The sequence below is a fragment of the Actibacterium sp. XHP0104 genome (genome assembly GCF_025751515.1).
GTDB lineage: Bacteria > Pseudomonadota > Alphaproteobacteria > Rhodobacterales > Rhodobacteraceae > Actibacterium_D.
On record NZ_JAOWLE010000001.1, the window covers coordinates 719,992 to 832,619 of the forward strand.

Below are 112,628 nucleotides of genomic sequence, written 5' to 3' on the forward strand. Positions count from 1 at the left end.
CGCCCAGGGCCTCGGCGCGAGCCTTGGCTTCGGCCCGGGTCATCTTCTCCAGCGTGCCAGTAAAGACCACGGTCTTGCCCGCGACGGGGCTGTCGATATCGGCGCGGGCGGCCACATCCTGGATGTTCAACTGAGCCACCAGCCGGTCGATCGAGGCTCGCTCGGCATCTTGGTGAAAGACGGTCACCAGCTCTGTCGCCATGACGGCGCCGACCCCGTCGATCGACAAAAGCTGTTCCCATTCAGCGCCCTCGCCCACGGCGGCGGCGGTCATGGCCGCCTCGAACGCGGGCCAGCTGTGATAGTTCTGCGCCAGCAGCTGCGAGGCGCTTTCGCCCACATGCCGGATACCCAGGCCAAAAATCACCCGGTTCAACGCGATATTGCGGCGCTCATCAATGGCAGCGAACAGTTTTTCGGCCGATTTTTCGCCCCAACCGTCGCGGTTTTTCAGCCGCGCCAGGTTGGCCGCGTCGCGCGCGCGCAAGGTAAAGATATCGGCGGGTTCGCGGATCGGCAGGACCGGATCGTGATAGAACATCTCGACCTGTTTTGCGCCCAGGCCCTCGATGTCGAACGCGCCACGACTGACGAAATGTTTCAGCTTTTCAACAGCCTGCGCCGGGCAGATCAGCCCCCCGGTGCAACGGCGCACCGCGTCGCCCTCTTCGCGGATGGCGTCTGATCCGCATTCGGGGCATGTGGTGGGAAATTGGTAGGGCTGCGCGTCATCGGGCCGTTTGGCCAGGTCAGTATCGGCAACCTTGGGGATCACGTCGCCCGCGCGATAGACCTGCACCCAGTCGCCTTCGCGAATGTCCTTGCCGTCGCGAATGGTGTTGCCCTTGGAATCGCGGCCCGCGATATAGTCTTCGTTGTGCAGGGTTGCGTTGCTGACGACGACGCCGCCCACGGTGACAGGATGCAGGCGCGCAACCGGTGACAGGGCGCCGGTGCGGCCGACCTGGATCTCGATTTTCTCGAGGCGCGTCCAGGCAAGTTCGGCCGGGAATTTATGCGCGGTGGCCCAGCGGGGCGTGGTCGAGCGAAAGCCAAGACGCGCCTGTAGCGCCAAGTCGTTAACCTTGTAGACCACGCCATCAATGTCATAGCCCAGCGTGGCGCGCTGTGCTTCGATGCCGCGGTAATGCTCCAGCATGGCCTGTGGTCCGTCGCAGAGTTGGGTCAGCGGGTTGGTTTGAAACCCGAGGGCCTGCAGCCGGTCGATAGCGTCGCTTTGCGTTTGCGCCAGCGGCGCGCTGGTCTCGCCCCAGGCATAGGCGAAAAAACGCAAAGGCCGTGTCGCGGTGATGGTGGCATCAAGCTGGCGCAGCGATCCGGCCGCGGCGTTGCGCGGGTTGGCAAAGGTCTTTTGCCCGGCCTCTGATTGCCGCGCGTTCAGGGCGGCAAAGTCGTCATGGGCCATGTAGACCTCGCCGCGCACCTCGAGGATATCGGGCGCGTCGATCAGCGTGGCGGGGATGTCGGCGATGGTGCGGGCGTTGGCGGTGACATTTTCGCCGGTTTCGCCGTCACCGCGCGTTGCGGCCTGAACCAGCTGGCCGTTCTCATAGCGCAGGCTCAGGCTGAGGCCGTCGATCTTGGGCTCGGCGGTATAGGCCAGCGGGGCATCATCGGCCAAGCCCAGGTACTTGCGGATGCGGGTGTCGAATTCGGCCACGTCCTCATCCGTAAAGGCGTTGCCCAGTGACAGCATGCGCACTGCATGGGTGACCTTGGCAAAGCCGTCTGACGGGGCGGCGCCGACCGTGTCCGACGGGCTGTCGGCCCGTTTAAGATCTGGAAAGCGGGCCTCGATCGCGGCATTGCGGCGTTTGAGCGCGTCGTAATCGGCATCCGACATTTCCGGCGCATCGTGCCGGTAATAAGCCGCATCGGCCTGGGCCAGCACCGGGGCCAGGCGCGCCAGTTCGGCGCGGGCCTGGTCGTGGCTGAGATCCTCGACCTTGATAACGCTGGTATCCATGATCCCTCCCAAGGATGTCCTTGGAATTGATAGGAGGACACCCCCGCGAGGTCCAGATGTTATCAGGCGCGCAGGGCGACCTGTTCGCGCATTGCCGCCGGTTCTGGATCACGCAGCACATAGCCGCGGCCCCAGACGGTTTCGATATGGTTTTCGCCGCCGGTGGCCTGGCTAAGCTTTTTGCGCAGCTTGCAGATGAACACGTCGATGATTTTCAGCTCGGGCTCGTCCATGCCACCATAGAGATGGTTCAGGAACATTTCCTTGGTCAGCGTCGTGCCCTTGCGCAGGCTAAGAAGTTCCAGCATCTGGTATTCCTTGCCGGTCAGATGCACGGTCTTGTCGTCCACATCCACCGTCTTGGCGTCGAGGTTGACCGTGATGCGGCCGGTGCGGATCACGCTTTGTGCGTGGCCTTTCGAGCGGCGGATGATGGCATGGATGCGCGCGATCAGTTCGTCGCGGTGGAAGGGCTTGGTCAGATAGTCATCGGCCCCGAATCCGAAGCCCTTGATCTTGTTCTCGGTGTCATCCGCGCCCGAGAGGATCAGAATCGGCGTATCGACCTTGGCCATACGCAGCTGGCGCAGCACCTCGTGGCCGTTCATGTCGGGCAGGTGCAGGTCGAGCAGGATCAGGTCATAGTCATACAGTTTGGCCAGATCGATCCCCTCTTCTCCCATGTCTGTGGAATAGACGTTCAGGTTGGCATGGGTCAGCATCAGCTCGATGCTCTTGGCGGTTGTGGGGTCGTCTTCGACCAAAAGGATACGCATGTTCTATACTCCGCTGGCGTTCACATTTGCCTTAACATTGGCCAAGAATGGTTAATTGCGCGTTACCAATGAATCGGAGACTAATAATACAATTCAGGGTTGTCTATAGTCCTGTACTCGAGTTGCCCTTAACCCTTTGATTCCGTGCCTTGCGACAGCCATTTGCCAACTTTCGAACTCTTCCTCTGACAGGGCATAGCGTTTCAGCGCCTCGTCGCGGGTGATCAGCCCCGCCGCCACCGCCTTGACCACCGCCGCCTTGCGGTTCGCAACCCAGCGCCTTGTGTCGACCGGGGGCAGATCCGCGCGCGTCATGGTAGAGCCATCGGGCAGCGTCACCATGCGCGGCCCCTCGATACGTTTGATGAACATTTCACACCACCTTTGTTATCCTCGGTGGTCAGCCTGTCGGCATAGCCTTAACGCGGGGTGAAACTGGCCCTTGAGACTATTTCACATTTTCCTATATTTCGCGGGACTTCCCGAAAGGTTCTGATCATGGCTCTCGACAGCAAGGATACCCCGCTGAACTCGCTTGGCTTTGCCAAGCCGCCCGCCGAGACGCGGGTGGTTGTGGCCATGTCGGGCGGCGTCGACAGTTCGGTCGTGGCGGCCAAGCTCAAGGAAGAGGGCTATGACGTCGTCGGCGTCACGCTGCAGCTTTACGATCACGGCGCGGCGCTGGCCAAGAAAGGCGCCTGCTGTGCCGGTATCGACATTCACGATGCGCGCCGCGTGGCCGAGGAAATGGGTTTTCCCCATTACGTGCTGGACTACGAGAACATCTTCAAGGATGCCGTGATCGACGAGTTCGCCGACAGCTATCTGGCGGGCGCCACGCCCGTGCCCTGTATCCGCTGTAACGAGCGGGTGAAATTCAAGGATCTGCTGGAAACCGCGCGCGACCTCGAGGCCGATTGCATGGCCACGGGCCATTACATCCAGCGCAAGATGGGCGACCATGGCCCCGAGCTGCATTGCGCCACGGATGCCAACCGCGATCAAAGCTATTTCCTGTTCTCGACCACACCCGAGCAGCTGGCGTTTCTGCGCTTTCCGCTGGGCCATCTGCCCAGCAAGGACGCCACGCGCGAGCTGGCGGCGAAATACGGGCTGGCCGTGGCTGACAAGCCCGACAGCCAGGACATCTGTTTCGTGCCCAACGGCGATTATGCCAGCGTGATCGAAAAGCTGCGCCCCGGCGCGGCCGAACCGGGCGAGATCGTCCATGCCGACGGCCGGGTTCTGGGCACGCATGAGGGCGTCATTCACTATACGATCGGCCAGCGCCGTGGCTTGGGCATCGGCGGCTTGTCCGAGCCCTTGTATGTTGTGCGGCTGGATGTCGATGCCAAGCAGGTCGTTGTCGGCCCCAAGGATATGCTGGCAACCCGCGTGATCCCGATCCGCGAGGTGAACTGGCTGGGCGATGAGCCCATGACCGCGCGCCCGGAATGGGAGATCGCGGTCAAGGTGCGGTCGACCCGCCCGCCGCGCGAGGCGATCCTGCGCCCGATCTCGGACACCGAGGCCGAGGTGGAATTGCTGACGCCCGAGGAAGGTGTGAGCCCTGGCCAGGCCTGTGTGTTCTATGAAACCTCTGGGTCACGCATTCTGGGTGGCGGCTGGATCTGGCGCGGCGCCTAGGCCAGCCCGTCCAGCACCGCGCGGGCGGCGCGCAGGCCGGGGGCTTCGGCGCCCTGCCCCAACAGACGCATGGTCTCGATCTCGGCCTCCAGCTGTGCGCCGCGGGCGTCGTCGTTTTCCAGCAGCTCCAGCAGCTTGGCCGCGATCGGTTCGGGGCGGCAGTCGGGCCCCAGAAATTCTGGCACGACCTTTTGCCCCGACACGATATTCACCAGCGTCACCGTGTCGATTTTCACCATTCGCCAGATGATCTGGCGGCTGAACCAGTTCATGTCATAGGCGATGATCATCGGCGTATGGGCAGCGGCCAGTTCCAGCGACACCGTGCCCGAGGCCGCCAGCGCCAGATCAGCCGCCGCAAAGGCCGCGCGCTTTTCGCTTAGCGCGTCTGAGCGGCCGCGCGGGTCCAGCACGATCGGCGGTCCGGGCCAAGAGGCGACCAGCGCCTTGACCTCGTCGGCCACGGGAGCGGCGGCGGGCAGCACGACACGCACCGACGGGTGGCGCGCCAGAACCGGGCGCAGGGCCTCGCCGAATATGGGCGCCAGGCGGCTGACCTCGCCCATGCGCGAGCCGGGCAAGGCCACAATCAGCTTGGCATCCGTGGGAATGCCGTGCCGGGCGCGAAAGGCGGCGGTTTCCTCGGGCGTGGGCTGCGGCTGGGCGACGACCGGGTGGCCGACGAAATCACAGCGCATGCCCTCGGCCTCCATATAGGGGGGCTCAAACGGGAAGAGCGCCAGCACCTGGTCGATGCTGCGGGCCATCTTGCGCGCGCGCCCTGCCCGCCAGGCCCAGACCGTGGGGGCGACGTAATGCACGGTGCGCACCGTGCTGGCCGCCTTGACCCGGCGCGCCACGCGCAGGCAGAAATCGGGGCTGTCGATGGTGATCAGCGCATCGGGTTTCTCCGCGATGACCTGCGCCGCGCATTGCTTGATGCGCCGCATCAGCGCCCGGTATTTGGGCAGCACTTCGGCCAGGCCCATGACTGACAGTTCATCCATGGGGAATAGGCTGTCCAGCCCCTCGGCCTGCATCAGCGGGCCGCCGACGCCGGTGAATGCGACGTCCGGGTGCAGCTCTTTCAGCCCCGCCATCAGCGCGGCCCCCAAGGCATCGCCCGAAGGTTCCCCCGCGATCAGGAAGAAGCGCTTCATGCCGGGCGGACCCACAGGAACAGCCCGTGTTGATCGGCCATGGCGATGGTCGCGGGCTGGTCAAGGATCATGACGCCGCCGGCCTCGATCACCACGCCGTTCAGCCCGGCGCGGGCGGCGCGCTCGATAGTGCCGGGGCCGATGGCGGGCAGGTCCATCCGGCGTTCCTGGCCGGGCTTGGGCGCCTTGAGAAACACCCCGCCCCGGCCCACGCGTTTGGCCACGGCGATATCCGCGACCCAGTCCAGCATCGCGTCGGTGCCCGGCAGGGTTTCGACGGCAAGACACAGCCCGCCGGCCACAACCGCGCCCTGCCCCAGATCCAGCGCGCCGATGCCGCGCACGATCTCGTCGGCGCGGGCGGCGTCAGCCTGGTCGGCCTCGCCGGGCTGGGCCGAGGTCAGAACCCCCGGTTGCGGCAGCAGGTCTGGCGCCACGTCATGGGCGCCCATGATCTGAAAGCCCTCGTCCACGAACAGCTGCAAGATGGCGCGCAGCGTCGCGTCGTCACCCTGTTGCAGGGCCGGCACGATGCGCGGCAACAGCTGTGCGGTCTGCGGGTCGATGCGTTCAGGGTCAAGCGCAGCGCGGGCTACGGCGCCTGCAAAAACCACGCGCGCGACGCCCAGGTCGTGCATCCGGTTGAAGAGCAGCGCCAGCCGCTCGAGGATGAATTTCTCCACCGGCAGACCGGCGGGGTTGTCCATGGGAAAGCCGTCCAGCTCAAAAATATGAACCGGCGCGTTCTGGCGGATCAGGCTGTCGGCCAGCAGCGCCGGCAGGGCGCCCCGGCCCGCGATGATTGCGGTGCTGTCTGTCATCAGTTCGGCGTCAGGTAGGAACGGTCGCTTTCGCCCAGGATGAACTCGACCAGTTCGCGCACATAGGCGCTGTCGGTGTCGTCCGACAGGCGCTTGGCGCGTTGCAGAAAGGTGCCCTCGCCCTGCGCAAGTTCCTGGAACGCGGCGCGCAGCGCGGTGATGTCGGCCCGGGCCACGCCTTTGCGTTTGAGGCCCACGAGGTTCAGCCCGTCCAGCCGCCCGCGCGGGGCCTGCACCAGGCCATAGGGGATCACGTCATTGGTGACCATGCTGAGCGCGCCGATGATGGCGCCCTTGCCGATGCGCACCCATTGGTGAATGCCCGACAGGCCGCCGATGATCACGTCATCCTCGATCACGCAATGGCCTGCCACGGCCGACTGGTTTACCACGATCACGCGGTCGCCGACCGTGACGTCATGGGCGATGTGACAGCCCGCCATGAACAGCCCGTCGTCGCCCACGCGGGTGACGCCGCCGCCGCCCTCGGTGCCGGTGTTCATGGTGACATGTTCGCGAATACGGTTGCGCTTGCCGATCACCAGGCTGGTCTTTTCGCCGGCGAATTTCAAATCCTGCGGGATCTCTCCGATGCTGGCAAAGGGAAAGACCACCGTGTCTTCGCCCACCGAGGTGTTACCAGTCACGACCACATGGCTTTTCAGCGTGACACCCGCGGCCAGCGAGACCTCGGGGCCGACCAGGCAGAACGGGCCGATCGTGACATTGGGGCCGATCCGGGCGCCGTCTTCGATGATCGAGGACGGATGGATCACGGCAGAAGGGTCAATCGCCATATGTGCTTACTCCGCCGGCAGGTCGATCATCGCGGCGAATTCGGCCTGGCAGGCGACCTCGCCCTCGACGGTGGCGACGCCCTGGAATTTCCAGACCTTGGCGCCCGGCTTGCCGCGCAGGGTGGTGATGGTCATCTCCATCACGTCGCCCGGCACCACCTTGCGGCGGAATTTGCACGAGTCGATCGACATGAAATAGACCAGCAGTTCCTTGTCCTCCATCCCGTTCGAAGCGCCGACCATGACAGCGGCAGTCTGGGCCATGGCCTCGATGATGGTTACGCCGGGCATGATCGGGGTGGCGGGGAAATGGCCCTGGAAATGCGGTTCGTTCATGGTGACGCATTTGATGCCGACGGCCGATTTGTTCGGGTCAATGTCACGCACGCGGTCAACCAGCAGGAACGGATAGCGATGCGGGATCAGGCGCTTGATGTGGTCGATATCGATGATGGCGGGAATACCGGTCTGCTCGGTCATGGCCTTGGTCCTTTGCGGCTGTCACCCGTTTATCTTTAGACCTGACCTAGCAAGACTGTCGCGCGGAAACAAGCGCGCCGCTTACTGCGGCGCGGCGCCAGCGTCGGGCGGAGACAGGCGCGCGTCGATACGGGCGATGGCCTCGTCGGTGATGTCGATCTGGCCGGCAGCCATCAGAACAGAGCGGCTTTCCAGCACCGCGACGGCGCCGCGCTCGCGCGCGATCTCCGACAGGACCGGCAAAACGATGTTGATGAACCCGGCCTGCGCCTCTTCGCGCTCGCGGATCAGGGCGCGGCCCTTTTCGTCCTGTTCCTTGCGGATGGCGACGACCTTTTCGTCAAATGCAGCTGCCTTTTCGCGAAAGATCGCCGGGTCAAGCGTCGGGCGCTCGTTGGTCAGGGCGCGTTCCTCGGCCAGCAGCTGGGTCTCGATCCGGCGGTTCTCGGCGGCGAGGGCATTGCTTTCGTCATCAAAGGCGGCCTGCACGGCCCGCCCATAGGCGGACCGGTTGAACACCTCGTCGCGGTCGATGGTCAGGATCGGGCTGCGCAACACCGCGCCGGCTTCTTGCGCCACGACGGCTGGCACAGCGACGAACGGCAGGGCCAGCGCCGCCAGAACAGCCGCGATTGCCAGCCGGCGCGCCATCAGAACCGGGTCGAGATCGTCAGGTCGAAGCTTTGTTCCTTGTCATAGGTTTCCTTGACCAGGGCTTCGGAGAAGTTGAACCGCAGCGGGCCGATGACGGTATCCCAGAACACCGACACGCCGATCGACGAGCGCAGGTGGAACCCGTCATCGACCAGCCCGCCATTGGTGTTGTCCAGCGACCACACTGACCCGAAATCGGCAAAGACGCCGCCGGTGATGCCGTATTCCTCGGGCAGGCCCAGCGGGAATTCGGCTTCGAAACGGGCCACGGCATAGACGTTGCCGCCCAGGGCCTCGCCGCCATCACGCGGGCCGATGCCCTGGGGCTCGAAGCCACGGATCTTGCCGGTGCCGAAATAGCGGTCGGTGATGCGGCTGTTGCCGTCGATCATCGCCAGAATCCCGCCTTCCAGCTCGGCGCGCAGCGTGATCTCTTCTTGATAAACCTTGGTCTCGGCCGCAGCCAGGGCCTCGGTCGCGATGTATTTCTGATCACCGGCCAGACCGGCAAAGTCTTGCGAGAACCGCAGCAGAACACCGGCATTGGGGTTCAGGCCCACGTCGCGGGTATCGCGCGACCAGGTATAGCCCAGGCTGCTGGTGATTTGCTGGCCCTGATTGACCTCGGCCTGCAGGATCGGCGAGGCGCCGGAATAGTCAAAAAGCTGGGACCGGTTGAGCGAATAGCGCAGTTCCAGCCGCGAGAATTCGCCCGTGGGGAATTGCAGGCTGGGGCTGAAGTTCAGCTCGCGCGTGTCGTAAAGCGCATCGTGCAGGCCGCTGGAGGTCGAATAGTCGATGCCGATGCCAAAGCGCACGTCGCGGGCCAGGAAGGCCGGTTCGGCAAAGCGGAACGAGAACAGGTTGTCATCGGTGCCGCTGGCGACGGCAAAGCTGAGATACTGCCCCCGGCCCAGGAAGTTCGCTTCCGAGAAGCTGATCGTGGTGCCAACGCCGGTGGCCACGCTGTAGCTAAGGCCGAAGCTGAGCGAACCGGTGGGCTTTTCCTCGACATCCACATCGACGATCACGCGGTCGGGCGTGGTGCCTTCGCGGGCCGATACCTCGGCGGTTTCAAAGAACCCCAGCGCCGTGATGCGCTGCGACGCCTCGCGGATGGCGCGCGGGTTGAACGGGTCGCCCTCGACGGTCTTGAACTGGCGGCGGATCACGCGGTCAAGCGTGGTGACGTTGCCCTCGATGTCGATGCGTTCGACAAAGATGCGCGGGCCGCGGCTCATGGCCAGTTCGACATCCAGCGTCAGGTCGCGGTCGTTGCGGGTGATGCGCGGCTCGATCCGGACGAAATCAAGACCCTCGCGCAGGGCCAGGCCCTCGATCCGCTCGATCGCCTTTTCGACCAGTACGGGCGAATAGACAACGCCGGGGCGCAGGCGCAGCACATCTTGGTAGATCGCCGGATCGACATCGGCCATGTCCGAGGTCACGGTGACCTCGCCAAAGCGGAACTGCTGGCCTTCGCGGATATTGAAGGTCAGCACAAAGGCGTCGCGGTTGCGGGTCAGCTCGGGCGCGACCGACAGGACCTGCATGTCGATATAGCCGCGCGAGGCGTAGAAATCGGTCAGCACCTGGCGGTCAAAGGCGATGCGGTCGGCAATGAACGTGTCCGAGCGGATGATCTGGCGCAGCAGGCCGGCCTGCTTGGTGCCCAGCACGCGGCGCAGGCGGCGGTCGGAATAGGCGCGGTTGCCGACGAACGAGATGCGCTCGATCTCGACGACCTTGCCTTCGGTGACTTCGAACACCAGGTCGACGCGGTTGTCGCTGCGGCGGATGATGCGCGGATCGACGGTGGCGGCCAGGCGGCCCTGCTGTTCATAGGCCTGCACGATTGCGGCGGCGTCAGCCTCGGCGGCGCGGGGGCTGTAGACGCGGCGCGACTGCGACTGGATCAGGTTTTGCAGATCCTCGTCCTTGATGCGCTTGTTGCCTTCGAAATTGATCAGGTTGATCGTCGGATATTCGACAACGCGGATGATCAGCTTGCCGCCGGCGGGGATCATCTCGACCTGTTCGAACAGGCCGCTGTCGACCACGCCCTGATAGCTGGTGTTCAGATCGGCGGCGCTGAGTGTCTGGCCACGACCGATTCCCGCATAGCTGAGGATGGTTGCGGCGTCGACGCGCTGGTTGCCCTCGATCTCGACCGTCGAGAAGCGGTAGGTTTGCGCCTGAGCCGGAGCAAGGGCCGACATCCAAGCGGTTGCCAGAACTAGAAAAAAGACGGCCGCAAGGCGACGCACCCCAAAAGCGCGACCCGTGCGGGCCGCGGTCTTACCACCGCTTATGTTGGTCATCGGTTTATCCCGTGCAGACACCTTTGTTGGCAACCTGACTAACGGGTCGGGATAGGCTTGTCAAAAGCCTAGCTCAAAAGCAAAAGCGCGCCGCCCCGCAAGGCCGCGCGCCATTCAGTCGCATGCTGAAACCGCTTAGAGCAGTGAGCCGACAAAGGCCCCGCCGGTCAGCGCGCCGCCAATGGCAGCCATATAAAAGATCCGGTCCCAGTTCAGGTTCACAAGAACCGAGAGGCCGCGATATCCTTCTGCGATCGTATGCATTGTCTTACCCTCCTCGCCGGGCAAAGTTGCAGCTTTGACTGGAAAGATAGGTGTGAAATGTGGTCGGAATGCGGCGGAACCGGGGAAGATCAGGGGCAGAACAGATCGTTCGTCAGCGCAAAGACCATCAGCCCCAGCATCAGGCTAAGCCCCACGCCCATCAGGGTCCGCAGCGCGCGGTCACTGGGCGGGCGGCCGGTCAGGGCCTCGTAGACATGGAATACCAGGTGACCGCCGTCCAGAACCGGGATCGGGAACAGGTTCAACAGCCCCACCGCCGTCGACAGCATTGCGATGAACCAGATAAAGCTGGAAATCCCCTGGCTGGCCGCCGCGCCCGAGGTCTGGGCGATGCCCAGCGGGCCGCGCAGGTTGCACGAGCTGATCGCCCCGGTGACCATGTGGTAAAGGCCCGAGATGCTGGACTTCACGATGAAAACCGTCTGATCCAGCCCATAGCCCAATGCGGTGCCGACGCCCGGCGTGCGGGTTTCGGGCTCAAAGAACAGGCCGCCGGTCATGCCGATCAGCCAGCGGGTTTCGAACCCGCCATCGGCCAGCGGCAGATCGACGCGGCGCGGGGCCAGGCGCACCATATGCTCGGTGCCGTCGCGCCAGATCGTCAGGGTCATCTGGGCGCCATTCGAGGCCGAGACGATTTCCTGCAGCTGTTTGAACGCGCTGATCTCCTGGCCATCGACGGCCAGGATCACGTCGCCCTCGGCCAGGCCCGCATCCATGGCGGCCGATTGCGGCTGAACGGTGCGCACCAGCGGCGGGAACGGGTACGGCCCCAGTTGCAGGCGCGGCTCTTCGCCGGGGCGTTCGACCGTGTAGAACAGCTGCGAGGTAACGGGCAGATCTTCGAGCAAGCCATAGAAAGTGGCGTAATCGGGGGTGTCGGTGCCCTCGATCGCGACGATGCTGTCGCCGGGTTGCAGGTTGGTGGTGGCGACCGGCAGGTTCTGCACCTTGCCGATGGTCGGCGGCTCGACCGCCTCGCCATCCACCAGGATCACAGCGGAAAAGACAAAGATCGACAGGGCAAAATTGAAGGCCGGGCCGGCAATCACGGTTGCCGCGCGCGCCCAAAGCGGCGCGCCATGCATCGTGTGGCGCAGGGTCTCGGCGTCCATGTCATCCAGCACGTCGCTGGCGCGGTCACTGGCCACGCCCGCATCGCCCAGGAATTTTACGTATCCGCCAAAGGGCAGCGCGGCGATCTGCCACTTGGTGCCCCATTTATCGTGGCGCGACAGCAGGACCGGGCCGAACCCGATCGAGAAGACTTCGGCATGGATGCCCGACAGGCGGCCGACGATATAGTGGCCGTATTCGTGCACCGTCACGATAATGCTCAGCGCCACGACGAACGCGACCAGCGTATAGGCCGCGTTACCAAAAGTCGGAATCAAACCTGCGATATCCACCCACTCTACCCTTACTGCTCTTTCACGTCAGGCATTGCGCGGCAATCTCGCGCGCGGCCTGATCCATTTGCATAACATTCTCAAGTTCGATCGGGGCGTCAATAAGGCCCGTTTGGCCCGAAACCCGGTCAAGAACCTGCTCAACTATGGCAGCCATTTGCAGGAAACCAGCCTCGCCCGCAATAAAAGCATCCAGCGCACGTTCCTTGGCGGCGTTGAAGGCCGCACCTGCCAGCCCGCCCATGGCCATCACCTCATAGGCCAGCCGCAGCGCGGGATAGCGTTGCGGATCGGGCGCGGTAAAGTTCAGCTGACCGATCCGCGCCAGGTTCAGCCGTTCGACCGGCAGGTCGGCGCGTTCGGGCCAGTTCAGCGCATATCCGATGGCGTGGCGCATGTCGGCGGCACCCAGATGCGCCATCAGCGCCCCGTCGCGAAAACCGACCAGAGCGTGAACCAGCGATTCAGGGTGTACCAACACCTCGATCTGATCGGGTGACGTTCCAAAGAACTCTTTTACCTCAATGACTTCCAGCGCCTTGTTGAACATGGACGCGCTGTCGATCGTGATGCGCTGACCCATGTTCCAGTTGGGATGGGTCGAGGCCTGGGCCAGCGTGGCGGTGGCCAGCTTCTCGACCGGCCAGTCGCGGAACGCGCCGCCTGAGGCGGTGATGATGATGCGTTCGACCGCGCCCATGTCTTCGCCCACCAGCCCCTGGAAAATGGCCGAATGTTCGCTGTCGACAGGCAGGATGGTGGCGCCATGCCGGCGCGCGGTTGCCATCAGCAAAGGCCCGGCGGTGACCAGGCTTTCCTTGTTGGCCAGGGCCAGAGTGGTGCCCTGTTCCAGCGCGCGCAGCCCCGGTTTCAGCCCCGCCGCGCCCACGATGGCCGACATGATCCAGTCGGCCGGGCGCTCGGCTGCGGCCTCGATTGCCTCGGTGCCGGCCGCAACTTCGATTCCTGTGCCGGCCAGCGCGTCCTTTAGGTCGGCATAGCAATCCTCATGCGCGGTGACGGCCAGATCGGCGCGCAGGGCGCGGGCCTGCTCGGCCAGCCGCGCCACGTTGCGCCCGCCGGTCAGGGCGACCACGTCATAGGCGTCGGCGCCCCCTGCCCGCGTGATCAGATCAACGGTGTTTTCACCGATCGATCCGGTCGCGCCGAATATCGTGATGCGCCGCATGCGGTCAGAATCCGATCACGGGCGCCAGACCCAGCGCCGTGATGATCAGCATCACCACCGATGCGCCCAGCAGCCCGTCGAACCGGTCAAGCACCCCGCCATGGCCCGGGATCAGCGCCGAGCTGTCCTTGACGCCCATGCGCCGCTTGATCGCGCTTTCGGCGATGTCGCCCATCTGGCTGGCAAAGGACAACAGCGCCGAGATCAGCACCAGCCCAAGGCCCGCGCCGGTGAGCAGGTGAAAGATCAGACCGATCACCGCCGCCGAGATCCAGCCCGCCACTGTGCCTGACCAGGTTTTCTTGGGGCTGATCGCCGGCCAGAACTTGGGCCCGCCCAACATGCGCCCTGCGAAATAGCCGAACACATCGGTGGCAACCACCACCAGCACCAGCCAGATCATCCAGGCCAGACCCTGGGTGTCGCGGAACATGGCCAGCGCATAGCCGGCCAGCAGCACGGCCACGGCATAGACGGTAAAGATGCGGCGATGGCGTTTCAGCAGGGTTGCTCCGGTCAGCGCCGGCGCGATGGTCAACGGCAAGGCATAGAATCCGTGCATGGTCGAGGCGACCATGATGCTGACGGCGCCCAGCATCCCGATCGGCACTGCCAGCGTTCGTTGGTCGGGGTTGGTCATGTGGACCAGCTCCCAGATCATCAGCAAGGTCACGATGCCCGCGAGGAAGGTAAAATATGCGCCGCCCGCCCAAAGCAACCCGATGCCGATCACGGCCATGGCTATGCCCGAGGCCACGCGCGTTTTCAGGTCTGCCCAGCGGTCCGAGGACATCTAGACTTTTACCCCGCCATAGCGGCGTTCACGGTTGGCGTAACGCGCAACGATTTCGGCGAAATGGTCGCGGGTGAAATCGGGCCACAGGATCGGGGTGAATTCATATTCGGCATAGGCCGACTGCCACAGCAGGAAATTGCTGATCCGGGCCTCGCCGCTGGTGCGGATCACCAGGTCGGGGTCGGGCAGCACGCAGGTATCAAGGAACCGCGCCAAGGTTTCGGCATCGACATCGTCGGGGTTGATGCGGCCGGCGGCAACCTCATGCGCCATGCGCTTGGTGGCGCGGGCCACCTCGTCGCGGCCGCCATAGTTGATGGCCACGGTCATATGCACCAGGTCATTGCCGGCGGTCAGCTCTTCGAGCTCGTTCATCAGATCGACCAGTTTCGGCTCCAGCCGGTCGCGATCGCCGATAAAGCGCACGCGCACACCCTGTTTCAGCAGGGCCTGGGCCTCTTTGGTGATATAGCGGCGGAACAGCGTCATCAGGCCGGTGACTTCGGCCTGGGTGCGTTTCCAGTTCTCGGTCGAGAAGGCAAAGATCGTCAGGTAGCGAATACCCAGATCAGGGCATGCGGCGACGATCTCGCGCACGCGCGACGCCCCGGCCTGATGGCCGAACAGGCGCGGGCGACCGCGGTTCTGGGCCCAGCGGCCATTGCCATCCATGATGATGGCAACATGCTGCGGCCCGTTTTCTGGCGCTCCGGTTTCGGCCAAGCGAAACCTCCCTTTTATGTTCGCCGCGGCCTTCACGCAGATCAGACTTGCATGATTTCCTGCTGCTTGACGTCCAGGGCCTTGTCGACCTTGGCAATCGCGCCGTCGGTCAGCTCCTGCACTTCGGATTCCCACAGCTTCTGGTCATCCTCGGACATGCCGGCGGCCTTGGCTTTCTTGACCTGATCCATGCCGTCGCGGCGCACGTTGCGGATGGCAACGCGGGCGTGTTCGGCATATTGGGCGGCCACCTTGGTCAGTTCGCGGCGGCGTTCCTCGTTCAATTCGGGGATCGGCAGCATGATGATGGTGCCGTTGGTCTGGGGGTTGATGCCCAGGCCCGATTCCATGATTGCTTTTTCGACCTTGTTCACCAGCGACTTGTCCCAGACGTTGATGGTGACCATGCGCGGCTCGGGCACGTTGACGGTGCCGACCTGGTTGATCGGCGTCATCGCGCCATAGGCGTCGACCATCACCGGCTCGACCATCGAGGCCGAGGCCCGACCGGTGCGCAGCGACGAGAATTCGTGTTTGAGCGACGCCAGCGCGCCATCCATGCGGCGGCTCAGATCATCAAGGTCGATCTCAAGGTCTTCGTCGGACATGCTCATACCCTCTTGTTCTTTGCAGGCGAAAGCCGTGTTGGAGATGCTATAGCCTTAACCATGCACGATTGTATAGGTGCCTTCTCCGGCAAGGATACCCCGGAAGCCGCCCGGTTCGTCCAGCGAGAAGACAATGATCGGCAGGCTGTTGTCACGTGCCAGCGCGATCGCCGAGGCATCCATCACCCCCAGATGCTTGGCCAGGACGTCGTCATAGCTGACCCGGTCATAGCGGACAGCATCGGCGTTCTTGACCGGATCCTTGTCATAGACGCCATCGACCTTGGTGCCCTTGAAGATCGCCTCGCAGGCCATCTCGTTGGCGCGCAGCGTGGCGGCGGTGTCGGTGGTGAAATAGGGGTTGCCGGTGCCGGCGGCAAAGATGCAGACGCGTTTCTTTTCCAGGTGGCGCACGGCGCGGCGGCGGATATAGGGCTCGGCCACCTCATCCATGCGGATGGCCGAGATCACGCGGGTATGAATGCCCTGCGCCTCGAGCGCGGACTGCATCGCCAGCGCGTTCATCACGGTGGCCAGCATGCCCATATAGTCGGCGGTGGTGCGCTCCATCCCCTGGGCGCTGCCTTGCAGGCCGCGAAAGATGTTGCCGCCGCCGATGACCATGCAGATCTCGACGCCCATGTCGTGCACGGTCTTGACCTCGCGGGCGATGCGTTCGACCGTGGGCGGATGCAGGCCATATCCCTGCGTCCCCATCAGGGCCTCGCCCGAGATTTTCAGCATGACACGGCTGTAGGCAGGCGTCGGGCGGGAGGAGTTTCCGTCGCTCATGGGGGTAATCCTTGGGTGTTGTCTTGGCGTTTGCAGCAAAATGTCGGAAAAGCGACCGAGGTTCAATGTATAACGCGAGGCTGAACTGGATCATTTGCCGCATATCGACCCCGACCGCCCGGTTCTGATCGCGGGGCCGACGGCTTCGGGCAAGTCGGCGCTGGCGCTTGAGATCGCCGCGCGGCAGGGCGGCGTGATCGTCAATGCCGATGCGTTGCAGGTGTTCGACGGCTGGCGCGTGCTGACCGCGCGGCCCTCGGCCATTGACGAGGCCGCCGCGCCGCATCGCCTGTATGGCCATGTGCCCTATGACGGCGACTATTCCGTCGGGCATTGGCTACGCGAGGTGGCGCCGTTGCTGATCGGCCCGGCGCGCCCCATCATCGTGGGCGGCACGGGTCTTTATTTCACCGCGCTGACCGAGGGGCTGGCCGATATCCCCCCGACCCCGCCCGCCATACGGGCCGAGGCCGACCGCCGCGTCGCCGCCGAGGGCCATGCGGGCCTGTTAGCCGAGCTTGACGCCCCGACCCGCGACCGGGTCGATCAGCTGAACCCTGTGCGGGTGCAGCGCGCCTGGGAGGTGCTGCGCGCCACCGGTCGCGGTCTGGCAGCGTGGCAGGATGACACCCCGCCCCCGCTGCTGCCGCTGCATCTGGCCCAGGCCTTTGTCATTGACGCCGATCGCGACTGGCTGGCCGAACGGATCGACTGCCGGTTCGACCTGATGCTAGACCACGGCGCGCTGGACGAGGCGCGCGCGATGCTGCCGCGCTGGAACCCGGCCTATCTGTCGTCCAAGGCCATCGGCGCGCCCGAACTGATCGCCCATCTGCGCGGCGAGATGACGCTGGAGGCCGCGACCGAGGCCGCCAAAATCGCCAGCCGCCAATATGCCAAGCGCCAGCGCACATGGTTTCGTGCCCGAATGAAGGCGTGGCACAAGTTGGTGATGCCCGGATGACTCGTATGAGCGAAAAGGCACGAATCGCACCTCTTTTCGTTTGATTCGCCGCGAATCACCTCATACGATTCCAGAAAACAAACCATTGAGGCCGGCCATGCATGCAAGCGATATGCGGATCATTCCCCTTCCGTCCCTGTTCAAGGGCGGCAAGTGGCGCGTCGAGGCGATGCGCAGCTACAGCGTCGATCAGCTGATCTGGATCTCGCGCGGCCAGGGACGCCTGACCGTGGGCGGCATCACCCGCGGCTTTGGCGCCCATAACGCGGTGTTCATCCCGGCCCGCACCATGCACAGTTTCGAAACCGCCGCCGGCGTGTTTGGCACGGCGGTCTTTTTTGGCCGCGACCACGGGCTGCCGCTGCCCGAAACCCCCTGCCACCTGCGGGTGCGCGACGCGCAGGATCAATCAGAGCTGGCGATCATTCTCGACAATCTTCAGCGCGAGGCCGAGGGCGACCGCCCTGCCCGGCTGCGTGCCATGACCTATCACGCCGGGCTGGTTTCGGTCTGGCTGGAACGGCACATCTTGGACCACGAGGATTCGCTGGCCACCAACAGCGCCGCGCGGCGGCTGGCGCGCCGTTATGCCGATATGGTTGAAAAGGACTTTCACACCGATCACTCGGTGTCGGATTACGCACGCGAGCTGGGCGTGACCTCGACCCATCTGACCCGCGTCTGCAAAGAGACCTGTGGCAAGACCGCGTCCGATTTCCTGGCCGACCGCAAGATCGCCGAGGCGCGACGCATGCTGGCCGACACGGGCCTGCCGGTGAAGCAGATCGCGCAGGGGCTGGGGTTCAACTCGCCCGCCTATTTCACCCGCACTTTCCACGGGCGCACCGGCAAGACCCCGCTGGATTTCCGCCGCTCGGTCTAGTGGCCCCAGATGACGCGCACATAGTTGCGCGTTTCCTTGTAGGGCGGCACGCCGTTGTATTTCTCGACCGCCTTCGGCCCGGCATTATAGGCCGCCAGCGCCAGGCGCCAGCTGCCGAAGGTATTGTATTGCTGGCGCAGGTAACGCGCGCCGCCATCAAGGTTCTGATGCGGGTCATGCGGGTTGACGCCCAGGGTGCGCGCGGTCGCGGGCATCAGCTGCGCCAGCCCGATCGCGCCCTTGTGGCTTTTGGCGCGAGCGTTCCAGCCGCTTTCCTGCTGGACCAGTTTCAGAAACAGATCCTCGGGCACGCCGTGGCGGCGCGCCGCGTCGCGGGCGGGTTGCAGATAGGGGCTGTTCATCCGGCCCCAATAGGGCGTCGCGCCGAACTCTGACGGGGTGATGACCGGCGCCGGTTTAAGACGCACCGAGGCCGCGTATTGCTGCGAGGCGCGGTTGTCCAACACGTCGGTCTGCGACTTGAACAACATGGCGCGCGATTTGCTGCTGGCCGTGACCTCGGCCCCGGCGCCTGCCGCGATGCAGGTCGCCATGCCCCAGATCACCAGGGCCTTGCCTGTTTTGATCATCCCACCGTCCCTATATATTCAGCACGCGCAATATACGGATTTTTGCGCAAATCTCTAGCCCGGACGCGATTTTGCCGCAGTGCGATGGGCAGAGACTTGCCCGGCGACGCGGCGAAACGCGCAAGTTTCGCCTTTCATTAACCGGGCCGGGGTGATGTAACCGTAGCAACGAAACAGAAGGATTCGACAGGGAGAGACGCATGGCCGGATCGGTGAACAAGGTAATTCTGGTGGGCAATCTTGGCCGTGACCCCGAGGTGCGCAGCTTTCAGAATGGCGGCAAGGTCTGCAATCTGCGCATTGCCACCTCGGAAAACTGGAAAGACCGCAATACCGGCGAACGCCGCGAGCGCACCGAATGGCATTCGGTCGCGATCTTTTCCGAGGGCCTGGTGCGCGTGTGCGAGCAATATCTGCGCAAGGGCAGCAAGGTTTACATCGAGGGCCAGCTGCAAACCCGCAAATGGCAGGATCAATCCGGCCAGGATCGCTATAGCACCGAGGTGGTTCTGCAAGGCTTCAACGGCACGCTGATCATGCTGGATGGCCGCGAAGGCGGCGGTTCGGGTGGCGGTGGTGGCTATAGCGGTGGTCAACAGGGCGGCGGCTATGGCGGCGGCTATGACAACCAGGGGGGCGGCGGCCAGGGCGGCGGTGGCTACGGCGGCCCGTCGGGCCCTGCGGGCGATCTGGACGACGAGATCCCGTTCTGATGACAGGAGGCTGACGTGACCCGCGGACCAAGATCATGAGCTGGTCCATTTCCATAGGCCGGCTGCTCGGGTCGGAACTAAAGGTTCACGTCACTTTCTTTTTGCTGCTGTTCTGGATCGGCGCCGCGGCCTATGCGACGGCTGGCGCGGCGGCGGCGATCGACAGCGTGTTGTTCGTGGTGGCGCTGTTCGCCTGTGTGATCGCGCATGAATACGGCCACGCCCTGACCGCGCGCCGGTTCGGCATTTCCACCCGCGATATCACCCTGCTGCCGATCGGCGGCATGGCGCGGCTGGAACGGATGCCGGAAAACCCCAAACAGGAAATCCTGGTCGCCCTGGCTGGCCCGGCGGTGAATATCGTCATCTGGGCGGTGCTGGCGCTGGTGTTCGGGGCGCGGGCATCTTTGCAGGACATGGCGGTCATCGGCGGGCAGGACGTGCCTTTCGTGACGCGGCTGGCCTCGGTCAACCTGTTCCTGGCGCTGTTCAACCTGCTGCCCGCCTTTCCGATGGATGGCGGGCGGGTGCTGCGCGCGGTGATCGCGCTGTTTACCAACCGGGTGCGCGCGACCCAGCTGGCGGCGATTGCCGGGCAGATCATGGCGTTTCTCTTTGGTTTTCTGGGCCTGACCTCGGGGAATTTTCTGCTGCTGCTGATCGCGTTTTTCGTGTTCATGGCTGCGGGGGCCGAAAGTTCGGACGTTCAATTGCGCAGCCTTGCGCGCAGCATGCTGGCCCGCGACGCGATGATCACCAGCTTTGAAAGCCTGATGCCCGGTGACAGCCTGTCAGCCGCCGACATGACGCTGATCCGCACCACGCAGCATGAATTCCCGGTGCTCAATCCCGATGGCACTTTGGCCGGGTTCCTGACCCGCAGCGCGATCTTCAAGGCCCATCACGCCGAGCACAAGCCGCGCCAGGTGGCCGAATTGATGGTGCAGGCCCCGGCCCTGCCCCTGAACGCGAAGCTCAGCCAGGTGCTGGACGCGATGCAGGATGGCGGCACCCCCGCCGTGGCCATCACCGGCCCGGGCGGCCAGGTGATCGGCTATATCACCCGCGAGAATATCGGCGAGCTGATAGTCGTCAGCAACCGCGCCTAGGCGGCCAGGGCTTCGCTCAGCAGTTGCCGCACCAGCGCCGGATCGACATCCGAGGTGACAAAGGCATCGCCGATACCGCGCGCCAGGATGAACCGCAGCTTGCCGTCCAGCACCTTTTTATCCTGCGCCATCAGCGCCATCAGACCATCGGCATCGGGCAGCTCGCCGGGGATGGCGCGCAGGTCTTTCTTCATGCCCATCGCATCCAGATGCGCGCGAATGCGAGACGGGTCTTCCTGGCTGCACAGGCCCATGCGCTGGGACAGTTCAAACGCCAGCGCACAGCCGATCGCCACGCCCTCGCCATGCAGCAAGCGGTCGCCATAGCCCGTCGCGGCCTCGAGCGCGTGACAGAAGGTATGGCCCAGATTCAAGAGCGCGCGGTCGCCCTGTTCGGTCTCGTCGCGCACGACGATCTCGGCCTTCATCTCGACCGAGCGGCGCACGGCGCGGATGCGCGCGGCCTGATCGCCCGAGGCCAGCGCGGGGCCGTTTTGTTCCAGCCAGTCAAAGAATTTCGCGTCACCCAGCAGCCCGTATTTCACCACCTCGCCGTAACCGGCCAGGAAATCGCGCGGCTTTAGCGTGCCCAAGACGTCGATATCGGCCAGCACCAGCGAGGGCTGGTGAAAGGCGCCGATCAGGTTCTTGCCCTGTTTCGAATTGATCCCGGTCTTGCCCCCCACAGAGCTATCAACCTGCGCCAACAGCGAGGTCGGGATCTGCACGAAGCGCACGCCCCGGCGCAGCACCGCGGCGGCAAATCCGGCCAGATCGCCGATCACCCCGCCCCCCAAGGCCACGACCATGCCGCGCCGTTCGACCTTTTGCTCGATCAGCCATTCCACCGCGCGGCTGAACTGATCCCAGCCCTTGGTGGACTCGCCCTCGGGCAGCGCCAGCGCGGTCATTTCGATGCCCGAGGCCGCCAGCCCGGCGCGCAGGGTTTCCAGGTGCAGCGCGCCCACGGTTTCGTCGGTTAGCACCGCCACCTTGGGCGTGTGCAGCAGCGGCGCGATGAATTCGCCCGCGCGCGGCAGCAGGCCAGGGCCGATATGGATGTCGTATTCGCGGCCTTCCAGCGGAACGTGAACGGTTTCCATGTCGTCTTAGCCTTTCGTCAGCACATCGGGTCGGGTCAGCAGCGCGTCGATCACCGCATCGGTGGTTTGCTCGACCGAGTATTCTGGCCGGGTCTGCACGTGCAGATCGGACATCGCATAGAACGGATCACGCGCGGCATATAGCTCGGCGAGCGTCTTGAACGGATCGGGCGTGCGCAGCAAGGGGCGCGTGTCCTTGTGCTTGACCCGGTTCCACAGCAGATCAAGGTCAGCCTTCAGCCAGACCGACACGCCGCGATCCGAGATCATCTTGCGGTTGGCATCCGACAGGAACGCGCCGCCGCCGGTGGACAGCACACAGCGCTCGGTATCCAGCAGACGGCCGATCACCTGGCTTTCCTTGCGGCGAAAGAAGGGTTCGCCGTCGCGGGCAAAGATCTCGGCGATGGTCATGTTGGCGGCTTTGACGATTTCCTCGTCACTGTCCAGGAACGGCACCCCCAAACGGCGCGCAAGGGCGGTGCCGATCGCGGTTTTACCCGCCCCCATCATGCCCACCATCACCACGGTTTTCTTCAGGTGCCACGTCAAAACCGGCAACCTCTCGCCTGCTGTGTAAATTTCACCCTTCAATGGCGTGAACTTGCAAAAAATACCATATATAATCGCAGATAAATTCAACACGCCGACACGCGGCGCAATAAGAGCAGGACATATGGGGCGTATTCTAAAGCTATTGGTTTTCCTCATCCTCGTCGGCATGGCCGGCCTGGCGGGCTATGCCTATCTGGGCGATATCGAGCCCGAAACCCGCCAGGTCACACAGCCTGTGGTTCTGGATGTTCGCTAAGCGGCTGGCCGGATCGGCGACGGCGCTGGGGCTGATCTGGGGCGGAATGGCGCTGGCCGAAGAGGCGCCGCTGTCGGTGATCGACTGGCTGTCGGATTCGGTTGCGGCCCCGGCTGTGCCGGCCGCCGTGGCCCCCATGGCCGACAGCGCCGCGCCGCAAGATGTCACCGTCAGCCCGCTGGATGGCCCGCGGCTGGATGCGGTCGGTCTGTTGTCGCCCGGCATGGCCGGTCTGACCCCCGACCTGTGGCACCACAGCGCGGCCTCGGACATTGCCCGCCTCTTGCGGTCCGAACGCGCCGATGTGCTGCCTTCGGTGCAGGCGCTACTTTACACCTTGCTCTTGGCCGAGCTTGACCCGCCCGGCACCTCGGATGAGGCGGATGGCGTTGTGCTGCTGGCGCGGCTCGACAAGCTCTTGGAGATGGGCGCGCTGGATCAGGCACAGGCGCTGTTAGAGCGCGCCGGTCCGACCGAGCCCAGCCTGTTTCGCCGCTGGTTCGACGTGTCGCTCTTGACCGGGCATGAGGATCGCGCCTGCGCCGCCATGCGTGCCGCGCCCGCCATCGCGCCCACCTTTCAGTCGCGGATTTTCTGCCTGGCGCGCGGGGGCGACTGGAATGCCGCCGCGCTGTCGCTGGAAACCGGCGGGGCGCTGGGCCATGTCAGTGACGAGGATTTCGCCCTGATGGCGCGGTTTCTCGACCCCGAGCTGACCGAGGAAGATTATCCGCTGACCATGCCCACCCGGCCCAGCCCGCTGGTGTTCCGCATGTTCGAGGCGATTGGCGAGCCCCTGCCTACCACCGGCCTGCCTCTGGCCTTTGCCCAGGCCGATCTGCGCAACACCTCGGGCTGGAAATCGCGGGTCGAGGCGGCCGAACGGCTGGCGCGCAGCGGGGCCATCTCGCCCAACCGCCTGCTGGGCATTTACACCGAGCGTCGCCCGGCGGCCTCGGGCGGGATATGGGACCGGGTCGCCGCCGTCCAGGCGCTGGACGTGGCCGTTCTGTCGGGCGAACCCGACCAGATCGCCGCCGCCCTGCCGCCCGCCTGGGAGGTGATGCAGCGGTCCGAGCTTGAGGTGCCTTTTGCCGAGATCTACGGCGAACGCCTGGCCTCGATGGGTCTGACCGGCAAGTCGGGTCAGATCGCGCTGCGGCTGGGGCTGTTGTCGGGCGCCTATGAAACCGTGGCCCGCGCGGCCGGCGGCGATGCGCCCGCGATGATGGTCGCGATTGCCACGGGCGGCTCGGTCACAGGCGGGGCAACCCAGCTGGAACGCGCCATCGCCTCGGCCTTTGCCACGCCGCGCGTCACCCCGGCCATGCAGGCCCGCCTGAACGAGGGCCGCAGCGGCGAGGCCCTGCTCGAGGCGCTGCGCCTGATCACCGACGGCGCACGCGGCGACGTGTCGGATATCTCCGAGGGCCTGTCGCTGTTGCGGCTTCTGGGTCTCGAGGACACCGCCCGCCGCGCCGCGCTGGAGCTGCTGATCCTGGAGCGCCGAGGATGACCCCCGACGCCGCCCGCCGGATAGAGACCTTTCTCGAGGCCATTTCGGCCGAGCAATCCGCCGCGCGCAACACGCTGATGGGCTATGGCCGCGATCTGGGCTATTTCGCCGATTGGGTCGAGCGGCGCAAACTGTCGCTGGAAACGCTGACCGAGACCGATATCATCGACTATCTGGTGGCCTGCGACGCCGAAGGGCTGGCCCAGTCGACCCGCGCCCGGCGGCTGTCGGCCATCCGTCAGCTCTATCGCTTTGCCTATGAAGAAGGCTGGCGCAGCGATAACCCCGCGCTGCAGATCAAGGGGCCGGGCCGCAGCAAGCGCCTGCCCAAGACGCTGAGCCATGACGAGGTTGACCGCCTGCTAGACGCCGCCACCGAGGGCCGCGAGGCGGTGCGCAATTCCTGCCTGATGCAGGTGCTTTACGCCACCGGCATGCGTGTGACCGAGCTGGTCTCGCTGCCGGTCAGCGCGGCGCGGGGCGATCCGCGCATGCTGTTGGTCATGGGCAAGGGCGGCAAGGAACGGATGGTGCCGCTGTCGACACCGGCGCGGGCGGCGCTGGCCGAGTGGCTGAAGCTGCGTGACGAAAACGAAGAGGCCGCACGCAAGGCGGGCCGCAAGCCCAGCCCGTTTCTGTTCCCGTCGCATGGCAAATCTGGCCACCTGACGCGGCACGGGTTTTACACGCTGATCAAGGAATTTGCCGTTCGGGGCGGCGTGTCGCCCTCGAAGGTCAGCCCGCACACGCTGCGCCATGCCTTTGCCACGCATCTGTTGGCGGGCGGCGCCGATCTGCGGGTGATCCAGACGCTGTTGGGGCACGCCGATCTGTCGACCACCGAGATCTATACCCATGTGCTGGATGAGCGCCTGAAAGAGCTGGTTCTGACCCATCACCCCCTGGCGCGCGACTAGCCGGGCTTGATCACGCGCGCCCGCGCCCCCATAACCAGACAAACACCCAAGTTCAGGACGAAAAATGGACCCCGCCCCGATTTACGATACCGCATTCTGGATGACCTGCGGCGGCATTCTGGTGCTGCTGCTGCTGTCGGCCTTTTTCTCGGGGTCCGAAACCGCATTGACCGCCGCCTCTCGCGGCAAGCTGCGCAGCCAGGCCGACAAGGGCAATACCGGCGCCGAAACCGCGCTGCGTATCACCGAGGATAATGAGCGGCTGATCGGCTCGGTTCTGCTGGGCAACAACCTGGTGAACATCCTTGCGGCCTCGCTGGCGACGGCGCTGTTCACGCGGGTCTTTGGCGATAGCGGCGTGGCGCTGGCGACGCTGGTGATGACGCTGTTGGTGTTGATCTTTGCCGAGGTGCTGCCGAAAACCTATGCCATCACCAATGCCGAGAAAGCCGCCGCCGGGGTGGCGCCGGTCATTCGCGTGGTGATCCTGGTGTTTTCGCCGATGGTGGCGGCGGTACGGGCGCTGGTGCGCGTGGTGCTGGCGCTGTTCGGGGTCAAGACCGACCCCGACAGCCATATCCTGGCCGTGCACGAGGAAATCGCCGGCGCGTTGCAGCTGGGCCATTCCGAGGGCCTGGTCCAGAAAGAAGACCGCGACCGTATTCTGGGGGCGCTCGACCTGAACGAGCGCGCGGTAGAAGAGATCATGCTGCACCGCTCCAAGATCGCGACGCTGAACGTCAATGCCGACCCCGAAGAGCTGTTGTCGCAATGTCTGGAGAGCCCGTACACGCGCCTGCCGCTCTATCGGGACGACCCCGAGAACATCATCGGAGTCGTGCACGCCAAGGACATGTTGCGCGCCATTTTCCGGCTGGTGCGCGGGTCGGATCAGACCCCGATCGACGCGCTCAAGACCTTCCAGATCATGGATGTGGCGATGAAGCCCTATTTCGTGCCGGAAACCACCACGCTGGGCGACCAGATGCGCGAATTCCTGCGCCGCCACACGCATTTCGCGCTGGTGGTGGACGAATACGGCGTGTTGCAGGGGCTGATCACGCTGGAAGACATTCTCGAAGAGATCGTGGGCGAGATCACCGATGAATTCGACATCGACCCCGAGCACCCGGTGCGGCGCGGTGAGGACGGCAATTACCTGGTCGATGGTGCGATGACGATCCGAGATCTCAACCGCGCCACCGATTGGGCGCTGCCCGATGACGAGGCCAACACCGTCGCCGGGCTGGTCATCCACGAGGCGCAGATGATCCCCAGCGAGGGTCAGGTGTTCAGCTTTCACGGTTTCCGCTTCGAGGTCGCCGCCCGCAAGGACAACCGCATCACCCGGCTGAAGATCCGCCCGCTTCAGCCCTGATCCAGACCCGCCGACGCCAACCCGCCGCGCACGGCGGTTTCACAGGCTCGGGCCAGGTCCTTGCGGCTGTCGAAATCCGACACTTTCAGCGGGGCGTGATAGATCACCTCGACCGATCCCTGCCGGCGCTGCGCCAGCATCCGCAGCAGATGCGCGCCGAATTCCATTTCGCCCCACCAGCCGTAAAAGCGCGGGTCTTCGCCCGGTGGCGCGCGATAGACCAGCGTCACCGGCTGAATATACAGAAAGGGCCGCAGCGTGTCGGTGAAGAATGCCGCGAACAGGGTCGATTTGAACGGCAGCACGCGCAGCCCGTCGGTCGATGTGCCCTCGGGGAAAAACAGCAGCTTGTGGCCGGCGGCCAGACGGGCCTCGAACAGCTCTTTCTGATCCTTGGCGTGGCGCGGATCGCGGTGGATGAACACGGTGCCGGTGGCGCGCGCCAGCCAGCCGATACCGGGCCAGCTGGCGACCTCGGCCTTGGATACGAAATAGATCCGCTTGCGCGCGTTCAGCGAAAAGATATCCATCCAGGAGGCATGGTTCGACACCACGGCCCCGCGATGCGTCATGCGCCGCCCGGTGACGCGATAGTCGATCCGCAGCACGATAAAGGCCAGGCGGCTGACGATCTGGGCAAAATGCGGTGTGACGGGGCGGTGCAGGCCGCAAATCGGGCGTTCGATCAGGCGCACCAGAACGATCATCACCAGCGCGCCCATGGTCAGAAACCCCAGAATCGCTCCGCGCCAAGCGATCCGCCACCAGTCGCCCGGCGTGAACGGCGGGCTTGCAGGAGGGGCGGCGCCATTCCAAGCGGCGCTCATGCCCGTGCTCCTCGGGCGTAGCGCGCGCTGCTTTTGGCATTCATGCGCTCGGTATCCATGATCAGGCAGACATCGGTGGTGTTGAAGGCGTGGTCGACATAGGCGCCCTCGCCCACGAAACCGCCCAGCCGCAGATAGCCCTTGATCAGCGAGGGCGTGGCCAGCATCGCCGCCTTGCGGTCGATCTGGTCGCGCGGCACCAGGTTCATGTCTTGCCCATGTTCGGGCAGCACGCGGGTGCGCAGATCAGGCGGGGCCAGGTGATGATGATGCAGATAGGCCAGTGGCATCCGCAGGGTGTCGATATCCGTGCCGTGAAAGCTGGCCGTGCCGAACAGAACCTCGATCCCATGTTCAAACACGTAATCGGCCAGCCCGTTCCACAGATGCATCATCGCCGTGCCGCCGCGATAGTCGCGATGCAGGCAGGACCGCCCCAGCTCCAGCAGCTTGCGGCCACAGGTTTTCAGCGCTGTCAGGTCGTATTCGTCTTCGGAATAGTAACGCCCGATCTCGGCAGCACGGTCGTCGCGCAGCACGCGGTAGACGCCCACAACATGATCCAGCGCGCCCGCGTCGCGGGTTTTGTCAATCAGGACCAGGTGATCGTAATAGGGATCAAAGGTGTCCCGCTCCAGCCGGGCGTCGTGATCGACCAGATCGCCATCGCCGCCCAGCTCGGCCACGAACACCTCATAGCGCAGCCGCTGGGCCGCGCGCAGATCGGTATCCTCGGTGGCGAGCCGCAGCTCGAAATGTTCGTCCGCTGACAGCATATATGCCGCTGGCCCTCGTTGAGTGTGGCGCCGTTCTAGGCAGAGACCGGGGGTTTGGCAACCTCACTGGCGCGACGTTGCAATTAACCTATCGTTAAGGTTGTTGCGCGAAAGATTGGACACCCATAGCGAAATCAGGAGTCGTATACCGGGATGAGTTCGACCCGCGCCCCGTCGATCACCACCTTGCCTTGGTGCTCGAAATTCACCGTGACCTTGCCGTTGACGTTGGATTGCACCTGCCCCAGGCCCCAGTCGGGCTGGCCGGCGTGGCGCACCAGCATTCCGGGCTCCAGCATGTCGTTCAACTCGCGCATGGGGTCTCCTGCGTTTGGGGTGGCGGCATGAGCGCGCAGCCCCTGCCCGATCTGAATGCGCTGTTGGGGTCGCGCATCTGTCATGACCTTATCAACCCTGTGGGCGCGATCAGCAATGGGCTGGAGCTGTTGGGGATGACCGGTGTGGCCGGGGACAGCCCGGAAATGCAGCTGTTGTCGGATTCTGTGCGCGCCGCAAATGCGCGGATCAGGCTGTTTCGCATCGCCTTTGGCCAGGCCAGCGCGGGGCAGATGGTCGCGCGCGGCGAGATTGACTCGATTCTGGCCGATGCCTATGGCGCGGGCCGGTTGTCGGTGCAGCCCGCCCTGCCCGATCAGATCAGCCGGGCCGAGGCCAAGCTGCTGCTGTTGCTGGTGCTGGCGCTTGAGGGCGCGATGCCGCTGGGCGGGGTGATCGACCTGCGCGGCGATGGGGGTGCCTGGCGCCTGCACGCCTCGGCAAAGCGTTTGAACTGTGACCCGCGGCTTTGGGGCGGGCTGACCGGCGCAGAGATGCCCGCCGACCTTGGCCCTGCGGAGGTGCAGTTCGCGCTGATTCCCGATGCCGCGCGCCAATTGGCGCGACGGCTGTCGGTTCAGATGAGTGATACCGAGATCAAGATCGGCTTCTAGGGCCGCGTGGTGCCGTCACCCACGACGATGTATTTGAAGCTGGTCAGCTGCTCGGCCCCGACCGGGCCACGCGCATGCATCTTGCCAGTGGCAATGCCGATTTCCGCGCCCATGCCGAACTCGCCACCATCGGCGAACTGGGTCGAGGCATTGCGCATCAGGATCGCACTGTCGAGCCGTTCAAAAAAGCGATCGGCCACCGCGTCATCCTCGGTGATGATGCAATCGGTGTGGCTGCTGCTGTAGCGGCGGATATGGGCGATTGCGCCGTCCACATCGTCGACGATGCGCGCCGCGATGATCGAATCGAGGTATTCCTTGCCCCAATCATCATCCGTTGCCGGAACCGAACCCGTCAGCCCCTCGCCCGCGCGCACCTCGACGCCCGCTTCTTTCAGCATGTCGAGCAGATCCTGGCCCAGCGAGTCGGCTAGGTCGCGATGGATCAGCAGACACTCGGCCGCGCCGCAGATGCCGGTGCGACGGGTCTTGGCGTTCATCACCACCCGGCGCGCCTTTTCGGGGTCGGCGGCCTTGTCGATATAGACATGCACGATGCCCTCGAGATGGGCAAAGACCGGCACGCGGGCCTCGCGCTGCACCAGCCCGACCAGCCCCTTGCCGCCGCGCGGAACGATCACGTCGATATGGGCGGTCATGCGCAGCATCTCGGCCACGGCGGCGCGGTCGCGGGTCGGCACGCGCTGGATGGAGTCCTCGGGCAGACCGGCGGCGCGCAGCCCGTCTTGCAGGCAGGCATGAATGGCGCCCGAGCTGTGAAAGCTTTCCGAGCCGCCCCGCAAAATCACCGCATTGCCGGCCTTGAGGCACAGTGCACCCGCATCCGCCGTCACGTTGGGGCGGCTTTCATAGATCACGCCGATCACGCCCAGCGGCGTGCGCACGCGCTTGATATGCAGGCCCGAGGGGCGATCCCATTCGGCCATCACCTGCCCGACCGGATCGTCCTGCGCCGCCACGGCGCGCAGCCCGTCGACCATGCCCTGAATACGGGCCTCGTCCAGCATCAGACGATCCATCATCGCCGGGCTAAGGCCCTTGTTGCGGCCAAATTCCAGGTCTTTTTCATTGGCGGCGATGATCTCGGCCCGGCGCGCCCAAACGGCATCGGCGGCGGCGTTCAGCGCCGTGGCCTTGGCATCCGAGGGGGCAAAGGCCAGCTCGGCCGCGGCGGCACGTGCGCGCGTGCCAATTTCGTTCATCATCGCGGGAATGTTGTCTTGGTCTTTCATCGCCATGGCCCTCTTGCTTGGCGCATTGAAATAGGCCGTCGGGGGCCAATCTACAACGCAAAAGGCCCGTTTCATCCATGAATTGTCGTGATCTCGCGCATCAGCGCGGCGCGGTCACAGCGCCATGTCGTCGCGATGGATCAGCGCCGCGCGGCCCGGATAGCCCAGGATGCCCTCGATCTCGCCCGACTGGCGGCCCTTGATCAGGCGGGCCTCGTCGCTGGTATAGCGGATCAGCCCTTTGCCCAGCGTCTCGCCGCCCGGACCAATCAGCGCGACCGGCTCGCCCCGGCCGAATTCGCCATCGACGGCCGTGACACCGGCGGGCAACAGCGACTTGCCCCGCGCCAAAGCGCGCATCGCGCCCTCGTCCAGCACGACCTCGCCCTTGGGTTTCATCGCGGCGATCCAGCGTTTGCGGGCGGCTTGCGGGTCGTCCTTGGCCAGGAACCACGTGGCATTCGCCCCGTCGATCAGCGCCTGCAACGGCCGCAGCACCGAGCCCTCGGTGATCGCCATGGCGCAGCCCGCGCCGGTGGCGGTCTTGGCGGCCATCAGCTTGGTCTTCATCCCGCCCTTGGACAGGCCCGAGGTCGGATCGCCGGCCATGGCCTCGATCTGGGGGGTGATCTCGTCGATCACGTCGAACCGGCGGGCGGTCGGGTCAAGCCCCGGATTGGCTGAATAGAACCCGTCGACATCCGACAACAGCACCAGCTGATCGGCGCCCACGGTCACGGCGACCTGCGCGGCAAGGCGGTCATTGTCGCCAAAGCGGATCTCGTCGGTGGCGATAGTGTCGTTTTCATTGACGATCGGCACCACGCCCAGGCTGACCAGCTGTTCCAGCGTCGCGCGCGAGTTCAGATAGCGGCGGCGGTTGGCGCTGTCTTCGAGCGTGACCAGAACCTGGCCGGTGGTGATGCCATGCGGGGCCAGCGCCTCTTCGTAGGCGCGGGCCAGGCGGATCTGGCCGACGGCGGCGGCGGCCTGACTTTGTTCAAGCGACAGCGTGCCCGCGGGCAGGCCCAGCACCGAGCGCCCCAGCGCGATCGAGCCCGACGACACAAGGATCATATCGGTGCCACGCGCCTTGGCGGCGGCCACGTCCTGCGCCAGCGCATGCAGCCAGTCGGCACGCAGGGCGCCGGTCTTGCGGTCAACCAACAGGGCCGAGCCGATCTTGACGACCAGCCGGCGGGCTTGGATCAGGGACGCCACGACTCGGGCTCCTCTCCGGCGGCCTTGTGGCGCAGGCGATCATCGTCGATCTGGGACCGCACGGCGCGCAGCACCTCGGTCAGGCCCTCGCGGCTGACGCCGGACATCATCAACACCGGGCCGCCGGTCGCGGCCTCAAGCGCGGCGCGTTTCTCGGCGCGTTCGTCGTCATCCAGCGCGTCGATCTTGTTCAGCGCGGTGATGCGCGGCTTGTCGGCCAGATCGCCGCCATAGGCCTCGAGTTCATGAATGATGGTTTCATAGTCAGTCACGACATCGTCCGAGGTGCCGTCGATCAGGTGCAGCAGCACCGCGCAGCGTTCGACATGGCCCAGGAAACGGTCGCCGATGCCGCGGCCTTCGTGTGCGCCTTCGATCAGGCCCGGAATGTCGGCTACGACGAATTCGGTATTGTCCACGCCAACCACGCCCAGGTTGGGGTGCAGAGTGGTGAACGGGTAATCGGCAATCTTGGGGCGCGCGTTCGACGTGGCGGCCAGAAAGGTCGACTTGCCCGCGTTGGGCAGGCCCAGCAGGCCGGCATCGGCGATCAGTTTCAGCCGCAACCAGATGGTGCGCTCGACGCCCTCTTGCCCCGGATTGGCCCGGCGCGGTGCCTGGTTGGTCGAGGTCTTGAAATGCAGGTTGCCCCAGCCGCCATTGCCGCCCTTGGCCAGCAGCACCTTTTGGCCCATCTCGGTCATATCGGCCAGAACGGTTTCTTCGTCCTCGTCCAGGATCTCGGTGCCGACGGGTACGCGCAGGATGATGTCGTCGCCATCCTTGCCGGTGCGCTGACGGCCCATGCCCTGCTGGCCGTTCTGGGCAAAGAAATGCTGCTGATAGCGGAAATCGATCAGGGTATTCAGGCCCTCGACCGCCTCGACGATGACATCGCCGCCATCACCGCCGTCGCCGCCATCGGGGCCGCCGTATTCGATGAATTTTTCGCGGCGAAAGCTGATGCAGCCGTTTCCGCCCGCGCCAGAGCGGATATAGACCTTGGCCAGATCGAGGAATTTCATAATGCAGGGGCCTTTTTGGGTTCGCACAGGCGATAGACCGAAAGCCGGCCGTCCTCAAGCCCCTGCACGCTTAGTTGAGCTTCTTGAGATAGGTCCAGGTGGGCAGATTGGTGGTGCGAGAGACGCAAAACGCCTCGGCGTCGCCAATATACTCAAAGCCAGCATTGGTCAGCACCCGGGCCGAGCCGGGGTTATCCTGGAAGACCGCCGCAACCACCGAGCTGTTGTTCAGCGGGTTGGCAGCCAGCAGGGCATTGACCGCCTCAGAGGCGATGCCGCTGTTCCAATAGGCGGGCGCGACCCAATAGCCGATTTCCGATTGTTTCGGACCCAGCGGGGTCAGGCCGATGACGCCCAGAACCTCGGACAGGCCATACGCGGCGCCGTCCATGATCCAGATATATTCATCGGGATTGTCCTGCTGCGACCGGGTGATGAAAGCCTCGATCGCGCCGGGCGGCAAGGGATGTGGAATCGTGCGGGTATAACGCGCCACACGTTCATCGCCGGCGAACATCGCCAGCAGGCCCGCATCTGATTTACGCACGGGCCGCAATACAAAACGACCAGCCTCGATCACGGGCTGATTCACGATCATGTCCAGTTTCATGCTTCCCCTCCTCGAAAAGCATTACCCCGGTCCGCGGGAATGCGTCGGTTCTCCGGCCGACGAAAGTTAGCGAACCTTCGTTACATGTAGGTTACCATGTCATGCGGCAAGTCCCTCGCACAGGACTGTGACGTTATTAAGGACAATATACCGCAATCGGTTACACATATGAAAAAGGGACCGGCGATGCGCCGATCCCTTGAATGTCTTGACCTATCAGGGTTCGGCTTACTCGGCGGCCTCCGCAACCGGGAGAACCGAAATGAAGGTGCGGCCCTTGAGGCCCTTGTGGAATTTCACGGCGCCTTCGGCGGTTGCAAAGAGGGTGTGATCCTTGCCCATGCCGACGTTCTCGCCCGGCCACCACTTGGTGCCGCGCTGACGCACGATGATGTTGCCCGCAAGGACGGCTTCGCCGCCGTATTTCTTGACGCCAAGACGGCGACCGGCAGAGTCGCGACCGTTACGGGAGCTACCGCCTGCTTTTTTGTGTGCCATTGGTGTACTCTCCTATCTTACTGGGCCAGTTCTTTGGCTTGCTCGACCCAGCCTTCGCGCTCGATACGGCCTTTGAACGACAGTTTTTCGTCGAACTCGGCGATATCGGCTTCGGTCCAGGCTGCGATCTGCGCGAACGAGGTGATCCCGGCTTCGAGCAGTTTCTTCTCAAGCGCGGGGCCAACGCCCGACAGCTTTTTCAGGTCGTCGGCGCCGGCGGGGGCGGCAGCGGCCTTTTTCGGGGCGGCTTTCTTGGCAGCCGGGGCAGCAGCGGCCGGGGCCGAAGCAGCGCCGATGGCGGCCTTGACGCCCGACTTGTCAGCGCCGTTTTCCAGGATGTCGGTCACGCGCAGCAGGGTCAGCTGCTGGCGGTGGCCTTTACGACGCTGCGAGCTGTGCTTGCGGCGGCGCTTGACGTAATGGATGAGCTTGGGGCCTTTGATCTGTTCGATCACTTCGGCCTGCACGCCCGCACCTTCGACGGTGGGGGTGCCGATGGTGTCACCAACCATCAGAATCTCGTTGAATTGGACTTTTTCGCCAGCAGCAGCAGCCAGTTTCTCGACGCGCAGAATGTCGCCGGACTGAACCTTGTATTGCTTGCCGCCGGTTTTTAGGACCGCAAACATGGGCACTTCCTTCATTTCCCGCGTCCTGTGGCCCCGCGATTGCGGTGTTCGGTGCCTAAGCGCCTTCGGACAGCGCGCCCCTTTTCGGGGCTGTGGTTGACGTCGCGCATGCGACTAACAGAAACTCCGCCAGAGTCACCCCGGGCAGAGATGCTGGCTTATCCGGGATGGGGCTTGGCAAGTCAACCCCGAAAGCGGGAAAATCCCCTATAGATCCTGGGTGGCCATCATTCGCGCCGAGGCCAAGCCCAGCTCGTGCGAGACCTGGCGGTAAAGCACGTCAAACCCGGCGAACAGCGCGTGGTTCAAAGCCCGGCCCTCGGGGGTTTCAGCCAGGTCTATATAGGCCCGCAGATCGTTGTCCGACAGCGGTTCATAGGCCATCAGCATATAGGCATAAAGCCATTCCTCGGTATCGGCGCGCAGGTCGGGTTCCTGGCTCCAGATGTCGCGCAGCATGTCTTGTTGGGGCAGATCGGCCCCAAAGGCGCCGCCATCGGCCAACCCGGTATAGAAGGCCAGGTTGGCGTTCAGCCCACCCGCGACATTAAGATCGACCAGATCGTTCGCCTCGATCAGGGCGGTGATCAGATCCAGCCGGGGGGCCTCGTCCTGCTGCATCTCGTGCAGCTGGTCATAGGCGGCCTGTTCGACGGCCTCGTCCGCGATCGCACGGCGGGCGTCGATCTCGAGCGTGATGATCCGTTCGCCCAGGGGGCTGCCAAAGAACTCGATCAGCGCGTCGATCTGGCCCTCATCCAGGCTTTCGCGCAGCTGGTCGGTCATGATCCGGGTGCCGCGGGTCGGGTCATAGATCGCCGCCACGACGGCGGGCCAGCGCGCCCCGCCCTGCCCCGGAAACATCTCGGCCTCGATATCGGCGCCATGGGCCTCGCCCTCGCTGGCCATGATCTCGATCACATCCGGCAGGCGCAGCTGTGTCACCAGGCGATCAAGACCTGGCGGTGCGGCCGCAGCGGGCAGCGCGGCAATCAGCAGGATAACAAGGGCTGTGAGGGGGCGAAGCATGGGGTCTCCGATCATGGGTTGGAGAGCATAGGTAAGTGTCGCGCGGGGCTTTTCCAAGTCTTCTTGCAGGAAGTGAAAATAACGGGTTGCACCCGCGATCAGTTCGCACTAAATCCCCCCCTCACGGACCACGGAACCTGCGGAGAGGTGCCGGAGTGGTCGAACGGGGCGGTCTCGAAAACCGTTGTGGGCGCAAGTCCACCCAGGGTTCGAATCCCTGTCTCTCCGCCATCATCCCTACGGATTATATATATTGCCCCCACCGGGGGAACGACGTTCCACTTGGCGGTTCGGCGCCGATCTGTCATGTCTTGTGGCGTGTGGTCGTCGAACATCTTGCAACGATGGCCTGATTAGTATACGACGGTATACATCAAGCGTGAGCGCCGGCTCGTCAGACATGTCTGTGGTCGGCGTTTGTGCTTGTTCTAACTCAAACCGTAGGGATCGTCATGAGCTTGTACACCGACTACCTAAATGAGATCGAAACTCGCAAAGAGCAGGGCCTGAACCCCAAGCCCATCGACGATGGCGCGCTTGTCGGCGAGCTGATTTCGCAGATCAAAGATACCGGTAATGAGCACCGCGAAGACTCGCTGAAATTCTTCATTTACAACACCTTGCCCGGCACGACCAGCGCCGCTGGCGCCAAGGCGCAGTTCCTGAAGGACATCATCCTGGGCAACGAGACCGTGGCCGAGATCTCGCCCGACTTCGCGTTCGAACTCTTGTCGCACATGAAGGGCGGCCCCTCGATCGCCGTGCTGCTGGACATCGCCCTGGGCGATGACGCCGCGCTGGCCACCCAGGCCGCCGAAGTGCTCAAGACTCAGGTCTTCCTCTACGAGGCCGACATGGATCGCCTGGCCGCCGCCTACAAGGCTGGCAACGCCATCGCCACCGACATTCTGGAGAGCTTTGCCAAGGCCGAGTTCTTTACCAAGCTGCCCGAGATCGAAGAAGAGATCAAAGTCGTCACCTATATTGCCGCCGAAGGCGATATCTCGACCGACCTTCTGTCGCCCGGCGCCGAGGCGCATTCGCGCGCTGACCGTGAACTGCACGGCAAGTGCATGTGTACCCCCGAGGCGCAGGCAGAAATCGTTGCGCTGCAAAAGGCCAACCCCGACGCCCGCGTGATGCTGATCGCGGAAAAAGGCACCATGGGCGTGGGCTCGTCGCGCATGTCGGGTGTGAACAACGTGGCCCTGTGGACCGGCAAGCCGGCCTCGCCCTACGTTCCCTTCGTGAACATCGCCCCGGTCGTCGCCGGCACCAACGGCATCTCGCCGATCTTCCTGACCACCGTGGGCGTGACCGGCGGCATCGGCATCGACCTTAAGAACTGGGTCAAGAAAACCGACGCCGATGGCAACACCGTCACCGACGAAAACGGCGATCCGGTGCTGGAGCAGGCCTATTCGGTTGAAACCGGCAAGGTGCTGACCATCAACACCAAGACCAAGAAACTGTATGACGCCGATGGCACCGAGCTGGTCAACATCGCCTCGTCGCTGACCCCGCAGAAGGTCGAGTTCATCAAGGCCGGCGGTTCCTACGCCGTGGTCTTCGGCAAAAAGCTGCAAACCTTCGCCGCCGAGACCCTGGGCCAGGAACTGAAATCCGCCTATGCCCCCTCGAAAGAGGTGTCGGTCGAAGGTCAGGGCCTGACCGCGGTCGAAAAGATCTTTAACCGCAACGCCCGCGGCACCACGCCGGGCAAGACCCTGCATGCCGGTTCGGACGTGCGCGTTCAGGTCAACGTTGTCGGGTCGCAAGACACCACCGGCCCGATGACCGCGCAAGAGCTGGAAGCCATGGCCGCCACGGTGATCTCGCCGTCGCTGGACGTTGGCTATCAGTCGGGCTGTCACACCGCGTCGGTTTGGGATCTCAAGGCCCAGGCCAACATCCCCAAGCTGATGAGCTTCATGAACAACTTTGGCCTGATCACCGCGCGTGACCCCAAAGGCGTTTATCACGCGATGACCGACGTTATTCACAAGGTGCTGAACGACATCACCGTGGATGACTGGGACATCATCATCGGCGGCGACAGCCACACCCGCATGTCCAAAGGCGTGGCCTTTGGCGCCGACTCGGGCACCGTTGCCCTGGCGCTGGCGACCGGCGAAGCCACCATGCCGATCCCGGAATCGGTCAAGGTGACCTTTACCGGTGAAATGGCCGACTGGATGGATTTCCGCGACGTGGTGCACGCCACCCAGGCGCAGATGCTGCAACAGCATGGCGACAACGTCTTCCAGGGTCGCGTGATCGAGGTTCATATCGGCACGCTGCTGGCCGACCAGGCCTTTACCTTCACCGACTGGACCGCCGAGATGAAGGCCAAGGCCTCGATCTGTATCTCGAATGACGAGACCCTGATCGGTTCGCTGGAATTGGCCAAGTCGCGCATCCAGATCATGATCGACAAGGGCATGGACAACGAGGCCCAGCTGCTGGCTGGCCTGATCGCCAAGGCCGACAAGCGCATCGCCCAGATCAAGTCGGGCGAGAAACCCGCCCTGACTCCGGACGCGAATGCCAAGTATTTCGCCGAAGTGGTTGTCGACCTGAACCAGATCGTCGAGCCGATGATCGCCGACCCCGATGTCAACAACATCGACGTCTCGAAGCGCTACACCCACGACACCATCCGCCCGATCTCGTATTACAATGCCGAGAAGAAGGTGGACCTGGGCTTTGTCGGCTCGTGCATGGTGCACAAGGGTGACATGAAGATCGTCGCACAGATGCTGAAAAACCTTGAGAAAACTCAGGGTGAGGTCAAATTCAAGGCACCGCTGGTCGTTGCCGCCCCGACCTATAACATCATCGACGAGCTGAAGGCCGAAGGCGACTGGGAAGTTCTCGAGAAATACTCGGGCTTCGAGTTCGACGACAACGCGCCCAAGACCACGGCCCGCACCAAGTACGAGAACATCCTCTATCTCGAACGTCCCGGCTGTAACCTCTGCATGGGCAACCAGGAGAAGGCCGAGAAAGGCGATACCGTTCTGGCCACCTCGACCCGCCTGTTCCAGGGCCGCGTCGTGGGCGACACGGCCGAAAAGAAGGGTGAATCGCTCTTGGCCTCGACCCCGGTCGTGGTTCTGTCGGCGATCCTGGGCCGCACGCCCACGCTCGAGGAATACAAGACCGCCGTCGAAGGCATCGACCTGACCAAGTTCGCGCCGCCGCAACAGATCCCCGGCACCGCGCGCTCGGTCCACTTCTAAGACGACCGGCAGAAAAGACAGGGGCGGCGCAGGACACTGTGCCGCCCCTTTTCTATTGGCCTCCCTGCCCCGACATGGACGCAAAAAAATGCCTGCGGTCTTCTGGGACACGCAGGCAGTTGGCGCTTCTGACGCTCAGGAGGTCGGCCCGGGGCAGTCATGAAACCCTGCCCCGGCGGTGTATCACTTCAGAAGCACATCCAGGGGAACCGGGGTCGAGATCGTCCAGCTTCCGACAACGGCGGGCGTGCCGCTGCTGATTTCGACGATCTGCATTTCGGCCGAATTCTGGTGATGCAGCTGGTCCGAAAAGCTGCGCGGACCAAAGGCGGTTTCCTCACCCTGCATTTTCTCAAGCTCGGCGGTGACGGCCGCGCCATCCAGCGTGCCGGCGCGTTCCACGGCCTTGGCCCACAGGTCGATCAGCACATAGCCCGGATAGGCGTAAGAGCTGGCCGGGCGGCTGCCGGTGGCCTTTTCATAGGCCTGGTTAAAGGCCTCGACCGCCGGGCGCGGATCGTCGCCATAGATCGAGCCCTGAACCGGCACGATGAACCCGCTGAGATCGGGCGTGGCGTCCAGCCAATAGGACCCATCCACCGCCGAGCCGTTCAGGATCAGCGAGTTGATGCCCGCCGCACGAATCTGGCGCACGGCCGAGGCGGCACCGGGGATATACGAGCACAGCATGATCACGTCGGGCTCTTCAGACAGGGCTTTGATCCGGGTGATCTGGCTGGCGATCGAGGCGTCGCCGTTCTTGAACGTGTCGCGGCCCACGATTTCACCGCCCGCGGCCGGGAACATCCAGTCGAACCCGGTGCAGATCCCCTTGTTGTATTCGATGGTGGTATCCAGCAGCACATAACCGGTCTTGGCCTCGCGCTGGGCCATCGACCATTCGGCCATCGTGGCGCCCTGCACAGCGGCCAGAACCGAGGCCGAGAAACTGTTCGGCCCGACGCCCTGAATGCCCGCCTTGACGTCCTCGGCGCAGAGGAAGAACGAGTTCATGCCCTCGGATTCCGCAGCCAGCGCCGCCGGTGCGCCAAAGTCATAGTCGCAGGACACGATCAGCATGTCCGCGCCCTCGTCGATCAGTTGCAGGCCGGCGCTGGCCGACTGGGCCTGATCCGATTTGGTATCGGCCTGGGTCCAGACGATCTGCTTGCCCAGCAGGCCGCCATTGGCGTTGATCTCGTCGATACGGATACGCGCGGCGGTCGCGGCGGGGGTGTCATAGGCCTCGAGCCAGCCCGACTGGGCGATGGCAAAGCCGACGGTGATGTCGTCGGCCATGGCCGGGGCCGCAAGCCCAAGCGCCAGTGCCGTCGTGGTCAGGAAGGTTTTCATGTGGTTACTCCTCTGTTGGTCGCAGTTTGTTGTTTGGGTTCGGCGCGGCGGCGGCCCAGCTGGAACTCGCGTCCGCCGGTCAGCCCGCCGGGCCGAATGATCAGGACCAGGATCATCACGACCCCGATCAGGATTTCCTGCGCGCCGCTGGGCAGCGCGAATTCGGTGGTGCCGATCTCGATGCCGCGTTCCATCCGGACCAGCGCCTCGATCAGCAGCGACAGCGCCACCACCCCGGTCACCGCGCCCGACAGTGAGCCGATGCCGCCCACCACCAGCATGGCCAGGGTGATGAAGGTGATGCCCAGGTAGAAGCTGCCGGGGTTCAGCACGCCCAGCGAATGGCCTAGCAGCGCGCCCGAAACTCCGGTGAAAAAGCCCGAGATCGTCATGGCCAGAACGCGGTGGCGATACATGCTGACACCCGAGGCGCGGGCGGCGACCTCATCCTCGCGGGTGGCGCGCAAGGCCAGGCCCGAGGCCGAGTTGGCATAGAAAGCCGCCACAAAGATCGCGGCCACGGCCCAGCCCAGCGTCACCCACTGATCGGCATAGCGCGCCAGGCCCACCACCGACGAGGTGGCGCCGGTCACGCCTTCCCAGTTGGAATAGATGGTGTTGACGATGGCCAGAAAGGCGAATGTCGCGATCGAGGCGGCGATGCCAGACAGCCGCAGGATCGCCGCGCCCGAGATCAACGCCACCGTGGCCGCCAAGAACCCGCCCGCGATCGCCGCCGGCAGGACCGGCCATTCGGCCTGCGCCAGCCATGGCCACAGGTCAGGCAGGAACAGCGCCTTGGTCTGCGGTTTCAGCGTCAGCCAGGCCGAGGCATAGGCCCCGATCGCCATGAACCCCGCATGGCCAAAGCTGACCACGCCCGAGTTGCCGACAAATATCCACAGGCCCACCACAAAGGTCACGCGGATCAGCGTCTGCGCCGCCATGCGGGCCATCGACTTGTCACCCAGGGCGGTGGTCAGCACGACAAAGGCCAACAGCGCCAGCGCCAGGATGATCGGGGTAGACCAGGCCCGGATCCGGGCCGCTTGATGTTGGTTCGACATGGTTCAGACCCTCGGCTTGGAATTGGGCGAGGCGAACAGACCCTGCGGCCGCAGCAGCAGGCAGACGATCACCAGCGTGTAGAGAAAGGCGTCGCGGAACGGGCGCGCATCCAGCGGCAGAAAGGCCTGCAACAGCACCGACACGGCGCCAATCAGGAACCCGGCCGCAACCGCGCCCGGCAGGCTGCCCATGCCGCCGATCACCGTGGCGATAAAGGCCACCAGCATGATCGACCCGCCCATGCGCACATCGGCAACACCGGTTTGGGTGACCATGATCATCGCCACCGCCGCCGCCAGCGCGCCCGACAGGGCAAAGGCGCCGGTGATCACCACATTGGCCCGCACACCCAGCATCCGCGCCATGGTGAAATTCTCGGCCGCGGCGCGCATCTCCAACCCGATCCGGGTTTTCTTGAGCAACAGCGCCAGCCCCGACACCACCAGCAGTGTCGCGATGATGACGATCAGCTGCAACAGCGGCACGTCGGCGCCCGCGACATGGATCGGGGTGTTGAGGCTGGGCCAAAGGCTGATCGCCTTGGGGCGGCTGCCATAGATGGCCAGCAACCCGTTCTGGATGACGAACCCCAGGGCAAAGGACGCGATCATCATCGCCACCGGGTCGGCCCGGCGGAAATGACGGAACACCACGTATTCGGATGTCATCGCCATCAGCGCGCCCAGGATCAGCAAGGCCGGGATCAGCACCAACGCCGGTGCCTTGCCCAGGAACATCACCGCGACCGCGTCGGTCGAGGGCACGATCAGGGCAAAGACGCAAAAGGCGATATATTCACCATGAGCAAAGTTCACCAAATTCATCACGCCAAAGATCAGCGCGATACCAAGCGCGGCCATGGCGTAGATACCGCCCAGGCTGACCGCATCGAAAAACAGTTGAGCGACGGTTCCCATCACGCGTCCTCCGTTTTGGCGCCGCCGAAATAGGCGTCTTTCAGCAGATCCTTTTCGGCGAATTCACGGGCATCGCCCTGATCCACGATCGCGCCCCCGCGCAGCAGAACCATCCGGCCGCCAACGCGCGCCGCGCGGGCCGAGCTTTGCTCGACAATCAAGAGGGTTAGGCCACGTTCCTGTTGCAGTGCGACAAGCGTGTCATAGACCTGATCGACGATATTTGGCGCCAGCCCCAATGACGGCTCGTCGACCATCATCAGCTTGGGGTTGGTCATCAGCGCCCGCCCGATCGCCAGCATCTGCTGCTGACCACCCGACAGCGCCCCGGCGCTGGCATTGCGGCGCTGACCCAGGATCGGGAAAGCGTCATAGATTTCAGCGATATCCGACTCGATCGCGCTGCGGTCGCGGCGGATGCCGGTGCCCACGCGCAGGTTTTCCTCGACGGTCATGCTGCCAAAGATCTCGCGGCCCTCGGGCACCATCGACAGGCCCTGGCGCGCGATGGCCTCGGGCGGGCGGCCGGTCAGGATTGTGCCGTCCATCTCGATCCGGCCATGGCTGGTCGCCACCGCCCCCGAGATCGCCCGCAACAGCGATGACTTTCCCGCGCCGTTCGGGCCCGAGATGAACATTCGCTCGCCCTCATTGAGATGCAGCGAAACATCGTTCAGCGCCGGCACCTTGCCATAGCGGACCGAGACATCGAAAACTCCGAGCTTGGCCATCACGCGGCCTCCTGGTCTGCGCCCAGATAGGCGTCGCGCACGCGGGCGCTGGACAGGATGACATCGGCGTCGCCCTCTTCGATCACCTGCCCCGCATCCAGCACGTAGACATGGTGCGACACCGACAGGACCAGCCCGACATTGTGCTCGATCAGCAGAACGCCGGTGCCCAGTTCGGCGGCGACGCGGGTGATCAGGGTTGCCAGCTCGGCGGCCTCTGTTTCGGACATGCCTGCCGCCGGTTCGTCCAGCAGCAGGAAATCGGGCGCGAACATCAGCGCCCGGGCGATGCCGACGCGGCGCTCATCGGTATAGGGCAGGCCCGCGGCGGGCAGATGGGCCAGGTGCGTGGCCTCCATCCAGTCCAGCACGCGCATCGCCTCGGCCTCGCTGGCGCGGCGGGAATGGCCCAGGCCCACGCCGGTGACGGCCAGGTTGTCGAGCACATCCAGCCCGGCAAACAGCCGCCCCGCTTGAAAGGTCCGCGCCACGCCCGAGCGGCGCAGGGCATGTGCGGGCAGGTTGCCCACATCCCTGCCGCCCAGGGTGACCGCGCCGGTGGTCGGGGCCTGGAACCCGGTCAACACGTTGACCATGGTCGTCTTGCCCGCGCCATTCGGCCCGATCAGCCCGTGGACCGCCCCCGGGGTGATCGACAGCGTCACGTTGGTCAGCGCCTTGAAGCCGCCAAACGCCACCGTCACCCCGGACGCCATCAGCGCCCGCCCGTCGTGGTGTTCACGCCGGGCCACGATCAGGCCTCGACCAGGTCTTGCGACCGCTCTGCGCTGCCGGCGTCGGCGCTGCCATCGGCGGTGACGACATAGACACCGCTTTCATGCAGGCTGACGGTCCAGCCGGGCTCAATCACGATGGTGGTGGTGACCTCTTCGATCACGGCGGGACCGTGCAGCGTGTCACCGGCACCCAGCGACGAGCCGTCATAGACCGGCGTGTCCTGAGCGATGCCATCGGCGTTGAAGACCATCGGGCGGGTGCCCTTGAGGCTTTCATGCGCGCCCTTGCCCGCATCGATATGCATCCGCTTGGGCTTGTCGACATGGCCCGCGATGGTGCTTTCGACGTTCACCACCTCGACGGCGCTGTGCGGTTCGTCATAGGTGTAAAGCGCCTTGTGGCGGGCGTGGAAGGCGGCCTTGATGTCCTCGAGCGTCGCCTCGGTCACCTCGAACGGGTCGATCTCGACGGTGCATTCATGCACCTGCCCGACATAGCGCATGTCAAGGCTGCGGCGGATCGAGATCCGGTCTTCGGCAAAGCCGTCACCGGCCAGGTCCTCGCGGCCACGGGTTTCAAGCCCGTTGAACAGATCGTCCAGCGTCTTGGCGGCCTCGGCGCCTTCGAGGCGGATCGGGGCGGGCGCCATGTAGTTGTATTTGACGTCCGAAATGATCTGCCCATAGGCGCAGAGCCCCGAGGCCAGTTTCGAGATCAGCACCTTGGTGATGCCCATCTCGCGGGCCAGGGCGGTGATATGCGCGCCGGTCGCGCCCCCTGCCCCCATCAGCACGAAATCGCGCGGGTCATAGCCCCGTTCGACCGACACGCGGCGGATGGCGTTGACCATGTTGTTGTTGACGATGGTGAACATGCCATAGGCGGCTTTCTCGACCGAGATGCCCAGCGGATCGGCCAGACGGGTCTTGATCGCCTCGCGGGCCTTGGCCACGTCCAGCGGCAGGCGCCCGCCGACCAGGCCGTCGGCATTCAGATAGCCCATGACAAGGTTAGCGTCGGTGGTGGTGGGCTGGGTGCCGCCCTGGCTGTAGCAGGCCGGTCCGGGCTCCGAGCCCGCCGATTGCGGCCCCATCTGCATCAGGCCCATGCTGTCGATCCAGCCGATCGAGCCGCCGCCCGCGCCCAGGGTTTCCACCTGGATCATCGGAATGCCGATGCGATAGCGCAGGAAGTCGATGTTCTTGTTGACGTTGGCCTGGCCGTCCTTGGTCAGGGTGATGTCGAACGAGGTGCCGCCCATGTCGCAGGTGATGATGTTCTTGTCACCCCAGGGCGCGGCCACGTCCAGCGCGGCCTGCGGTGCCGAGGCCGGGCCCGAGTTGATCGCATAGACCGACTGATCCGACACGACCTTGCCAAGCGCCAGACCGCCGTTCGACTGGAAGTAGCGCACCGGGTGCTGGCTGCCCAGCTCGCGGAAATAGGCGTCGATGGCCTCGACATAGCGTTGCAGGATCGGCGCCAGATAGGCGTTCACGATCGCGGTCGAGGTGCGGGTGTATTCGCGGACCTGCGGATAGAGCTGGCTGCCGATGGTCAGGCGCACGCCGGGCATCATCTCGCGCACGATCTCGGCGGCGCGGGTTTCATGCTCGGGGTGCAGGACAGACCAGACAAAGCTGATGGCGACCGATTCCACGCCCTCGGCGATGAAATAGCGGCAGGCCTCGCGCACGTCGTCCTCGTTCATCGGGGTCTTGACCGACCCGTCCGAGATCACCCGTTCGCGCACGCCCTTGCGCAGGTGGCGGGGCACCAGCATGGTCGCGGGCGGATAGTCGGGATCATAGCGATAGCCGTCTTCCTTGTGGCCAAGGCGGATCTCGATACTGTCCTCGTGGCCCTTGGTGGCAATCAGGCCGGTTTTCGCGCCGTTATGGGTGATCAGCGCGTTCAGGCCCACGGTTGTGCCGTTGATGCACAGGTCCGAGTTCGAGACGATCTCCTGCGGGGTCAGGCCGGTTTCCTCGGTGATCAGCGCCAGGCCGTTCTTGATGGCCTTGGTCGGCTCGGTCGGGGTTGAAAGAACCTTGAAGATCCGCAGGCCGCCCTTGGCGTCGGCAAGGATGAAATCGGTGAAGGTGCCGCCGGCATCAATGCCCAGACGATATTGAGTACGCATAGTCTTTTCCTTTCCTGTCAGGGCTTTAGTTGGCAGCGCGTGCTGCGGTGGTCGCGGCCTGGTCGACGGTCAGCGTCTCGGGGTCCGAGATCACCACGCCGTAATCCAGCCGCGCGCCTTCGATCGAGACCAAGCCGTTGCGCACGTCTTCGACAACCTTCAGCACGTCGCGCTCATAGGCATTGCCATAGCCGCCGCCGCCGGGGTTGAGGTTGGCCGCGATCTCGCCGGGCTTGATGGTTTCGATGACGTTGTCGGTGATGATCTGGGTGTCACCATTGCGGGTGATTTCCAGGCGGCCGACCTTCTTGTGCACCATTTCCGATTTCGCACCGGCCGCGCCCATGGCGGGGATGCGGCGGCCTTCGCCGAAGGTGACAAGGGTCATGTCGCTGTCCAGCGGCTCGACCGCCCAGCGGGTGCCCGACCCGCCGCGGAACTTGCCCGCGCCGCCGCTGTCGGTCATCAGGCCGTATTCGTGGATGATGATCGGATAGCTGTGTTCCAGCATCTCGATATCGCCCGAGGTCAGCGCGCCGAAACAGCATTCCGGGCCGCAGGCGTGCCAGCCGTCCTGGCTGGCCGTGGCGCCGGCGCCCGAGATGATCGAGGCCAGAACCATGGTCACGTATTCCTCGTCGTGGCGGTTGTCCCAGCCGGCGATGTTACAGCCGTTGGCATGGCCCCAGCTGGCCGAAACCTTTTCAGGCGCGGCCTGTTCAAAGGCCAGGCGCACGGCGTCGGTCAGGGTTTCCATCGGCGTGGTGGTGCAGTTCATATGCGGCGCGGGCGCCTTGGCGTTGCACAGCGTGCCCTTGGGGCCCATGTCGGTGCTGACGCAGCGATAGAGGCCCTCGTTATAGGGCGGCGGCAGCTGGGCGAACATCATCAGGCCCAGGTAGACGCCCGAGTGGCTGTTGCCCTCGTACGAGTTGATGAAATACGGGATCTGCGGCGGCGACGCGATTTCGATGTGACAGCCGTCGCCCTCGATGGTGACGGTGGCGGTGATCTCGAAATCGCCAAAGCCGTGGCCGGCATCCTCAAGGATCGCGGTGCCGGTATAGGTGCCGTCCTTGACGCCGCCGATCAGCTTGCGCATGTGGGCCTCGGCCATGTCCAGCAGCTCGGCGATACAGGCCTGGACCACGTCCTTGCCGTATTTGTCCATCAGGTTGCGCAGGTTGCGCGCGCCGACCTGGCAGGCGCCGATCAGCGCGTTGAAATCACCCTCTTGGTCGCGGCGGGCGCGCATGTTGGTCAGCAGCAGGTTGATGACATCCTCGCGCGGCTTACCGCGATCCCACAGCTTGACGGGCGGAATTCGCAGGCCCTCGGCAAAGATCTCCTTGGCCTCGGGGTTGTAGCCGGCTGGAACCGGGCCGCCGATATCGGTCAGGTGGCCCTTGCAGACCGTCCAGAACACCAGCTCGCCCTCGTAGAACACCGGGTAATACATGCAGGTGTCGATGATGTGGCTGCCGCCATAGGCGGGGTCATTGTGCAGGATCAGGTCGCCCTCGTTGATGTCGCCTTCGAAGAAGTTGGCGACCGACTTCATCGCCGGGATCAGCGAGCCGAGGTGAATCGGGATGTCCTGCCCCTGCAGGATCATTTCGGGCGTGTGGTTGAACAGCGCGGTCGAATAGTCGTGCGCCAGGTTGAACACCGAGCTGCGCGCGGTCTTTTCCAGCGCCAGGGTCATTTCGCGCTGGGTGGTTTCAAGCACCCCGCGCACGACCGAAAGCGTGATCGGATCCACCTTGGTTTTGGCCATGTCTTTACTTCCTCTGCTTATGCGCCCACGGGCCGGCCGGGTCGCTCGGGCCTGTGCAGGCACGGTCGAAACGCGGCGGAACCGAGAGCATCTGATCTCTGCCTCAAGGCTGCCTGCGAACCGGGTTTCTGGCTTGACGCTGGGCGCAGAACCTTTTGCATTTGGGCGCAGAGGATCAGAAACCCCTTTGTAATAAGGGCGTGCGCGCGTAATCTCGGTTAGCCATTCTTTTGGGAGGAGGAGTGGGTTGACCACAGACCTGCAATTTTCGACGGCCCTGACACCGGCGCAGGATCGCGCCGCCAAGTGGAATGCGGCCATCGCGAATGCCTATTTTCCGCTTCAGCTGCATTTCCGCGATCCGCTTGCGTTTCAGGGTCAGCTCAGCTGTATGCGGCTGGGGCATGTCGGCCTGTCGCGGCTGACATCGGCGCCGGTCAACTACGAGCGTCGCGCCAATCACATCCGCGATGCGCGCGAAGAGGAATACCTGGTCACCATCCCGCAAAGCAGCGCGGTCGAGTTCCGCCAGCTGGGCCGCGACGTGCGTTGTGAGCCGGGCGGGTTCATCATCGAGCGCGGGGACGAGCCCTATCGGTTCATGTATGCCGATCCCAATGACCTGTTCGTGCTGAAGGTGCGCAAGAAGGTTCTGGCCGAGCGCGTGCGCCAGCCCGACCGGTTTTGCGCGCGGGTGGTTGATGCCACCAGCGGCACCGCCAGCCTGTTCACCACCATGGTGCGCCATGCCCAGGCCCAGGGCGGCGATGCCAGCCTGTCGGCGGGCGAAACCATCGGGCGGCATCTGCTGGAACTGCTGGGGCTGGCGCTGGAAGAGGAGAACGACGTCGAGGCCTCGTCTGTGTCATCGGTGCGGGCCGCGCATCTGAACCGCGTCGACCAGTTCATCCGCGCCAACCTGAAAAATCCCGACCTGTCGCCCGAGCTGATCGCGGCGGGCTGCGGCATCTCGAAACGCTATCTCCACGACCTGTTCAAGGATGTGAACGGCACCGTCAGCCAGCAGATCCGCGACCAGCGCCTGATCGCCGCGCGCGACCGCCTGTCCAGCGCGGCCGAGATCTCGATGGCCGAGGTCGCCTATCGGTTCGGGTTCTCCGACCAGGCCCAGTTCTCGCGGCTGTTCAAGTCACGCTTTGGCGTGCCGCCCTCGGATTTCCGGGCGCAGGTTCTGGCCGGGCGCCGGCCCGAAACCTTTGACGACAGCCCCAGATGACAAGGGCCGGGCCGGGGTTTTCCCCGCCCGGCCCGTTTGCCCGATCCGCCGGTTTTAGCCGCCGAATTCGTAGGCGGTCTTGACCGTGGTATAGAACTCGGCCGCATAGCGCCCCTGCTCGCGCGAGCCGTGCGACGACCCTTTGCGCCCGCCAAAGGGCACGTGGTAATCGACGCCCGCCGTGGGCAGGTTGACCATGACCATGCCGGCCTTGGCGCCCGATTTGAACGCGCGGGCGTGTTTCAGGCTGCTGGTGCAGATGCCCGCCGACAGGCCGAACTCGGTGTCATTGGCGACCGACAGGGCCTCGTCGAAATCGGCGACCTTGATGACCGAGGCGCAGGGGCCAAAGATTTCCTCGCGGCTCGAGCGCATCTGGTTGGTGGCGTTCAGGAACAGCGCCGGGGCCTGGAACCAGCCCTCGGTGTCGCGGTTCAGACGCTCGCCGCCCAGCACCTCGGCGCCTTCGCTGGCGGCCAGGGCCACGTAGGACAGGTTGCCGGCCAGCTGACGTTCAGACACGACCGGCCCGATCTGGGTGGCCGCATCCAGCGGGTTGCCGACGGTCAGCGCGGCGGTCTCGGCCGCCAGGCGTTCGACAAAGGCGTCGTGAATGCCCGCCTGCACGATGATCCGGCTGGATGCCGTGCAGCGCTGGCCGGTCGAATAGAACGCGCCGTTCAGCACTGCGGGCACGGCGATATCCAGATCGGCGTCGTCCAGAACCACCATCGGGTTCTTGCCGCCCATTTCCAGCTGCACCTTTTTCATCCAGCTGGCGGCCTTGGCCGCGATGGCGCGGCCCACACCGACAGAACCCGTGAACGAGATCGCATCGACCAGCGGGTGGTTGACCATGGTTTCCCCAACCACCGAGCCCGAGCCGACCACCAGGTTGAACACGCCCGCCGGGCAGCCCGCGTCATGGATGATCTCGGCCAGCACATGACCGCAGGCCGGGGTCAACTCGGCCGGTTTGAACACGACCGTGTTGCCATAGGCCAGAGCGGGCGCGATTTTCCAGGCCGGAATGGCGATGGGAAAGTTCCACGGCGTGATCAGACCGACCACGCCCACGGGTTCGCGCGAGACCTCGATCGACACGCCCGGCCGGACGGATGCCAGCGCATCACCCGCCACCCGCAGCGCCTCGCCCGCGAAGAAACGGAAAATCTGGGCGGCGCGGATGGTCTCGCCCTTGGCCTCGGCCAGGGTCTTGCCCTCTTCGCGCGCCAGCAGGGTGCCGATCTCGTCGGCGCGGGCGAAAAGCGCCTGCGCCACGGCCTCTAGCAGATCAGAGCGCACCTGAGGGGTGGACGCCGCCCATTTGGGCAGGGCCGCATGGGCGGCTTCGATCGCGGTGTTGGTCTGGGCGGCATCGGCCAGCGCGAACAGGCCGACCAGATCGGCGGTGTCGGCAGGGTTGCGGTTTTCGACCGCATCGGCCGCAGGGATCCATTCCCCGGCAACGAGGTTGTGTTTCATCGTGGCTGTCTCCGGTTGAGGTCGGTCGGGGCAAGGGGTCATACCCCCCGCCCCGCTGATGTCACAGGCGCCGCGTCGGCGTCCGTATGTGGGGCCCGTTTCAGGCCGCCTTGGCGTTACCGATCGCGGCCTCGATCGAGGCTTCGAGGATATCGACGGCCTCGGCCAGGTGATCGGCCGGAACCGTCAGCGGCGGTAGGATACGCACAACGTTGGCGCGGGTGCCGCAGGGCAGGATGATCAGCCCGCGGGCCTCGGCCTCGGCCACGATGGCCTGGGTCAGGGCGGTGTCGGGGGCGTTGGTTTCCCGGTCGGTGACCAGCTCGAACGCCACCATGGCGCCGACGCCGCGCACGTCGCCGATGGCCTCCATGCCCTGACGGCTGGCCATGTCGTTGAGGCGCGCCTTGATCGTGTCGCCGATCATGGTGGCGCGTTCGCACAGGCCCTCTTCCTCGATCACGTCGAGAACGGCATGGGCCGCGGCAACCGCCAGCGGGTTACCAGCATAGGTGCCGCCGATGCCGCCTACGGGAGCGGCATCGACGACCTCGGCCCGACCGGTAACGGCAGAAAGGGGGAAGCCGCCGGCCAGACCTTTGGCCATGGTCACCAGATCGGCGGCCACGCCAGCGTGATCCATCGCATACATCTTGCCGGTCCGCGCGATGCCGGCCTGCACCTCGTCGGCGATCAGGATGATGCCGTGGGTGTCGCAGATATCGCGCAGCGCTTGCAGGAACTCGGGGGGTGCGATGTTAAAGCCGCCCTCGCCCTGGACGGGCTCGATAATCATGGCGGCGACGCGCTCGGGGTCGATGGACGAGCGCAGCATGTTTTCCAGCACGTTCAGGCTGTCTTGAACCGTGACACCGTGGAAGGTGTTCGGGAAGGGCACGTGAACGACCTCGGGCGGCATGGCGCCGAAGGCTTTCTTGTAGGGGTTCACCTTGCCACACAGCGCCATGCCCATCAGGGTTCGGCCGTGGAAGGCGCCGGTAAAGGCGATCACGCCCGAGCGGCCGGTAAAGGCGCGGGCCATCTTGACGGCGTTCTCGACCGCCTCGGCGCCGGTGGTGACCAGCATGGTTTTCTTGGCGAAATCACCCGGCGTGGCGGCGTTCAGGCGCTCGGCCAGCGACAGGTAGCCCTCGTAGGGGGCGACGTGGAAACAGGTGTGGGTAAAGGCCAGCGACTGCTCGGCCACGGCCTGCATCACCTTGGGGTGGCGGTGGCCGGTGTTGTTCACGGCGATGCCGGCGGCAAAGTCGATATAGCGCTTGCCGTCTGCGTCCCACAGTTCGGCATTCTCGGCGCGGACGGCATAGATGCCGCGGGTCGACACGCCTTTGGCAACGGCAGCTTCGCGGCGCTGCTTGAGGGTTTCGGTGGCACTCACGGCGTATCCTCCTTTGTGGGGCGGTGTGATTCTTCGGATCTATATTGCGCAATATTCTGAGCATTGCTATCCCAAAGTTGCGCAGGATACTAAGATTAGGCTAGGATACGCCAAACGGATGGAAGGATCGTTCGGTGACCGAAGAATTCGATGTAGGCACCCGTCTCAAGGCGCTTCGCAAGCAATATGGCTTGTCTCAAAGGCAGTTGGCAGAGCATGCTGGCGTGCCCCACGGGCAGATCTCGATGATCGAAACCAACCGGTCCAGCCCCTCGGTTGCGTCATTGCGCAAGATATTGGGCGGTTTTGGCATCAGCATGTCGGAATTCTTTGAACCCGACGCCCTGGCGACGCAGCAGCCCTTCTTTACCCCCGGAGAGCTGCGCGACCTGACCTCGCTGCTGTATCAGGGCAATGACAATGCGCAGCGCAAGATCTCGATCCGGCAGGTCGGTGACGCCAAGACCATGGGCCTGCAGGTGCTGCATGAACGCTATGAACCCGGCGCCGATACCGGCGAGACCATGATCGAACACGAGGCGGTCGAGGGTGGCATTGTCACCAGCGGCGAGCTGGAAATTACCGTGGGCGATGAAAGCCGGGTGCTGAAGGCGGGGGATTCCTACCTGTTTGACAGCCGCAAGCCGCACCGGTTCCGCAATGTCTCGGATCGCCCCTGCGAGGTGATCTCGGCCTGCACGCCGCCTTATCTTTAATCGTCGTCGTCGTTGCGTTCGGGTCGGAACCCGGTGGCGATCACGAATTTTTCCGAGCTGTCAGCCCGGCTTGCGGGCGGCTTGACGTTCACGACCTTGGTGAACCGCTGTTTCAACAGCTTTTGCAGCTCGCCCTCGGCGCCCCCGGCCAGAACCTTGGCGACAAAGGTGCCGCCCTCTTCCAGCACGTCAAAGGCCAGCGCGGCGGCGGCCTCGCACAGCGCGATGATCCGCAGGTGGTCAGTCTGTTTGTGGCCGGAACTGGCCGCGGCCATGTCGCTCATGACGACATCGGCCTTGCCACCCAGCCAGGCCTTTACCTTTTCATCGGCGTCGTCTTCCATGAAATCCAGCTGATGGGTCTCGGCGCCGGCGATGGGTTCGACCTCTTGCAGATCGACACCCAAGACGGTGCCGATCGCCTTGCCCTGTTTTTCGCCCAGGGCATTCACCCGCTTGACCGCCACCTGACACCAGCCGCCGGGCGCACAGCCCAGATCGACCACGCGCGCGCCGGGCACCAGAAAGCGGTATTTGTCGTCCAGTTCCAAAATCTTGAACGCCGCGCGGCCGCGATAGCCTTCGGTGCGGGCGCGTTTGACATAGGGGTCATTCAGCTGCCGCTCGAGCCAACGGGTCGAGCTGAGCTTGCGCCCTTTCGCGGTCTTTACCTTGACCTTCAGATCGCGCTGCCCGCGCCCGGATGTGTTCTTGGCCATGATCGTTGTCTTTCGTTTTGCCGTCACATGCCCGACGGGGGCGCGAAGGGCAAGGTCAGAACGGCCCGTCCTCAAGAACGCCGTCGGCGCTCATCTGCGCATAAAGCAGGCCTTCGCGCAGGCCGCGATCAGCTACCGACAGCCGGTCGGTGGGCCAGACCCGCATCAGCGCCTGCAGGATCGCGGCGCCCGACATGATCAGCGAATGCCGGTCTCGCCCGATACGCGGATCCTGGCGCCGTCCGTCGGGGCCCAGCAGCAGGTAATCGCGGATCACCTTGTCGATCTGGTCGCTGGTCATGCGCAGCCCGTCGACCTTGTTGCGGTCATACCGTTTCAACCCCAGGAAGGACGCGGCGACCGTGGTGACCGTGCCCGAGGTGCCGATGATCTGAAAGCCCTCGCGCGCCTGTTCGTTCTCATAGGGCGAAAACCCGTGCAGGTTTTCTTCGAAATACCAGCTCATCAGCGCGAAGCGCGCGGCGTCGTCATCGACATCGGTGAACTGATCCTTGAGCGTCGCCACGCCCAGCGGCACGCTGATCCAGTCGACCACCTTGGCGGCGGGAAAGGGGCTTTCGGGCGGGTGGAACCCGGCATGCAGGCGCATGATCGCGCGCGGGCGTTCGTGGCGCGGCACGGTCGACAGGTCGATCCAGACCAGTTCGGTCGAGCCGCCGCCGATATCGACGACCAGCAGCTGCTCGGTCTTGGTGCTGACCAGCGGCGCGCAGGATACGACCGCCAGGCGGGCCTCTTCTTCGGGTTCGATGATATCCAGCATCAGCCCGGTTTCCCGCCGCACCAGGCGGATGAAATCGCGCGAGTTGCGGGCACGCCGGCAGGCCTCGGTCGCGACCAGGCGCATCCGGCTGACCTCGTGGCGGTCCAGCTTGCTTTTGCAGATGCGCAGCGCCTGAACCGTGCGCCCGATCGAGGCACGGCTCAGCCGGCCCGAGGCCTCAAGCCCCGCGCCCAACTGCACGGATTTCGAAAAACTGTCGACCACATGAAACTGGCTGCCCTTTGGCTGGGCAATCAGCATGCGACAGCTATTCGTTCCCAGATCCAGCGCGGCATAAAGCGCGGCCGGGTCCGGCGTAGGTGGCGCAGGGGTTTCAACCGGTTTGGGAAACGCGCCCGCGCGCTTGCGACGCCTGGGCGCCATGATCACGCCCTCCAACTTAACTTATCCCCAACCTAGTCGGCGCCGGTCAACCGCGCAAGATTCGTAAAGGTCTTTCATAATCTTGATGAGAAGTTTTCAGCGCCGCGCCCATAGCCCTTTGGCGGGGGCTGAATTATGCCTATGGGCCAGCGGCAGGTCGCACGGCGCGTCCATCGTGTCGGAAATCGGCCGCGTGGGCCGGAATGCCGGGCGTAAAACCGAAATATCAGGCAAAGGGAATCAGCAATGCCCGAGGTCACGATCGTTTACTGGCGCGATATTCCCGCGCAGGTCATCGCCGGCAAGGGCCGGCGCGCGGCCAAGCGGGTGTTGGCCGAACGGTTCGAACAGGCCATCGACCGCTGCGCCATGGCTATCGGCGCGCGCGACACCGATGCCTATCTCGCCGAATGGCGCCGTGCGGCGCCCTATTCGGTGGATGGGGATCAGGACGCGGTGGTCGAGGCCGAAGCGAGCAAGATCGAGGCCGAATACGGGGCTGAGCGTTTGAAAGCGTTGATTGCCAATGCCGGTTGGGACTGAACTGCGCCGCTTTTGGGAGGGCATGATGGGAATTTTGCAATTCGGCCGACGTGAAAACCAGGCCGCACCGGCAAACACGCAGATCGAGGCCCTTATGGCCGGTTATTCGATCGAGGTGATGCCGCGCACCGCCGCCAAGATCGGCGATTTTCGCACGCTGCTGCCCCAGGGCACGCGGGTCTATATCGCCCATATCGACGGCACGGCGCATGACGACATGATCGCCACCGCCGCCCGCCTGCGGGCCGCCGGGATGGAACCCGTGCCGCATCTGCCCGCGCGCTCGATCCCCAGCCGTGACGCCTTTGCCGCGCTAATCGAGGCCTATCGCACCGAGGCCCGCGTGACCGAGGCGCTGGTTCTGGCCGGCGGCCGGGCCGATCCGGCGGGGCCGTTCACCTCGTCGCGTGATCTGATCGAGACCGGCCTCTTGGACGGGTTCACCCGGCTGGACGTGGCCGGCCACCCCGAGGGCAACCGCGATATCGCCGCCGATGGCGCCGAAGACATCCTGATGGAGGCGCTGCTCTGGAAGCAAGACTATGCCCGCGCCAAGGGGATCGAGATGTCGATCGTCACCCAGTTTCTGTTCGAAGCCGCCCCCGCCATCGCGTGGACCCGCCGCCTGCGCGCGGCTGGCATCACCCTGCCCGTCCGCCTGGGCGTGGCCGGACCGGCGCGGCTGCAAACGCTGATCAAATTCGCCGTCGCCTGCGGCGTAGGCCCCTCGCTGTCGGTGCTGCAAAAACGCGCCCGCGATGTGGCCAACCTGGTGAAACCCTATGGCCCCGACCGGCTGATCGCGGATCTGTCCGCGCACAAGGCCAAAGACCCTGACAGCGCCATTGCCGGCATTCACTTCTTCCCGCTGGGCGGAATTGAGGCTAGTGCAACCTGGGCGATCGAAAACGGCGGCGCGTCGGCGCGCCCTGCCCTGCAACCCTGAGGACCAACATGACCCGCACCGTAATCGAGTCGAAAACCAAGACCGTCACCATCGGCTTTGACGAGCCCTTCTGCGTGATCGGCGAACGTATCAACCCCACCGGCCGCAAGAAGCTGGCGGCCGAGCTGGAGCTGGGCGATTTCTCTACCGTGGAACGGGACGCGCTGGAACAGGTCGCCTGCGGGGCGATGGTTCTGGATATCAACTCGGGCGCGGTGTTTTCCAACAAGATGGCCGAAGACCCGCGTTATGCCGACAACAACTTTGTCGAGCCGCCGCTGATGCGCCAGCTGATCGAACGGGTCTCGGCCGTGGTCGACGTGCCGCTCTGCATCGACAGCTCGGTTCCCGGCGCGCTTGAGGCCGGCCTTGCCGCCGCCGAGGGCCGCCCGCTGCTGAACTCTGTCACCGGCGAGGAAGAGCGGATGGAACTGGTTCTGCCGCTGGTCAAGAAATACAACGTGCCGGTCGTCGCGATCTCGAACGATGACACCGGCATTTCCGAAGACCCCGATGTGCGGTTCGCCGTGGCGAAAAAGATCGTCGAGCGCGCCGCCGATTTCGGTATCCCCGCGCATGACATCGTGGTCGATCCGCTGGTCATGCCGATCGGCGCGATGGCCACGGCCGGTCATCAGGTCTTTACCCTGGTGCGGCGCCTGCGCGACGAGCTGGGCGTGAACACCACTTGCGGCGCGTCCAACATCAGCTTTGGCCTGCCCCATCGCCACGGCGTGAACGCCGCGTTTTTGCCGATGGCCATCGCCGCCGGCATGACCAGCGCGATCATGAACCCGGTGCGCCCGGTCGAGATGGAGGCCATCCGCGCCGCCAACCTGTTGATGAACCACGATCCCAACGGCACCGAATGGATCAAGTTCAGCCGCGTGCTTGAGGCGGTCGAGGGTGGCGCCAGCTTTGCCGAGGCCAGCGCCGCAGCGGCCGAGGCAAGCGCGGGTCGTGGCGGGCGTCGCCGCCGCCGGTCTGCCTGATCGCAACAGTTTCCGCGCGTAATCAACTAGGAACGCGAAAGAAATTGCAAAACAGCCCCCTGCGCGGATAGATAGCCGCGCAGTATTGGGAGTAACGAGATGACCAGCAGACGAACTTTCCTGGCCGCAGGTGCGGCATCGGTGATGGCCCTCGGCGGCTGTTTTGGCGGTGGTTTCAAAACCATGTATGCCGATGTGATCGACCCGGAGGTCTCGAAATCCTGGCGCGTGACCAGCATCGACGTGCAAGTGCCGCGCAGCCTCAGCATCTCTGAGGCCAATACCTACGCACCCGACGCCGATATCGTTTGGCGCGAGGAACGCCTGGGCCAGGGCGGCGACCGTTACCAACAGGTCGATCGCATCATCACCGAGGCCGCGACCAAGGGTGCCTCTGGCCTGCGCGGCGGCAAACCGGTTAAGCTGGTTCTGGTGGTCACGACCTTCCACGCGCTGACCGAAAAGACCCGCTACGGGCTGGAAGGCGCCGGCGTGCACAATGTGCAGTTCACCGCCCAGGTTGTCGACGCCCGCACCGGCGAGGCGCTCAGCCCGGTCGATCTGGTTGACGCCGATCTGATTGCCTATACCGGGTCCGAGGCGCTGGCCTCCGAGGCGCGCGGCGAAACCCAACGCGGGCGCATCATCGCCCATGTCAGCAATGTGATCGCCGGCTGGCTGGGCAGCGCGCCCGACACGCTGCGCGGCGAGTTTTCGCGCCGGGGTCGCTAACGCCGCCCCCGCGGCGCGACCCGGCTAGCAAAGGAATAACCCCATGTCGGCCAAGGACGCGCTGGTCATTTTCACCCCGTCAGGCAAGCGCGGGCGCTTTGCGCTGGGCACGCCCGTTCTGACGGCGGCGCGCCAGTTGGGGGTCGATCTCGATTCCGTCTGCGGCGGGCGCGGTATCTGCTCGAAATGCCAGATCTCCCCGTCCTTCGGCGAGTTTCCCAAACATGGCGTCACCGTCGCCCGCGACGCGGTCAGCGAGATCAACGCGGTAGAGGAACGCTATGATCGTATTCGCGGGCTGAAAGCAGGCCGGCGGCTGGGCTGTCAGGCCACGGTTCAGGGCGATCTGGTCATCGACGTGCCGCCCGAAAGCCAGGTGCACAAGCAGGTCGTGCGCAAGGCCGCCACCGCCCGCGCCATCATCATGGACCCGGCCACGCATCTGTATCTGGTCGAGGTGTCCGAGCCCGACATGCACACGCCGACCGGCGATCTGGAACGTCTGCGCGCGGCGCTGGCCGATCAATGGGGCATCACCGATCTTGGCGCCGATCCGGCCCTTCTGGCGCGGCTGCAACCGGCCTTGCGTGCGGGCAAGTGGCAGGTCACGCTGGCCGTGCATCGCGACCATAGCGGCGGCGCGCGCCTGATCGACCTCTGGCCCGGCTTTCACGAGGGCGGGCTTTACGGCCTTGCCATCGACCTGGGCTCTACCACCATCGCCGGGCATCTGTGCGACCTGACCAGCGGGGTCGTCGTGGCGTCGTCGGGGCTGATGAACCCGCAGATCCGCTTTGGCGAAGACCTGATGAGCCGCGTGTCCTACGCGATGATGAATCCGGGCGGTGCGGCCGAGATGACCGAGGCCGTGCGCGTGGCGCTGAACGCGCTGGCGCAATCCATCGCGACCGAGGCCGGCATCGACCCGCGCGCCATTGTCGAGCTGACGCTGGTCTGCAACCCGGTGATGCACCACCTGGCGCTGGGCATTGACCCGGTCGAGCTGGGCCAGGCACCCTTTGCGCTGGCCACGTCGGGGTCGCTGTCGCTGCCGGCCGCCGATCTTGATCTGACCGCGATGAACCCGCAGGCGCGCGCCTATGTGCTGCCCTGTATCGCGGGCCATGTGGGTGCCGATGCCGCCGCCGTGGCCCTGTCGGAAGAGCCGCATAAATCGGACGATCTGATGCTGGTCGTCGATGTCGGCACCAATGCCGAGATCCTCTTGGGCAACAAGACCCGCGTGCTGGCCTGTTCGTCGCCCACCGGCCCGGCGTTCGAGGGCGCTCAGATTTCCAGCGGCCAGCGCGCCGCACCCGGCGCGATCGAGCGGGTCGAGATCGACCCCGCCACCAAAGAGCCGCGCTTCAAGGTCATCGGGTGCGACCTGTGGTCGGATGACCCTGATTTCGCGCTGCAAACCGCCGCCACCGGCATCACCGGCATTTGCGGCTCGGGCATCATCGAGGCCGTGGCCGAAATGCGCATGGCGGGGATTCTGGATGGCTCGGGCCTGATCGGCAGCGCTGAACAGACCGGCACCGCGCGATCGCGCCCCGAGGGTCGCACCCATGCCTATCTGATCCATGATGGCAGCGCGGATGGAGGCCCGGTCATCACCGTCACCCAGGGCGATATCCGCGCGATCCAGCTGGCGAAATCGGCGCTTTATGCGGGCGCGCGGCTGTTGATGGACGAGATGGGCGTCGACAAGGTGGATCGCGTTGTGCTGGCCGGGGCATTCGGCGCCCATATCAGCCCGAAGCACGCGATGGTTCTGGGCATGATCCCCGATGTGCCGCTGGATCGCGTGACCAGCGCCGGCAATGCCGCGGGCACCGGCGCGCGGATCGCGCTGTGCAACGTGGCCGCACGCGCCGAGATCGAAGAGGTCGTGCGCAAGATCGTCAAGGTCGAGACCGCGATCGAGCCGCGCTTTCAAGAACATTTCGTCGCCGCCAACGCCCTGCCCCATGCCAGCGATCCCTTCCCCGAGCTGCGCAAGGTCGTCACCCTGCCCGAGCTGTCGTTCAACGCCGGCGGCGAGGATCGCGCCCGGCGCAGGCGGCGCAAGGGCTAGGCGTTCCGGTCTCGTGTTCCTAGCTTGACGGCGCCCCGGCAGTGGCGTAGCAGTTCTTCCCGCAGGCGGGTGTAGCTCAATGGTAGAGCAGGAGCTTCCCAAGCTTAAGACGAGGGTTCGATTCCCTTCACCCGCTCCAGCTCATCCCGATCATCGCCAAGACCGCCGGTATCGGCACCGTAATGCACCTGTACGAAATCGATCAGCGCGCGGGTCGAGGCATCGGTGTCGGCATCGGACTGGCCCAGGATCACGGGTTCAAGCGATTTCGCCAGTTCCTTGCCCAGTTCCACCCCCCATTGATCGAACGAATTGATCCCCAGGATCACCCCTTCGACAAAGACGCGGTGTTCATAAAGTGCGACGATCCGGCCCAGCATCGCGGGGGTCAGACGCGGATAGATCAGCGTGGTTGACGGGCGATTGCCCGGAAAGACGCGGTGGCGGGCCTGACGCTCTAGTTCCTCGCCCGTGTAACCGGCCTTGGCCATCAGCGCGCGGGCCTCGTCCAGCGACCGGCCCAGCATCAGGGCGCGCGATTGCGCCAGGCAATTGGCCAGCAGCAGCAGGTGGTGTTTCGAGCGGCCCAGCTCGTTGCCTTCGGCGGCAACCATGAATTCACAGGGCACGACCCCGGTGCCCTGATGGATCAGCTGGTAAAAGGCGTGCTGGCCATTGGTGCCCGGCTCGCCCCAGACGATAGGCCCCGAGGCGATATCAAGCGTGGTGCCATCCATCGCGACGCGCTTGCCGTTACTCTCCATTTCCAGCTGCTGCAAATAGGCGGGCAGCCGGTCAAGCTGTTGATCATAGGGTAAAACCGCACGCGTGGGATAGCCGCAGGCCTGGTGATGCCACAGCCCCACCAGCGCCAGCAGCACCGGCATGTTCTCGGCCAGCGGCGCATCGCGGAAATGGCGGTCCATCTCTTCGGCGCCGGCCAGCATGTCGCGGAAATGCGCGGGGCCGATCCCGATCATCAGGCTAAGCCCCACCGGCCCCCACATCGAATAACGCCCGCCGACCCAGTCGGCAAAGCCAAAGACGCGCTCGGGCGCGATGCCAAAGGCGGCGGTCTTGTCCAGCGCGCTGGACACGGCGGCGAATTGCGTGGCGGGGTCGTCAACGGCGGTGGCCATCATGGCGCTTGCCGTTTCGGCATTGGTCATGGTCTCGATGGTGGTAAAGGTCTTGGAGGCCACGATCACCAGCGTGCGGGTCAGGTCCAGCCCGCCCATCACCTGCGCGATATGGGCGCCATCCACGTTCGAGACGAAATGCAGCCGCGGCCCGTCGGCATAAGAGGCCAGCGCCCGACTGGCCATCACCGGGCCAAGGTCGGACCCGCCGATACCGATATTCACCACATCGGTGATTGGCCCGCCCGCGCCCTGAAACCGGCCGCTGCGCACGGCCTTGGCGAAATTCTGCATCCGGTCAAGCGTGTCCCAGACCCCCGGCATCACGTCCTGCCCATCGACCATCACCGACCCGGAGGACCGGCGCAGCGCGGTATGCAGCACGGCGCGATCCTCGGTCCGGTTGATGCGGGCGCCGGTGAACATCTGGTCGCGGCGGGCTTCGACATCGCGCTCACGGGCCAGTTTCACCAACAGATCAAGGGTTTGCGCGTCGATATTCGTCTTGGAATAGTCGAACAGCATCTTGCCCAGCCGCACCGAAAAGGCCCGCGCCCGATCGGACTCGTCAAAGAGATCGACGATCGCCCGATCGCGAACCTGATGCGCCTTGGCGGTCAATTCATCCCAGATCGTCATCACAGCGCCCAATGCACGGTTGCGTCTTTCAGCACGGCGCAGATCGGCGCCTGAAGCGGGTTTTCCAGCGACATGGCCCGGTCAAGCGCGGCCCGTTTCGTGGCGCCGGTGATCACCACATGGCAGCTAAGCGCGCCGCGCAGCACCGGCGCGGTCAGGGTCATGCGCGGCTCCTGCGCCTCGGCGGCACGCATCGGCAGCAGCGCGGGCGCCTGGTCCGACAGCGCGTCATGCAACAGATCGGCGCCCGGAAACAGCGACGCGGTATGCATGTCCTCTCCCATGCCCAGCAGCAGCACCGACAAGGGCAGCGCCGCATCGACCCCGGCCGTCAGGGCGGGCAGCGCGTCTTCGGGGGTTTGATCATCGGCATACAGCGGAATCAGGTTCGCCGCCGCCGCCCGGTCGCGCAGCAGGGTGCGCCGCAGCAGCGCGGTGTTCGAGCGGCCCGAGGTCTCGGGCACCCAGCGTTCGTCAGTCAGCATCACATCGACGCGGTCCCAATCCAGTGTCAGCCCCGACAAAACCTCAAAGACCGGCCCCGGCGTCGTGCCGCCGGGTACAGCGATGCTGGCGCGCGGCGACAGGCGCAGCGCATTGGCCAGCTCGCCGGCCAGAACATTGGCAAGGTCCATCATCATGGCCTCGCGGTCGGTATATTCGATCAGTTTCATGCCTTTACCTCGCGCCAGCGGCGCCCGTCGCGATGCATCAGCATCAGCGCGTCTTCGGGGCCCGACCCGCCCGGTTGATAGGGGCGCGGGCGGTCGCGCACGTTGTCCCATCGGGCGATGATCGGGTCGATCCAGGCCCAGGCGGCCTCGACCTCGTCGCCGCGCATGAACAGGGTCTGGTTGCCGCGGATCACGTCCATGATCAGCCGTTCATAGGCATCGGGGATTTCGCCCGCGTCGGGGCCGAGCGCCTCTTTGAAGGACATGTCCAGCGGCACCTCGACCAAACGCATGCCGCCGGGGCCGGGTTCCTTGATGGTAACGCGCAGGTTGATGCCTTCGTTGGGTTGCAGGCGAATGACCAGAACGTTTGGTTTCTGGGCGTTCTCCTCGCCAAAGATGGAATGCGGCGGATCCTTGAACACCACGGCGATTTCCGAGGTGCGTTCGCGCATCCGCTTGCCGGTGCGCAAGTAGAAGGGCGCGCCCTTCCAGCGCCAGTTCGACACGCTGACCTTGAGCGCGACAAAGCTTTCGGTGCGGCTCTCGGGGTTTTCCACGTCGTCCACATAAGACCCCTGCCCGTCCTCGGCCTCGTACTGGCCGCGCACGATGTCCTCGGGCAGCACCGGGTCAAGGGCGCGGATGACCTTCAGCTTTTCGTCGCGCACCGCATCGGGCTCGAACGCATAGGGCGGCTCCATAGCGATCAGGCACAACAGCTGCATCATGTGGTTCTGCACCATGTCGCGCATCGCGCCGGCGCGGTCGTAATATTCGGCCCGGCCACCGACACCCACGGTTTCGGCCACGGTGATCTGGATGTGATCGACATTGCGGGCGTTCCACAGCGGCTCGAACAGCATGTTGGCAAAGCGCACCGCCATCAGGTTCTGCACCGTTTCCTTGCCCAGGTAATGGTCGATCCGATAGATCTGATGTTCGTGGAAATGCTGGGCCAGAGTGGCGTTCAGGGCGCGGGCGGTTTCCAGGTCATGGCCAAAGGGTTTTTCGACCACGATGCGGCTGTCGGCATCGGCGATCTCCCAGATGTTCAGCCGCTCGGCCAGCTCGCCAAACAGGCGCGGCCCGACCGACAGGTAAAAGGCGCGCACCACGCCGGGGCGCACGGCCTCGGCCAGTTCGCGCCAGCCATCCTCGCCGCGCGCATCCAGCCTCAGATAAGAGCAATGGTTGAGAAAGCCCTCGATCGCGTCGGCATCGCGGGTCTCTTCCTCGATATAGGTGGCGATCGAGTCGCGCAGCATCTGGTGAAACTCGGCTGTGCCGATCTCGGATCGCGCGGCACCGATGATCCGCGCGTCTTCGGGCATCTGGCCGCTGTGATAACGGCGGTAGAGCGCGGGATAGATCTTGCGCTGCGCCAGATCGCCCGTGCCACCAAAGATGACCAGGTCGAACGGATCGACGGGAATTACGCGAAATACCATCTGCCTCTACCGACTGCCTTCAATGCGCCTACCCCGGCGGGACTCTATCAGCCTGTGCAGCGAATGCGAGGCTTATCTGGGGCTTAGGCGTCCAGCTCGGCATCCCAATAGAGGAAATCCAGCCAGCTTTCGTGCAGATAGTTGGGTGGAAACTTGCGGCCCATGTTGCGCAGTTCTTCGGCGCCGGGCTGGCGCGGAGCCTTGCGCAGGCTCAGCCCGGCCTGGCGCAGGCTTTTCGAGCCCTTGCGCAGGTTACAGGGCGAACAGGCCGCCACGACGTTTTCCCAGCTGGTGATGCCGCCACGGGCGCGCGGCACCACGTGGTCAAAGGTCAGATCACCCCGCCCGCCGCAATACTGGCAGGAAAATTCGTCCCTCAAGAAAAGATTAAAGCGCGTGAAGGCCACGCGCTTTTGAGGTTTCACATAATCTTTCAGAACGACGACCGAGGGTATGCGTATCTCGGTGGTGGGGCTGCGCACGACCTGGTCGTATTCGGCAACGATATCGACCCTGTCGAGAAACACCGCCTTGACCGCCTCTTGCCACGGCCAAAGCGACAATGGGTAATATGAAAGTGGCCGGTAATCCGCATTCAGCACCAGCGCGGGGTGGTGTTTCAACGCGCCCGGTTCCCTGACGAATGTGGTTCTGAAATCGCCGTCCATGTTAGAGACTCCGCCTCTGCCCTGTCTGCCCATCCTCGGCACCAAGGCGAGAGCACCCCGCCCCAGCACGATTCAACTATATCTCGCGGTTTACGGCTGGCAAGCCCTAGATATGCCAGTGACCGCGCAGGATCAGGCGTAACGGATCAGGATCACAGAGATATGACGGAACGGGCGATTGACCCTAGTCCATGCCCAGCCGGTTGCGCATGAAGGTCAGCGCCACGCTCAGCCCGTCGGGGGCGATGCCGTGGGGCGTGCCCTTCATGATATGGGCATAGACCTCGAACCCGGCCTCTGACAGCGCCTCGCCCGCCTCGGGCAGAGATTGCACCGGCACCACGTCGTCCATATCGCCATGCACAAGCAGCACCGGCGGGCGGCTGATCGTGTCATCGGCCAGCATGTCGGGGTGCAGCAGCCGGCCCGAAAAGCCCACCACGCCCGCAAAGGGTTCGGTGCGGCGGGGGGCGATGTGCAGGCTCATCATCGTGCCTTGCGAAAAGCCGAACAGGATCACGCGGTCGGCGCTCAGCCCCTCGTCGGCCATCAGCTTGTCGAGAAAGACGTGCAGATCCTCGACCGCCTCGTCCATGCCCTCGTCGCGCTGTTCATCGGTCGAGCCGTCGATCCACGGGATCGGAAACCACTGATAGCCAAAGGGCGAGCCCGCGCAGCGATCGGGCGCGTCTGGGGCGACAAATGCGGTGCCGGACATATGCGGGCTCAGCGGATCGGCCAGACCCAGCAGGTCGGCCCCGTCGGCGCCATAGCCATGCAGAAATACCACCAGCGACGTGGCCTGGCCCTGTTCAGGCCCGCGACGGCCGAATTTCAATTCCCTGGTCATCTGATCCCTTCCCGTTCCTTGGCGACATGGTAGTAGGCCCAAAGCGCGCGCGCTGCAACGCCTCTCCATGGTGACCAGGGTTCGGCCATGGCGCGCAGGGTTTTCTCGCTGGGACGGTCGGGCAGATCGAACAGCACCCGCGCCGATTCCTGCAAGGCCAGATCGGCGGGCGCAAAGACATCTGCTCTGCCCAGGCTGAACATGGCATAGATCTCGGCCCTCCAGCGGCCGATGCCGGGCACCTCGGTCAGGATCGCCACGACCTCTTCATCGGGCAGGCCGCGCAGCGCCTTATAGTCGATACGCGCCCCGGCCAGCGCCTTGGCATAGCGGATCTTTTGCCGGCTCAGCCCGCAGGCGCGCAGATCGTCGTCGGTGGCCCACATCACCTTGCGCGGCCCGGTCAGCCCGGCGTCGCGCAACCGCCCCCAGATCGCGTTGCCCGCCGCGACCGAGACCTGCTGGCTGACGATGGCATCCAAGAGCGCGGCAAACCCGTCCTTGCGCCGCCGCAGCGGCAGCGGCCCGGTCAGCGCCAGGGCCTGTTCGAACCGAGGCTCGACCGCGACCAGATGCGCGGCGCCTTCGGCCAGGCAGGCGGGTGTTTCGATGATGCGACCGATCATTTCGGGCCTTTGATTGGGGCGCACTGTGCGCGACGTCACGACAATATATCGCATCTTGTGCATATTTGCCGTCTTTCCAACAGCCCCCCGCCGCAGTAAGGCGTGGGAATGAGCACGATTTCGGACACCCCCGCAACCACGGACGCGCGCGCAAAGCGCAACGTGATGTTCCTTGTGATGGCCCAGGCGTTCCTGGGCGCGCAGATGCCGATGATCTTTACCATCGGCGGGCTGGCGGGACAGTCGCTGGCCAGCAATGTCTGCTGGGCGACGCTGCCGATTTCGATGATCGTGCTGGGGTCGATGCTGACCGCCACGCCAATCTCGGCCTTGATGCAGAAATACGGCCGCCGCGCAGGGTTCTTTGTCGGCACGACCGGCGGCGCGCTGGGCGCGGCAACGGGGGCCTACGGGCTGATGCAGAACTCGTTCGAGATCTTCCTCTTGGGCTCGCTGTTCACCGGGGTCTACATGTCGGCGCAGGGGTTCTACCGCTTTGCCGCCGCCGATACCGCCAGCGACGATTTCCGCCCCAAGGCGATTTCCTATGTCATGGCCGGCGGGCTGGCCTCGGCCATTATCGGGCCGCAACTGGTCAAGGTGACGACCGACGCCTATGTCGTGCCGTTCATGGGCACCTATCTGGCGGTGATGATGATCAACATCATCGGGTCGGTGCTGTTCCTGTTTCTCGACATTCCCAAACCGCCCGTGCCCGCGCATGACGCGCCCAAGGGCCGTTCGCGGATCGAGCTGCTGCGCACCCCGCGCGTGGCGGTGGCGATCATCTGCGCGCTGGTGTCGTATGCGCTGATGAACCTGGTGATGACCTCGACGCCGCTGGCGGTGGTGGGCTGCGGGTTCGAACAATCTGACGCCGCCGATGTGGTCACCGCGCATGTGCTGGCCATGTTCGTTCCATCCTTCTTTACGGGCCATCTGATTGCGCGCTTCGGCGTGGAAAAGATCGTGGCGCTGGGCCTGATCATCCTGGCCGGCGCGGGCGCCGTCGCGCTGAGCGGCGTTGCGCTGGAGCAGTTCTTTGTCGCGCTGGTGCTGCTGGGGCTGGGCTGGAACTTTGGCTTTATCGGCGCCACCGCGATGCTGGCCGGCGCCCATGCGCCCGAGGAACGCGGCCGTGTGCAGGGCATGAACGACCTGATCGTGTTTGGCGGGGTGACGATCGCCTCGCTGGCCTCGGGCGGGTTGATGAACTGTTCTGGCGGCACGGTTCAGCAGGGCTGGACCTCGGTCAACCTGGCGATGGCTCCGTTCCTGATGCTGGCGGGCGGCGCACTGATCTGGCTGGCGCTGCGCCCCAAGGACGCCTAGACCCGCCCCGTCATCGCGGCCCACAACAGCCCGCCGCGCTTGCCGAATTCGGTTTGCATCAAACGCCCCTCGGCCACGGCGGCGGGGTCGCGCACGGCTTGCTTCAACAACGCCTCGGCCTGCCACCCGGCCAACAGAGCGGCGCGCGCCGATGCGGGCACCCTGCCCCGTCCCTTGCGGCCCTGCGCCAGCCGCTCCAGCGCCCTGCGCGCCAGCGCCGCGACACCTTCGGGCCGGCCATCCAGCAAGGGGATGCGGCCGCGCGATTCCAGCTCGGGGATGGCGCGCAGCCAGTTGGCGACGCCCGCCGCATAGGCATAGTCGCGCAGCGGCGCCTCGTCGCGCGCGCCCAACAGGCGCGCCGCTGTCCAGACCAGATGGCCCGATGTGGCGTCGATATAGCGGTCGAAATCGGCCTCATCCTCGAACGGGTCGCGATAGCATTCCCAGCGCCGCGCGGCGGCCAGCCCATCCAGCAGCCGCGCGCCTTCGGCATCCAGAACGTCATCCAGCGGCGTGACGACCTCGTGCCGGCGCACGGGGCCGCCGCTGGCGATCTCCTCCAGCGCGTCGCGCCACCATTGCAGGCGCATCTCGGCGATCATCGGCTCGGACGCGACCCAGGGCGCGCGGGCGACTTCGATGTTGAAGGCATAAAGCGGAAACAACACGGCCCGCGCGGCGGGTGGCGCGGCCATCGCGGCGGCGAACCGGTCGGGATCGCCGCGCTCGACCAGCCCGGCGCAGGCGTCAAGCGTCATGCGCGCGCCCCGTCCTGGATCAGTTTCCAGTTGATCGCATCGACCAGCGCCTCGAACGAGGCATCGACGATATTCGCGCTGACGCCGACGGTGGCCCAGCGGTTGCCCTTGCTGTCTTCGCTGTCGATGATGACGCGGGTCACGGCCTCGGTGCCGCCGCTGGTGATCCGCACCTTAAAGTCGACCAGATGCATGTCGTCGATCAGCGCCTGATACTTGCCCAGGTCGCTGGCCAGCGCCTTGAACAGCGCGTTGACCGGGCCGCTGTCATGCTCATCCGTGGGGCTGTCATTCTGGAAAAAGCTGGTGGTCTGCCCGTCGGCCATGCTGACGGTCACGACGGCCTCGGAGGCGACGACGATCTTGCCCATCGCGTTGCGGCGGCGCTCGGTGATGACGCGGTAGCGTTCGACCTCGAAGAATTCGGGGCACTGGCCCAGGGCGCGGCGGGCGATCAGTTCGAAACTGGCCTGTGCGGTGTCGTAGGAATAGCCCTGCGATTCACGTTCCTTGATCTCGTCAAGGATGCGCGACAGTTCCGGCGCGCCGGCCTCGACACTTAGCCCGGCATCGGACAGGCGCTTGCGCAGGTTCGACTGGCCAGCCTGGTTCGACATCGGAATAATGCGCGCATTGCCGACCAGCGAGGGCTCGACATGCTCATAGGTTGAGGGGTCCTTGAGGATCGCGCTGGCATGCAGCCCCGCCTTGTGCGCGAAAGCCGAGGCGCCGACATAGGGCGCGGCCTTGACCGGCACGCGGTTCAGGATGTCATCCAGCTGGCGCGAGGCATGGACAAGCCCCGACAGCGCCTCGTCGGTGACGCCGATCTCGAACCGGCTGGCATAGGGTTCTTTCAGCATCAAGGTCGGGATCAGCGTCGTCAGGTTGGCATTGCCGCAGCGTTCGCCCAGCCCGTTCAGCGTGCCCTGCACCTGGCGCACGCCCGCATCAATCGCGGCCAGAGAGCTGGCCACAGCGTTGCCGGTGTCGTCATGGGTGTGAATGCCAAGGTGATCGCCCGGAATGCCCGCCGCGATCACGTCGGTGGTGATGGCGCGCACCTCTTCGGGCAGGGTGCCGCCGTTGGTGTCGCACAGCACCACCCAGCGCGCACCGGCGTCATAGGCGGCCTTGCAGCAGGCGACGGCGTAATCGGGGTTGGCCTTGTGGCCGTCAAAGAAATGCTCGGCGTCAAACAGCGCCTCGCGGCCCTGCGCCTTGATATGGGCGATCGAGGCGCGGATGTTCTCGATGTTCTCGTCCAGCGTGATCCCCAGCGCGGTGGTCACGTGGAAATCATGGCTTTTGCCGACCAGACAGACGGCGGGCGTGTTGGCGTTCAGAACGCCCGCAAGCACATCGTCATTCGCGGCCGAGCGCCCGGCGCGTTTGGTCATGCCAAAGGCGGTCATGGTGGCGCGGGTCTTGGGCGCGGCATCGAAAAAGGCGCTGTCGGTGGGGTTGGCACCAGGCCAGCCGCCCTCGATGTAATCGACACCAAGCGCATCCAGCGTCTTGGCGATGGTGGTCTTTTCCTCGGTCGAGAACTGCACGCCCTGCGTCTGTTGCCCGTCACGCAGCGTGGTGTCGTAGAGATAGAGCTTTTCTTTGGTCATTTGTCTTGTCCATCAAAGTGAACCCCGCCCGGGGCGCTTGCGGCCCGGGCCGCGCCGACCCGCCCCCCAGGGGCAGCGCGATGGCGCCCCCCCTCGGGTCGGTCGCGGCCCTGCGTTGGGTGCGAAACTGACATGGAGGTCATTTCAGCGCCTCCAGTTTTGCGGGATCGAAACCAGCAGCCGGGTGAAGGTCCACGCGATCCTTGCTCATGCGAACTTCGACACCCGCCTCTAGCAACGCAGACTTTAGGGCATCAACCCCCGAAAAATCCTTTGTTTCCATGGCCTGCCGCCGAACTTCAAAGAGTCTATTTCCTAGCAAAATCAAAGTGTCTGCCACATCATGGGTCACCCCCAGATATGACATTTGATAGCCTGAGGCCGCGCCGTTATCAGACGCTATTAACTCGAACTGGTTGAACGTATCGACCAGGTTTCCGGGATAAAATCCCAAGAACTCGAGCGCAGCCACGAGCTCTGGCTCCTGCTCGTTCTTCAGGTATTTGTTGATAAGAGTAAGGGCGAGAGAGGTATTCAGATCGTTGGCAAGCGCCTCTACGAACTCTTTCGGGGGGCTGGCGAGAGGCAGGGACCAAGGTTTTGTTTGGCGATCTCGGCCCAAAAACTCGACGATCTTCCTAAGAGTCTTCTCCGCCTCTTCCCGCTTTTTCTCGGTCCAATCCATCGGCTTGCGGTAATGGGTCGACAGGAACACGAACCGGATCACCTCGCCCGGGATGCCCTGTTCCAGAAGGTCGTGAACGGTAAAGAAATTGCCCAGCGACTTGGACATTTTCTTGCCTTCGACCTGCAACATCTCGTTGTGCAGCCAGACATTCGCAAAGCCGCCCTCGGGGTGCGCGCAGCAGCTTTGGGCGATCTCGTTCTCGTGGTGCGGGAACATCAGGTCGTTGCCGCCGCCGTGAATATCAAAAGACGCGCCCAACAGCGCATAGGACATGGCCGAGCATTCGATATGCCAGCCGGGCCGCCCGCGGCCCCAGGGGCTGTCCCAGCCCGGCAGGTCGTCGCTCGAGGGCTTCCACAGCACGAAATCCATCGGATCTTCTTTATAGGGCGCGACCTCGACGCGGGCGCCGGCGATCATGTCATCGACTGACCGGCCCGACAGCGCGCCATAGTCGGCGTATTCGCGCACCCGAAACAGCACATGACCGTCCTTGGCATAAGCAAAGCCGTCGTTGACCAGCTTGTCGATCATCTCGATCATCTGCGGGATATAGGCGGTGGCGCGGGGCATCTGGTTGGGGTCAAGCGCCCCCAACGCGTGCATGTCATCCAGGAACCACTGGGTGGTCATCTCGGTGATGCGTTTGATCTCGGCATTCACATCACCGCCCGCGCCGACATTTTCCAAGGCGCGCGCGTTGATCTTGTCATCGACGTCGGTGAAGTTGCGCACATAGGTGACGTGGTTTTCGCCATAGACGTGGCGCAGCAGGCGATAGAGCACATCGAACACCACCACCGGCCGCGCGTTGCCCAGATGGGCGCGGTCATAGACCGTGGGGCCGCAGACATACATGCGCACATTGTCGGGGTCGATGGGGGCAAAGACCTCTTTCTTGCGGGTCCGGGTGTTGTGCAGCCTGATCTCGGTCATAACGTATCCTTCGCGCGCCTTCGCGGCGGGCTTTGGCAACTTCACATCTGACTGAAAAGACCGGCCCGCCTGACGATGTCAGCGGATAATGCAGCAGATAATGATGGTGCAAGTGGTCATGACGCCGAAATAGCAGCCCCCGCGCGCGCTGCCAAGCGCAAAGGCGAACGGGCCGGGGTTTCGCCCGGCCCGCCCTTTCGCGAGTGGTGGTGCGTCAGAAGTGGAACGAGGCGCGCGCTGCCACCGACGGGCCGCTGAGGTCTGCGCCCGATCCCGCGAAATTGCTGACCTTGTCGTACAGAACTTCGCCGCCGACCGAGACATTGGTGGTCAGCATGTGCTCGACCCCGGCACCGACGAAATAGCCGGTATCCCAGTCCGAGCCGCCGCCCAGATCGGCCTGCAGGCGCGCGGCGCCGGCGGTGCCGTAGACCAGCGTTTTGCCCAGGTCATAGCCGGCCTTGGCTTTCAGGCGGATGGCGTCGGTCAGCTCGCCGCCGTTCATGTCGATGCTGGCGGCGTCATAGGACAGCTCGCCCCCCAGCACGTAATCGCCGAAATCATAGTTGTAACCGGCGTGTACACCGCCGATGACCCCGTCGCCATCAAGGCCGCCATCGGCCTCGGGCGCGGCAAAGCCCAGCTGGCCACCGACGTAGCCGCCGGTCCAGTCATGGCCTTCGGCATAGACCGGTGCGGGGGCAGCGACGACGGGTTCGTCCAACACGGGGGCAATGTTTCCGGCCAGGGCGGGGCCCGCGGCCACAAGGGTCATCGCGGCAAGGGTGATCATCTTTTTCATTGTTCAAGCTCCATAGCTTTTACTGTTTCACGGCCGCCGTCTGCTCGGGTCGTTTGGCGGTCACGGGGTATGAAAGGTCGGGCGGGGCAATCGGCAAGGCCTCACGAAAACGAGAGCGAAAACCCGGCTAAATGCTGCCGATTAAAGGGTTTTTACCGCAGCGTCACTGGCGGGAAGCCGCCGGTTTCGACGCCTGGGACCGGTCTCTCGCAACTGTGAACGGGGTGGGGCTGGCGCATTTTCCCCTTGCCCCCAGACGCGCAGGCGCGTTGCATCGCGCCATGATACCGACTCTGCGCACCCTGCCCCGTCTTGCCGCCTTGGCCCTGCTGTTGGCCACGCCCGCCCTTGCCCAGCAAGGCGGCTATCCGGCGCGGCCCGTTGAAACGCACCTGTCCGATCTGGCCGATCTTTTGCCGCCCGAGGCCGAGGCGCGGCTGGACGCCACACTGCGCGACCTACGCGCCGAAACCGACATCGAGGTGCTGATCGTCACGATCGAGACCCGCGACACCTATGCGCCGGCCCCCAGCATGGAGGCCTTTGTCACCGACCTGTTCAACGACTGGGGCATTGGCGACGCAACCCGCAACGACGGCATTTTGCTTTATGTGGCGCGCAGCGACCGCGAGATGCGGATCGAGCTGGGCGAAGGCTATGACAGCGGCTGGAACCCGGTGGCGCAAGAGGTGATCAACTCGAACGTGCTGCCCTATTTTCGTGATGACCAATATGCCGATGGAATCGAGGCCGGCACCCGCGCGCTGATCCGCGATATCGTTCGGCCATTTGCCGCGCAGGCTGCGCCACCTGCGCCCAGCTGGGGCGATCGGCTGTCCGAACTGTTTCCGTTTCTGGCGATCGGGGGCGTCTTGCTGATCGGTTTGCGGCGGCGGATCGGGGACTGGTCGGTGCGGCTGCGCCCCTGCCCCAATTGCGGGCAACGCGGGCTGCATCGTCATCGCGATATCCTCAGCAAGGCCACCACGGCAGCCAAGGGTCGCGGACTGCGGATCACCACCTGTGACCGCTGCGATTACCGCGATGAGACCCCGTTCGACATCGGGCGGATCAGCACATCGTCGTCGTCGGGCGGAGGGCGGTCGTCGGGCGGCGGGGCCTCGGGGCGCTGGTGATCAGGCGCTGGCCTTGTCTTCCAGCAGCAGCCACTCTTCCTCGGCCTCGGCCAGTTTATTCTGGCGCTCGACCAAGCCTTCGCTGGCCTTCTTGAATTTGACCGGCTCTTTGGCAAAAAGATCGGGGTCGGACAGGAACTCTTCCAGCTTGGCGATCTCGGCCTCAAGCCGCTCGATGATCGCGGGCAGCTTTTCCAGGCGGTGCTTTTCGGTATAGGTCAGCCCCTCGACCGGGGCCTTGGGCGCGGCCTCGGCGACAGGTTTGGGCGCCGTCTTGGGGGCCGCGGGCTTGTCGTCGGGGGCGGGCTGGCGCTGATCCTGATAGTCGCTCCAGCCGCCGGCATAGACGGTGGCACGGCCGTCGCCCTCCATCGCGATGGTGGTGCTGGCGACGCGGTCCAGGAAATCGCGGTCGTGGCTGACCAGCAGCACGGTGCCGTCGTAATCGCCCAAGAGTTCCTGCAACAGGTCCAGCGTTTCGACATCCAGATCGTTGGTCGGCTCGTCCAGCACCAGAACATTGCTTTCGCGGGCCATGATCTTGGCCAGCAGCAGGCGCGCCTTTTCACCGCCCGACAGTGACCGAACCGGCGCGCGGGCCTGGCGTTCGTCGAACAGGAAATCCTTGAGGTAACCGACCACGTGGCGCGGCTGACCGCGCACCAGCACCTGATCGGCCTTGCCCGACACGCGCATCTCGGGGTCGCCGGTCAGGCTTTCCCAAAGGCTGAGCTCGGGGTCGAGCTGGCTGCGGTTCTGATCAAAGACGGCCATCTCGAGGTTGGTGCCCAGATCGACCGTGCCGGTATCGGGCGCGACCTCACCGGTCAGCATCTTGAGCAGCGTGGTCTTGCCCACGCCGTTGGGGCCAACAAAAGCCACCCGGTCGCCGCGCATGACGCGCAGGTCAAAGGGTTTGAGGATCACCTTGTCGTCGAATGTTTTCGAAATACCGCGCGCCTCGAACACCTTCTTGCCCGACTTCTGGCCGCCCTCCAGCACCATCTCGGCGGCGCCCTGGCGGCGGATCATGTTGGCGCGTTGTTCGCGCAGGCCTTGCAGGGCGCGCACGCGGCCCTGGTTGCGCTTGCGGCGGGCGCTGATGCCTTCGACGGCCCAGCGGGCCTCGGCCTTGATCTTGCGGTTCAGCTTGTGGCGCGCCTCGTCCTCTTCTTCCCAAAGCTTGTCGCGCCATTCCTCGAACGCATCGAACCCGCGTTCCTGGCGGCGCACGACGCCCCGGTCGATCCACAGCGTGGCGCGGGTCAGCGCGCGCAGAAAGGCGCGGTCGTGGCTGATCAGCACAAAGGCGGTGCGGGTTGTGCTGAGCTGTTCTTCGAGCCAGCCGATGGCCTGGATGTCGAGATGGTTGGTGGGCTCGTCCAGCAGCATAAGCTCGGGCGCCTCGGCCAACAGTTTCGCCAGCGCGGCGCGGCGGCGTTCGCCCCCGCTGGCGGTATTCACCGGGGTCTCAGGCCGGAATTTCAGCCCCTCGGCCACCATTTCGACGCGGTAGGCCTCTGACGGGTCCAGCGCATGGGCGGCGAAATCGCCCAGCGTGGCAAAGCCGGTCAGATCGGGGTGTTGATCCATATAGCCCACGCGCACGCCGGCGGGCACGATGCGTTCGCCCCGGTCGGGTTCGACGAGGCCCGCCATGACCTTCATCAGGGTCGATTTGCCCGAGCCGTTGCGCCCCACCAGCGCCACCCGGTCGCCCTGCTGAACCACCAGATCGAGGCCATCAAATACCGGCTCGCCCCCGAAAGTGAGGGAAATGCCGTTCAGTTGCAAAAGAGGTGCGCGTGCCATAGGCGCCAGCTATCGCGCGGCGCGGGCCGGGTCAACGGGTGTCAGCCGGCCACGCCCCGCAGCAGGCGTTTGCGCGCCGGTGGGATGGCCTTGATTTCCAGCCCCGTGAAGACATGCAGCGTGTTCAGGTCGCGGTCGACCACGGCGTGATCGCTGACCCAGCCGCCCATCATCAGATAGGTGCGCAGCAAGGGCGGCATGCCCAGCATGGCGCGCTTGGCGTCGGGTTTGCGCTGGCGCAGCTTTTGGGCGAATTTGAACACGTTCGGCGCCTTGATCCGCGGCAGGAACCGCTTGGGCGCCAGGTGGCGTTCCTTGAGCAGGGCGAAGGCATCCATATAGGCATCGGCCTCGGTGCCCTTGAAGGACGAGCAGCCAAACAGCATCTCGACCCCGGTTTCATCGACATATTGGGTCATCGCGCCCCAGGCGACCCGCAGAATATCGGGGTCGCGGTGATCGGGATGGATGCAGAACCGGCCCATTTCAACCATCGGGCCGGTGAAATCGGCAAGGCCCGACAATTCGTAATATTGCGCCGAGTAGCTTTGACCGATCTCGGCGCCACCGCTTAGCGGCAGCAGGCGAAAACAGCAGACCAGCTCGCCGCTGCGGGCATCCTCGACCAGCATATGCTTGCAGATCTCGTCAAACGGATCGCGATCCAGCGCCGAGCCCGGACCGCGAAAGGTCAGGGTGCGCAATTCCTGCGCAGCAAGAACATCTGCCGGGGTTTCGGCCAGCCGGGTGATATACCGGCCCTTGCGCAATGACAGCATGGCCCCAACACTCCTTGTTGATTGGCGCGTGAACGGTGTCCGCTTAAATATGATCGCGGGACATCTAGCACACAAGATGTGACAGGGATTTGACACAGGAGATCAGACATGACCGACAAGGTGGTGAAAACCGATGCCGAATGGCGTGAGCAACTGTCGCCACTGGCCTATAAAGTCACGCGAAAACACGGAACCGAGCGCGCCTTTACCCATGACGATTTCCCCAAGCAGGCCGGCACATTCCGTTGCGTCTGTTGCGGTGCGCCGCTGTTCGATCAGGGCGCGAAATTCGACAGCGGCAGTGGCTGGCCCAGCTTCTACCAGCCGCTAGACCCCGAAATGGTGGGCGAAACCGAAGATCGCAGCTTTTTCATGCGGCGCACCGAGGTGCATTGCAATCGCTGCGAGGCGCATCTGGGCCATGTCTTTCCCGATGGCCCGGCACCGACCGGGCTGCGCTATTGCGTCAACGGGGTGGCCCTGGCGTTCGAGCCCGAGGATTAATTGCTGCCCAGGGCCTGCGCGGCGTTGAAGTTGCCGGCATTGCCCAGCAGCTGACGGATGAACGACAGTTCTTGCGCGCCGCCTTCGCTGATGCGGCGGTTCAGCGCGATGACATTGCCGTCTTGCAGGCCGAATTCCTCGATATTGGCGACCGTGTCATTGCTGTCAAAGCTGACGGCGATGACGCGGCGCTCGATTTCTTCGGGGGCCAGCGGGCCGCGCGCTCGGGTGGTGCTTTCGACGTAATACCAGGTCTCGTCCCGGGTCAGGCCCGCGGTGGCGGGCTGGCCGATGGCCGACAGAACCGTATCGCGGCTATCGACGCCGACGATCACGTTTTCCAGGTCGGATTGGGTCGGCACATATCCGTGCCGCTGATAGATATCGACACAGGCACCCAAGCTTAGGGCAACCAGGCCCGCCGCTGCCAGTTTCACGATCTGCCCGGCCATTGAACCCCCCGCCTCTTGTAATCAGGTCTTGCGCCTCGTATCGGCTTACAGAAGGAATGGCTTCGGTTCAAGAATGGAACACCAATGAGCACGCTACCAGACAGCCCGGTGCGCCTCGGCACGCTGCGTTCGGCCTCGACGCACGGGTTTGAACTGCGCCCCGATGCCGAGACCTGCGCCCGGATTGCCCAGGACCTGGGCCTGCTGGGGCTGCGCAAACTGCGCTTTGCGGGCCAACTGATTCCCGACGGCAAGACCGACTGGCGCCTCGAGGCGCAGCTGGGCGCGACCGTCACCCAGCCCTGCGTGGTGACGCTGGAGCCCGTCACGACCCGCATCGACGTCACTGTGGCGCGCCTCTATGTGGCGGACCTGCCCGAGATCGCCGACAGCGAGGACGAAGAGGTCGAGATGCCCGAGGATGAAAGCGTCGAGCCCCTGCCCGAGGTGCTGGATCTGCGCGCCGTCATGCAAGAGGAACTGGCGCTGAACCTGCCGCTCTACCCGCGCGCCGATGGTGCCGAACTGGCGCAAAGCACCTATGCCGAGCCGGGCGTCGAGGCCATGAGCGACGACGACGCAAAGCCCTTTGCCGGGCTTGCAGAGCTGCGCAAACGCCTTGAAACCAAGGGTGAAAACGACCCTGATTAGCAATTGCAGAAAAGACTTGCGCCGACACAGAATCCGGGTATTTTCCCGGCCTCGTTTACACGATGGGTTGGACGGCGCGCCCCGGCGGCGATGACGTTGCTCATTCCACAGAAATACAAGGGCTTAGGCCCCCGAACACCGAGGTTGTGACATGGCTGTCCCTCAGAATAAAATCACGCGTTCGCGTCGTAACATGCGCCGTTCGCACGACGCCCTGGTTGCCGGCAACCCCGCCGAATGCCCCAACTGCGGCGAGCTGAAGCGCCCGCATCACGTCTGCGGTGCTTGCGGCCACTATGACGACCGTGAGGTCGTGGCCCAGGCCGAAGAGATCGATCTGGACGAAGACGCGGCGTAAGCCCCCGTTATAACGGGGTTTTTAGCCGTATCATGGAGTCCGATACTCAACAGACGACCACCCTTGCCGCGCGCACCGTTATCTCGGTCGACGCGATGGGGGGGGATCGCGGACCGGCGGCAGTTGTCGCCGGAATCGCAAAATCTGCGACCAAGAACCCCGATATCCGGTTCATCCTGCATGGGCCTGAGGATCAGCTGAAAAAGCTTGTCGCGCGGCGCCGGGTTCTGACCGGGCGCTGCGAGATTCGTCATGCCGAAGACGTGGTCTCGATGCATGACAAACCCAGCCAGGTGATGCGCCACGGCAAGAAGACCTCGATGTGGTCGGCAATCGAATCCGTGCGTTCGGGCGAGGCCGAGGCCTGTGTGTCTTGCGGCAATACCGGCGCGCTGATGGCCGTATCGATGATCCGGCTGCGCAAACTGCCCGGCGTCAACCGCCCCGCCATCGCCTGCCTGTGGCCCTCGCGCAATCCGGGCGGGTTCAACGTGATGCTGGATGTGGGCGCCGATATCCGCGCCGATGAACAGGATCTGCTGCAATATGCGCTGATGGGCGCCTCTTACGCCCGCAACGGCCTGGATCTGCCCCACCCGCGCATCGGCCTGCTGAATGTCGGCACCGAAGAGCACAAGGGCCGCGCCGAGCTGAAGCTGGCGCATGACCTGATCGACCGCGCCGCCGAGACCAACGACTATGCCTTTGTCGGTTTCGTCGAGGGCGGCGACATCCCGTCGAAAAAGGTCGATGTGATCGTGACCGACGGCTTTACCGGCAACGTCGCGCTGAAGACCGCCGAGGGCACGGCCGGGCTGATTTCCGAACTGCTGCGCGCAGCGTTCAAGTTCTCGCCCCTGTCGCGCATAGCGGCGATGCTGGCCTATACGTCGCTGCGGCGGCTCAAGAAACGGATCGACCCGCGCCGGGTCAATGGCGGCGTGTTCCTGGGGCTGAACGGCACCGTGGTCAAATCGCACGGATCCGCCGATTCGACCGGGGTGTCGTCGGCGGTGAAGCTGGCCTTTCAGCTGGCCCAGTCGGGTTTTGCAGAACGACTGGCCGCACGGGTTGCATCGGCCAGCGTGCCGCGCCAAGATGCCCCCCAGAACGACGAAGAAAGCGAAAGCGATAAATGACCATCCGGGCAGTCGTAAAAGGCACGGGGCATTACCTGCCCGAACGCGTGGTTCCCAACAGCCACTTCGAAGAAACTTTGGATACGACCGACGAATGGATCCAGTCGCGCTCTGGTATCCAGCGCCGCCATTTCGCGGCCGAGGGCGAAGGCACGGCCGATCTGGCCGCCCATGCCGCCCGCGCCGCGCTGACCGATGCCGGGCTGCAGCCCAATGACATCGACGCGATCGTCGTTGCAACCTCGACCCCCGACCTGACCTTCCCGTCCTGCGCCACCATGGTGCAAGAGCAGCTGGGCATGACCCGTGGCTTTGCCTATGACGTGCAGGCCGTGTGTGCGGGTTTCGTCTTTGCGCTGACCAATGCCAACGGGCTGATCCTGTCGGGTCAGGCCAAGCGCGTGATGGTGATCGGGGCTGAGACATTTTCGCGGCTGATGGACTGGTCGGATCGCGGCACCTGCGTTCTGTTCGGCGATGGGGCCGGAGCACTGATCCTCGAGGCGGTCGAGGGCGAAGGCACCCCTGCCGATCGCGGTATCCTGGCCACCGACCTCAATTCGGACGGGCGTTATCGCGACATCCTCTATGTCGATGGCGGCACCTCGACCGGCACCACGGGTTTCCTGCGCATGCAGGGCAAAGAGGTATTCCGCCACGCGGTGGAAAAACTGGCCCAGACCGCCAATGCCGCGCTCGACAAGGCCGGGCTTGGCAGTGCCGATGTCGACTGGATCGTGCCCCACCAGGCCAACCTGCGCATCATCAAGGGCACGGCCCAAAAGATGCAGTTGCCGCTCGATCGGGTGATCATCACCGTCCAGGATCATGGCAACACTTCTGCCGCATCGATTCCCTTGGCTCTGTCGGTCGGCAAGGCCCAGGGCGACATCAAAGAGGGCGATCTGGTCGTGACCGAGGCCATTGGCGGCGGTCTGGCCTGGGGTGCGGTGGTTCTGCGCTGGTAAAATGCCGCCTAAGCAGCTGCTTGCAAGTCGTTGATATTGACTCGGATTTCAAACCTCCTCAAGTTAGGGGGAGGTTTGACACGAGGGGGACGACATGGCCGGCAAGACTTTGACCCGTATGGATCTCAGCGAAGCAGTGTTTCGCGAGGTGGGCCTGTCGCGCAATGAATGCGCGGCCATGGTGGAAAGCGTGCTGCAACACATGTCCGACGCTCTGGTCGAGGGCGAGTCGGTCAAGATTTCGTCGTTCGGCACATTCTCGGTGCGCGAAAAGGCCGCCCGCGTCGGCCGCAACCCCAAGACCGGCGAAGAGGTTCCGATCCATCCGCGCCGTGTGCTGACATTCCGGCCCTCGCACCTGATGAAAGACCGCGTCGCCGCCGGCAACAAGTAACAAGGTTCCGCTCTCATGGAGAAAAAGTCGCCTGACGCCCTTCGCACCATCAGCGAGGTGTCCGAGTGGCTTGAAACCCCGGCGCATGTGCTGCGTTTCTGGGAAAGCCGTTTCACTCAGGTCAAGCCGGTCAAACGCGCCGGCGGGCGGCGGTATTACCGCCCCAATGACATGCTGTTGCTGGGCGGCCTGAAAAAGCTGCTGCACGAGGATGGCATGACCATTCGCGGGGCGCAAAAGATCCTGCGCGACAAGGGCGTCAAACACGTCGCCGGCATGTCGCAGCCCCTGGGCCACGAGCAGGATCACGACCATGACAGCTTTGTCTTTCATCACGTATCCGACCCGGTGCCCGAAGCGCCGATGGCCGAGAATGTGGAAAGCCCCGAGCCCGAGGAAAAGGTCGTTCAGCTAAAGCCGCGCCAGCGCGTGACCGAGGCCGAGCCAGAGCTGCCCTTTGCGCCCGAGGCCACCGAAGAGCCGGCGAGCGTCGACCCGGCCCCGATCGAAGCACCTGCTGCCGCCAATGACGGCCCGCGCGCGCCCTTGGGGGCGGATCTGCCCGCAAATGACCCCGAAGATGATGATTTTGCGTTGGAAATGCCGCTGGTTGCCCGGCTGTCGTCGCGCGATGCCCGCGCCGCCCTGCGCGCCACGCCGCGCCCGGCCCTGCGCGCCATGGCCGAGCGTCTGGATGCGCTGCGCAGCCGGATGGGTGATGACGAATAATCCGTTTCAAAAAGCCGGAATTGCGTCTTGCCCCCGGATCGAAACCGGGTATAAAGCGCCTCAGTTCGGGCTATGGCGCAGCCTGGTAGCGCGTCCGTCTGGGGGACGGAAGGTCGCAGGTTCGAGTCCTGCTAGCCCGACCAAATTCTTCAAAACCGCCCGCGCCGGCAACGGTGTCGGGCGGTTTGACGTTCAGGGGGAGCCGCATGAGCGAGTTTGACAGCACCGTGGGCGTTCTGCCCGCCCAGACGATCGAGAACATGATCGAGGCCGGTGCCATCGCCGCCACCCCCGCCATCCTGCCCGCGCAAGTGCAGCCCGCCTCGCTTGATCTGCGGCTGGGCGATGTCGCCTACCGGGTGCGCGCCTCGTTCCTGGCCGGTGCCGGGCGCAGTGTCGAAGACCGCCTGGCCGAGTTCGAGATGCACCGCATCGACCTGACCAATGACGCGGTTCTTGAAAAGGGCTGTGTCTATGTCGTCCCGCTGATGGAGCGACTTGCCCTGCCCGATGACGTGAACGCGGTGGCGAATGCCAAAAGCTCGACCGGGCGGCTGGATCTGCTGACCCGCACCATCACCGACGAAGGGGTCGAGTTCGACCGAATCCCCCAGGGCTATACTGGCCCGCTTTATGCCGAGATCTGCCCGCGGTCGTTTTCCGTGAAGGTGCGCCCCGGCATGCGGCTGAACCAGATCCGGTTCCGCCGCGGTCAGGCGATGCTGAACGATGCCGAGCTGAGCGCGCTGAACGACGAGACGCCGTTGGTCACGGGCGGCCCGGCGGTGATCTCCGAGGGCTTGGGCTTTTCGGTCGATCTCAAACCCGAAAGCGGCGATCTGGTCGGCTATCGCGCCAAGCCGCATACCGGCGTAATCGATCTTGATCTGATCAACCATTACGACCCCGCCGATTACTGGGAACCGATCCACACCACCGAGGGCCGGATCATCTTGGACCCGGGCGCGTTCTATATCCTTGTCTCGCGCGAGGCCGTGTGCATCCCGCCCGATTACGCCGCCGAAATGGCGCCCTATCTGGCGATGGTGGGCGAGTTTCGCGTGCATTACGCCGGGTTCTTTGATCCCGGTTTCGGCCATGCCGAGGCCGGCGGCGCGGGCGCGCGCGGGGTGCTAGAGGTGCGCTGTCACGAGGCGCCCTTTGTGTTGGAACACGGGCAGGTCGTGGGCCGTCTGGTCTATGAGAAAATGTCGGATCGCCCGATCCAGCTGTATGGCACGGGTATTGCGTCGAACTATCAGGGCCAGGGCCTGAAGCTGAGCAAGCATTTCAAATCGTGATTTGATTTCCGCGACTTAGATCGAAAAGCTGGTGCCGCAGCCACAGCTGGAACTGGCATTCGGATTGTCGATGACAAAGCGCGCGCCGATCAGCTCTTCGGTAAAGTCGATGACCGCATTCGCCAGAAACGGCAGCGACACCGCGTCGACCACCACCTTTTCGCCCGCGCCTTCCAGCACCAGGTCATCCTCGGCCACGTCATCCAGCGTGATCTCATACTGAAAGCCCGAACAGCCCCCGCCCTCGACCGCGACGCGCAGGGCCTTGCCCTGTTCGGCGGCACCGATCTCGGACAGGCGTGCAAAGGCGCGCTCGGTCACTTTCGGAGGGAAGGTCAGGTCCATGCTGTAATTCCAGTATGTTATCCGTTACGCGGCCAATATAAGGTTGATGCAACGAGGCGACAAGCGAAGGCGGTACACAATGCTGGCACCCTATGCCTGCGATCCGGCACAATCACGCGGGCGGCTTTACGATGAACCCGAGGCCGAGTTCCGATCGTGTTTTCAGCGGGATCGAGACCGTATCATCCATGCCTCGTCGTTTCGGCGGCTGAAACACAAGACCCAAGTGTTCATCGAGCACGAGGGCGACTATTTCCGCACTCGCCTGACCCACACGATCGAGGTCGGTCAGGTCGCGCGCACCATCGCCGGCGTTCTGGGGCTGAACCTGGAACTGACCGAGGCCGTGGCGCTGGCGCATGATCTGGGTCACACGCCCTTTGGCCATACCGGCGAGGATGCCCTGGCCGAGCTGATGGCCCCTTACGGCGGCTTTGACCACAACGCGCAGGCCATTCGCATCGTCACCCGGCTGGAACGGCATTACGCCGATTTCGACGGGCTGAACCTGACCTGGGAAACGCTGGAAGGCATCGCCAAGCATAACGGCCCCGTCACCGGCGCCCTGCCCTATGCGCTGGCCGAATATAACGCCGTTCACGATCTGGAACTGCACACCCATGCCAGCGCCGAGGCGCAGGTTGCGGCCATTTCAGACGATATCGCCTATAGCAACCATGACCTGCATGACGGGCTGCGGGCCGAGCTATTTTCGACCGACGAGCTGGCCAAGCTGCCGCTCTTGGACAGCTGTTTCGCCACGGTCGACCAGATCTATCCGGGGCTGAACTATTACCGCCGCCGCCACGAGGCGCTGCGCCGGTTCTTTGGGGTTCTGGTCTCTGACGTGCTGAATGTCGCGCAAACGCGTCTGGCCGAGCTTGACCCGAAAACACCCGATGACGTGCGCCATGCCGGCCGCACGCTGGTGCAGTTCTCGCCCGAGATCTGGGAACAGCTCAAGGTGATCCGCAAATTCCTGTTCACCCGCATGTATCGCGCGCCCAGCGTGGTCGAGATGCGCAAGGTGGTGACGGCGATGGTGCATGACCTGTTCCCGCTGTTCCTGACCAACCCCGAGCTATTGCCCAAGCAATGGCGCAAGGATGTGGCCGAGGCCGCCGACGAGACCGAACTTGCCAGAATCGTCTCGGACTATATTTCAGGAATGACCGACCGGTTTGCCATGCAAGAGCACGCGCGGCTGATCGGCGGAGAGTGAAGGAACCAGTATGGCCGTTGAAACCGCATCCGGGGCGTTAAGCCCGATCATGGCCTTTGCCCTGGTGGGCTGTCTGGGGGTGGGGTCGCAATGGCTGGCCTGGCGGCTGAGGATGCCGGCGATCGTGCTGATGCTGGTGGCCGGTCTTGCGATCGGGCCGGGCCTGGGCTTTTTCGACCCCGCGCGCGATATCGGGCCGTTGATGGGGCCGATGATATCTATCGCGGTGGCGATCATCCTGTTCGAGGGCGGTCTGACGCTGAACCTGCATTCGCTGGCCGATGCGGCGGTCGGCGTGCGGCGGCTGGTATTCATCGGCGCGCCGCTGGGCTGGCTCAGTTCAACGTTGGCGCTGCATTACGTGGCGGGGCTGAACTGGGAAACCTCTGCCGTGTTTGGCGGCATCATGATCGTAACCGGCCCCACGGTGATCGCGCCGCTGCTGCGGCAGGCCCGGCTGAAACGCCGCCCCGCCGCGCTGTTGCAATGGGAGGCCATCGTCAACGACCCGGTTGGCGCGCTGGCGGCAGTGCTGGCCTTTGAATATGTCGTGGTGCGCCAGACGGCGCTGACCCCGGGCGAGGCGATGATCGAGCTGATGCTGGGCATCGGCTTTGCCGCAGTTCTGGGGTTGGCGGCGGGCTGGGGCCTGTCGGCGGCCTTCCGGCGCGAGCTGGTGCCCGAATACATGAAGGTGCCTGCCCTGTTCGCCGTGCTGCTGGGTGTGTTCGCCCTATCGGACACGGTGTTGCATGAAAGCGGGTTGCTGGCGGTCACGATCATGGGTCTCTTTATCGCCAATGCCGAGCTGCCCTCTTACACCGAGCTGCGGCGGTTCAAGGAACATGCGACAGTGCTGCTGGTGTCGGGCGTGTTCATCCTGCTGGCCGCCTCGATGAAGATGGAGACCCTGCGCGCGCTGGATTGGCGGGCGCTGGCCTTTGTGGCGGCGGTGATCCTGGTGGCGCGGCCGCTGACGGTACTGGTCTCGCTGCTGTTTTCGCCCATCCCCTGGGCCGAGCGCCTGCTGGTTGCCTTTACCGGCCCGCGCGGCGTGGTGCTGGTTGCGGTGGCGGGGCTGTTCGGGGAACGCCTTGCCGCGCTGGGCATCGAGGATGGCGCCCGCGTCGGCGCGCTGGCCTTTGCGCTGGTGGCGGCGACGGTTGTGCTGCACGGCTTCACGCTGACGCCCTTGGCGCGGCTGATGGGGCTGACGGGGGGCGAGGTCACGGGCGTGATGCTGCTGGGCGGATCGCGCTGGAGCATCGGCTTTGCCCAGGCGCTGACCAAGGCCAAGGTGCCGGTTCTGATCATTGATCCCAACCGCTCGCATCTGCGTGCCCCGCGCGAGGCCGGGCTGCCTACCTTCTATGGCGACATCCTGTCGGTCAGCGCCGAGAGCAATATCGAATTGTCGCGGTATGGCATCCTTGTCGCCGCCAGCGACAACGACGCCTATAACACGCTGGTCACGACCGACCTGGCGCCGGAACTGGGGCGCGAGAATGTCTATCAGCTGCGCCGTCCGGGTCAGGATATTTCCCGCCACGCCCTGCCCCCCACGCTGGGCGGCAAGAAGATCGGCGCGAACCAGACCCATCGCGAGCTCGAAGGCCTGATGCGGCAGGGCTGGGAATTCCGCACGCCGACGCTGACCGAGGAATTCACCCTGGAAAACTGGCGCGCGAAAAACCCCGAGGGCGTGCTGCTTGCGCGCCTTACACCGGCGGGCGATCTGCGCCTTTTGGCCGAGGGCGACGAGCTGCGTGCGGCCCCTGAAACAATCCTGTTTGCCATGGTCCCGCCCGCCCCGGCGAAACCCGACAGTTGACCCCGGCTGTGCCCGTGGTAAACCGCGCGACAGCGAATTGAAGGGCCCGTGATGAACCTCTTTACCGAACTCCGCGCGCTGGTGATCGACAGCCTGAACGAAATGGTGGCCGAGGGCGCCCTGCCCGACGGGCTGGATTTTGCCAATGTCGCCGTCGAGCCGCCCCGCGATGCCGCCCATGGCGACATGGCGACCAACGCGGCCATGGTTCTGGCCAAGCCAGCCCAGATGAAGCCCCGCGACATCGCCGACGCGCTGGCGGCCCGGCTGGTGGCGGATGCTCGCGTCGAGGTGGCCGAGGTCGCAGGCCCCGGCTTTTTGAACCTGCGCCTGGCGCCCGGTATCTGGCAGGGCGTGGTCAAAACGGTTCTGACCAGCGGCACCGAATTCGGCCGCTCGACCATGGGCGCGGGTCAGCGGGTGAACGTGGAATACGTGTCGGCCAACCCGACCGGCCCCCTGCATGTGGGCCATACCCGTGGCGCGGTGTTTGGCGACGCGCTGGCCAGCCTCTTGGCCTATTCCGGCCATGACGTGACGCGCGAATATTACATCAACGACGGCGGCGCGCAGGTCGATGTGCTGGCGCGCTCGGTCTACAACCGCTATCTCGAGGCCCACGACCTGACCGTCGACTGGCCCGAGGGCACCTATCCGGGCGATTACCTGATCGAGGTCGGCGAGGCGCTGAAGGCCAAGGTCGGCGATATCTATCTCGACAAGGGCGAAGATGTCTGGCTGGCCGAGGTGCGCGAGTTCGCCACCCAGGCGATGATGGAACTGATCCGCGCCGATCTGGCCGCTTTGGGCGTCAAGATGGACCATTTCTTTAGCGAAAAGTCGCTTTACGGCACCGGGCTGATCGAAGCGGCAATTGCCGAGTTGGATGCCAAGGGCCTGATCTATCGCGGCACGCTCGAGCCTCCCAAGGGCAAGCTGCCCGAGGATTGGGAACCGCGCGAACAGACCCTGTTCCGCTCGACCGATCATGGCGATGACGTGGACCGCCCGATCAAGAAATCGGACGGGTCATGGACCTATTTCGCCCCCGATATCGCCTATCACTATGACAAGGTGAAACGCGGCTATGACGCGCTGATCGACGTGTTCGGCGCCGACCATGGCGGCTATGTGAAACGCATGAAGGCGGCCGTGTCGGCCCTGTCGGACGGTACCGTGCCGCTGGACATCAAGCTGACCCAGCTGGTCAAGCTGTGGAAGAACGGCGAGCCCTTCAAGATGTCAAAGCGTGCGGGCAATTTCGTCACCCTGCGCGATGTGGTCGACCAGGTCGGCCCCGATGTCACCCGTTTCGTGATGCTGACGCGCAAGAATGACGCGCCGCTGGATTTCGATTTCGACAAGGTTCTGGAACAGTCGAAAGACAACCCGGTCTTTTACGTGCAATACGCCCATGCGCGGGTGTGTTCGGTGCTGCGCAAGGCGGCCGAGGCGGGGATCGCCGCGGATGACGCCACGCTGGCCGCCGCCGATCTGGGCAAGCTCTCGCACGAGGCCGAGCTGGCCGTTGCGAAAAAGCTGGCCGAATGGCCGCGCCTGGTCGAGATCGCCGCCCGCACCCACGAGCCGCACCGTGTTGCGTTTTACCTCTATGAACTGGCGGGCGATCTGCACGGTCTGTGGAATCGCGGCAATGACGATCACAGCCTGCGTTTCCTGCAGGATGGCGATGCGGCCACGTCGCAGGCGAAAATCGCCCTTGCGCGGGCCGTGGCCGTTGTTATTTCCGCCGGTCTTGGTATTCTTGGCGTGACCCCGGCCGAAGAAATGCGCTGAGCAACAGGCGCAGATCGTCCGGGAAGGCAGGCAAGAGACAATCCGCAGCGCGCCATCCCGCGGGCTGTAAGGGTGCGAGAGGCGGCAATGACGGGCATGAATTACGACGATTACCATGACGAAACCGCATCCCCCGTGGCAACGGGCGGTGTGCAGTCGCTGGTCACCTGGGCCGGGGCGCTGACCTCGGTCGTGCTGGTGATCGGGCTGGGCGTCTGGGCCTATCAGCTGACCATGCGCGACGTGTCGGGCGTACCGGTCGTTCGCGCGATCGAAGGCCCCTCGCGCATTGCCCCCGAAGAACCGGGCGGGCGTCAGGCCGATCACCAGGGCCTTGCCGTTAACCGTGTCGCCGCCCATGGCGAAGCCGCCCCGCCGGCCGACCGCCTGGCGCTGGCGCCGCGCCCTGTCGATCTGACCGCCGAGGATGCCCCCCGCGCCGCGCTGCGCCCCGAACCGCGCGTCGTTCAGGCCCTGCCCGAGGAAACCCCGGCCGAGCCTGCCCCGGTCGCCGTTGCGCTGACGCAGGAAACCGAAGCCCCCGCCGACCCCGTGGCCGATGCCATCGCCGAGCAGATCGCCGCTCCGGTCGAAGAGCTGGTGGAAACTCCCCTTGTTGCCGACGATCTGGTCGCCGAAGAGACCGAGGCCGAAACCGAAACCGCAGTTCTGGTCGGGCGCTCGGTCTATCCGCGGGCGCGCCCCGATACCGATCTGGCCGTGCTGGCCGCGCTGAATGCCGCCGCGCAATATACCCGCCCTGCGGTTGCCGCCGCCGCCGCGCCCGTGGTGGCCACCGCCACCGCCCCGGTCGAGCTGGACACCACCGCCCTTGCCCCCGGCACCAACCTGGTGCAGCTGGGCGCCTTTGACACGCCCGACGTGGCCCGCGCCGAATGGCAGCGCCTGAGCACCCGCTTCTCCAGCCTGATGCAGGGCAAGCAGCGCGTCGTGCAATCCGCCGTCAGCGGCGGGCGCACCTTCTATCGCCTGCGCGCGGTGGGCTTTGCCGATATCTCTGACGCACGTCGGTTCTGCGCGGTCCTGACCGCCGAGAACACCGACTGCATCCCCGTGGTGGCGCGGTGAGACCCGGCTCTTGCGGCGCGTTCATCGCGGGCTGTTCGGGCCTGACCCTGACAGATGACGAGCGCGCCTTTTTCACCGACAGCCGCCCGTTCGGGTTCATCCTGTTTGCCCGCAATATCGACACCGCCGATCAGATCCGCGCGCTATGCGCCGATCTGCGCGCGGCCCTGGGCTATGACGCCCCGATCTTCATCGACCAGGAAGGCGGCCGGGTGCAGCGCCTGCGCCCTCCGCTGGCGCAAGAGTGGCGCGCGCCGCTTGACGAGGTCGCCCATGCCGGCCCGCTGGCCGCGCAGATCATGCGGCTGCGCTATCGGCTGATCGCGGCCGAGCTGCGCGCGCTGGGGATCGACGGCAATTGCGCGCCCTGCGTCGATATCGCCCGCCCCCATACGCATGAGATCCTGCACAACCGCTGTTATGGCACCGATGCCGATACGGTCGCCCGGCTGGGCCGCGCCGTGGCCGAGGGGCTGATCACGGGTGGCGTCGTGCCGGTGCTGAAACACATTCCGGGCCATGGCGCCGCCGACCTGGACAGCCACCTCGAGCTGCCCCATGTCGCCCTGCCCCTCGATCAGCTGACCGAACAGGATTTCGCCCCCTTCCGCGCGCTGGCCGAGCTGCCCTTCGCCATGACCGCGCATATCGTCTATGACGCCATAGACGCCGACGCACCCGCCACCACGTCGCCCGCGATGATCGAGCTGATCCGCGATCAGATCGGTTTCAAGGGCGTGTTGATGAGTGACGACATCTCGATGCAGGCGCTGGCGGGCGGTATCGGCCAGCGATCCGCCGCGGCTATGGCGGCGGGCTGTGACCTGGTGCTGCACTGCAATGGGGACATGCCCGAGATGATCGAGGTGGCCAAGGCCGCCGGCACGATCAGCGAAAAAGCCGCGCGCGCCGCCGCTGCGGGCCTTGCCCTGCGCGCCAACCCGGCCGAAGATACCGCGATGCTAAGCGATGAATGGGCCACCATGATGGCCGCTTTGGACAGATGACCGAGACCGACGCCCAGATCAGCGTCGCCGACCGCCTTGCCGCCGAGGCGCTGATTGTCGATGTCGACGGGTTCGAAGGCCCGCTTGACGTGCTGCTGATGCTGTCGCGCACGCAAAAGGTCGACCTGCGCAAGATCTCGGTGCTGCACCTGGCGCAGCAGTATCTGGCCTTTGTCGAAAAGGCCAAGGCGCTGCGGCTGGAACTGGCTGCAGATTATCTGGTGATGGCGGCCTGGCTGGCCTTTCTGAAATCGCGGCTGTTGCTGCCACCCGACCCGGCCGATCAGGGCCCCTCGGGCGAGGAACTGGCCGCGCATCTGGCCTTTCAGCTGGAGCGCCTGCAGGCGATGCGCGATTCCGCTGCGCGGCTGATGGCGCGTGACCAGCTGGGGCGCGATTTCTTCGTGCGCGGCATCCCCGAGGATGTCACCCGCATTCGCCGCGTGACCTATACCGCCACGCTCTTGGACCTGATGCAGGCCTATGCCCGCATCCGCACCCGCGACAGTTTCCGCCCCTTTGTCATGGATCGCGACCACGTCTACACGCTGGAACAGGCGCTGGAACGGATGCGCGGGCTGATCGGCTATGCGGGTGATTGGACGGGGCTGTCGTCCTATCTGCCCGAGGGCTGGGAAACCGACCCCGCGCGCCGGCGCTCGGCCACTGCGGCCACCTTTGCCGCCTCGCTGGAGCTGGCCAAGCGCGGCGCGATCGAAATTCGTCAGGGCGAAACCTTCGCCCCTATCCAAATTCGCAGGAAAGCCGAATAGATGGCTGAAGAAAAAGAGAAAAGCCTATTCGAGGCCCCGCCGATCGCAGAGCAGGAGCGCATGATCGAGGCGATCCTCTTTGCCACGGCCGAACCCGTCACCGTGGCCGAGCTGAACGCGCGGATGCCCCATGGCTGTGACGCCGCCGAGGCGCTGGTGCTGCTGCGCAAGCGCTATGACGGGCGCGGGGTGAACGTGGTTCGGGTGGGCGACGCCTGGGCGATCCGCACGGCGTCTGATCTGGGTTTCCTGATGCAAAAGGAAACGGTCGAGACCCGCAAACTGTCGCGCGCCGCGATCGAGACCCTGGCCATCATCGCCTATCACGCCCCCGTCACCCGCGCCGAGATCGAAGAGATCCGCGGCGTCAGCGTCAGCCGGGGCACGATCGACCAGCTGATCGAGCTGGAATGGATCCGCTTTGGTCGCCGCCGTATGACACCTGGCCGGCCCGTGACCTATGTGGTGACACAGCATTTTCTGGATCATTTCGGTCTGGAAAGCGCCCGCGACCTGCCCGGCCTCAAGGAATTGCGCGCCGCCGGGTTGCTGGAAAACCGGCCGCCTCCGGGCATGGGAATCGAGCGCGAAGACGGCGACGACGAGGACCAGGTCGATATGTTCGAGGATGAATCCTGATGAATGCCGACAGACTGATCCGCATGGCCCTGCGCATGTTGCTGCGCAAAGGCAGCAATGCCGCGATAAACCGTATGACCGGGGCGCAAGGTAAGCCCCATGCCGACATGACGCCCGAGGAACGCCAGCAAGCCAAGAACGCCCGCGAGACCGCCAAGCGCGCCAGACAGGCCGCCCGGCTGACCAGGCGCATGGGTAAATTCTGACTGGATGCGGCATTACGATTGCATCATTCTGGGCGCCGGCGCCGCCGGTTTGATGTGTGCGGGCTTTACCGCGGCGCGCGGGGCCAAGGTTCTGATCATCGATCATGCCAAGGCCGCGGGCGAAAAGATCCGCATCTCGGGCGGTGGGCGCTGCAATTTCACCAATCTTTATGCCGGCCCCGAGAACTTCATCTCGGCCAATCCGCATTTCGCGAAATCGGCGCTGGCCCGGTACACCCAGTGGGATTTCATCGACCTGATGGCCCGGCACGGCATTGCCTGGCACGAGAAAACGCTGGGACAGCTGTTTTGCGACGACTCGGCGCGGCAGGTCGTGCGGATGCTGCTGGACGAGGCCGCAAGCGCGGAGCTGTTGCTGCAAACCTCGGCGCAGACCATCGCCAAGGCCGAGACCGGCTTTGCCGTCACCCTGTCGGACGGGCGCGCGGTTTTGTGCGACACGCTGGTGGTGGCCACGGGCGGCAAGTCGATCCCCAAGATGGGGGCCACGGGGTTTGGCTATCAGGTCGCCGAACAGTTCGGCCATCGAGTGCTGGAAACCCGGCCCGCACTTGTGCCGCTGACCTTTGGCGACCGGTTTGCCGGGTTGTCGGGCACCGCCCTGCCCGCCCGCGTCAGCGCGAATGGCACCGCCTTTGACGAGGCGGTTCTCTTTACCCATCGCGGGCTATCGGGCCCGGCCATTTTGCAGATTTCCAGCTATTGGCGCGAAGGCGACGGGATTGTCCTGAACATTTTGCCAGACACTGACCCGTTTCAGGCCCTGCGCGAGCTGCGCGCGCGGGCGGGGGCGCGGTCGATCCAGACCATGCTGGCCGAGCTGATCCCGGCCCGTCTGGCGGCCTATCTGTGTGACGACTGGGGGCTTGCCGGAAATCTGGCCGATTACTCTGACGCCCGGCTGCGTGATCTCGCCGGGCAGATGGCGGCCTGGGTGCTGACACCCGCCGGGTCCGAGGGCTATCGCACCGCCGAGGTGACGTTGGGCGGGGTCGATACCGACGGGCTGAACGCGCGGACGATGGAAAGCAAGACCGTGCCCGGCCTCTATTTCATCGGCGAGGTCGTCGATGTCACCGGCTGGCTGGGCGGGTTCAACTTTCAATGGGCCTGGTCGTCGGCCCATGCGGCGGGCACGGCGATCGCTAGTCGCCGATAGCCACGCCTTCGCGCCGCGGATCGGCCCCGCCGCGCAGGCCCTCAGGCGTGATCTCGATGGCATGCAAGCCGGAGTTCAGGTCACGGATGGCGACCTCGTATCCAAGGTTGGTCAGCAGCGGCGCAAGCGCCTGGGCGCCTGTCTCGGCCTCGATGTCATAGGTGCCAAAGCGGTTGACCAGATGCGGCATGGCGACGGCCTGCTGCGCATCCATCCCCCAGTCGAGATGGGCGATGATGGCCTGCGCGACATAGCCGATGATGCGGCTGCCGCCGGGGCTGCCGATCACCAGCACCGGCTTGCCGTCGCGCATCACCATGGTCGGCGCCATGGACGACCGGGGCCGTTTGCCCGGCTCGACCCGGTTGGCGATGGGCAGGCCGTTGTTATGGGTCGAGAATGAGAAATCGGTCAGCTCGTTGTTCAACAGAAACCCACGCACCATCAGGCGCGAGCCAAAGGCGTTTTCGATGGTGGTGGTCATCGACAGGGCATTGCCCGCCGCATCGACGATGGAAATATGCGAGGTCGAGGGCAGCTCGATACTGTCGTCATCGGCCCAGAGGCTGGCATGATCCCATTCAGGCGTACCGGGCGCGACCTCGGGCAAGGCATCGTCGCCCGCCAGCAGCCCGCCGCGCGCTGCCAGATAGGCCGGCGCGATCAGGCCCTCGGTGGGCATCGGCACGAAATCGGCATCGGCCATGTAGCGACCGCGATCGGCAAAGGCCAGCCGCGAGGCATCGCCGATGATCCGCCAGGCCTGGGCGTTATAGGGGCCCATTGCGGCCAGATCATAGCCTCGCACCATGCCCAGTATCTGCCCCACGGTCAGCCCGCCGGAACTGGGCGGCCCCATGCCACAGACATCATGGGCGCGATAGCGCACGCAGACCGGGGTGCGCTGGATCACGCGATAGATCGCCAGGTCGGTTTCCGTCAGGCGGCCGGGATTGCCGGGCGCGCCTTGGACGGTGGCGGCGATATCGGCGGCGATCGGGCCGGTGTAAAACGCCTGCGCCCCACCCTGTGCTAGGTCGTGCAGGGTTTGCGCATAGGCGGGGTTGCGCAGGGTCTGGCCGGCCTGCAACGGCACGCCTTCGGGCAGGAAATAGGCCGCCGTGTCGGAAAAGCGGCCCAACCGTTCGGCATCCATCGCCACCAGCGAGGCCAGGCGCGGCGAGACCGCGAAGCCATCTTCGGCCAGAGTGATCGCGCCATCGAACAGCCCGGCCCAATCAGAGCGGCCCCAGCGGCGATGCGCCTCGGCCATCAGGGCGGGCGTGCCCGGCGTGCCGACCGACAGGCCACCCACGACCGCGTCAAAGAATTTCAGCGGCTCGCCCTCGGGGGTTTGAAACAGGCGCGGATGCGCGTCAAGCGGGGCGGTTTCCCGCCCGTCAAGCGAGGTCAGCGTGCCGCTGGCCGCGTCATACCACAGCAGAAAGGCCCCACCGCCCAGGCCAGAGCTTTGCGGCTCGACCAATCCCAGAACCGCCTGCACCGCCACCATCGCATCCGCCGCGCTGCCTCCGGCGGCCAGAACGTCAGCACCGGCCTGCACGGCCAGCGGGTTGGCGGCCGAGATCATCCAGGTCTTGCCCTCGACCGGCAAGCCCTGCGCCTTGCGCGCCAGGCCCGCATCGATCGCGGGCGACAGGCCCTCGAAGCTGCCGGCGCGGGTGGCCTGTTCGGGGGCCACGGCATCGGTGGCCTGTTGGGCCAGCGCGGGGCCCGCGAGGGCAAGCAAGATCACAAGTGCTCGGATCATCAGAGATTCCTTTCGTTACCCCATCTTACCCCAACAAAAAGAAAAACGCCCGACCGAAGCCGGGCGTTTCCAGATCATGTGCAACCGGCTTAGCCGATGATCGCGTTCAGCGTGGCCGAGGGGCGCATCGCCGCGGCGGTCTTGGCCGGGTCGGTGTTGTAATAGCCGCCCAGATCGATCGCGGTGCCTTGGGCTGCGGCCAGTTCCGACAGGATCGCGGCCTCGCCGTCGGCCAGGGCCTTGGCGATGGGGGCGAAATGCGCGGCCAGATCGGCATCGTCGGATTGCGAGGCCAGAGCATCGGCCCAATAGCGGGCGAACCAGTAGTGGCTGTCGCGGTTGTCGGGCTCGCCCACCTTGCGGCTGGGGCTGCGGTTGTCGTCCAGAATGCCCTGGGTCGCGGCCTCGGCGGCGCGGCCCAGCACGCCGGCCTTGGCGTTGCCTTTGACGTCGGCCAGGAAGTTCAGCGATTCACCCAGGGCGCAGAATTCACCCATCGAATCCCAGCGCAGGTGGCCTTCTTCGACGAACTGCTGCACGTGCTTGGGCGCCGAGCCGCCAGCACCGGTTTCGAACAGGCCACCGCCGTTCATCAGGCCGACGATCGACAGCATCTTGGCCGAGGTGCCCAGTTCCAGGATCGGGAACAGGTCGGTCAGATAGTCACGCAGCACGTTGCCGGTGATGGCAATGGTGTCTTCGCCCTTGGTGATGGTTTCCAGCGAGGCCGCGGTGGCTTCGCGGGGGGCCATGATCTCGAACTTGTCGGCGACGCCGGCGGCTTCGAGCGCGGGTTTGACGTATTTGATCAGCTCGGCGTCATGGGCGCGGTTCGCGTCCAGCCAGAAGATCGAGCGGAAGCCGGTCAGGCGCTGACGGTCGATCGACAGCTGGATCCAGTTCTCGATCGGCGCTTTCTTGGCGGTGCAGGCGCGCCAGATGTCACCAGCCTCGACGTCGTGGCTGTGCAGGGTTTCGCCATTGGCCAGAACCACGCGGATGGTGCCGTCAGCAGCAGCCTCGAACGTGGTCGGGTGCGAACCGTATTCCTCGGCCTTCTGCGCCATCAGGCCCAGGTTCTGCACGGTGCCCGCGGTGGCAGGGTTCAGCGCACCGTTGGCTTTGAAGAAGTTGATCGCCTCGTCATAGACCGGGGCATAGCAGTTGTCGGGGATGACACAGTTGGTGTCGCCCTCGTTGCCATCCGGGCCCCAGCCCTTGCCGCCGGCACGGATCAGCGCAGGCATCGACGCGTCGATGATGACGTCGCTGGGCACGTGCAGGTTGGTGATGCCCTTGTCGGAATTCACCATATACATCGGCGGGCGGGTGGCGTTCAGCGCGTCGATCTCGGCCTGAATTTCAGCACCGTTCGGCATGGCGGCGATTTTCGCCAGCACATCGCCCAGACCCGAGTTCGGGTTCACGCCGGCCGCTTTCAGCGCCGCGCCGTGCTTGTCGAACACCGGGGCCAGCCAGGCCTTGACCGCGTGGCCAAAGATGATCGGGTCCGAGACCTTCATCATGGTGGCCTTCATATGCAGCGAGAACAGGATGCCGTCTTTCTTGGTGTTCTCGATCTCTTGGGCCAGGAAGGCCGACAGCGCCTTGGCCGACATGAAGGTCGCGTCGACGACTTCGCCTTCGGTCAGCTTCCAGCCGTCTTTCAGAACGGTGACCGCGCCATCCTTGCCGACGAATTCGATCTTGGCGGCGCCGGCCTGGGCGGCGGTCAGGGTGGCGGATTTTTCGTTCGCGTAGAAATCGTTACCGGGCATCGACGACACGTGGGTCTTCGAGGTCGATTCCCATTTGCCCATGCGGTGCGGGTTGGCCTGGGCGAAATTCTTGACGGCCTTGGCGGCGCGGCGGTCGCTGTTGCCTTCACGCAGGACGGGGTTCACGGCCGACCCCTTGATCGCATCATAGCGTGCCTGAATGGCCTTTTCGGCGTCATTCGAAGGGTTGGTCGGATAACTCGGGATGTCATAGCCCTGGGCCTGAAGCTCGGCGATGGCGGCATCCAGCTGCGGCATCGAGGCCGAGACGTTCGGCAGCTTGATCACGTTGGCATCGGGGGTTTTGACCAGCTGGCCCAGCTCGGCCAGGTCATCCGAGATGCGCTGTTCGGGGGTCAGGTTTTCCGGGAAGGTGGCCAGGATGCGGCCGGCCAGCGAAATGTCCTTGGTGCCGACGGTGACACCGGCAGCCGATGCAAAGGCGCGGATGATCGGCAGGAACGACGCGCTGGCAAGCTCGGGCGCTTCGTCTACCTTTGTATACAAAATGTCTGCTTGTGCTTTATCGGCCATGTTCTCTTACCTTTCAGCCTTCCTGGAAGCTTTGGTTCTAACGAGTAGCGGCGCTACTGTCCTCCTGGCCGCCCTGTCGCGCGCCCCCGGAGTTGGGGCAAAATCAGGCGCAAAAGAGCGGGTAGTGACCGAATAGAACAGTGCGGAACGAATATCAATTATGACCGCGCTAACATTGCGCATATTCGCGGGGTTTTTTAGCAAAGTTGCGCGCCGGGTGGGAGATGTCGGGTAGGCGCGCGTCGTGGCGGCCTCATGGCGACCGCTGTCTATTCGCCAGAAAGGATAACCTGCTTCCACAAGACATAGGCATGCTGGGCCTTAAAATTCGCCATCCGTGCATGAAGTTGCATTTCCCATGGACCCGACATGGTCCTGGCATCATCTAGGGCCGTCTCAAAGGCCGCGCGCGCCTCTTCATCGCGGCGTTTGCGTTTTAGAGCCGTCATTCAAGGCTTTGGGCCACCCGAAAGAAGTTTGTCCAAGCCGCATGCTGTCTGGCAACGCTGTCCGCATCAGGTGCCATGTTCCCGGGAATATCCGCGATGAGTTCAAGAGGTAGTGCGGCGTCGCAAAGCTTTGCCTTTTGTGCGTCAGTCAGTTCGATACCAGTAAGTTCGGCCAAAGCAGTATCGCGCTCTGACGCCTTTAACATTGCCTCAATATTATCAGCTAGTTGGGCATGCTCCGCCTGTTCCGGGTATGCGTCCATCAGGGCTTTCAGAACAGCCAGATCCGCCGCTCGCTCTCCTCCACATCCCCATTTGATTGCAATCCCGGCCAATGCCATATCGAAGCCGAAGAAAATATTGTGGGTTGGCTGCGCTTGAACGGGCGCGCCGGATGCCATCAAGCAAAGGGCCAAGACAGCCTGCCTTATCACTGCGAACTTCACACAGCCCTCCAAGAAACCAACTCGACCTATGGTTGCGTCACGCGGATGGGTTATGCAATCCCTTATGCCGTACGGGCATTGAAAGGTTGAACAGAAACAAAGCTGTTTACGCAAGACAAGGATGAGAAGGCGAAGAAATGGCGCACCCAAGAGGATTCGAACCTCTGGCCTCTGCCTTCGGAGGGCAGCGCTCTATCCAGCTGAGCTATGGGTGCGCGTGCGGTGGGATATAGGCCAAAGCCCCCGCCCCCGCAATCGCTAATTCAGGCGAAAAGGTCGTGGCAAAGCTCTAGCGCCTCGACCAGTTTGTCGACCTCTTGCGTGGTGTTATACATGGCGAAAGAGGCCCGGCAGGTGGCCGAAACGCCCAAGAGATCCATCAGCGGACCGGCGCAGTGATGGCCGGCGCGCACAGCCACGCCTTTCTTGTCGAGCACGGTCGAGATGTCATGCGCATGGGCCGCGCCTTGCAGGGTAAAGCTGAAGATCGCGCCCTTGCCCGGCGCATCGCCCTGCACCGTCAGCCAGTTCAGCCCGGCCAGACGTTCGCGGGCATAGGCCGTCAGAGCGCGCTCATGAGCGGCGATATTATCCATGCCGACGCCCATCATATAGTCCAGCGCCACGCCCAGGCCGATCTGCTGCACGATGCCGGGGGTGCCGGCCTCGAACTTCATCGGCGGGGTGTTGTAGGTGATGCCGTCCTTGTGGACCTCGCGGATCATGTCGCCGCCGCCGATAAAGGGGCGCATCTCGTTCATGCGTTCGCGCTTGATATGGATCGCGCCCGAGCCCGAGGGGCCATAGAGTTTATGTCCGGTGATCGCATAGAAATCGGCGCCGATATCCTGCACGTCGACCGGCATATGCACGGCGGCCTGGCTGCCATCGACCAGAACCGGCACGCCGCGTTCATGCGCGGCCGCGACGATGGATTTCACATCCACGACCGTGCCCAGCACGTTCGACATATGGGTCACGGCCACCAGTTTGGTCTTGGGGCCGATCGCGTCGATCACCGCCTGCGGATCTAGCGAGCCATCGGCCGCCACATCCACCCATTTCAGCACCACACCCTGACGTTCGCGCAGGAAATGCCAGGGCACGATATTGGCGTGGTGCTCCATCACGCTCAGGACGATCTCGTCACCCGCTTGCAGGCGCGGCGCGGCCCAGCCGTAAGACACCAGGTTGATGCCTTCGGTCGTGCCGCTGGTAAAGACGATCTCTTCCTCATCAGGCGCGTTCAGGAACCGCGCCACAGTACCGCGCACGGATTCGTATTTCTCGGTCGCGAGGTTCGACAGGTAATGCAGCCCGCGATGCACATTGGCATATTCCATCGAATAGGCCTGGGTCATTGCGTCGATCACCACCTGCGGCTTTTGTGCCGAGGCGCCATTGTCGAGATAGACCAGCGGCTTGCCGTTCACCTCGCGCGCGAGGATCGGAAAGTCACGGCGGATCTGGGTGACGTCATACATCAGGTCATCTCCATGGGCGGCGGAGCCAGGCCCAGCATTTGCAATACGAAGATCAGCACGAAGCCGAACAGGATGCCGGTCAGCAGCACGCCCACAAAGACCAGCGGGCGCGAGCGGAACCCGTGCAGTTCGGCGACGAAATTGGTCAGCAGCCACAGCGTCAGAATATATGAGGCGATCCCGATCAGCGGCGCAAAGGGCGGCAGAACCACCATCGACAGCAGCTGCGCCACCTGAAACACCAAGATCACCGCCTGCTGCCACAGCACCAGCTTGAACGCGCCGGTGAAATCGCCCTTGCCGCCGAACAGCCCGCCCACGCGGTCGACCAGCAGCACCAGGATCACCGTCATCGCCGCGACGAACAGCACCGTGACGAACGGGTTGCGCATATCCATCGGCATCATCGACGGGCCGGCGCCGGGGGTCAGCGCGTCGGCCAGATGGGTCAGCACCAGGCTGGCGATGACCTCGACAGCCATGATCTGCCACAGCGCCGACATCGGCACGTCGATGGCCAGCACGCGCGCCGCCGCCTGGCGCGGGGTGCGCAGCGTGTCGATCAGCAGGTCTTTCCAGAAACTCGCGCCGCTCATGTCTTATTCCTTCAGCGGGCGTTCGGCCTCGATCAGGCCCAGGCCCCAGAACGCCAGAAAGGCACAAAGCCCGATGGCCCCCACGATCATCTGCCCAGGCCCTTGCCCCTGCCCGACGAACCCATCGAGCAGCCCGTAAAGCAGCCACAAGGGCGCCGCCGCCAGCAAGGCCCAGAACAGCGCGATACGCGCGCCAAAGCCCGTGCCCTTGCCGCCAAGCAGACGCGCGATGACATGGCTGATCGCGGCCAGCGCATACATCAGCAGCGGGACGAAGATCATCCAGCTTAGCAGAGAGCCTCCGATGCGGGCATCCAGCGGGATCTCGGGGTTGAGATAGGCATCGCGCGAATGGCCCGGCAGGGTCGAGACAAAGATCAGCAGGCAGGCCGCCATCAGGTAGACCAGCGCGCGCGGCTCGTTCTCGCCGCCCGCCAGTTGACGGCGCACCACCGCGCGCGGGGCGCGATAGGTACGCACGATATCCTGCGTGACCGACATGGTATCAGCCGCGCCGTCGTTGCAGCCAGGCCGCCAGACGATCGTGGATTTCGTCGGCGATGGCCTCGTCGGCGATTTCCTCGATGGCCTCGGCCAGGAAGGCCAGGGTCAGCATGTCGGTGGCCTGTTTGACAGGCACCCCGCGCGAGCGCAGGTAGAACAGTGCCGTCTCATCCAGCGCGCCCGAGGTCGAGCCATGCGAACAGGCGACGTCATCGGCATAGATTTCCAGCTCGGGCTTGGCCAGGAACTGGGCATCGTCATCCAGCAACAGCGACTGCGAGATCTGATAGCCGTCGGTCTTTTGCGCGCCCTGCTTGACCAGGATCTTGCCCTGGAACACGCCGGTGGCGCCGTTGCGCAGCACCTTCTTGAACACCTGGCGGCTTTCGCAATTGACCGCGTCATGGGTGATGAACACGGTGTCGTCATGCAGGAAATCGCCATCGCCCAAGGCACAGCCGGCCACATGGGCGCTGGCATCGTCGCCGGTCAGCTCGATAACCACCTCGTTGCGGGTCAGAACACCGTTCGCGGTCAGCGTGAACGACTTGAACAGGCTTTCACGGCCCAGGCGGGCAAAGATATGCGTGGCGGCCTGGCGTTCGTGGTCGCGGCCCTGCGCACGGATATGGTGGAAGGCGCCGGTATCGGCCACGTCGACCTCCATCACCTTGTTGAACCGCGCGGCGGCGGGGCCGTTCTCGATCACGGTCAGATCGGCGCCCTCTTCGACCTTGATCACGTGGTGAAGGATCGCATCCGAAGTAGTTGATTCATGCAGATAAATCATCCGCACAGGCTTTGACACCTTGCCGGTCGCGCGGATCAGGAACCCGTCTTGCGCATAGGCGGTGTTCAGCGCCGCCAGCGGGCGTTCGACCGGGTTCTGGCCGCGCGCTTCGAGCACGCCGTACAGATCCTTGGCCCAGTGGATATCCTTGGCGCCGGCATCCGACAGGCGCTCGATCTCAAGGCCGTCTACCGCGGGCTGGTCGGACAGATCGGGCGAAAACACCCCATCGACAAAGACCAGCTTGATCGCGTCAAAAGCGTCAAAGATCGGGGTCTCGTCCTTTGCCTTGAACACCGATGCCGGGGTCGGCTCGACCGAGATCAGCCGGTCGGGCCGGGTATAGCGCCAGTATTCATCGCGCCGTCCGGGCAGGCCCATGGCCCGCAGCCGCGCCACGGCCTGATCCTGCGCAGCCGTCAACCACGCCCCGCCCGCCAGCGGCGTCAGCGCCGCCAGCCGCGCCTCGGTTGCATCCAGTTTCGCTTGCGGCAGGGCCATTACGCCACCTCCGCCAGGATGTCGGCATAGCCGTTATGTTCGACCTCAAGCGCCAGCTCGGGGCCGCCCGATTTGACGATCCGGCCATTGGCCATGATATGCACCACGTCGGGTTTGATGTGGTCCAGCAGGCGCTGATAGTGGGTGATCACCAGAAAGCCCCGGCCCGCGTCGCGCAGCGCATTCACGCCCTCGGACACCAGTTTCATCGCGTCCACATCGAGGCCCGAGTCGGTCTCGTCGAGGATGCACATCTTGGGTTCCAGCATCGCCATCTGCAGGATCTCGTTGCGCTTTTTCTCGCCGCCCGAAAAGCCGGTATTGACCGGGCGTTTCAGCATATCGGCGTCGATCTTCAGCGTCTTGGCCTTTTCGCGAATGACCTTGAGGAATTCCCCAGCGCTCATCTCGTCCTCGCCACGGGCCTTGCGTTGGGCGTTCACCGCGGTGCGCAGGAAGGTCATGTTGCCGACGCCCGGAATTTCGACCGGGTATTGGAACGCCAGGAACAGGCCCTCGGCGGCGCGTTCTTCGGGCTCCATCTCCAGCAGGTCAACACCGTCAAGCGTGGCCGAGCCCTCAGTGACCTCGTAGCCGCCCTTGCCCGACAGAACATAAGACAGCGTCGATTTGCCCGACCCGTTCGGCCCCATGATGGCATGCACCTTACCAGCCTCGACAGTCAGGTCGACACCTTTGAGGATCTCTTTATCCTCTTCTTCAAGTTTGACGCGCAGGTTTTTGATTTCCAGCATATTTTCAATCCTCAGTCGATGGTGACAGCGGTGCCGCTTGCAGACACCATCAGCATGTTGTTGATAACTTCGTAATCCAGATCGATGCCCACGACGGCGTTGCCGCCAATCTGGCGGGCGCGATCCTGCATTTCCTTCATCGCGGTTTCGCGGCCTTGCATCAGCGCCTTTTCATAGGTGCCCGAGCGGCCACCGATGATATCGGTGATGCCGGCGAAAAGATCGCGAACGATGTTCGCACCGATGATGGCCTCGCCCGCGACCACACCGTGATAGGCGGTGATGCGGTGGCCTTCGATGGTGGGGGTGGTTGTGACGATCATCCGACCGACCCTTCCAGCGAGATCGCCACCAGCTGCTGCGCCTCCATGGCGAACTCCATCGGCAGCGCCTGCAGCACCTCTTTGCAGAAGCCGTTGACCACCAGCGCGACGGCCTCTTCCTCGTCCATCCCGCGCGAGCGGCAATAGAACAGCTGATCGTCGTCGACCTTGCTGGTCGTGGCCTCGTGCTCGACCCGGCTGCTGTTATTCTTGACCTCGATATAGGGCACGGTATGCGCCCCGCATTGATCGCCAATCAGCAGGCTGTCGCATTGGGTATAGTTGCGGCTGTTCTTGGCCTTGGGGTGCATCGACACCAGGCCACGATAGGTGTTTTGTGCATGTCCCGCGCTGATGCCTTTCGACACGATGCGCGAACGGGTGTTCTTGCCCAGATGCACCATCTTGGTGCCGGTATCGGCCTGCTGCCAGTTGTTGGTGATGGCGATCGAGTAGAACTCGCCCTGGCTGTCATCGCCGCGCAGGATGCAGGACGGGTATTTCCAAGTGACGGCAGAGCCGGTTTCGACCTGGGTCCACATCACCTTGGACCGATCACCGCGGCAATCGGCGCGCTTGGTGACAAAGTTATAGATCCCGCCCTTGCCGTTTTCGTCGCCCGGATACCAGTTCTGGACGGTTGAATATTTCACCTCGGCGTCTTCCTCGACGATGATCTCGACCACGGCGGCATGCAGCTGCGCGGTGTCGCGCTGGGGGGCGGTGCAGCCTTCGAGATAGGACACGTAGCTGCCCTTGTCGGCGATGATCAGGGTGCGTTCGAACTGGCCGGTGTTTTCGGCGTTGATGCGGAAATAGGTCGACAGCTCCATCGGGCAGCGCACGCCGGGCGGCACATAGACGAACGAGCCGTCCGAGAACACGGCGCTGTTGAGCGTGGCATAAAAGTTGTCCGACTGCGGCACGACCGAGCCGAGGTATTTCTTGACCAGCTCGGGATGTTCGCGGATCGCCTCGGAGATCGAGCAGAAGATCACGCCCGCCTTTTTCAGCTCGGCCTGAAAGGTGGTGCCGACGCTGACACTGTCGAACACGGCGTCCACGGCGACCTTGCGGCCCTCGGCGGGCATGTCCTCGGCGCCTTCGACGCCGGCCAGGATCATCTGCTCTTTCAGCGGGATTCCCAGCTTTTCATAGGTGGCCAGCAGCTTGGGGTCGACCTCGTCCAGCGACTTGGGCTTGGTTTCCATGCTTTTGGGGCGGGCATAGTAATACTGATCCTGAAAGTCGATTTCAGGGTAGTTGACCATCGCCCATTTCGGCTCTTTCATCTGCTGCCAGCGGGCCAGCGCCTGAAGGCGCCAGTCGGTCATCCATTCTGGCTCTTCGTTCTTGCCCGAGATCAGGCGCACGATGTCATCGTTCACGCCCTTGGGCGCGTATTCCATCTCGATTTCGGTTTCCCAGCCGTATTTGTACTTGCCGGCCATGGATTGCACGGTTTCGACGGTCTCGCGATCGACACCTTCCCGGATCTGGCTTTCGTCAAGCTGCGCCATGTCGTTTCCCTTCTGGCGGGGCGAAATACCCCATCCTGTTCGCGTTTCACGCCGCGCGGGCGCGGAATTTCATGTATTTCGCCAGCCATGTCTCGGCAAAGCGAAGAATATCGTCCTCGGTCGTCGCGGTGCCCAGCGACACCCGCAGCGCGGATGCGGCGGCGATGTCGTCAAAGCCCATGGCGCGCAGCACCCGGCTGGCGCGAACCTTGCCGCTGGAGCAGGCCGAACCGGCCGAAACCGCGAACCCGGCCAGGTCCATCTGCATCACCTGGGTCTCGCCCTTCCAGCCCGGCGCGACAAAGCACGAGGTGTTGGGCAGGCGCGGACCGCCTTTCCCGACAAAAATAGTATTATTTGCGCCCGTCGCAATGGCGTCTTCCAGCATATCGCGCAGTTTTGCAACCCGATCCCAGGCGCCATCGGCCAGATCGCGGGCCGCGGCCTCGGCAGCGGCACCGAAACCGGCGATGCCGATCACGTTTTCCGTGCCCGAGCGGCGGCCCATTTCCTGCCCGCCGCCGGTGGTCAGCGGGTCGATATCAACACCCTGACGCACGATCAACGCGCCGACGCCCTTGGGCCCGCCCAGCTTGTGCGCTGACAGGATGGCGAAATCGGCGCCACTCCAGGAAAAGGCAAAGGGGATGCGGCCCACAGCCTGGGTCACGTCCAGCAACAGCCAGTCGGCCCGCGCGGTGTCGCCATAGGGCCACTGGCCGTCGATCTGTTCGGGTGGTTGGGTGATGACGCCGGTTTCGCTGTTGGCCAGCCCCATGGCCAGCGTATGGCCGGGGCCGAGCGGGCGCTCGGGCCAATCCGACAGTTTCAGATGGCTGAACAGCGCGTCATGGGCGGTATCTTGCACAAAGACATCGTGACCGGGGCGCGGATGGGCCAGCATCTGCGCGGCCTCGGTGGCGCCGCTTGTAAAGATCACCTCGGACGGGGCACAGCCCACGGCGGCGGCCACCTGCGCGCGGGCGTTCTCGACCAGCGCCTTGGCGGCGCGGCCCTCGGCATGAACGCTCGAGGGGTTGCCCACCAGATCCATCGCCGCGACCATCGCGGCGCGGGCCTCATCGCGCAGGGGCGCGGTGGCGTTATAGTCAAGATAGGTGCGGGTCATTTGATCATGCCCCGCTCTCGTGCGCGGGCGGTGAACTCATCCAGATAATCCCGCGCCCGATCACGGCGCAGCAAATAGTCACATCCATAATCAAGGGCTTCGGGCACATCCTCACCGATATACCTCAGCGTCCCACCCAGCACCGCGCCAGACAGCCCAACATAGTTGACGTCAGCGCCGGTCAAGCTGTTGTAAATGCGTCCACCAATCCAGCCGCTGCGTTTGGCAGCGGCCTCGGTGTCGGCAACACGCCGGGACAGATACACCAGGCAATGCGCCGGCGACATGAACAACTTGTCCGATACCTCAGCAAAACGGTTTGCAAACAGAAGCATCGGGTTCGCGCGCGCAGCCGCCTTACCCAGTTCCGAGATTGATCCGTATCCCTTGTTGCTACCCTTCAAACGGACGAGAGGAAGCACCGACAGGTTGATGTCCGCACTCATTCTTCATCCACCACAGCGAAAAGAGATGGTACAGCCGGACAAGGCGCCAGGTCGTTATGCACCACGTCCGACAGGCGGGCTTGATGCAGGAAGACATAGACATGGGCGCTAAGCCCCTCCCACAACCGGTTGGTCAGCGATTGCGCGCGGCTGCCAGACACGCCGCCCGACGCCCCTGCCCCGGTGTGCAGCGCGCTGACGGTTTCCTCGACTGCGCCCAGAATGTCGGACACCCGGATCTCTGACGGCGCTTTCGCCAATCTATAGCCACCCCCCGGCCCGCGCACCGAATCCACCAGCCCGGCCCGGCGCAGCTTGACGAAAAGCTGCTCGAGGTACGGCAGCGAGATATCCTGCCGTTTCGAGATTTCCGCCAGCGAAGTCAGCCCGCCTTCGGGTTGCAGGGCCAGATCGGCCAGCGCAACCATCGCATAACGTCCCTTGGTGCTGAGTTTCATGGCCGCAAGCCCTTCAAACGGTTGACTGAGGCCGGATGGGTCATTACCTCGGGTATCCAGCCAATGGGCGCATTCCGCCCGATTTAGAATTGTTCTAGGTTGCCCGATAGATTTCGTCAAGAATTCCCTGTCGCGCGGCCGCAATCAAAGAGACATATATGCCCGAGGTCATCTTTCCCGGCCCCGAAGGGCGGCTTGAAGGCCGCTACCACCCCCAAAAGGAAAAAGACGCGCCGATCGCGATCGTCCTGCACCCGCATCCGCAATTCGGGGGCACGATGAACAACAAGGTTGTCTACAACCTGCATTACGCGTTCTACAACATGGGCTTTACGGTCTTGCGCTTCAATTTCCGGGGCGTGGGCCGCAGCCAGGGCGAATATGACCAGGGCATCGGCGAATTGTCCGATGCGGCCTCGGCGCTGGATTACCTGCAGTCGATGAACCAGAATGCCAAGCATTGCTGGGTCGCGGGCTTCAGCTTTGGCGCCTGGATCGGGATGCAGCTCTTGATGCGCCGCCCCGAGATCACCGGGTTCATCTCGGTCTCGCCGCCGGCCAACATGTATGATTTCTCATTCCTTGCACCCTGCCCCAGCTCGGGCCTGATCATCAACGGCGCGGCCGACCGTGTGGCCCCGCCCGCCGATACCCGCACGCTGGTCAACAAGCTGCACGAACAAAAAGGCATCACCATCACCCATCAAGAGGTCGAAGGTGCCGGGCATTTCTTTGAAGAGCCGCATATGGAGACCCTGATCACCAGCGTCGATCACTATGTGCGCCGCAGGCTGACCGAAACCACGCGATGAGCCGGATCGTCGAGGAAATGGCCGACGAGCTGGCGCGCGATGCGATCGACGCGGCAGAGCGGCTGAAAGACGAAAATCTGATCCGTGAATTGTCCGAGGTGCTCGAAGCCGGTTCGAGCACCGCGAACGAGGCTTTCATGACTGCCGTGCGCATTCGCCTGGCGGTCAAACGCGGGCGCAAATGGCTGGATACGCGCGTGACCCGCGCCGAGACGGCCCCCAAGCCCGCGGCGACCCCAGCGTCCGGTGCCGAAAAGCCCGCCGCCGAGGCCGCGCCGAAACCCGCCGGGCCCCGCCCCGTGCGCAGGACCCCGGGCGCATGAGCCCCCGCCTCGACAGCCAGCTGGCGTTTCTGGTCGAGGCGGACAAGCTGAAATCGGTGCTGCGCGCCTCGACGCTGGCTGACAATTCCCGACGCGAAAATTCCGCCGAGCACAGCTGGCACGTGGCGCTGACCGCGCTGGCGCTGGCCGATCATGCCGGCCCTGACGTGCGGATCGATCGGGTGATCCGCATGCTGCTGCTGCATGACGTGGTCGAGATCGACGCCGGCGACGCGCCCATTCACGGCGATCACGACACTGCCGCGCTAGAGGCCGCCGAGCGTGCCGCCGCCGACCGGCTGTTCGGCCTGCTGCCCGAAGACATGGCCGCCGAATTCCGCGCGCTGTGGGATGAGTTCGAAGCCGCTGAAAGCCCCGATGCCGTCTTTGCCAAGTCGATCGACCGGCTGCAGCCGGTCGTTCTGAACCTGGCCAATGGCGGCGGCAACTGGATCGACTATGGCGTCACCGAGGCCCAGCTGGAACAGCGCGTGGGCCGCAAGGTTGCCCTTGGGGCACCGGGGGTATGGACCCATCTGCAACTGCGGATACGGGCATTTTTCACCACGATTCAAGGCGACTGACCGGCATTGTATCGAATTGTATACTATCGCATACAATTCTTTCCCGCCGCCCCTTTGTCTGGTATGAAGCCGCAACGACTCACACCATCGGAGAGGCTACGCGGATGACCAAGATCAAAGTCGAAAACCCGATCGTCGAGCTGGACGGCGACGAGATGACCCGCATCATGTGGGACTTCATCAAGAAGAAGCTGATCCTGCCCTATCTGGATGTGGATCTGCTGTATTACGATCTGGGCATCGAAGAGCGCGACCGCACCGATGACCAGATCACCGTTGATGCCGCCGAAAAGATCAAAGAGGTCGGAGTGGGCGTCAAATGCGCCACCATCACCCCCGACGAGGCCCGGGTCGAGGAATTCGGCCTGAAACAGATGTGGAAATCGCCCAACGGCACGATCCGCAACATCCTGGGCGGCGTGGTGTTCCGTCAGCCGATCATCTGCAAGAACGTACCGCGCCTGGTGCCGGGCTGGACCCGCCCCATCGTTGTGGGCCGTCACGCTTTTGGTGATCAGTACAAGGCCACCGATTTCCACTTTCCCGGCAAGGGCAAGCTGACGATGAAATTCGAAGGCGAAGACGGCACCGTCATCGAGAAACTGGTCTATGACGCGCCTTCGGCGGGTGTTTACCAGGCGATGTATAACCTCGACGACTCGATCATCGATTTCGCCCGCGCCTCGCTGAACTATGGCCTGTCGATGAAATGGCCGGTCTACCTGTCGACCAAGAACACCATCCTCAAGGCCTATGACGGCCGGTTCAAGGATCTGTTCCAGAAGGTCTATGAGGAAGAATTCGCCGAAGAGTTCAAGAAGGCCGGCATCTGGTACGAACACCGTCTGATCGACGACATGGTCGCCTGTGCTCTGAAATGGAACGGCGGGTTCGTCTGGGCCTGCAAGAATTATGACGGCGATGTGCAATCCGACACCGTGGCGCAGGGCTTTGGCAGCCTCGGCCTGATGGCCTCGCAGCTGATGACGCCCGACGGCAAGATCGTCGAGGCCGAGGCCGCCCACGGCACCGTCACCCGCCATTATCGCCAGCACCAGGCCGGCAAGCAGACCTCGACCAACTCGGTCGCGTCGATTTATGCCTGGTCGGGCGGCCTCAAGCACCGCGCCAAGCTGGATGGCAACGCCCAGTTGCAGCATTTCGCCGAAAGCCTGGAGCGGGTCGTGGTCGACACCGTCGAAAGCGGCTTCATGACCAAGGATCTGGCCCTGCTGGTCGGCCCCGATCAGAAATGGCTGACCACGATGGGCTTCCTCGAAAAGATCGACGAGAACCTGAACAAGGCGCTTGCGGGCTAAGCCAGCGATTGCTTTTGCAAACCGATCCGGCGGGCCTACGCCGGATCGACCGCCCTTGCCCACTGCTGCGCTTGCCAATATCGCGGAATCCAATATCCTGCGACCAACCATGAATGAGCGGGGCACATGGCTTTTCTTTATGTCTACAGTCCGTCGGATTTCATCTCGCCTCTTCCCGATGAGGCGGGCAACTCTGCCGATGGCACCGCGCCTTTTGTCCTGATCCTGTCTCCGACCGCGTCCCCGACCATCATCGAGATCACCGATGACGATCTCATTCTGGACGAGGTCGACAACACCCAGCAGTTTCTGACCAGCGATGTCACCATCGACGGCACGTTCTATGCCGCCGGAACCAGCGTCAACGCCGCCTATGACCTCAGCAATTCCGGCACGGGTCTGACGATCACCTCGATCCAGTTCGGCGGCAATGGCAACCAGCAGGGCACGGTCGAAGGCATCGTTTCCAGCGCGCCGCTGACGCCCGGCCAGACCTATACGTTCGACACCGAGATCTCGTCTCACACCGCAGACACGCCCTATACCGATTACATCGCCTGTTTTGCCCGTGGCACGCTGATCGAAACGAACAAGGGCCCGGTGCCGGTCGAAGATCTGAAACCCGGCGACTTTCTGATCACCTATGACCGGCGCGTGGTGCGGCTGCGCGCCAAGCCGTGGCGCCGGATCGAGGCCGCTGAATTGCAGCAAAAGCCGAACCTGCGCCCCGTGCGCATTGCCGCGGGCGCCTTGTCCAACGGCGTGCCGCGCCGCGATCTGCTGGTGTCGCCGCAGCACCGCCTGTTGGTGAATTCGTCGATCACGCTGCGCATGTTCGGACAGCAAGAGGTGCTGGTCGCGGCCATCCATCACACCCGCCTGCCCGGCATCTATGTCGATGAATCGATCCTCAGCGTCGAATATCACCACCTGGTGCTTGATCGTCACGACATCATCTTGGCCGAGGGCGTGCCGAGTGAAAGCCTTTATCCCGGCCCGGTCGCCCTGGCGTCGATCACGCAAGAGGCCCGCGCGGAACTTTTCGCCATTCTGCCCGAGCTGAACGCGCCCGACCGCCACCCCGATCCGGCGCGTCCCATCCCGCCCGGCAAACTGCAAAAGAAACTGGTGGAACGGCACCTGCGCAATCGCAAGCCGACCTTGGGGCAGTCCATCCCCCCCGCGCTGTGATGCCCCGCGCCTATCTCTTGCTGCTGATCGCGGTGGTGGCCGAAACGATCGGCACGGCCTCGATGCAGGCCAGCCAGCAATTCACCCGGCTGTGGCCCTCGGTGCTGGTGGTGGTGGGCTATGGGGTGGCGTTCTATTTCATGGCGCAGACACTGAAATACATGCAGGTCGGCATGGTTTACGCCATTTGGTCGGGGCTGGGGATCGTCTTGATCGCGATCTTTGGCTGGCTGATCTTCGGCCAGAAGATCGACCTTGGCGGGCTGGTCGGGCTGGGGCTGATCGTGGCCGGTGTGCTGGTGATTCATCTCTTCTCGAAAACCGCGATGCATTAAGGCTGGCCTTTTCTGCGGGCGCACGGTATGGCCCCGGCAACCCCGCATAAGGCAGACGTTATGGACCTCAGAAATATCGCCATCATCGCGCACGTTGACCACGGCAAGACCACGCTGGTTGACGAGTTGCTGAAGCAATCGGGCGCCTTCCGCGCCAACCAGGCCGTGGCCGAGCGCGCCATGGACAGCAACGACCTCGAACGCGAGCGCGGCATCACCATTCTGGCCAAGGCCACCAGCGTCGAATGGAAAGGCACCCGCATCAACATCGTCGACACCCCCGGCCACGCCGATTTCGGCGGCGAGGTCGAGCGTATCCTGTCGATGGTCGACGGCGTGGTTCTGCTGGTCGATGCCGCCGAAGGCCCGATGCCGCAGACCAAGTTCGTGACCTCGAAGGCGCTGGCACTGGGGCTGCGCCCGATCGTGGTGCTGAACAAGGTCGACAAGCCCGACGCCGAACCCGACCGCGCGCTGGACGAGGTGTTCGACCTCTTTGCGAACCTCGACGCCAACGAAGATCAGCTCGATTTCCCGCATCTCTATGCCTCGGGTCGTTCGGGCTGGGCCGATGTCGAACTGGACGGGCCGCGCAAGAACCTGGACGCGCTGTTCAAGCTGGTCGTCAACCACGTGCCCAAGCCGAAACAGATCGCCCATCAGAACGAAGACTTCAGCATGCTGGCCACCACGCTGGGCAATGACCCGTTCGTGGGTCGCATCCTGACCGGCCGGGTCGAAACCGGGCGGCTTAAGGTCGGCGCCACCGTGCAAGCCCTGTCGCGCGTCGGCCAAAAGATTGAACAATTCCGCGTGACCAAGATCCAGGCTTTCCGCGGTCTGGGCCAGCAGGATATCGACGAAGCCGTGGCCGGTGACATCGTTTCGCTGGCGGGCATGTCCAAGGCCACCGTGGCCGACACGATCTGCGCCCTGGCCGTCGATGCGCCGCTGGATGCCCAGCCCATCGACCCGCCGACCATCACCGTGACCTTCGGCATCAATGACAGCCCGCTGGCGGGCCGCGACGGTAACAAGGTGCAGTCGCGCGTTATCCGTGACCGTCTGATGAAGGAGGCGGAATCGAACGTCGCCATCCGCATCACCGACACCCCCGGCGGCGAGGCCTTCGAGGTTGCTGGTCGTGGCGAATTGCAGATGGGCGTTCTGATCGAAAACATGCGCCGCGAAGGGTTCGAACTGTCGATCTCGCGCCCGCAGGTTCTGTTCCGCGAAGGCGAGGACGGCACCCGGCTGGAGCCGATCGAAGAGGTCACCATCGACGTCGATGACGAATATTCGGGCGCCGTGATCGAAAAGATCACCGGTTCGCGCAAGGGCGAGCTGGCCGAAATGCGCCCCGCCGGCGTCGGCAAGACCCGCATCATCGCCTATGTGCCGTCGCGCGGCCTGATCGGCTATCACGGCGAATTCCTGACCGACACGCGCGGCACCGGCGTGCTGAACCGCGTGTTCCACGAATGGGCGCCTTTCAAGGGCCCGATCCCGGGCCGTCGCGCCGGGGTTCTGGTCTCGATCGAGAACGGGGTGTCCGTCGCCTATGCGCTGTGGAACCTCGAAGAGCGCGGCCGCATGTTCATCGGCCCGCAGGAACAGGTCTATGTGGGCATGATCATCGGCGAGCATTCGCGCGACAACGATCTTGAGGTCAACCCGCTGAAGGGCAAAAAGCTGACCAACGTGCGCGCCTCGGGCACCGACGATGCGGTGCGCCTGACCCCGCATATCCAGTTCAGCCTCGAAGAGGCCATCGCCTATATCGACGATGACGAGCTGGTCGAGGTCACGCCGAACCATATCCGCCTGCGCAAACGCTATCTCGACCCGCATGAGCGCAAGCGCATGGCCCGTCAGGCCTGATCTCAGGGCCGCTTACAAATACGTAGCCAGAAGCTGAACAAGCTTCTGGCTCTACGCGCTTGCCTGGCATGCTGCCGAGATGGCAGCCGAAAGCCGCGCGGCAACAGGTGCGCCTCATCGAGGCTGCCAGGCAGTTTCATAAATGGCTTGATGAACGTTTGGTTGCCCGCTTGCCTGAAACCCAAGAATACGCAGCCCCCTCTTCCCGCTCTGATTGAGGTTTTCAGTTGACCTCAACCCGAACTAAAGAAAAAAACTAGGTCTATGGTTACGTGATCTCCGCGGGAGAGGTGGGGATCGATTGGGGAATGACATGTCCAAGAAGAAACGGCTCTACGTAAGCGGCCTATGGATCATAGCTGACAACCCAAAGAATGATGCCGACCATTACGCCAGCCTGCTTCCAAGAACATTTGATCTGCTAAGTGGATCAACCGTCTGGTTCTACACGAACAATGATACTGTCACCCAAGAGATATCCGAGCTTGCGCAGACCCGTGGGATTGATCTGGTCACGAAGCGCCTGGAGATACCGGAGCTTCCCGGGTGGGATGCCTCTAACGCCGCCCTAGCCGCGTGCGAGAACATGAAGCTGGATCGTTTTGCTCGACCGAAATCATATGCAAACGAAAAAGGCGTCGTCCATTACTGGCGTGATCTCAAAGGCGGGGGGGCCGACACCTATCGGGCCATGCTCGCCATCTGGCTGAGCAAAGTGGCTTTGACCTCGGCTGCCGCGCGCACTCAGCAGCAAGGGTCGATCGCGTGGGTCGACGCGTCCGTTTCCAGGTTCAGCAACAAGCGCTCGAACTGGGACTTTACCCACGATCCTGGCGAGGTCGGAAAGATATCTCACTACGCTACGCCGATGCGCTATTTGGGGCGCGCACTGCCCCTGAATGCAAGCTACATGGAAGGCACCTTGACCGCCTGGAACAGGCTGGAAGGCCTTTTCAATGACGCCCTTAT

General features: G+C 64.3%; 111 protein-coding genes, 4 tRNA genes and 1 pseudogene (2 of these 116 only partly in view). 48 read left to right on the forward strand and 68 right to left on the reverse strand.

Going from position 1 to position 112,628, the window contains the following annotated elements:
- From ligA to OE856_RS03715, 3 genes are all read right to left on the reverse strand, one after another.
- Positions 1–1,987, reverse strand: partial view of an NAD-dependent DNA ligase LigA gene (gene ligA, locus OE856_RS03705; protein ID WP_263714693.1) — the 5' portion only. The gene continues 143 nt to the left of window position 1, outside the view; 1,987 of the gene's 2,130 nt are visible here — the first part of the coding sequence; the start codon lies at positions 1,985–1,987; the stop codon falls past the left edge of the window.
- A 62-nt stretch (positions 1,988–2,049) separates the two neighbouring features.
- The gene (gene ctrA, locus OE856_RS03710; RefSeq protein WP_263714694.1) at positions 2,050–2,763 is read right to left on the reverse strand and encodes a response regulator transcription factor CtrA; all 714 of its coding nucleotides are present in this window, start codon (positions 2,761–2,763) and stop codon (positions 2,050–2,052) included.
- A 93-nt stretch (positions 2,764–2,856) separates the two neighbouring features.
- Positions 2,857–3,135: a DUF1153 domain-containing protein gene (locus tag OE856_RS03715; protein ID WP_263714695.1), complete on the reverse strand. Its 279-nt coding sequence runs from the start codon at positions 3,133–3,135 to the stop codon at positions 2,857–2,859.
- Between the two features lie 126 nt (positions 3,136–3,261).
- On the opposite strand from OE856_RS03715, the gene mnmA reads away from it, so the two are divergent.
- Positions 3,262–4,410 (forward strand): tRNA 2-thiouridine(34) synthase MnmA, encoded by a 1,149-nt coding sequence (gene mnmA / locus OE856_RS03720; protein WP_263714696.1) that lies wholly within the window; start codon positions 3,262–3,264, stop codon positions 4,408–4,410.
- Here the strand turns inward: mnmA and lpxB are convergent.
- From lpxB to pyrH, 13 genes are all read right to left on the reverse strand, one after another.
- Positions 4,407–5,570, reverse strand: a complete 1,164-nt coding sequence (gene lpxB, locus OE856_RS03725) for a lipid-A-disaccharide synthase (RefSeq protein WP_263714697.1) — start codon at positions 5,568–5,570, stop codon at positions 4,407–4,409. The genes mnmA and lpxB overlap by 4 nt on opposite strands.
- Entirely contained in the window at positions 5,567–6,391 is an 825-nt protein-coding gene (locus tag OE856_RS03730; RefSeq protein ID WP_318527615.1) for an LpxI family protein, read from the reverse strand. Before OE856_RS03730 ends, lpxB begins: the two co-directional genes overlap by 4 nt.
- Positions 6,391–7,188: an acyl-ACP--UDP-N-acetylglucosamine O-acyltransferase gene (gene lpxA / locus OE856_RS03735; protein WP_263714698.1), complete on the reverse strand. Its 798-nt coding sequence runs from the start codon at positions 7,186–7,188 to the stop codon at positions 6,391–6,393. Before lpxA ends, OE856_RS03730 begins: the two co-directional genes overlap by 1 nt.
- Before the next feature lie 6 nt (positions 7,189–7,194).
- Positions 7,195–7,668: a 3-hydroxyacyl-ACP dehydratase FabZ gene (gene fabZ / locus OE856_RS03740; RefSeq protein WP_263714699.1), complete on the reverse strand. Its 474-nt coding sequence runs from the start codon at positions 7,666–7,668 to the stop codon at positions 7,195–7,197.
- Positions 7,669–7,749: 81 nt separating this feature from the next.
- Positions 7,750–8,319, reverse strand: a complete 570-nt coding sequence (locus tag OE856_RS03745) for an OmpH family outer membrane protein (protein WP_263714700.1) — start codon at positions 8,317–8,319, stop codon at positions 7,750–7,752.
- Positions 8,319–10,643, reverse strand: a complete 2,325-nt coding sequence (gene bamA / locus OE856_RS03750) for an outer membrane protein assembly factor BamA (protein ID WP_412174851.1) — start codon at positions 10,641–10,643, stop codon at positions 8,319–8,321. The genes OE856_RS03745 and bamA overlap by 1 nt, the downstream gene beginning before the upstream one ends.
- 135 nt (positions 10,644–10,778) lie before the next feature.
- The gene (locus OE856_RS03755; protein WP_263714702.1) at positions 10,779–10,907 is read right to left on the reverse strand and encodes a hypothetical protein; all 129 of its coding nucleotides are present in this window, start codon (positions 10,905–10,907) and stop codon (positions 10,779–10,781) included.
- A gap of 89 nt (positions 10,908–10,996) precedes the next feature.
- A complete protein-coding gene (rseP, locus tag OE856_RS03760) occupies positions 10,997–12,337 on the reverse strand; it encodes an RIP metalloprotease RseP (RefSeq protein WP_263714703.1) in 1,341 nt (446 codons plus the stop codon).
- A 22-nt stretch (positions 12,338–12,359) separates the two neighbouring features.
- Positions 12,360–13,526 carry a 1-deoxy-D-xylulose-5-phosphate reductoisomerase gene (gene dxr / locus OE856_RS03765; RefSeq protein WP_263714704.1) on the reverse strand — a complete coding sequence of 389 codons (1,167 nt, stop codon included), beginning with the start codon at positions 13,524–13,526 and terminating at the stop codon, positions 12,360–12,362.
- 4 nt (positions 13,527–13,530) lie between these two features.
- Positions 13,531–14,319, reverse strand: coding sequence for a phosphatidate cytidylyltransferase (locus OE856_RS03770; RefSeq protein ID WP_263714705.1), 789 nt, complete (start codon positions 14,317–14,319; stop codon positions 13,531–13,533).
- Entirely contained in the window at positions 14,320–15,045 is a 726-nt protein-coding gene (uppS, locus tag OE856_RS03775) for a polyprenyl diphosphate synthase (RefSeq protein WP_263714706.1), read from the reverse strand.
- Between the two features lie 41 nt (positions 15,046–15,086).
- The gene (gene frr, locus OE856_RS03780; RefSeq protein WP_263714707.1) at positions 15,087–15,653 is read right to left on the reverse strand and encodes a ribosome recycling factor; all 567 of its coding nucleotides are present in this window, start codon (positions 15,651–15,653) and stop codon (positions 15,087–15,089) included.
- A 54-nt stretch (positions 15,654–15,707) separates the two neighbouring features.
- Entirely contained in the window at positions 15,708–16,445 is a 738-nt protein-coding gene (pyrH, locus tag OE856_RS03785) for a UMP kinase (protein WP_263714708.1), read from the reverse strand.
- An 85-nt stretch (positions 16,446–16,530) separates the two neighbouring features.
- Between pyrH and miaA the strand changes: the two genes are divergently transcribed.
- Together miaA and OE856_RS03795 are read left to right on the forward strand one after the other, a co-directional pair.
- Positions 16,531–17,409 (forward strand): tRNA (adenosine(37)-N6)-dimethylallyltransferase MiaA, encoded by an 879-nt coding sequence (miaA, locus tag OE856_RS03790; RefSeq protein WP_263714840.1) that lies wholly within the window; start codon positions 16,531–16,533, stop codon positions 17,407–17,409.
- Between the two features lie 97 nt (positions 17,410–17,506).
- Positions 17,507–18,292 (forward strand): AraC family transcriptional regulator, encoded by a 786-nt coding sequence (locus OE856_RS03795; RefSeq protein ID WP_263714709.1) that lies wholly within the window; start codon positions 17,507–17,509, stop codon positions 18,290–18,292.
- On the opposite strand, the gene OE856_RS03800 is transcribed toward OE856_RS03795, so the two are convergent.
- The gene (locus tag OE856_RS03800; protein ID WP_412174852.1) at positions 18,289–18,882 is read right to left on the reverse strand and encodes a lytic transglycosylase domain-containing protein; all 594 of its coding nucleotides are present in this window, start codon (positions 18,880–18,882) and stop codon (positions 18,289–18,291) included. The genes OE856_RS03795 and OE856_RS03800 overlap by 4 nt on opposite strands.
- 200 nt (positions 18,883–19,082) lie before the next feature.
- On the opposite strand from OE856_RS03800, the gene ssb reads away from it, so the two are divergent.
- Positions 19,083–19,595, forward strand: a complete 513-nt coding sequence (gene ssb, locus OE856_RS03805) for a single-stranded DNA-binding protein (RefSeq protein ID WP_263714710.1) — start codon at positions 19,083–19,085, stop codon at positions 19,593–19,595.
- 35 nt (positions 19,596–19,630) lie between these two features.
- Complete coding sequence (locus OE856_RS03810) at positions 19,631–20,704, forward strand: site-2 protease family protein (protein WP_263714711.1); 1,074 nt, start codon at positions 19,631–19,633, stop codon at positions 20,702–20,704.
- On the opposite strand, the gene aroB is transcribed toward OE856_RS03810, so the two are convergent.
- Both aroB and OE856_RS03820 read right to left on the reverse strand, forming a co-directional pair.
- Positions 20,701–21,807, reverse strand: a complete 1,107-nt coding sequence (aroB, locus tag OE856_RS03815; protein ID WP_263714712.1) for a 3-dehydroquinate synthase — start codon at positions 21,805–21,807, stop codon at positions 20,701–20,703. The two genes, OE856_RS03810 and aroB, sit on opposite strands and share 4 nt — an antisense overlap.
- A gap of 6 nt (positions 21,808–21,813) precedes the next feature.
- The gene (locus OE856_RS03820; protein ID WP_263714713.1) at positions 21,814–22,359 is read right to left on the reverse strand and encodes a shikimate kinase; all 546 of its coding nucleotides are present in this window, start codon (positions 22,357–22,359) and stop codon (positions 21,814–21,816) included.
- 124 nt (positions 22,360–22,483) lie between these two features.
- Between OE856_RS03820 and OE856_RS03825 the strand changes: the two genes are divergently transcribed.
- The 4 genes from OE856_RS03825 to OE856_RS03840 all read left to right on the forward strand — a co-directional run bounded on the left by OE856_RS03825 (position 22,484) and on the right by OE856_RS03840 (position 26,429).
- On the forward strand, positions 22,484–22,618 hold the full coding sequence (locus tag OE856_RS03825) for a hypothetical protein (protein ID WP_263714714.1): 135 nt from the start codon (positions 22,484–22,486) through the stop codon (positions 22,616–22,618).
- Entirely contained in the window at positions 22,608–24,134 is a 1,527-nt protein-coding gene (locus OE856_RS03830; protein ID WP_263714716.1) for a hypothetical protein, read from the forward strand. The genes OE856_RS03825 and OE856_RS03830 overlap by 11 nt, the downstream gene beginning before the upstream one ends.
- Positions 24,131–25,051: a site-specific tyrosine recombinase XerD gene (locus tag OE856_RS03835; RefSeq protein WP_263714717.1), complete on the forward strand. Its 921-nt coding sequence runs from the start codon at positions 24,131–24,133 to the stop codon at positions 25,049–25,051. The genes OE856_RS03830 and OE856_RS03835 overlap by 4 nt, the downstream gene beginning before the upstream one ends.
- A gap of 64 nt (positions 25,052–25,115) precedes the next feature.
- Entirely contained in the window at positions 25,116–26,429 is a 1,314-nt protein-coding gene (locus tag OE856_RS03840; protein ID WP_263714718.1) for an HlyC/CorC family transporter, read from the forward strand.
- Here the strand turns inward: OE856_RS03840 and OE856_RS03845 are convergent.
- The 3 genes from OE856_RS03845 to OE856_RS03855 form a co-directional block, all read right to left on the reverse strand.
- A complete protein-coding gene (locus OE856_RS03845; RefSeq protein WP_263714719.1) occupies positions 26,420–27,256 on the reverse strand; it encodes a lysophospholipid acyltransferase family protein in 837 nt (278 codons plus the stop codon). The genes OE856_RS03840 and OE856_RS03845 overlap by 10 nt on opposite strands.
- Positions 27,253–28,032: a GNAT family N-acetyltransferase gene (locus OE856_RS03850; RefSeq protein WP_263714720.1), complete on the reverse strand. Its 780-nt coding sequence runs from the start codon at positions 28,030–28,032 to the stop codon at positions 27,253–27,255. Before OE856_RS03850 ends, OE856_RS03845 begins: the two co-directional genes overlap by 4 nt.
- Positions 28,033–28,166: 134 nt before the next feature.
- Positions 28,167–28,349 (reverse strand): DUF3553 domain-containing protein, encoded by a 183-nt coding sequence (locus OE856_RS03855; RefSeq protein WP_263714721.1) that lies wholly within the window; start codon positions 28,347–28,349, stop codon positions 28,167–28,169.
- A gap of 27 nt (positions 28,350–28,376) precedes the next feature.
- On the opposite strand from OE856_RS03855, the gene OE856_RS03860 reads away from it, so the two are divergent.
- Positions 28,377–28,982, forward strand: coding sequence for a histidine phosphotransferase family protein (locus tag OE856_RS03860; RefSeq protein WP_263714722.1), 606 nt, complete (start codon positions 28,377–28,379; stop codon positions 28,980–28,982).
- Here OE856_RS03860 and OE856_RS03865 read toward each other — a convergent pair.
- The 7 genes from OE856_RS03865 to OE856_RS03895 form a co-directional block, all read right to left on the reverse strand.
- The gene (locus tag OE856_RS03865; protein ID WP_263714723.1) at positions 28,979–30,235 is read right to left on the reverse strand and encodes a glutamate-5-semialdehyde dehydrogenase; all 1,257 of its coding nucleotides are present in this window, start codon (positions 30,233–30,235) and stop codon (positions 28,979–28,981) included. The genes OE856_RS03860 and OE856_RS03865 overlap by 4 nt on opposite strands.
- Before the next feature lie 114 nt (positions 30,236–30,349).
- Positions 30,350–31,456 carry a glutamate 5-kinase gene (gene proB / locus OE856_RS03870; RefSeq protein WP_263714724.1) on the reverse strand — a complete coding sequence of 369 codons (1,107 nt, stop codon included), beginning with the start codon at positions 31,454–31,456 and terminating at the stop codon, positions 30,350–30,352.
- Positions 31,444–32,481: a GTPase ObgE gene (gene obgE / locus OE856_RS03875; RefSeq protein WP_263714725.1), complete on the reverse strand. Its 1,038-nt coding sequence runs from the start codon at positions 32,479–32,481 to the stop codon at positions 31,444–31,446. The genes proB and obgE overlap by 13 nt, the downstream gene beginning before the upstream one ends.
- Before the next feature lie 70 nt (positions 32,482–32,551).
- A complete protein-coding gene (locus OE856_RS03880) occupies positions 32,552–33,091 on the reverse strand; it encodes a GNAT family N-acetyltransferase (protein ID WP_263714726.1) in 540 nt (179 codons plus the stop codon).
- A 228-nt stretch (positions 33,092–33,319) separates the two neighbouring features.
- Positions 33,320–33,589 (reverse strand): 50S ribosomal protein L27, encoded by a 270-nt coding sequence (gene rpmA, locus OE856_RS03885; protein ID WP_263714727.1) that lies wholly within the window; start codon positions 33,587–33,589, stop codon positions 33,320–33,322.
- Between the two features lie 17 nt (positions 33,590–33,606).
- Positions 33,607–34,218, reverse strand: coding sequence for a 50S ribosomal protein L21 (locus tag OE856_RS03890; protein WP_263714728.1), 612 nt, complete (start codon positions 34,216–34,218; stop codon positions 33,607–33,609).
- Positions 34,219–34,425: 207 nt separating this feature from the next.
- Positions 34,426–35,247, reverse strand: a complete 822-nt coding sequence (locus tag OE856_RS03895) for a DUF2059 domain-containing protein (protein WP_263714729.1) — start codon at positions 35,245–35,247, stop codon at positions 34,426–34,428.
- A 141-nt stretch (positions 35,248–35,388) separates the two neighbouring features.
- Between OE856_RS03895 and OE856_RS03900 the strand changes: the two genes are divergently transcribed.
- A tRNA-Ser gene (locus tag OE856_RS03900) sits at positions 35,389–35,478 on the forward strand.
- 221 nt (positions 35,479–35,699) lie between these two features.
- Entirely contained in the window at positions 35,700–38,489 is a 2,790-nt protein-coding gene (locus OE856_RS03905; protein ID WP_263714730.1) for a bifunctional aconitate hydratase 2/2-methylisocitrate dehydratase, read from the forward strand.
- A 183-nt stretch (positions 38,490–38,672) separates the two neighbouring features.
- On the opposite strand, the gene OE856_RS03910 is transcribed toward OE856_RS03905, so the two are convergent.
- Genes OE856_RS03910 through OE856_RS03940 form a run of 7 tightly spaced genes read right to left on the reverse strand, consistent with a single transcriptional unit; the run spans position 38,673 to position 47,216 of the window.
- Positions 38,673–39,842: an ABC transporter substrate-binding protein gene (locus tag OE856_RS03910; protein ID WP_263714731.1), complete on the reverse strand. Its 1,170-nt coding sequence runs from the start codon at positions 39,840–39,842 to the stop codon at positions 38,673–38,675.
- The gene (locus OE856_RS03915) at positions 39,839–40,909 is read right to left on the reverse strand and encodes a branched-chain amino acid ABC transporter permease (RefSeq protein WP_263714732.1); all 1,071 of its coding nucleotides are present in this window, start codon (positions 40,907–40,909) and stop codon (positions 39,839–39,841) included. Before OE856_RS03915 ends, OE856_RS03910 begins: the two co-directional genes overlap by 4 nt.
- Positions 40,910–40,912: 3 nt before the next feature.
- On the reverse strand, positions 40,913–41,827 hold the full coding sequence (locus OE856_RS03920; protein WP_263714733.1) for a branched-chain amino acid ABC transporter permease: 915 nt from the start codon (positions 41,825–41,827) through the stop codon (positions 40,913–40,915).
- On the reverse strand, positions 41,827–42,558 hold the full coding sequence (locus OE856_RS03925; RefSeq protein WP_263714734.1) for an ABC transporter ATP-binding protein: 732 nt from the start codon (positions 42,556–42,558) through the stop codon (positions 41,827–41,829). Before OE856_RS03925 ends, OE856_RS03920 begins: the two co-directional genes overlap by 1 nt.
- Entirely contained in the window at positions 42,558–43,310 is a 753-nt protein-coding gene (locus OE856_RS03930) for an ABC transporter ATP-binding protein (RefSeq protein WP_263714735.1), read from the reverse strand. The genes OE856_RS03925 and OE856_RS03930 overlap by 1 nt, the downstream gene beginning before the upstream one ends.
- Before the next feature lie 2 nt (positions 43,311–43,312).
- Positions 43,313–45,439, reverse strand: a complete 2,127-nt coding sequence (locus OE856_RS03935) for a hydantoinase/oxoprolinase family protein (protein WP_263714736.1) — start codon at positions 45,437–45,439, stop codon at positions 43,313–43,315.
- Positions 45,440–45,464: 25 nt separating this feature from the next.
- The gene (locus OE856_RS03940) at positions 45,465–47,216 is read right to left on the reverse strand and encodes a hydantoinase B/oxoprolinase family protein (RefSeq protein ID WP_263714737.1); all 1,752 of its coding nucleotides are present in this window, start codon (positions 47,214–47,216) and stop codon (positions 45,465–45,467) included.
- A 247-nt stretch (positions 47,217–47,463) separates the two neighbouring features.
- Between OE856_RS03940 and OE856_RS03945 the strand changes: the two genes are divergently transcribed.
- A complete protein-coding gene (locus tag OE856_RS03945; RefSeq protein ID WP_263714738.1) occupies positions 47,464–48,453 on the forward strand; it encodes a helix-turn-helix domain-containing protein in 990 nt (329 codons plus the stop codon).
- Between the two features lie 54 nt (positions 48,454–48,507).
- Here OE856_RS03945 and OE856_RS03950 read toward each other — a convergent pair whose 3' ends face one another.
- Positions 48,508–49,938 carry an aldehyde dehydrogenase family protein gene (locus tag OE856_RS03950; RefSeq protein WP_263714739.1) on the reverse strand — a complete coding sequence of 477 codons (1,431 nt, stop codon included), beginning with the start codon at positions 49,936–49,938 and terminating at the stop codon, positions 48,508–48,510.
- A gap of 100 nt (positions 49,939–50,038) precedes the next feature.
- Entirely contained in the window at positions 50,039–51,337 is a 1,299-nt protein-coding gene (gabT, locus tag OE856_RS03955; RefSeq protein WP_263714740.1) for a 4-aminobutyrate--2-oxoglutarate transaminase, read from the reverse strand.
- A 134-nt stretch (positions 51,338–51,471) separates the two neighbouring features.
- Between gabT and OE856_RS03960 the strand changes: the two genes are divergently transcribed.
- Positions 51,472–52,053, forward strand: coding sequence for a cupin domain-containing protein (locus OE856_RS03960; protein WP_263714741.1), 582 nt, complete (start codon positions 51,472–51,474; stop codon positions 52,051–52,053).
- Here the strand turns inward: OE856_RS03960 and OE856_RS03965 are convergent.
- Together OE856_RS03965 and OE856_RS03970 are read right to left on the reverse strand one after the other, a co-directional pair.
- Entirely contained in the window at positions 52,050–52,772 is a 723-nt protein-coding gene (locus OE856_RS03965) for an RlmE family RNA methyltransferase (RefSeq protein WP_263714742.1), read from the reverse strand. The genes OE856_RS03960 and OE856_RS03965 overlap by 4 nt on opposite strands.
- Positions 52,773–52,827: 55 nt before the next feature.
- Positions 52,828–53,940, reverse strand: coding sequence for a Ppx/GppA phosphatase family protein (locus OE856_RS03970; RefSeq protein WP_263714743.1), 1,113 nt, complete (start codon positions 53,938–53,940; stop codon positions 52,828–52,830).
- A gap of 246 nt (positions 53,941–54,186) precedes the next feature.
- On the opposite strand from OE856_RS03970, the gene OE856_RS03975 reads away from it, so the two are divergent.
- From OE856_RS03975 to OE856_RS04000, 6 genes are all read left to right on the forward strand, one after another.
- Positions 54,187–54,483 carry a virulence factor gene (locus OE856_RS03975; RefSeq protein WP_263714744.1) on the forward strand — a complete coding sequence of 99 codons (297 nt, stop codon included), beginning with the start codon at positions 54,187–54,189 and terminating at the stop codon, positions 54,481–54,483.
- Between the two features lie 25 nt (positions 54,484–54,508).
- Positions 54,509–55,429 (forward strand): methylenetetrahydrofolate reductase, encoded by a 921-nt coding sequence (locus tag OE856_RS03980; RefSeq protein ID WP_263714745.1) that lies wholly within the window; start codon positions 54,509–54,511, stop codon positions 55,427–55,429.
- 8 nt (positions 55,430–55,437) lie between these two features.
- On the forward strand, positions 55,438–56,421 hold the full coding sequence (locus tag OE856_RS03985; RefSeq protein ID WP_263714746.1) for a methyltetrahydrofolate cobalamin methyltransferase: 984 nt from the start codon (positions 55,438–55,440) through the stop codon (positions 56,419–56,421).
- Positions 56,422–56,520: 99 nt separating this feature from the next.
- Positions 56,521–57,153 carry a DUF6778 family protein gene (locus OE856_RS03990; protein ID WP_263714747.1) on the forward strand — a complete coding sequence of 211 codons (633 nt, stop codon included), beginning with the start codon at positions 56,521–56,523 and terminating at the stop codon, positions 57,151–57,153.
- A 43-nt stretch (positions 57,154–57,196) separates the two neighbouring features.
- The gene (locus OE856_RS03995; protein WP_263714748.1) at positions 57,197–59,233 is read left to right on the forward strand and encodes an ASKHA domain-containing protein; all 2,037 of its coding nucleotides are present in this window, start codon (positions 57,197–57,199) and stop codon (positions 59,231–59,233) included.
- A gap of 65 nt (positions 59,234–59,298) precedes the next feature.
- A tRNA-Gly gene (locus OE856_RS04000) sits at positions 59,299–59,372 on the forward strand.
- A 46-nt stretch (positions 59,373–59,418) separates the two neighbouring features.
- Here the strand turns inward: OE856_RS04000 and pgi are convergent.
- The 6 genes and pseudogenes from pgi to OE856_RS04030 form a co-directional block, all read right to left on the reverse strand.
- Positions 59,419–61,014 (reverse strand): annotated as a pseudogene (pgi, locus tag OE856_RS04005) (glucose-6-phosphate isomerase); the annotation flags it as partial.
- A complete protein-coding gene (gene pgl, locus OE856_RS04010) occupies positions 61,011–61,685 on the reverse strand; it encodes a 6-phosphogluconolactonase (RefSeq protein ID WP_263714750.1) in 675 nt (224 codons plus the stop codon). The pseudogene pgi and the gene pgl, both read right to left, overlap by 4 nt.
- The gene (gene zwf / locus OE856_RS04015) at positions 61,682–63,136 is read right to left on the reverse strand and encodes a glucose-6-phosphate dehydrogenase (protein WP_263714751.1); all 1,455 of its coding nucleotides are present in this window, start codon (positions 63,134–63,136) and stop codon (positions 61,682–61,684) included. Before zwf ends, pgl begins: the two co-directional genes overlap by 4 nt.
- Before the next feature lie 83 nt (positions 63,137–63,219).
- The gene (locus tag OE856_RS04020) at positions 63,220–63,804 is read right to left on the reverse strand and encodes an HNH endonuclease (RefSeq protein ID WP_263714752.1); all 585 of its coding nucleotides are present in this window, start codon (positions 63,802–63,804) and stop codon (positions 63,220–63,222) included.
- 184 nt (positions 63,805–63,988) lie between these two features.
- The gene (locus OE856_RS04025; protein WP_263714753.1) at positions 63,989–64,654 is read right to left on the reverse strand and encodes an alpha/beta hydrolase; all 666 of its coding nucleotides are present in this window, start codon (positions 64,652–64,654) and stop codon (positions 63,989–63,991) included.
- Entirely contained in the window at positions 64,651–65,280 is a 630-nt protein-coding gene (locus OE856_RS04030) for a DNA-3-methyladenine glycosylase family protein (RefSeq protein WP_263714754.1), read from the reverse strand. The genes OE856_RS04025 and OE856_RS04030 overlap by 4 nt, the downstream gene beginning before the upstream one ends.
- Positions 65,281–65,388: 108 nt before the next feature.
- Between OE856_RS04030 and OE856_RS04035 the strand changes: the two genes are divergently transcribed.
- A complete protein-coding gene (locus tag OE856_RS04035; protein ID WP_263714755.1) occupies positions 65,389–66,612 on the forward strand; it encodes an MFS transporter in 1,224 nt (407 codons plus the stop codon).
- Here the strand turns inward: OE856_RS04035 and OE856_RS04040 are convergent.
- The 4 genes from OE856_RS04040 to OE856_RS04055 all read right to left on the reverse strand — a co-directional run bounded on the left by OE856_RS04040 (position 66,609) and on the right by OE856_RS04055 (position 71,418).
- Positions 66,609–67,373, reverse strand: a complete 765-nt coding sequence (locus tag OE856_RS04040; protein ID WP_263714756.1) for a squalene/phytoene synthase family protein — start codon at positions 67,371–67,373, stop codon at positions 66,609–66,611. The two genes, OE856_RS04035 and OE856_RS04040, sit on opposite strands and share 4 nt — an antisense overlap.
- Positions 67,370–68,992 (reverse strand): citramalate synthase, encoded by a 1,623-nt coding sequence (gene cimA, locus OE856_RS04045; protein WP_263714757.1) that lies wholly within the window; start codon positions 68,990–68,992, stop codon positions 67,370–67,372. The genes OE856_RS04040 and cimA overlap by 4 nt, the downstream gene beginning before the upstream one ends.
- A gap of 139 nt (positions 68,993–69,131) precedes the next feature.
- On the reverse strand, positions 69,132–70,616 hold the full coding sequence (gene cysS / locus OE856_RS04050; protein WP_263714758.1) for a cysteine--tRNA ligase: 1,485 nt from the start codon (positions 70,614–70,616) through the stop codon (positions 69,132–69,134).
- A 214-nt stretch (positions 70,617–70,830) separates the two neighbouring features.
- Entirely contained in the window at positions 70,831–71,418 is a 588-nt protein-coding gene (locus OE856_RS04055; protein ID WP_263714759.1) for an outer membrane protein, read from the reverse strand.
- A 281-nt stretch (positions 71,419–71,699) separates the two neighbouring features.
- Here OE856_RS04055 and OE856_RS04060 point away from each other — a divergent pair, with 281 nt between their 5' ends.
- Positions 71,700–72,554: a TPM domain-containing protein gene (locus OE856_RS04060; RefSeq protein WP_263714760.1), complete on the forward strand. Its 855-nt coding sequence runs from the start codon at positions 71,700–71,702 to the stop codon at positions 72,552–72,554.
- Here the strand turns inward: OE856_RS04060 and OE856_RS04065 are convergent, their stop codons facing one another.
- Both OE856_RS04065 and OE856_RS04070 read right to left on the reverse strand, forming a co-directional pair.
- A complete protein-coding gene (locus OE856_RS04065; RefSeq protein ID WP_263714761.1) occupies positions 72,555–74,366 on the reverse strand; it encodes an ABC-F family ATP-binding cassette domain-containing protein in 1,812 nt (603 codons plus the stop codon).
- Between the two features lie 41 nt (positions 74,367–74,407).
- A complete protein-coding gene (locus OE856_RS04070) occupies positions 74,408–75,145 on the reverse strand; it encodes a GNAT family N-acetyltransferase (protein WP_263714762.1) in 738 nt (245 codons plus the stop codon).
- A gap of 108 nt (positions 75,146–75,253) precedes the next feature.
- Between OE856_RS04070 and msrB the strand changes: the two genes are divergently transcribed.
- Positions 75,254–75,649, forward strand: a complete 396-nt coding sequence (msrB, locus tag OE856_RS04075; RefSeq protein ID WP_263714763.1) for a peptide-methionine (R)-S-oxide reductase MsrB — start codon at positions 75,254–75,256, stop codon at positions 75,647–75,649.
- On the opposite strand, the gene OE856_RS04080 is transcribed toward msrB, so the two are convergent.
- Positions 75,646–76,101: an outer membrane protein assembly factor BamE gene (locus OE856_RS04080; RefSeq protein WP_263714764.1), complete on the reverse strand. Its 456-nt coding sequence runs from the start codon at positions 76,099–76,101 to the stop codon at positions 75,646–75,648. The genes msrB and OE856_RS04080 overlap by 4 nt on opposite strands.
- An 84-nt stretch (positions 76,102–76,185) precedes the next feature.
- Here OE856_RS04080 and OE856_RS04085 point away from each other — a divergent pair, with 84 nt between their 5' ends.
- The 8 genes from OE856_RS04085 (at position 76,186) to OE856_RS04120 (ending at position 81,641) form a co-directional block, all read left to right on the forward strand.
- Positions 76,186–76,752, forward strand: a complete 567-nt coding sequence (locus OE856_RS04085) for a YceD family protein (RefSeq protein WP_263714765.1) — start codon at positions 76,186–76,188, stop codon at positions 76,750–76,752.
- Positions 76,753–76,903: 151 nt separating this feature from the next.
- The gene (gene rpmF, locus OE856_RS04090; protein ID WP_263714766.1) at positions 76,904–77,110 is read left to right on the forward strand and encodes a 50S ribosomal protein L32; all 207 of its coding nucleotides are present in this window, start codon (positions 76,904–76,906) and stop codon (positions 77,108–77,110) included.
- Positions 77,111–77,142: 32 nt separating this feature from the next.
- Positions 77,143–78,249, forward strand: a complete 1,107-nt coding sequence (gene plsX, locus OE856_RS04095; protein WP_263714767.1) for a phosphate acyltransferase PlsX — start codon at positions 77,143–77,145, stop codon at positions 78,247–78,249.
- Positions 78,246–79,217 (forward strand): beta-ketoacyl-ACP synthase III, encoded by a 972-nt coding sequence (locus tag OE856_RS04100; protein ID WP_263714768.1) that lies wholly within the window; start codon positions 78,246–78,248, stop codon positions 79,215–79,217. Before plsX ends, OE856_RS04100 begins: the two co-directional genes overlap by 4 nt.
- A gap of 94 nt (positions 79,218–79,311) precedes the next feature.
- Positions 79,312–79,611 carry an integration host factor subunit alpha gene (ihfA, locus tag OE856_RS04105; protein ID WP_263714769.1) on the forward strand — a complete coding sequence of 100 codons (300 nt, stop codon included), beginning with the start codon at positions 79,312–79,314 and terminating at the stop codon, positions 79,609–79,611.
- A 15-nt stretch (positions 79,612–79,626) separates the two neighbouring features.
- Positions 79,627–80,340 carry a MerR family transcriptional regulator gene (locus OE856_RS04110; RefSeq protein ID WP_263714770.1) on the forward strand — a complete coding sequence of 238 codons (714 nt, stop codon included), beginning with the start codon at positions 79,627–79,629 and terminating at the stop codon, positions 80,338–80,340.
- Positions 80,341–80,406: 66 nt separating this feature from the next.
- Positions 80,407–80,483: transfer RNA gene (locus OE856_RS04115), tRNA-Pro, on the forward strand.
- 63 nt (positions 80,484–80,546) lie between these two features.
- Positions 80,547–81,641 carry a 2'-deoxycytidine 5'-triphosphate deaminase gene (locus OE856_RS04120; protein ID WP_263714771.1) on the forward strand — a complete coding sequence of 365 codons (1,095 nt, stop codon included), beginning with the start codon at positions 80,547–80,549 and terminating at the stop codon, positions 81,639–81,641.
- A gap of 15 nt (positions 81,642–81,656) precedes the next feature.
- Here the strand turns inward: OE856_RS04120 and OE856_RS04125 are convergent, their stop codons facing one another.
- Entirely contained in the window at positions 81,657–81,980 is a 324-nt protein-coding gene (locus OE856_RS04125) for a HesB/IscA family protein (protein WP_263714842.1), read from the reverse strand.
- An 85-nt stretch (positions 81,981–82,065) separates the two neighbouring features.
- Here OE856_RS04125 and OE856_RS04130 point away from each other — a divergent pair, with 85 nt between their 5' ends.
- The 9 genes from OE856_RS04130 (at position 82,066) to OE856_RS04170 (ending at position 91,730) form a co-directional block, all read left to right on the forward strand.
- Positions 82,066–83,208 carry a deoxyguanosinetriphosphate triphosphohydrolase gene (locus tag OE856_RS04130; RefSeq protein ID WP_263714772.1) on the forward strand — a complete coding sequence of 381 codons (1,143 nt, stop codon included), beginning with the start codon at positions 82,066–82,068 and terminating at the stop codon, positions 83,206–83,208.
- 10 nt (positions 83,209–83,218) lie between these two features.
- The gene (locus OE856_RS04135) at positions 83,219–85,039 is read left to right on the forward strand and encodes a cation:proton antiporter (protein WP_263714773.1); all 1,821 of its coding nucleotides are present in this window, start codon (positions 83,219–83,221) and stop codon (positions 85,037–85,039) included.
- Positions 85,040–85,090: 51 nt separating this feature from the next.
- Positions 85,091–86,836: an arginine--tRNA ligase gene (gene argS, locus OE856_RS04140; protein WP_263714774.1), complete on the forward strand. Its 1,746-nt coding sequence runs from the start codon at positions 85,091–85,093 to the stop codon at positions 86,834–86,836.
- 87 nt (positions 86,837–86,923) lie between these two features.
- Positions 86,924–87,925 carry an SPOR domain-containing protein gene (locus OE856_RS04145; RefSeq protein ID WP_263714775.1) on the forward strand — a complete coding sequence of 334 codons (1,002 nt, stop codon included), beginning with the start codon at positions 86,924–86,926 and terminating at the stop codon, positions 87,923–87,925.
- Entirely contained in the window at positions 87,922–88,932 is a 1,011-nt protein-coding gene (nagZ, locus tag OE856_RS04150) for a beta-N-acetylhexosaminidase (protein ID WP_263714776.1), read from the forward strand. Before OE856_RS04145 ends, nagZ begins: the two co-directional genes overlap by 4 nt.
- Positions 88,929–89,705 carry a segregation and condensation protein A gene (locus OE856_RS04155; protein ID WP_263714777.1) on the forward strand — a complete coding sequence of 259 codons (777 nt, stop codon included), beginning with the start codon at positions 88,929–88,931 and terminating at the stop codon, positions 89,703–89,705. Before nagZ ends, OE856_RS04155 begins: the two co-directional genes overlap by 4 nt.
- A complete protein-coding gene (gene scpB / locus OE856_RS04160) occupies positions 89,706–90,344 on the forward strand; it encodes an SMC-Scp complex subunit ScpB (RefSeq protein WP_263714778.1) in 639 nt (212 codons plus the stop codon).
- Entirely contained in the window at positions 90,344–90,550 is a 207-nt protein-coding gene (locus OE856_RS04165; RefSeq protein WP_263714779.1) for a hypothetical protein, read from the forward strand. The genes scpB and OE856_RS04165 overlap by 1 nt, the downstream gene beginning before the upstream one ends.
- A 4-nt stretch (positions 90,551–90,554) precedes the next feature.
- Positions 90,555–91,730 carry an NAD(P)/FAD-dependent oxidoreductase gene (locus tag OE856_RS04170; protein ID WP_263714780.1) on the forward strand — a complete coding sequence of 392 codons (1,176 nt, stop codon included), beginning with the start codon at positions 90,555–90,557 and terminating at the stop codon, positions 91,728–91,730.
- On the opposite strand, the gene ggt is transcribed toward OE856_RS04170, so the two are convergent.
- The 14 genes from ggt to OE856_RS04240 all read right to left on the reverse strand — a co-directional run bounded on the left by ggt (position 91,717) and on the right by OE856_RS04240 (position 105,214).
- Entirely contained in the window at positions 91,717–93,501 is a 1,785-nt protein-coding gene (gene ggt, locus OE856_RS04175; RefSeq protein ID WP_263714781.1) for a gamma-glutamyltransferase, read from the reverse strand. The genes OE856_RS04170 and ggt overlap by 14 nt on opposite strands.
- Before the next feature lie 89 nt (positions 93,502–93,590).
- A complete protein-coding gene (locus OE856_RS04180) occupies positions 93,591–95,813 on the reverse strand; it encodes an NADP-dependent isocitrate dehydrogenase (RefSeq protein WP_263714782.1) in 2,223 nt (740 codons plus the stop codon).
- Positions 95,814–96,258: 445 nt separating this feature from the next.
- A complete protein-coding gene (locus OE856_RS04185) occupies positions 96,259–96,708 on the reverse strand; it encodes a hypothetical protein (protein WP_263714783.1) in 450 nt (149 codons plus the stop codon).
- 138 nt (positions 96,709–96,846) lie between these two features.
- A tRNA-Arg gene (locus OE856_RS04190) sits at positions 96,847–96,923 on the reverse strand.
- 48 nt (positions 96,924–96,971) lie between these two features.
- Complete coding sequence (locus OE856_RS04195; RefSeq protein WP_263714784.1) at positions 96,972–98,192, reverse strand: cysteine desulfurase; 1,221 nt, start codon at positions 98,190–98,192, stop codon at positions 96,972–96,974.
- Positions 98,192–98,788 carry a Yip1 family protein gene (locus tag OE856_RS04200; RefSeq protein ID WP_263714785.1) on the reverse strand — a complete coding sequence of 199 codons (597 nt, stop codon included), beginning with the start codon at positions 98,786–98,788 and terminating at the stop codon, positions 98,192–98,194. The genes OE856_RS04195 and OE856_RS04200 overlap by 1 nt, the downstream gene beginning before the upstream one ends.
- Before the next feature lie 3 nt (positions 98,789–98,791).
- Positions 98,792–99,289, reverse strand: coding sequence for a YIP1 family protein (locus OE856_RS04205; protein ID WP_263714786.1), 498 nt, complete (start codon positions 99,287–99,289; stop codon positions 98,792–98,794).
- A 4-nt stretch (positions 99,290–99,293) separates the two neighbouring features.
- Positions 99,294–100,583: a SufB/SufD family protein gene (locus OE856_RS04210; RefSeq protein ID WP_263714787.1), complete on the reverse strand. Its 1,290-nt coding sequence runs from the start codon at positions 100,581–100,583 to the stop codon at positions 99,294–99,296.
- On the reverse strand, positions 100,583–101,338 hold the full coding sequence (gene sufC, locus OE856_RS04215; RefSeq protein ID WP_263714788.1) for a Fe-S cluster assembly ATPase SufC: 756 nt from the start codon (positions 101,336–101,338) through the stop codon (positions 100,583–100,585). The genes OE856_RS04210 and sufC overlap by 1 nt, the downstream gene beginning before the upstream one ends.
- An 11-nt stretch (positions 101,339–101,349) precedes the next feature.
- Positions 101,350–101,661: a heavy metal-binding domain-containing protein gene (locus OE856_RS04220; protein ID WP_263714789.1), complete on the reverse strand. Its 312-nt coding sequence runs from the start codon at positions 101,659–101,661 to the stop codon at positions 101,350–101,352.
- On the reverse strand, positions 101,658–103,181 hold the full coding sequence (gene sufB, locus OE856_RS04225) for a Fe-S cluster assembly protein SufB (RefSeq protein WP_263714790.1): 1,524 nt from the start codon (positions 103,179–103,181) through the stop codon (positions 101,658–101,660). The genes OE856_RS04220 and sufB overlap by 4 nt, the downstream gene beginning before the upstream one ends.
- Before the next feature lie 46 nt (positions 103,182–103,227).
- Positions 103,228–104,310 (reverse strand): cysteine desulfurase family protein, encoded by a 1,083-nt coding sequence (locus OE856_RS04230; protein WP_263714791.1) that lies wholly within the window; start codon positions 104,308–104,310, stop codon positions 103,228–103,230.
- On the reverse strand, positions 104,307–104,756 hold the full coding sequence (locus tag OE856_RS04235; RefSeq protein WP_263714792.1) for a hypothetical protein: 450 nt from the start codon (positions 104,754–104,756) through the stop codon (positions 104,307–104,309). Before OE856_RS04235 ends, OE856_RS04230 begins: the two co-directional genes overlap by 4 nt.
- Positions 104,753–105,214, reverse strand: coding sequence for an Rrf2 family transcriptional regulator (locus OE856_RS04240; protein ID WP_263714793.1), 462 nt, complete (start codon positions 105,212–105,214; stop codon positions 104,753–104,755). The genes OE856_RS04235 and OE856_RS04240 overlap by 4 nt, the downstream gene beginning before the upstream one ends.
- A gap of 158 nt (positions 105,215–105,372) precedes the next feature.
- On the opposite strand from OE856_RS04240, the gene OE856_RS04245 reads away from it, so the two are divergent.
- From OE856_RS04245 to OE856_RS04280, 8 genes are all read left to right on the forward strand, one after another.
- Positions 105,373–106,026 carry an alpha/beta hydrolase gene (locus tag OE856_RS04245; protein ID WP_263714794.1) on the forward strand — a complete coding sequence of 218 codons (654 nt, stop codon included), beginning with the start codon at positions 105,373–105,375 and terminating at the stop codon, positions 106,024–106,026.
- On the forward strand, positions 106,023–106,349 hold the full coding sequence (locus OE856_RS04250; protein ID WP_263714795.1) for a hypothetical protein: 327 nt from the start codon (positions 106,023–106,025) through the stop codon (positions 106,347–106,349). The genes OE856_RS04245 and OE856_RS04250 overlap by 4 nt, the downstream gene beginning before the upstream one ends.
- Complete coding sequence (locus tag OE856_RS04255; protein ID WP_263714796.1) at positions 106,346–106,933, forward strand: HD domain-containing protein; 588 nt, start codon at positions 106,346–106,348, stop codon at positions 106,931–106,933. The genes OE856_RS04250 and OE856_RS04255 overlap by 4 nt, the downstream gene beginning before the upstream one ends.
- Positions 106,934–107,037: 104 nt before the next feature.
- Positions 107,038–108,252: an NADP-dependent isocitrate dehydrogenase gene (locus OE856_RS04260; protein WP_263714797.1), complete on the forward strand. Its 1,215-nt coding sequence runs from the start codon at positions 107,038–107,040 to the stop codon at positions 108,250–108,252.
- Positions 108,253–108,378: 126 nt separating this feature from the next.
- Positions 108,379–109,443: a Hint domain-containing protein gene (locus tag OE856_RS04265; protein WP_263714798.1), complete on the forward strand. Its 1,065-nt coding sequence runs from the start codon at positions 108,379–108,381 to the stop codon at positions 109,441–109,443.
- On the forward strand, positions 109,443–109,778 hold the full coding sequence (locus OE856_RS04270; protein ID WP_263714799.1) for an SMR family transporter: 336 nt from the start codon (positions 109,443–109,445) through the stop codon (positions 109,776–109,778). Before OE856_RS04265 ends, OE856_RS04270 begins: the two co-directional genes overlap by 1 nt.
- Before the next feature lie 60 nt (positions 109,779–109,838).
- Entirely contained in the window at positions 109,839–111,659 is a 1,821-nt protein-coding gene (typA, locus tag OE856_RS04275; RefSeq protein ID WP_263714800.1) for a translational GTPase TypA, read from the forward strand.
- Between the two features lie 313 nt (positions 111,660–111,972).
- Positions 111,973–112,628: the 5' portion of a hypothetical protein gene (locus OE856_RS04280; protein WP_263714801.1), read on the forward strand. Its footprint extends 172 nt past the window's final position; 656 of the gene's 828 nt are visible here — the first part of the coding sequence; it begins with the start codon at positions 111,973–111,975; its stop codon lies off the right edge, out of view.

Excerpts from the sequence above, each read along its gene's own strand:
- OE856_RS04210 (WP_263714787.1), bottom strand. The coding sequence starts at position 100,583 with ATGGCCCTGCCGCAAGCGAAACTGGATGCAACCGAGGCGCGGCTGGCG.
- fabZ (WP_263714699.1), bottom strand. The coding sequence starts at position 7,668 with ATGACCGAGCAGACCGGTATTCCCGCCATCATCGATATCGACCACATC.
- OE856_RS04250 (WP_263714795.1), top strand. The coding sequence starts at position 106,023 with ATGAGCCGGATCGTCGAGGAAATGGCCGACGAGCTGGCGCGCGATGCG.
- OE856_RS03905 (WP_263714730.1), top strand. The coding sequence starts at position 35,700 with ATGAGCTTGTACACCGACTACCTAAATGAGATCGAAACTCGCAAAGAG.
- OE856_RS03800 (WP_412174852.1), bottom strand. The coding sequence starts at position 18,882 with ATGATCAAAACAGGCAAGGCCCTGGTGATCTGGGGCATGGCGACCTGC.
- sufB (WP_263714790.1), bottom strand. The coding sequence starts at position 103,181 with ATGGCGCAGCTTGACGAAAGCCAGATCCGGGAAGGTGTCGATCGCGAG.
- OE856_RS04230 (WP_263714791.1), bottom strand. The coding sequence starts at position 104,310 with ATGACCCGCACCTATCTTGACTATAACGCCACCGCGCCCCTGCGCGAT.
- OE856_RS03845 (WP_263714719.1), bottom strand. The coding sequence starts at position 27,256 with ATGAGCGCCGCTTGGAATGGCGCCGCCCCTCCTGCAAGCCCGCCGTTC.
- cimA (WP_263714757.1), bottom strand. The coding sequence starts at position 68,992 with ATGACCAAAGAAAAGCTCTATCTCTACGACACCACGCTGCGTGACGGG.
- scpB (WP_263714778.1), top strand. The coding sequence starts at position 89,706 with ATGGCTGAAGAAAAAGAGAAAAGCCTATTCGAGGCCCCGCCGATCGCA.
- OE856_RS04060 (WP_263714760.1), top strand. The coding sequence starts at position 71,700 with ATGATACCGACTCTGCGCACCCTGCCCCGTCTTGCCGCCTTGGCCCTG.
- OE856_RS03855 (WP_263714721.1), bottom strand. The coding sequence starts at position 28,349 with ATGCGCGAGTTGAACGACATGCTGGAGCCCGGAATGCTGGTGCGCCAC.
- OE856_RS04265 (WP_263714798.1), top strand. The coding sequence starts at position 108,379 with ATGGCTTTTCTTTATGTCTACAGTCCGTCGGATTTCATCTCGCCTCTT.
- OE856_RS04080 (WP_263714764.1), bottom strand. The coding sequence starts at position 76,101 with ATGGCCGGGCAGATCGTGAAACTGGCAGCGGCGGGCCTGGTTGCCCTA.
- ihfA (WP_263714769.1), top strand. The coding sequence starts at position 79,312 with ATGGCCGGCAAGACTTTGACCCGTATGGATCTCAGCGAAGCAGTGTTT.
- OE856_RS03865 (WP_263714723.1), bottom strand. The coding sequence starts at position 30,235 with ATGAAAGACCAAGACAACATTCCCGCGATGATGAACGAAATTGGCACG.
- OE856_RS04025 (WP_263714753.1), bottom strand. The coding sequence starts at position 64,654 with ATGACCAGGGAATTGAAATTCGGCCGTCGCGGGCCTGAACAGGGCCAG.
- rpmA (WP_263714727.1), bottom strand. The coding sequence starts at position 33,589 with ATGGCACACAAAAAAGCAGGCGGTAGCTCCCGTAACGGTCGCGACTCT.
- aroB (WP_263714712.1), bottom strand. The coding sequence starts at position 21,807 with ATGGAAACCGTTCACGTTCCGCTGGAAGGCCGCGAATACGACATCCAT.
- OE856_RS03985 (WP_263714746.1), top strand. The coding sequence starts at position 55,438 with ATGACCCGCACCGTAATCGAGTCGAAAACCAAGACCGTCACCATCGGC.
- OE856_RS03990 (WP_263714747.1), top strand. The coding sequence starts at position 56,521 with ATGACCAGCAGACGAACTTTCCTGGCCGCAGGTGCGGCATCGGTGATG.
- sufC (WP_263714788.1), bottom strand. The coding sequence starts at position 101,338 with ATGCTGGAAATCAAAAACCTGCGCGTCAAACTTGAAGAAGAGGATAAA.
- OE856_RS03755 (WP_263714702.1), bottom strand. The coding sequence starts at position 10,907 with ATGCATACGATCGCAGAAGGATATCGCGGCCTCTCGGTTCTTGTGAAC.
- OE856_RS04255 (WP_263714796.1), top strand. The coding sequence starts at position 106,346 with ATGAGCCCCCGCCTCGACAGCCAGCTGGCGTTTCTGGTCGAGGCGGAC.
- plsX (WP_263714767.1), top strand. The coding sequence starts at position 77,143 with ATGGAGTCCGATACTCAACAGACGACCACCCTTGCCGCGCGCACCGTT.
- OE856_RS03715 (WP_263714695.1), bottom strand. The coding sequence starts at position 3,135 with ATGTTCATCAAACGTATCGAGGGGCCGCGCATGGTGACGCTGCCCGAT.
- OE856_RS03745 (WP_263714700.1), bottom strand. The coding sequence starts at position 8,319 with ATGGCGCGCCGGCTGGCAATCGCGGCTGTTCTGGCGGCGCTGGCCCTG.
- OE856_RS04120 (WP_263714771.1), top strand. The coding sequence starts at position 80,547 with ATGAGCGAGTTTGACAGCACCGTGGGCGTTCTGCCCGCCCAGACGATC.
- OE856_RS03825 (WP_263714714.1), top strand. The coding sequence starts at position 22,484 with ATGGGGCGTATTCTAAAGCTATTGGTTTTCCTCATCCTCGTCGGCATG.
- OE856_RS04065 (WP_263714761.1), bottom strand. The coding sequence starts at position 74,366 with ATGGCACGCGCACCTCTTTTGCAACTGAACGGCATTTCCCTCACTTTC.
- OE856_RS03850 (WP_263714720.1), bottom strand. The coding sequence starts at position 28,032 with ATGCTGTCAGCGGACGAACATTTCGAGCTGCGGCTCGCCACCGAGGAT.
- dxr (WP_263714704.1), bottom strand. The coding sequence starts at position 13,526 with ATGCGGCGCATCACGATATTCGGCGCGACCGGATCGATCGGTGAAAAC.
- OE856_RS04240 (WP_263714793.1), bottom strand. The coding sequence starts at position 105,214 with ATGAAACTCAGCACCAAGGGACGTTATGCGATGGTTGCGCTGGCCGAT.
- obgE (WP_263714725.1), bottom strand. The coding sequence starts at position 32,481 with ATGAAATTCCTCGATCTGGCCAAGGTCTATATCCGCTCTGGCGCGGGC.
- OE856_RS04100 (WP_263714768.1), top strand. The coding sequence starts at position 78,246 with ATGACCATCCGGGCAGTCGTAAAAGGCACGGGGCATTACCTGCCCGAA.
- OE856_RS03840 (WP_263714718.1), top strand. The coding sequence starts at position 25,116 with ATGGACCCCGCCCCGATTTACGATACCGCATTCTGGATGACCTGCGGC.
- OE856_RS03890 (WP_263714728.1), bottom strand. The coding sequence starts at position 34,218 with ATGTTTGCGGTCCTAAAAACCGGCGGCAAGCAATACAAGGTTCAGTCC.
- OE856_RS03880 (WP_263714726.1), bottom strand. The coding sequence starts at position 33,091 with ATGAAACTGGACATGATCGTGAATCAGCCCGTGATCGAGGCTGGTCGT.
- OE856_RS03830 (WP_263714716.1), top strand. The coding sequence starts at position 22,608 with ATGTTCGCTAAGCGGCTGGCCGGATCGGCGACGGCGCTGGGGCTGATC.
- zwf (WP_263714751.1), bottom strand. The coding sequence starts at position 63,136 with ATGGTATTTCGCGTAATTCCCGTCGATCCGTTCGACCTGGTCATCTTT.
- mnmA (WP_263714696.1), top strand. The coding sequence starts at position 3,262 with ATGGCTCTCGACAGCAAGGATACCCCGCTGAACTCGCTTGGCTTTGCC.
- OE856_RS03835 (WP_263714717.1), top strand. The coding sequence starts at position 24,131 with ATGACCCCCGACGCCGCCCGCCGGATAGAGACCTTTCTCGAGGCCATT.
- OE856_RS03995 (WP_263714748.1), top strand. The coding sequence starts at position 57,197 with ATGTCGGCCAAGGACGCGCTGGTCATTTTCACCCCGTCAGGCAAGCGC.
- argS (WP_263714774.1), top strand. The coding sequence starts at position 85,091 with ATGAACCTCTTTACCGAACTCCGCGCGCTGGTGATCGACAGCCTGAAC.
- OE856_RS04130 (WP_263714772.1), top strand. The coding sequence starts at position 82,066 with ATGCTGGCACCCTATGCCTGCGATCCGGCACAATCACGCGGGCGGCTT.
- OE856_RS04030 (WP_263714754.1), bottom strand. The coding sequence starts at position 65,280 with ATGATCGGTCGCATCATCGAAACACCCGCCTGCCTGGCCGAAGGCGCC.
- OE856_RS03795 (WP_263714709.1), top strand. The coding sequence starts at position 17,507 with ATGCATGCAAGCGATATGCGGATCATTCCCCTTCCGTCCCTGTTCAAG.
- OE856_RS04145 (WP_263714775.1), top strand. The coding sequence starts at position 86,924 with ATGACGGGCATGAATTACGACGATTACCATGACGAAACCGCATCCCCC.
- OE856_RS04235 (WP_263714792.1), bottom strand. The coding sequence starts at position 104,756 with ATGAGTGCGGACATCAACCTGTCGGTGCTTCCTCTCGTCCGTTTGAAG.
- OE856_RS03730 (WP_318527615.1), bottom strand. The coding sequence starts at position 6,391 with ATGACAGACAGCACCGCAATCATCGCGGGCCGGGGCGCCCTGCCGGCG.
- OE856_RS04040 (WP_263714756.1), bottom strand. The coding sequence starts at position 67,373 with ATGACGCTTGACGCCTGCGCCGGGCTGGTCGAGCGCGGCGATCCCGAC.
- OE856_RS03925 (WP_263714734.1), bottom strand. The coding sequence starts at position 42,558 with ATGGCCAAGCTCGGAGTTTTCGATGTCTCGGTCCGCTATGGCAAGGTG.
- cysS (WP_263714758.1), bottom strand. The coding sequence starts at position 70,616 with ATGACCGAGATCAGGCTGCACAACACCCGGACCCGCAAGAAAGAGGTC.
- OE856_RS04020 (WP_263714752.1), bottom strand. The coding sequence starts at position 63,804 with ATGGACGGCGATTTCAGAACCACATTCGTCAGGGAACCGGGCGCGTTG.
- msrB (WP_263714763.1), top strand. The coding sequence starts at position 75,254 with ATGACCGACAAGGTGGTGAAAACCGATGCCGAATGGCGTGAGCAACTG.
- lpxB (WP_263714697.1), bottom strand. The coding sequence starts at position 5,570 with ATGAAGCGCTTCTTCCTGATCGCGGGGGAACCTTCGGGCGATGCCTTG.
- OE856_RS03915 (WP_263714732.1), bottom strand. The coding sequence starts at position 40,909 with ATGTCGAACCAACATCAAGCGGCCCGGATCCGGGCCTGGTCTACCCCG.
- OE856_RS04165 (WP_263714779.1), top strand. The coding sequence starts at position 90,344 with ATGAATGCCGACAGACTGATCCGCATGGCCCTGCGCATGTTGCTGCGC.
- OE856_RS03910 (WP_263714731.1), bottom strand. The coding sequence starts at position 39,842 with ATGAAAACCTTCCTGACCACGACGGCACTGGCGCTTGGGCTTGCGGCC.
- pyrH (WP_263714708.1), bottom strand. The coding sequence starts at position 16,445 with ATGAGCGACGGAAACTCCTCCCGCCCGACGCCTGCCTACAGCCGTGTC.
- OE856_RS04110 (WP_263714770.1), top strand. The coding sequence starts at position 79,627 with ATGGAGAAAAAGTCGCCTGACGCCCTTCGCACCATCAGCGAGGTGTCC.
- OE856_RS03895 (WP_263714729.1), bottom strand. The coding sequence starts at position 35,247 with ATGCTTCGCCCCCTCACAGCCCTTGTTATCCTGCTGATTGCCGCGCTG.
- OE856_RS04035 (WP_263714755.1), top strand. The coding sequence starts at position 65,389 with ATGAGCACGATTTCGGACACCCCCGCAACCACGGACGCGCGCGCAAAG.
- OE856_RS03770 (WP_263714705.1), bottom strand. The coding sequence starts at position 14,319 with ATGTCCTCGGACCGCTGGGCAGACCTGAAAACGCGCGTGGCCTCGGGC.
- OE856_RS04200 (WP_263714785.1), bottom strand. The coding sequence starts at position 98,788 with ATGAGCGGCGCGAGTTTCTGGAAAGACCTGCTGATCGACACGCTGCGC.
- ssb (WP_263714710.1), top strand. The coding sequence starts at position 19,083 with ATGGCCGGATCGGTGAACAAGGTAATTCTGGTGGGCAATCTTGGCCGT.
- typA (WP_263714800.1), top strand. The coding sequence starts at position 109,839 with ATGGACCTCAGAAATATCGCCATCATCGCGCACGTTGACCACGGCAAG.
- OE856_RS03950 (WP_263714739.1), bottom strand. The coding sequence starts at position 49,938 with ATGAAACACAACCTCGTTGCCGGGGAATGGATCCCTGCGGCCGATGCG.
- OE856_RS03975 (WP_263714744.1), top strand. The coding sequence starts at position 54,187 with ATGCCCGAGGTCACGATCGTTTACTGGCGCGATATTCCCGCGCAGGTC.
- bamA (WP_412174851.1), bottom strand. The coding sequence starts at position 10,643 with ATGACCAACATAAGCGGTGGTAAGACCGCGGCCCGCACGGGTCGCGCT.
- OE856_RS04245 (WP_263714794.1), top strand. The coding sequence starts at position 105,373 with ATGCCCGAGGTCATCTTTCCCGGCCCCGAAGGGCGGCTTGAAGGCCGC.
- OE856_RS04205 (WP_263714786.1), bottom strand. The coding sequence starts at position 99,289 with ATGTCGGTCACGCAGGATATCGTGCGTACCTATCGCGCCCCGCGCGCG.
- ggt (WP_263714781.1), bottom strand. The coding sequence starts at position 93,501 with ATGATCCGAGCACTTGTGATCTTGCTTGCCCTCGCGGGCCCCGCGCTG.
- rpmF (WP_263714766.1), top strand. The coding sequence starts at position 76,904 with ATGGCTGTCCCTCAGAATAAAATCACGCGTTCGCGTCGTAACATGCGC.
- OE856_RS04085 (WP_263714765.1), top strand. The coding sequence starts at position 76,186 with ATGAGCACGCTACCAGACAGCCCGGTGCGCCTCGGCACGCTGCGTTCG.
- OE856_RS03860 (WP_263714722.1), top strand. The coding sequence starts at position 28,377 with ATGAGCGCGCAGCCCCTGCCCGATCTGAATGCGCTGTTGGGGTCGCGC.
- OE856_RS04270 (WP_263714799.1), top strand. The coding sequence starts at position 109,443 with ATGCCCCGCGCCTATCTCTTGCTGCTGATCGCGGTGGTGGCCGAAACG.
- lpxA (WP_263714698.1), bottom strand. The coding sequence starts at position 7,188 with ATGGCGATTGACCCTTCTGCCGTGATCCATCCGTCCTCGATCATCGAA.
- OE856_RS04180 (WP_263714782.1), bottom strand. The coding sequence starts at position 95,813 with ATGGCCGATAAAGCACAAGCAGACATTTTGTATACAAAGGTAGACGAA.
- frr (WP_263714707.1), bottom strand. The coding sequence starts at position 15,653 with ATGTCCGACGAAGACCTTGAGATCGACCTTGATGATCTGAGCCGCCGC.
- OE856_RS03965 (WP_263714742.1), bottom strand. The coding sequence starts at position 52,772 with ATGGCCAAGAACACATCCGGGCGCGGGCAGCGCGATCTGAAGGTCAAG.
- OE856_RS03970 (WP_263714743.1), bottom strand. The coding sequence starts at position 53,940 with ATGGCGCCCAGGCGTCGCAAGCGCGCGGGCGCGTTTCCCAAACCGGTT.
- OE856_RS03920 (WP_263714733.1), bottom strand. The coding sequence starts at position 41,827 with ATGGGAACCGTCGCTCAACTGTTTTTCGATGCGGTCAGCCTGGGCGGT.
- OE856_RS04055 (WP_263714759.1), bottom strand. The coding sequence starts at position 71,418 with ATGAAAAAGATGATCACCCTTGCCGCGATGACCCTTGTGGCCGCGGGC.
- ctrA (WP_263714694.1), bottom strand. The coding sequence starts at position 2,763 with ATGCGTATCCTTTTGGTCGAAGACGACCCCACAACCGCCAAGAGCATC.
- pgl (WP_263714750.1), bottom strand. The coding sequence starts at position 61,685 with ATGAAACTGATCGAATATACCGACCGCGAGGCCATGATGATGGACCTT.
- OE856_RS03935 (WP_263714736.1), bottom strand. The coding sequence starts at position 45,439 with ATGCGTACTCAATATCGTCTGGGCATTGATGCCGGCGGCACCTTCACC.
- OE856_RS03810 (WP_263714711.1), top strand. The coding sequence starts at position 19,631 with ATGAGCTGGTCCATTTCCATAGGCCGGCTGCTCGGGTCGGAACTAAAG.
- OE856_RS04260 (WP_263714797.1), top strand. The coding sequence starts at position 107,038 with ATGACCAAGATCAAAGTCGAAAACCCGATCGTCGAGCTGGACGGCGAC.
- OE856_RS04070 (WP_263714762.1), bottom strand. The coding sequence starts at position 75,145 with ATGCTGTCATTGCGCAAGGGCCGGTATATCACCCGGCTGGCCGAAACC.
- OE856_RS04195 (WP_263714784.1), bottom strand. The coding sequence starts at position 98,192 with ATGTATGACGTCACCCAGATCCGCCGTGACTTTCCGATCCTCGCGCGC.
- OE856_RS04155 (WP_263714777.1), top strand. The coding sequence starts at position 88,929 with ATGACCGAGACCGACGCCCAGATCAGCGTCGCCGACCGCCTTGCCGCC.
- OE856_RS04220 (WP_263714789.1), bottom strand. The coding sequence starts at position 101,661 with ATGATCGTCACAACCACCCCCACCATCGAAGGCCACCGCATCACCGCC.
- OE856_RS04170 (WP_263714780.1), top strand. The coding sequence starts at position 90,555 with ATGCGGCATTACGATTGCATCATTCTGGGCGCCGGCGCCGCCGGTTTG.
- OE856_RS04135 (WP_263714773.1), top strand. The coding sequence starts at position 83,219 with ATGGCCGTTGAAACCGCATCCGGGGCGTTAAGCCCGATCATGGCCTTT.
- OE856_RS03940 (WP_263714737.1), bottom strand. The coding sequence starts at position 47,216 with ATGGCCAAAACCAAGGTGGATCCGATCACGCTTTCGGTCGTGCGCGGG.
- OE856_RS03980 (WP_263714745.1), top strand. The coding sequence starts at position 54,509 with ATGGGAATTTTGCAATTCGGCCGACGTGAAAACCAGGCCGCACCGGCA.